We start from the raw sequence: 115,343 nt of genomic DNA, 5'->3' as shown, positions 1-115,343 counted from the left end.
CCACGGAATGCGGAGCGGCGGCAGGACGCGGCTGTCCAGCACGACCTCGCTCTGCTGATCGCCAGGGTCGGGCTCGGGGGCCGCGGCCGCCCGGTGCGCGCCGCCGAGGTCGTTCGCTGGCGGCGGCGCCAGCATGTCGGTCATGGTCGTCTCGTCCATCCCGTAGCGAGGCGGGGCCGCGGGCAGGCCCAGCGCGCCGGGCTTCACGATGATCGCGCTCTGCTCGAACTGCAGCGGGCCGGGGATCGCGCGCGGCGGCTGCCGCTGGGCGTACGGCTCCGCGATCGCCGAGAACACCTCCATCATCTCCTTGCCCGACTGGAACCGCGCGTTGGGATCGAACTCGAACGCCCGGGAGAAGAACGCGTCGAGCCCGGGCGGGAGCTCCGGCGCGACCTCGGACGCCCTGGGGAACGAGGTCTGGCAGATGCGCCGGACCATCTCATTGATGTTGTCGCCGCCGAAGGGGCACTGGCCCGTGATCGCGCGGTACAGGATCACCGCCATCGACCAGAGGTCGCTCCGGTAGTCGACCTGCCTGGGCGCCATGGTCTGCTCGGGGCTCATGTACCTCGGCGTCCCGAGGACCATGCCCGTCTTCGTGATCCGGTCGCGCGAGCAGGACGACTTCGCGACGCCGAAGTCGAGCACCTTCACCAGATCCTCGCCGCCCGAGGACGTGATGAAGATGTTCCCCGGCTTCAGGTCCCGGTGGATCACCCCCGCGGCGTGGACCGCGTCGAGGGCCTTGCCGAGCTGCGTGAAGAGGGCCATCACCTGCGCGAGGGACAGCTTCTGCTCGCGGTCGAGGCGGCGATTCAGGTCCTCGCCCTCGAGGTACTCCATGACGATGAACGCGCAGCCGCGGTCGACGCCGTAATCGTAGGTCTCGATGACGTAGGGGCTCCGGACCCGCGCGGAAGCGCGAGCCTCGCGCTCGAAGCGGGCGATCAGCTCGGGCTCCGTGGCCGCGAAGCTCCGGATGAATTTGATGACCACCCGCCGTCTGAGCTTGATGTCGAAGCCCAGCCACAGGTCGCCCATGCCACCGCCGCCGAGCCTGCGCTCGAGGCGGTATTTATCCATGACGGCCCGACCTTCAGCAGTCTCCTTCATGGCTCCGCACCTGCCGCCCAACGCCCGAGCCTGGGACAAGTGATCACCCGATTCCTGTCGAAGGGTTCACGTCAAGGGTACGCCCGAACGATATATACCGCAATCCGTCCGCACCATGATTCGAAATCCGCCTGAAACAGGGCGCCCACTACAGGCGATCAGCGAGATCCCGATGGAGATGCATGGAGCGCTGTATCGCGCGATATGCCTTGATGTCCTTCGGTGTCCCTCGGCGTCCCTGGATGTCAGCGGAGGTGAGGCGGGCTGCGATTACAGGATATCGAACGGGTAGGCGCGATCCGCATAGGCTCGCACCGCGATGGCCTTGCGCAGCTCGTCGTCGTTCTTCTGGAAGTCCGAAACATGCTGCCTGAGCCGCTTTTGCGCCATGCCGGTGAACACGGTCGTGAGATCGATCTCCCGCCGCGCCCCGTCCTCGCCGCGCCGCTCGATGGCCCGGGTCGTGCGTGAGATGCACGCGGCCATACAGTAGAGGTCGATGGCCATCTCCGCGATGCGACGCTGCGCGTACTGCATCTCGGCGATCTCTCGGCCGTGCTTCCGGAGCATGTCCTCGCTGCAGGTGGCGAGCTCCGCGGTGTAGTCCTCGAAAATTACCGCTTCCCGGCTGAGCAGCGGGTGCGCCTTCGACATCCGCTCGCGCCCGAGCACCGAGCGCGCCTTGCGGATCGCGAAATCGCTGAGCAGCCCGAAGCCCTTGATGGGCTCCCGCATCGCCTTCGCCACGTCCGCGAGCGCCTTGCCCGGGCCGCTCATCCCGGAGAGCGCCATGAAACAGCGCAGGATCTCGTTCGTCCCCTCGAAGATCATGTTGATCCGGGCGTCGCGCAGGTGCCGCTCGTAGGGGTAATCTTGCATGTAGCCGATGCCGGCCGCGATCTGGAGCGTCTCGTTGACCACGAACCACAGGGTCTCGCTCCCCATGACCTTGCAGATCGCGCTCTCGATCGAGAAGTCCGGGACCTTGGCGTCGACGAGGCTCGCCGTCAGGTACGTGATGGACTCGAGCGCGTACGTGTGCGCCAGCATCGTCGCGATCTTGTCCTTGATGAGCCCGAAGTCGCCGATGCTCCGGCCGAACGCGCGCCGCTCCTGGACCCTGTCGAGCGCCAGCCGGATCAGCGTGTTGCACGAGCCCACGCACCCCGCCGAGAGCCCCAGCCGCCCGTTGTTGAGCACCTCGACGGCGACCTTGAAGCCCTTGCCGACCTCGCCGAGCACGTTCTCGCGCGGCACCTTCACGTCGTCGAAGAAGAGCTCCGTCGTCGAGGAGCCCCGGATCCCGAGCTTGTGCTCGCTCGGCCCGCTCTTCACGCCCATGCCCCGCTCCACGAGGAAGGCCGTGAGCTTCGGCTTGTTCCCCTCCTCGAGCGCGGACGTCCGCGCGAACACCGTGAACACGTCGGCGAAGCCGCCGTTCGTGATCCAGACCTTCGACCCGTTCAGCGTGTAGTACGAGCCGTCGGGCGACACCTCGGCGCGCGTCCTGATCGCCGCGGCGTCGGAGCCGGCGCCCGGCTCCGTCAGCGCGAAGGCGGCCATCCACTCGCCGGTCGCGAGCTTCGGGAGGTAGCGCTGCTTCTGCTCCTCCGTCCCGAAGAGCTGGATCGCCTTGAAGCCGATCGACTGGTGCGCCCCGAGCGTGACGGCGATCGACGCGTCGAGCCCGGCGACCTCCTGCATCACGCGCGCGTACGCCATGTTGCTGAGGTTGACGCCGCCGTGCTCCGCCGGGATCTGCAGGCCCATCAGGCCGAGCGCCTTCATCTCGTCGATCAGGCCGGGATCGATGGCGTGCTCTCGATCGATCTTGTTGCTGTCGACGCTCGAGGCGAAGAACCTCCGCACGCTGTCGAGGATCATCGACGTCGTCTCCCGGTCCTCGGCGGGCATCTCCGGGTACGGGAAGATGATGTCCTCGGCGATGATGCCGTGGAAGAGGGCCTTCATGAAGCTCTGCTCGATCGTCGGGGGCATCGGACCGTCCTTTCAGGGGCAGGCCGCTGCTTGAGCGCGCGGCCAGCTCAGTGCGTCTTCTTCGGCGTCCGCGCGGACTCCGCTGGGCTCTCGTCCTTCGCTGTCCCCCCGTTGTCGTCGGTCGTCACGGGCGTCACGGGCGCCGCCGCGGCCGAGCCCCGCGCTGTGGAAGCGGGCGGCGGGACGGCGCTCCCGTCCCGCCCCGCCACGCCGGACGGCGGCACGGGCGTGGGCGTGGCAGGGCGCAGCGGGTGCGGCGTGACCGTCGGCGGCGGCGGCGTGTGCCCGGCGCGATCGCTCTCGCGCTGCCACGGGTACTTGATGCGCCCGTGGTACATGTTGACCAGCGTCGAGGCCATCCGGCTCGTCATGATGCGCAGATCCTCGATCGTCAGCCCCGACTGATCGAGCTGGCCAGACGCGAGCTTCGAGAACATCACGCGCTGGATCATCTCCTCGAACTTCTTGTGCTCGGGCGGCCAGATGGTCCGCGACGCCGCCTCGATGGAGTCGACGAGCATCAGGATCGCCGTCTCCTTCGTCTGCGGCTTCATGCCGGGGTAGCGGAAGTGCTCCTGCGTCAGGTCCTTCGGGTTCCCGTGCTCGACGCACTTGTGCCAGAAGTACTCGACGACCTGCGTGCCGTGGTGGGTGTACGCGAACTCGACCACGGGCTCGGGGATGTTGCCCTCGCGCAGGATCTTCGTGCCCATCACGACGTGCGCCATGATGGCGTCGGCGCTCACCTCCGGCTCGAGGTCCTCGTGCGGCGATCGCTCGCCCGGCGCGAGGTTCTCGATGAAGTACTTGGGCTGCACCGTCTTGCCGAGGTCGTGGTAGTAGGCGCCCACGCGCGTCAGCAGGGCGTCGGCGCCGATCGCCGCGGCCGACGCCTCGGCGAGGTTCGCCATCGCGCGCGCGTGCTCCCAGCTGCCCGGCGCCTCCGCCGCCATCTTCTTGAGCAGCGGCTGCTCCAGGTCGGTCAGGTCGAGCAGCTTGTCGCGGGGCACGTGCCCCATCGCCCGCTCGGCGGGCTCGCGCAGGCTCCGCCCGAGCAGGCCGACGAGCAGCCCCCCGCCGATGCAGGCCAGCACGTTGGACCCGAGCCAGCGCTTCAGATCGGCGCCCAGGTTGAAGCTGCCCTCGAACAGCACGGTCAGCGCGATGAACCCGATCGCGCCGGCGAGGCCCGCGAGGCTCCCCGCGACGAGCAGCTGCCGCGAGCCCTTGCGCTTGAAGAAGAACATCGTCGCCGCGATGCCGCGCACGAGCAGCACCGACAGGAGCACCACGTCGAACCGGAGCAGCGACGCGGCGATGAACGCGACGCCCACCTCGACGAGGAACGCGGTCCGCCGGTCGAACGCGATCGCGACCCAGAGCGGGAGCGCCGCGACCGGGATCCAGAACTCGGGCAGCGCCGTGAAGAGCAGGAGGAGCTTCGCGACGATGAACGAGCCCGTCATCAGGACGAACATGCCCACCTGCGTGCGGAGCAGCCGCACCCGGTTCTGCCCGAACCGGCGCAGGTAGACCGTCAGCATCAGGCAGACGATCAGGTAGATGACGTACGTGCTCGCGATGCGGGCGCCGAGCCCGGGGCGCCGCATGCGCCGCACCGTCTCGTACGCCATGGCGGCGTCGTGATCCTCGTTGCGCTCCGAGAGCACCGTGCCGCGCGGCACGATCACGCGCCTGTGCTCGTACGACAGCGAGAAGCCGCCGTCGTGCGAGTCGCGCACGATGCGCGGCCCGTACGGGACCCGCAGCGTCACGGGCGCAGGCCTGCCCATCTCCGGGCTGAGCGCGGGGATGAAGAGCTCGCCGACGCCGATCAGAGCGAAGAGCGCCGAAAAGAGGACGCTCAAGACGAAGCCGGCGAGGGGACCTGCCCGGATACGCGTGCGCAGCATGGAACCGCTCGGTCTCGTCCGCTGGATGCAGCTTGAGAAACGGTTGACGGGGCACGCTCGCGCGTCACCCCGGCGGCACCGGCCGGCCGCGGGCGGCCACCGATGTCAAGGTGTAGGCGGGACCCTAGCAAAGAAGCGCGGCCGAGTCAGCGGCGCGCAGAGCGCCACCCCGGCGGCGCGCTCCCGCCCCGAACGAGGGAGCGGCTCACGGAGGCGGAGCCCGAGGCCGAATGTCGATGTCGGCGCGTCGTCCAACGCTGGCGCGCCCCCGCTGGCCCGCCCGCGGGGGCCGCCGCGCGCGGCGGCGCGTCGCGTGAACCCCCACGATGTTCCAATTGCTCCCGGAAAACATCGATTGGAGCAGACAATTGCCGTTCGGCGCAAAAGTTGCTACCCACAGGAAATGTCCCCGCTGCGCATGCTGCTCGAACGCCGCAGGAGCGTGGTGATCATGGGGGTCCTCAACCGCACACCGGACTCTTTCTCCGACGGCGGTCGCTTCGCGGATGAAGACACGGCGCTCGCGCAGATCGATGCGATGCTCTCCGAGGGGGCGGACATGATCGACATCGGCGCGGAATCGACGAGGCCGGGCGCGCAGCCAGTGCCGGACGACGAGCAGATCGCGCGCATCGGCGGGAGCGTCCGCGACGCGGTGAAGAGGGGCGCGGTCGTCTCCATCGACACGACCTCTCCCGCCGTCGCGGCGCGCGCGCTCGACGACGGCGCGGCGGTGGTCAACACGATCTCGCTCGACAGCGCGGCCGAGCTCGGCGCCCTGTGCGCGCGGCGGGGGGCGTCGCTCGTGCTCATGCACAGCCGCGGGTCGATGTCGGCGATGGCCGGCTTCTCCGCGTATCCCGACGACGCTTACGGCGACGTCATCGCCGACGTGGCGCGCGAGTGGTCGAGCGCGGCCGAGCGGGCGCTCGAGGCGGGCTTGCCCAGGGGCGAGCTCGTGCTCGACCCGGGCCTCGGCTTCGCCAAGAACGCGCGGCAGTCGCTCGAGCTGTGCGCCCGGCTGGACGAGCTGTGCGCGCTCGGCTTTCCGGTGCTCGTCGGGCCGAGCCGCAAGTCGTTCCTCGCGCGCGCCGCGGCCTCGGAGCGCGGCGAGGGCGCGGCGCTCGCGCCGCCCTCGGAGCGCCTCGGCGGCACCGTCGCGGCCGCGCTCGCGTGCGCCGCGCGCGGCGCCGCGGCGGTGCGCGTCCACGACGTCGGCCCGATGCGCCAGGCGCTCGACGTGATGCGCGCGATCGAGCGCGCCGGCGGGCCCGATCGCGCGAGCGCGGGCGACCGGCGCCCCGGCGCCCCCCTCGCCCAGGGGGCGCGACGCGATGCTTGACGGGTTCCTCCGCCTCTTCGCGGCGCGGCCGGCGACGCAGGTCCTCCGGGACCTGTTCGACATCTTCATCGTCGCCTACGTCGTCTACCGCGCGCTGCTCGTGCTGCGCGGCACCCGCGCGATGCAGATGGGCCTCGGGCTCGGCATCGTCTTTCTCATCTACCTCGGGGCGAAGATCTTCGGCCTGACCACGCTGCTCAACCTGCTCTCGTGGCTCCTCTCGTCCATCATCCTCATCGTGGTCGTCGTCTTCCAGAACGACATCCGCCGCGCCCTCATCCGCGTCGGCGGCAGCAACTGGTTCACGAGCGGTCGCGAGCAGCAGTCGCGCGTCATCGACGAGGTGGTCGCGGCCGCGACCGAGCTCGCCCGGCACCGCATGGGCGCGATCATCGCCTTCGAGCAGGACGCGAACGTGCTGGAGTTCGTCAAGAGCGACGGCATCCACATCGACTCGGTCGTGACCCGGGAGCTGCTCGTGTCGCTCTTCGTCCCCGAGTCGGTCAACAAGCTGCACGACGGCGCGGTGCTGATCCGCGACCTCAAGATCGCGCGCGCCGGCGTCTTCTTCCCGATGCCCGAGACCAAGATCCTCGACGCGAGCCTCGGCTCCCGGCACCGCGCCGCGCTCGGGATCACCGAGGAGACCGACGCGGTCGTCGTCGTGGTCAGCGAGGAGCGCGGCACGATCAGCTTCTGCTTCAGCGGCAACATCGTCTCGAACCTCGACGGCCAGTCGCTGCGCCACGCGCTGCTCGGGCTCTTCGGCCGCTCGTCGCGCCGACGGCGCTTCGCCAAGAAGGTGGCGCAGGGCGGCCGCACGAGCCTCCCGACGCCGCCGCTGCGCAGCCCCGCGGTGGGCGCCGCGCCGGCCGCCACGCAGTCCGCCGCCGGGCAGGGACACGAGCCCGGAAAGCCCCCCGCCGCGAAGCCCGCGCCGATGGAGGCCAAGCCGGCGACCCCGGTCACGAAGACGTCGTCGATGATCAAGCCGGCCGCGGAGCTGATCAAGCCGGCCGCGGAGGTCGAGGCGCGGACGATGTCGAGGATGTCGACCTCCACGCCGATGCGCTCCGGCGCCGAGGCGCGCGCCGCGCTGGGATCCAGCGCCGACATGCGGAGCCCCGCGGGCTCGCCCGCCCCGCAGGACGGCGATCGCCCCTCGTCCGAGCGCGGCCGGCAGGCCATGGTCGATGTCCCCGGGGCCGCGACCGACTCGCCGGTGCCGTCCCAGCGCACCTTCGTCCCGACGGGGCAGACCGCGGCGACCGCCGCATCCAAGGGGAGCGCGGAGGGGATGCCCCCGCGAGATGAGCCATGACGCTGGCCGGCCTCCGCGAGGCGCTCCGCTCGGCGCTGCTCGACAACCTCGGCCTCAAGCTCCTCTCGATCACGTTCGCGCTGTGCCTCTACGCCTTCATCCACGGGGCGGAGAACGCGCAGCGCACCTTCTCGCTCGACATCGTCACGATCATCCCGCCCGACTCGAGCAACCGGCAGCTCATGACCCAGGTCCCGCAGGCTGTATCGGTGACGGTGCGGGGCTCCCGGACCCAGCTCGACGACCTCCGCGCCGACGACCTCGGGACGCTGCAGCTCGATCTACGGAACGGCACGGTGACGCGCATCGAGCTCGACAAGTCGATGTTCCACGTCCCGGCCGGGCTGACGGTCGAGCAGATCTACCCGCCGACGATCGACCTCCGCTGGGACGACGTCGTCGTGCGTCCCATCCCGGTGCAGGTGCCGCGCACGGGAGACGCCGCGCAGGGGTTCCTCGTGAAGGGGATGGTCTCGATCGATCCGGCCATGGTCAACGCGCGCGGGCCGCGCTCGGTCGTCGACGTGATGCAGCTCGCGCGCACGGCGCCGTTCGACATCAGCGGGCTCACCGAGGGCACCTACCAGCGGCTGCTCGCCCTCGACCGGCCGCCGAAGCTCGTGACGTACGACGTCGACAGCGCGATGGCGACGCTCGAGATCGGGCGCGAGCTCGCCACGCGGACCTTCGACCGCAGGATCGAGGTCGTCGGGATCCCGCGCGCGACCGTGACGCCGGCCATCGTGCAGGTGAGGATCACCGGGACGCCGGAGGACGTGAGCGCCGTCAACCCCGACGCGATCCTGGCGCGCGTGGAGCCCAAGGCGGCGAACCTGGATCTCAGCCAGCCGGGCAGCGATTTCCTCGACGTGCTCGTCGAGGTCCCGCGCGTCACGGCCGAGGTCAACCCGCCGAAGGTCATGGTGAAATGGTGAGCGCGCCGCGCTGACGCTCCGCCGCGGCGGAGATCAGCGCGCGGCGGGCACGGGTCGAGCAACGACCGCGGCGCGCCGCCGGATGGATCGGCCAGGCGGGCTCGCGCCGCCCGGTCGGTCAGCCGGGCGGGCGCCCGCCGCCGGCGTCCCGGGACAGCCCGAGCTCGCCGAGCAGCGCCCGCAGCTTCTCGGGCCCGCGCTTCGGATCGGCGAGCTTGAAGAGCGCGTAACGCTCCTCTTCGGTCAGCTCCGCCAGCCGGCCGAGCGCGCCGCCGTCGAGCGCGCCGTCCGGGCCGAGCCGGTCGCGCAGCCGCGCGCTCACGGCGTCCGCGTCCCAGGCGGCGCGGCGCACCGGCGCGTCCGCGAGGGGGGTGAGGGGGACCCCGGCGCGGGCCGCGAAGCCGCGGAGCACCTCGGCGTACACCGCGACGTCGTCGTCCGTCTCCACCGGCAGGTGACACAGGGCGAGCCGCTCGGCGCGCGACAGCGTCTGCCACCCCGCGAGCGAGATCTTGAGCTCTGCGAGGTCGAGCTTCCGCCGCACCGCGAGCGGCACGCAGTCGAGCACAACGTGAACCTCGCCCTCGAGCGCGAACTGCCTGTACATGTCCCCATCCTATCGCCGCGGACGAGCCGTCCGCGAGCTGTCGTTGCGCCTGGGACGCGCGGCGCTGTTGCGCTAGCCTGCCGCTGTGCGCCGCCTCGGGCTCCTCACGACGCTGACCGCGCTGCTCGCGCTCGCGTCGCTGGCCCCCGGCGCCCGCGCCGAGGACGCGCAGGTCGCGCCCTCGGCGCCCGTGCCGCTCGATCGCGTGGTCGTGCGCTGGCACTCGCCGGAGACGGGCGGCGTCGGGCGCCCTCAGTTCATCTTCGAGCGGGAGCTCGCCTTCGAGGCGCGCGTCGAGGCGCTCGCCGACCCGGACGCGGAGCCCGGGCTCTATCGGGACCGGCACATCCGAGCCGCCCTCGACCGGCACGTCGCGGAGACGTTGCTCGCGAGCCTGCCGATCTCGCCCGCGCCGACCTCGACCGAGGTGGCGCAGCGGGCCGAGGGGGCCCGGATCGCGCTGGAGCAGCGCGCCCGCGGCCGCGCCCGCCTCCTCGCCGCGGCGGCCGCCGAGGGGATGAGCTCCGACGAGCTCGACGCGCTCTTGCGCCGTCAGGCGCGCGCGAGCCTGTACCTGGACCGCATGGTCGCGCCGATGCTCGAGCCCAGCGACTTCGAGCTCAAGATCGTCCTGCGCTCGGGCGTCACGCCGTTCAAGGATCAGCGTTACGAGGACATCGCGCCGGCGCTGAAGCGCTGGTACGTCGCGAAGCGGCTCGCCGAGGCGCTCGACGCGTACTACCAGAACGCGCGCGCCCGGGTCTCGCTGAGCATCGTGGCCGCGCGCTGAGCACGTGAGCGCGCGGCGAGCCCGCGCGGCATGGTCGAAGGGACGCCGCTCGCGCGCCGCGCGCCGCCTACGGCCGAGTGAAGGAGATCCGGGCCAACCCTCCGCTGGTGAGTCCCTGTGTGATGCCGCGCTCCGCGACGGCCTCAGCCTGAGCGCGGCGAGCGCGGCCTGCCAGCTGCTGCATGGCGGGCACGACCGCGCATACACACAAACGAAAACGACAACAGCGCTGGTGGTTCTGACTCTTGATATCGAGGGATGGACAAGCAATACTGCTTCGTTGCCTGGTATTCACTCCAGGCAGCTTGGAGCGCGGGCCCTCCCGCGCTGGTCGCGCGGGAGGGGGGTCCAGTGCGCCGTATCCGTAGGGGTATTCGCCGGTAGTACATGCCGGCGATCGGCGTTGGAGGACGCGTTCCAGGAGTCATGGAATAGAGCACCGGGCGCCGGGGCGCGGCCCTCTTGCACGTACCGGCGCCCGGGATCGCGCTGCCGCCTCCGGCGCCGCTGGAGGGGTCTTCTTGGATCGCGGCGCGCTCATGGCGCGCGGGCAGCGATGGCGAGGCGCCGCTCGCTCAGGTCGCGCTCGCGCGGCGCCCCGTGTCGGGCGCGCGGCGGTCGCCCGCCGCGTCCGGGAGAGATCGGTGGGAGATCATGCGTTCGCCCCGCGGCGGCATCAGCGACAGGCATCGTGCAAGGACGTCGCAAGGAGTTGTTGACATGGATACTGGAGATCGTTCCATTCATCGCAGGCACCTGTTGCGGGGACTCGGCGGCATCGCGACGCTCACCGCCGTTGCGCCTGCGGTGCTCGGCAGCTCGTCGGCGGGCGCGATGACGTCGACCGTGCTCGCCTCCGGCATCCCGGAGGTCGTCGGCATGCACTCGGAGCTCATCGAGGATGTCTTCGCGCGCGTGCAGCGCCGCGTGAACGACGGCCTCTTCCCGGGCGCGACCGCGCTCATCGCGCGGCGGGGGCTCATCGTGGGTCACCGGGCCTTCGGCAACAAGGTCGCCGGCTGCACCGAGCCGGTCACGCTCGACACGATGTTCGACGTCCTGTCCCTGACGAAGGTGCTGGCGACGGCGACGGCGATCATGGTGCTCGTCCAGCAGGGGAGGCTGAAGCTCTCCGACCCGGTGGCGTCGTACCTGCCGCGCTTCGCCACGAACGGGAAGGCGAGCGTCACCCTCCTCGACATGCTCCGGTGCTCGGCCGGGCTGCCCGTCGACAACCAGCGCCTCGACGAGCTCGACGACGAGACGGTCTGGCACGCGATGGCCGAGACACCGCTCGAGTACACGCCGGGCTCGTCCGTGCTCTACAGCGATCTCACGTACCGGCTGCTCGGCCGGGTGGTCGAGATCGTCTCCGGCACCGATCTGGGCACGTTCGCGCACGCCCACATCTGGGGTCCGCTCGGCATGCACGACACGATGTTCAGGCCGCCGCCGGAGCTCGCGCCGCGCGTCGCGGCGACCGGCACCTCGAGCCGGCGCGGCCGCCTCGTGCGCGGCGAGGTGCAGGACGAGCAGGACCACGCGCTCGGCGGGGTCACGGGCTGCGACGGCGTGTTCTCGACCGCCATGGACATCGCGATCTTCTGTCAGATGATCATGAGCGGGGGCAGCTACGGCGGCGCGCGGGTGCTCACCCCGCAGTCCGTCTACAAGATGACACGGAACCAGACTCCTCAGGTCACCGCCGCGGCGACAGACACCTCACCCCTCAACAACCTCCTCCTCACGCCGAAGGGCCTCGGCTGGGAGATCTGGACGCCGCGCTTCTCTCACGGCGGAACGCGGCTATCACCCGGCTCCTTCGGCAAGGCGGGGGGGACGGGCTCGTTCGTGTGGATCGACCAGGCCCGCGAGCTCTTTGGCGTCTTCTTGACGAACCACGGTCTGCCAGAGCCCTTCGACGAGCCGGGTTGGAACCGCCTGATCGACAGCACAGGCGTGGTCGAGTTCTTCGACGGGATGATCGGCGCAGTCGCCGACGAGCGCTGAGCGCGCGGCGCGCCCTGCTCCGCGCGCTCCGGACATCGAGCCGACTCGACGCGCCTCGCGCGCTCGGGGCCGCGCCCGCGGGCGCGGCCCCGAGCGCGCGAGGACATGCGATGTGCTGAGGCGACCGCGTGACGCCTTCCCTGGACAAGAACCTGTCCACCCCACGGTGCACTGCAGTCGAGACTAGGTCGCTCGGAGACTGCGTCGTCCGTTACGCTGTCGCAACGCGGTGCGTTATCTTACGGTCAGGCGAGCACGTTTCTCACGCGGCCGCGTCCTGCCGCCCGGCCCTGCGCGCGCGCGCAGGTCTTCGCCGCGTGCGGCGCCCCCGCGGCGCGCCCGCGATCGTCAATGACGCTCCCCGGACGCGGGGCTCGCCAGGAGCTCAACCCCGGAGAGGGCGCCGGCGCTGCGGCGGATCCATGGCCTCGGCGCGGAACGAAAACGCGAGTTCGAGGTCCTGAAACACTCCGCGCTCTTTCGCTCGTCGCGTCCCCGAAGCGGCCCGAAAGCCCGCGCGGCCTGGGCTCGCCAATGCACCCTTGCAGTCCGCGGCACGCGTTCGGTGCACTCCCGGCAACGCACGAGGCACGCGCGTGGATTCTTTCGGCAATACTTTAGCCGGTGCGAGCTGGTTTTGGTGCGACGCGTTATGGACGCCCTGCTGTTCGCTCAGGGAGGCGACCGAGGTCTGTCTAAATCGAGTAATTTCGGTCACTTAATCATGACGCGGCGCAGAAAGCAACAAACTGCTGTAGGTGCTTCGGAGACCTTTGACATGAACAGAACGTTCCTGTTAACTGTGCCCCCCGCAAGCCCCGCGAGTGTGGCAGCGGGCGGCTCATTCCCAAGAGAGCCAAACCTTAGATTCTCTTTACAGGCCGCTTCCTCTGCCGCGCTTGGCCACCTGGCCAGATCATCTCCCACCACCCCAAGTACACTCCAGAGAATGGATAGGAGCGTCGTTCGATGACATCACTTAAGAGAGACAGGTCGTCGGTTCCCAGCAAGCGAATCGCGGGTCGGCGCGCCGCAGTCCGAGCCCTCGGGCTGGTTTCCGTCTCCGCCCTTTGCCTCACGGCGGCGCCCCGGTCGGCCCACGCCGTGGGGAGCGACAACTTCGAGTGGCACTGGTACTCGCGCCTCGGCATGGCGTGGTCTGTCTACGGGCAGAACATCCAGGGCACGTCGCTGAACCTGCTCGGGTTCGGCATCGGCGGGCGCTACGAGGAGGGTGACTACTCCGAGCCGACGTTCGTCGCGCACGTGGTGAAGGGCGCGACGCCGGAAGACTTCTACGTGAAGTCCGAGATGACGTTCGCCATCTGGAACCAGTACGGCGGGCCGTTCATGCAGCCGTCCTCGAACGGCGGCCAGACGATCACGGTGCAGTTCAATCAGGCCTACATCGAGGCCGGCAACTTCCTCACCCCGGGCCTCAGCGTCTGGGGCGGCGCGCGCTTCTTCCGCGAGCAGTACGCGCCCATCGGCGACTACTTCTACCTCGACGACCTCAGCGGCCAGGGCGGCGGCCTCAAGTACGAGAACCTGAACCTCGCGATCCTCGGGTATCGCGCGTTTGGCGCCACCCTCCCCGCGTACAACCTGGACACGAACGCGGACGGGGCCGTCGACGTCGAGCGGTTCCGCACCATCTTCGCCGGCAACTACAAGTTCGAGTTCGGCGGTGAGGCCAAGCACCACGTCAAGGTCCACGGCGAGGCGCACGTCCTCCAGGCCGCGAAGCAGGGCGAGGGCATCGCGGTGCCCGAGAACGGCAAGGCCGACTTCGGCGGCGTCATCGGCGCGAAGCTCCACCTCGGCCTCGGCCAGGGCAACTGGAGCGACACGTCCGTGCGCTTCGGCACCGGCATCGCCAACGGCGCCGCCGGCGGCGCCAAGACGTACCAGACCTGGGGCCTCCCGAACGACGAAGGCACCTATGCGGGCTCCTTCGCCATCGAGGCCGTCGAGCACGTCGGCTTCCGGATCGGCGACGTCGCCGCCCTCGAGGGCCTCGCCACCTTCCACTACACGAAGGCGGCTTACGAGGCGGAAGGCGCCGCGGCCCCCCTCGGCCCCGAGAAGCAGATGGACTTCTCGGTCCAGGCGAACGCCGCGATCTTCGCGCACAAGAACTTCCACCCCGTCATCGAGGCCTCGTTCCAGGGCCGCAAGGACGGCGAGGCGGACCTCGGGACCGCGGTCAAGGTCTCCGTCGTCCCGACCCTCGTGCCGACGGGCGAGCTGAGCACCGGCGCGCGGCCGCACTTCAAGCTCATCTACACGGCGGCGTTCTACAACGACGCCGCGCGGGAGCAGGCGCTGTCTCCGTACCTCCAGAGGACGGGCGCCGGGTCGAACGTCGGCCACTACATCGGCGCGCGCACCGACTGGTACTTCTAGAGACCTGCGGCGACCGACTCCGCCGCTCCCCTCCGTTCCACCTTCAGGCCAGCGCCCCGGCGCCGCGATCGCGGCGCCGGCGGCGCTACCTCACGCCGTGTCGCTGCGCGACTCGCTCGCGATCTCCTGCGAGGCGGGCCCGGACTCCTCGTCGGACGACCCCTGGGCCTCCTGGTAGTGGTGCGCGAACGACCGCGCCGCGCGGCGCGACTTCAGGAACTCCGCGAACGCCGTGAGCGTGTCGAGGTCCCGCGGGCCGAGCGCCTCGGCGATGTCGCGGAGGTTCTTGCGCAGGCTCTCCACGCTCTTGCCGCCACGGCGGGGCTCCCGCACCTCCTCGCGCTCCCGCTCTCGCTCTCGCTCGCGCACCGGCGCCTCGAGCGCGGGCGCCGCCGGGGCGGCCTCCGGGCGGGCCGGCGCCTCCGGCACCCACAGCGGGCGGGGCACCGGGTTCAGCGCGTGGGCGCTCAGCCACGCCTCCATGAAGATCCGCAGCCGCTCGCTCCGGAAGGCGAACCAGCGCTCCCGCTCCGGACCGTAGGACATCAACACATCCTTGAAGCGACGGAACGCGCCCTTGCCGTCGATGGCCTGGCTGAGCTTCGCCTGGAGCTCCATGTCTTCCACCATCGGGATGTAGCGCTCCATCCAGCGGTACTGCTCGCGCGAGCTCACGGGATCGATCCGGAGGTAGTTGGCATCGGCCGCGATGCGCGCGTGCATCTGCGGATCGGCCACGCCGTCGACCACCCGCAGCACGTCGCCCGTGCCGAGGTGCAGGTACGAGTGCACCTCTGGGGCGTTGTTCTCGAAGGCGTCCTCCAGCGCCTCCCAGTCGATCGGGATGTCGCGAACGGCCGTCCCGCCGGCTGAAGCATTCTCGGTAGTCGGCATGTCCTCCTCGTCTCCATCGAAAGCAGCGAGGCGGCGGTGGGCTGGCCGCGCGCCTCGGTTCAAGTGCACCAAGTTTGAACGGAAATGCGCCGTCGTCATAGCACTCTACGCTGGTTGGGGGCTTCTGGGCCTAACTCTCGCAACCTAGGGTTGATTCCTTGATCCGGAAGCCCGTTCGGCCGCCGAGCCGCGGCGCGATGACGACTCGGGAGAGAGCTTCGGAAGACCTGGGTTCAAGCGGAAAACAGCGTGGAAATTCAGGGGAATCGGCGAGTGCTCAGCTGCGCTGCGAGCGCGCGCGGGCGACGGCGTCGGCCCAGCGGTGGAGGTGGGCGGATCGATCCGCTTCGCTCATCGCGACCTGGAAGCTCTGCCCTACACGGGAGATGCGGGCCGAGTCCTCCTTCGTGCGGAAGAGGCCGGCCCCGACGCCGGCGAGCATTGCGGCGCCGCGCGCGGTTGTCTCCAGGTCGGTGGGGCGCTCGATAGCGACGTTCGCCACGTCCGCCTGGAACTGCATGAGCAGATCGTTCGCAGCGGCGCCGCCGTCCACGCGCATCCGGCGCAGCGGGTGCCCCAGGTCGTCGGCCATCGCCTGCACGAGATCCGTCACCGAGAGCGCGATTCCCTCGAGCGTCGCGCGGGCGAGGTGCGCCGCGGTCGTGCCGCGCGTGACGCCGGAGATGATCCCGCGAGCGTCCGGATCCCAGTAGGGCGCGCCGAGGCCCGAGAGCGCCGGGACGAACGTGACGCCCTCGCTCGACGGCACGCTGCGGGCGAGCGCCTCGATCTCCGGCGCGGTCTTGATGAGGCCCAGGCCGTCGCGGAGCCACTGCACCGCGGCGCCCGCGATAAAGGCGCTCCCCTCGAGCGCAAAGACCACCTCCGAGCCGATCTTCCACCCCACGGAGGTGAGCAGGCCGAAGCGGCTCCGGAGCGGGCGATCGCCGATGTTCGCCAGCACGAACGCGCCGGTGCCATAGGTGCACTTGGCGTCGCCCGTCGCGAAGCAGGCCTGCCCGAAGAGGGCCGCCTGCTGGTCGCCGGCGATGCCGGCGATCGGGATGCCGTCGGGCAGGTGCGGGAAGCCGCGAGTCGCCGCGATGCGGCCCGCCGAGCCGACGATCTCCGGCAGGAGCGGGCGCGGGATCCCGAGCATCGCGAGCATCGCGTCGTCCCAGCCCAGCGTCGCGAGGCTCATGAGCAGCGTGCGCGACGCGTTGGTGACGTCGGTCGCGTGCACCGGCGAGCCGCCGGCCACGTCGCCCGAGAGGCGCCAGACGAGGAAGCTGTCGACCGTGCCGAAGCACAGCTCGCCGCGCTCGGCGCGCGCCCGCGCGCCGGGGACGTTGTCCAGGATCCACGCGAGCTTCGTGCCGCTGAAGTACGGATCGAGCACGAGGCCGGTCGTCTCCTCGACCGCCTGCTCGTGGCCCGCGGCGCGGAGCTCGGCACAGCGCGCCGCCGTCCGGCGGTCCTGCCACACGATCGCGCGGTGGATCGGGCGGCCCGTCGCGCGCTCCCAGACGAGCGTCGTCTCGCGCTGGTTCGTGATCCCGATCGCCTTGATCGCGCTACCAGCGACGCCCGCCGCCCGGAGCGTCTCGCCGACGGCGTCCTGAACGCTCTGCCAGATCTCCTCCGGGTCGTGCTCGACGAGCCCCGGCTCCGGGAAATGCTGGCGAAACTCGCGCGTGGCGCGGCCCAGCGTCGCGCCAGCCGTGTCCATGAGGAGGGATGTCGTTCCGGTGGTGCCCTGATCGATGGCGAGGAGGTACGCGGAATCCATGCGGCCGACTAACGCGGCGGGGTGTGGGCGCATAGCAGTTCTACGCGCCACGTCCACATGGACTGTGGACGAAATGCTGATCTTATGATCAGTGCACTTCTGTCGGGCCCTGGGGAGCGGCCGGTTCGGTCCGGGCGCCTCGGCCGGGACCAGCGGCTCGTTTTTCTGCGGTCGGCGCGGCTCCTTACCTTGGCCAGCCCCGGACTTCGGCCGGAAAGATTGTCGGTCCGAGCCGGGCTGAGTAATCTCCCAGAACCGATGGCCCGCCTCATCCTGCAGACCGCCGAGGGCCAGCAGGCGATCGAGCTGCGGCCCGTGAACTCGCTGGGGCGCCACCCGAACAACTCCATCCAGCTGCTCGACAAGATCGTCTCGAAGGAGCACTGCATCATCGAGCAGCGGGGCGATCACTTCGTCCTGCGCGATCTCGGCAGCCTGAACGGCACGTTCGTCAACAGCGAGCGTGTCCGGGGCGAAGCGCCGCTGAAGCACGGGGATGAGATCGCCCTCGGGTCCACGCGCGGCCGCTTCGACGACCCGGGCGCCGCGGCGGCCCAGCCGCTCGGCCAGGGCTGGCCCCCCGGGGTCAACCACCCAGGCGCGATGCAGGCGCAGCCGCCGGCCCACGGCTACCCGCCTCGAGAGGCCGGCTACCCGGCCGCGCCGCAGCCGCAGTACCCGCGCCCGCAGCAGCAGCAGCCCGCGCCGCTCCCGGGCACGCCCGCGGCGCCGCCGGTGACGCGGCAGCCGCCGTACGTGCCGCCGCCCCCGCCGCCGCTCCCGGGGCCGGGCGGGACGGCGCCGCTGCCGGGGCGCTCGGGGGCGCACGGCGGCTCGTACGTCGCGCAGGGCACGCGCATCGACGTGAACGATCAGGCCCGGCAGATCGGGACGCAGATCGCCGCGGTCGACAAGGGGTTCCTGGCGTTCGACCGCATCGCCAACGACATGAACCAGCTGCGCGCGGACTACGAGCGGCTGCGCCTGTCGCACGAGCTGTCCCGCGAGATCGCCGCCGAGCGCGACACGACGAAGCTGCTCGAGAAGATCCTGACGAGCGTCTTCAAGTTCATCCGCGCCGACCGCGGGGTGATCTTCCTGCGCAACGAGGGCGGCGAGCTCACGCCGCAGGCCATGCAGCGGCGCGACGGGACGACCGCGCCGATCAGCGTGTCCTCGACGATCTTGAACCACGTCGTGCACGAGCGCGCCGCGGTGCTGACGCACGACGCGGCGATGGACTTCGCGGCGTCGAAGGGCAAGAGCATGATCCTGAACCGGATAAGCTCGGCCATCGTCGCGCCGCTCGTCGCCCCGCTGCAGCACAACAACGAGGTGCTCGGGGTGCTCTGGCTCGACTCCGAGACGCTCGCGCAGTTCCAGCCCAAGGACCTCGAGCTCGTGACCGCGATCGCCTACCAGGCGGCGATGTTCATCGAGATCAACATCCTCGGGAAGAAGATCGAGAACGAGATCGTCACGCGGGAGCAGCTCCGCCGGCTGCTCTCGCCGAACATCGCCGAGCGCGTCCTCAGCGGCCAGCTCGCGGTGAAGCAGGGCGGCCAGCACGTCGAGGAGTGCACCGTCTTCAACAGCGACATCCGCGGCTTCACGCGCATGAGCGAGAGCAAGCGGCCGGAGGAGCTCGTCGTGATGCTGAACGAGTACTTCGAGCGGATGGTCGACACGATCTTCCAGTTCGAGGGCACGCTCGACAAGTTCATGGGCGACGGCATCATGGCGCTCTGGGGCGCGCCGGTGGCCCACCGCGACGACGCCGTCCGCAGCGTGGAGTGCGCGCTGAAGATGGGCGAGGTGCTCGGCGAGTTCAACCGCGAGCGGCTCGAGAAGGGCGAGCAGCCGCTCGCGGTCGGCATCGGGATCCACACCGGGCCGCTCGTCGCCGGGTACATCGGGAGCTCGAAGGCGCTCAGCTACACGGTGATCGGCGACGTGGCGAACACGTCGGCGCGGCTCTGCTCCATCGCGCTGGCCGGCCAGATCGTCATCAGCGACACGACGTACGCGCAGCTCGGGGGCAGGTTCGAGACCGAGGAGCTCCAGCCCGCGCGGGTGAAGGGCAAGGACAAGCCGATCCCGATCTACAACGTGATCGGGAGCCGGCCGATGGCGCAGGTCCCGGCGAACGCCTTCATCAGCGCCGAGCCGACCAACGCCCTGAACGAGTGAGCGCGGGGGCGCGGGCCCTTCTCCACGTGCACGCCCACGCGCCCGCCACGCGCGTCATCCGCGCGATGCAGCGCGGCAGCACAGCGCCGTAGCCGTCTGCCCTCTGCAGCGTTAGGGTCCGCGCCGTGGCTGCTTCCATTCTACCCTTTGAGAAACCTGTCGCAGAGCTCATCGAGAAGGTGCGGGAGCTGCGCGCGCTCGCCGCGGCCGACCCGCGGTTCGAGCCGGAGCTCGCCCAGCTCGAGGACAACACGGGCCGGCTGGCGCGCGAGATCTTCGCGGGCCTCACGCCGATGCAGAAGGTGCTGCTCTCGCGGCACGCGAACCGGCCGTACACGCTCGATTACGTCAAGCGGCTCTTCACGGACTGGGTCGAGCTGAAGGGCGACCGGCGCTTCGCCGACGACTGCTCCATCGTCGGCGGGCTCGCGACCTACCACGGGCGGAGCGTCGTGCTGGTGGGCCACCAGAAGGGGCGCGGCGCGAAGGAGAACGTGAAGCGCAACTTCGGGATGCCGAACCCCGAGGGCTACCGCAAGGCGATCCGGCTCTACGAGATGGCCGACAGGTTCGGGCTCCCGATCCTGACGTTCATCGACACGATGGGCGCGTACCCGGGCATCGGCGCAGAGGAGCGCGGGCAGAGCGAGGCGATCGGCGCCGCGCTCGCCGCGATGGCGCGGGTCGGGGTGCCGATCGTGGCGACCGTCATCGGGGAGGGGGGCTCGGGCGGCGCGCTGGCGCTCGGCGTCGCCAACCGGGTGCTGGTGCTCGAGTTCAGCTGCTACTCCGTGATCTCGCCGGAGGGCTGCGCGGCCATCCTCTGGAAGGACTCGGCCCGGGCCGACGAGGCCGCGGCGCGGCTCAAGATCACCGCGCCGGACCTCCTGCAGCTCGGCGTCGTCGACGCGATCGTCGAGGAGCCGACCGGCGGCGCGCACCAGGACCACGACGAGGCCGCGGCGCGGCTCGACAAGGCGCTCTGGGCGACGCTCACGTCGATGGACGCGCTCAGCCCGGAGGAGCTCGTCGACGACCGGTACCGCAGGTTCCGCGGACTCGGGTCGTTCGTCGGTTAGCTCCCCCCCGGGGGGCGCTGCGGCTGGCTCTCCCCGGGCGCCAGGGCTATACGGCTCGCGGATGGACTACGGCAAGGCGCTGCGGACGCTGCTGCTCGTGGGCACCAGCGCCGTCGCCGGCGGCGTGGTCCTCCGCGTGCAGTCGAGGTTCAACGCCTCGGACCGCAGGGCGGCGCTCGGCGTCGTGCAGCAGTACCGCCCGGAAGGCGGCCGGAGCGTGCCGGAGGCGATCGGCGCGCGGCACCCGGCCAAGGCGCCCGCCTGGAGCGCCTCCACCGAGTCGGCCTGCTTCCAGCACGTCCGGGTGCGCGCGACGATCGAGGGAGAGCCGCCGGTGCGCTACGACTTCCTGGTCGACATCAACGGTCCGTCGATCCACCCGGGCAACCGCGAGGGCGAGGCGATCCTCTTCGAGCTGACGCGCGCGCCGGCCGCGCCCGCCCGAGCGGCGGGGGCGCCGTGAGCGTCCGCGTCGCGCTGGTGGGCTGCGGGCGGTGGGGGGAGAAGATCCTCCGTGCGCTGTCGGAGAGCGCGCGGGCGCGCGTGGTCGCGGTGGCGGACGTCGATCGCGGCCGCCTCGCGCGGGCGCGCGCGCTCGCCCCGCGGGCGCGGCTCGTCCGCACGGTGGACGAGGCGCTGGCCGCGCGCGTGGACGCGGTGCTCATCGCGACGCCGGCGGCGAGCCACGCCGAGCTCGCGCTGCGCGCGCTCGAGGCAGGCGCCGATGTCTTCGTGGAGAAGCCGCTGGCCCTCTCCGCGGCGCACGCCGACCGCTGCGCCGCCCGCGCGGCGGCGCTCGGCCGGATCGGCATGGTCGGCCACCTGCTCCGCTACCACCCCTCCGTGGTGCACCTGGTCGCGCTCGCGCGCGAGCGGCGCCTCGGCGAGCTCGTGAGCTTCAGCGCCGCGCGCCTCTCGACCGGCGGCGGCGGGGCGGCCTCGGCGCTCTGGACGCTCGGGCCGCACGACCTGTCGGTGCTCGCGGCGCTCGACCCGAGCCCGCTCGCCGAGGCGCGGGCCCACCTCTCGCCGAGCGGCGAGCGCGTCACGCTGGAGGCGCGCCTCGAGAGCGGCCTCACCGCGCAGATCGAGCTCTGCTCGTCGAGCCCGACCAAGGAGCGGCGGCTCCGCGTCGCCGGCAGCGCGCGCGCCGCGGTCTTCGACGACGTGCGCGCGCCCGACCGGCTGCTGTTCCTGGACGGCCGCGGCGCCGCGGCGGTCGCGTCAGCGAGCGAGCGCGGCGCGCTCGCGCCGGCCGCGCACGAGCTCGAGGTGCCGTGGCGCGAGCCGCTCTCGGTGGAGATCGAGCATTTCCTCCGCTGCGTCGAGGAGCGCACGCCGCCGCTGACGCCGCTCGACGAGGGCGCCGCGGTGGTGCGGACCCTCGAGCGCGTCGAGGCGACGCTCGCCCCCGTCGAGGCGCGGGCGGTCGCGGCGGGGTAGCGCCGGGCCGCGGTCGGATCCGCGTCGCGGCGCGCCGCGCCCGTGGACGCGCCCGTAGACCAGAGAGGAGATCCCACGGGCACCCCGGGCGTCGCGGCGCGAGCTGGCGGCCGGGCTCCGGAGCGCGGGAGGACGGGAACCCAGGGGAAAGCGGAGGCGCGCGCGGCTGGCGCCCGGCTGCCCTTTGCAGCGCCGGATCGGCGTGGTACTGCCGTCGCTCGGAAGGATACGATGCCGCAGGATCCGAAGACCACTCCCACCCAGGTCAAGGCGCCGCACGGAGCGCGGGTGATGGAGATTCACTGGGCCGACGGGCACCGCGGCGTCCTTCCGCACGAGATCCTGCGCGGGTACTGCCCGTGCGCGAACTGCCAGGGGCACGGCGGCACGATCAACTTCGTGCCCGGCGGCGACCTGAACGTCCGCGAGATCGAGCAGGTCGGCAACTACGCGCTCCAGTTCACCTGGGGCGACCGGCACGACTCGGGCATCTACACCTTCCGGTACCTGCGCTCGCTCTGCCAGTGCGACGAGTGCAAGCCGCAATTCCAGCCGCCCCACTCCAAGTGACAGCCCGTCGCGCGCCCAGGCCTCAAGCTGCTCCGCCGGCGCGCGCCGAGCGGCAGCTCGATCCGTTCCAGATCGTCGACTCGTCCTTCGTCGCTGGCGCGGGCTCGCTCGCGTCGCTCCCGTCGCCCGTCAGCGCGGAGGTGGCGTTCGCGGGGCGCTCGAACGTCGGCAAGTCGAGCCTCATCAACACGCTCCTCGAGCGCAAGGGGCTCGTGCGGACGAGCTCGAACCCGGGCTCGACGCGGCAGATCAACTTCTACGAGGCCCGGGCGCGCGACGGCGCGGTGTTCCAGCTCGTGGATCTGCCGGGGTACGGCTTCACGCGGCGATCGAAGTCCGAGAAGGCGGCGTGGGCGTCGCTGATCGAGGGATACCTGCGCGGCCGCGTCACGCTCGCCGCGGTGCTGCTCCTCGTCGACGCGCGGCGGGGCCTCGAGGAAGACGACCTCGAGCTCGTCCGCTTCGTCGAGGCGTCGCGCGACGCGGCTCGCCGGCCGGTGGAGCTGCTCCTCGTCGCGACGAAGATCGACAAGGTGCCCCGCTCGTCGATCCGGCGCGCGCTGGATCAGCTGTCCGCCGCGGCCCCGCGGACCGCGGAGGGCGCCCTCCGCCGTGCGGTCGGCTTCTCGTCGATCTCCGGCGAGGGCAGGCGCGATCTGTGGCTCACGATCCGGCGCGCAACGCAGCTCGGCGGCACCGGCGCGGCGACGCCCAGCAGCGCGGCGACGCCGAGCAGCGGGGCGGAGGCGTCGAGCAGCGGCGCGGAGGCGCCGAGCAGCGGCGCGGCGACGCCGAGCAGCGGCGCGGCGTCGCCGAGCAGCGACCAATGACACGTCTGCGCGGGTGCGAGACGCGCGCGGGAACAGCGCATCGCACCGCGGATCGGTGCCGATGGAGGTATTGACCCGCCCTCTGGCCCTCCATTAACGTGCGGCTCCTCCGGCTTCGCGGGGGAGTCACCAGAGCCGACAGTCACGCTGTCGCGCGGCGTTCGCAGTGCAGGGCGCGCGCGCCGGTCCAGGTACCCACCGGCTGACCCTACGATGCCCGACTACTCCGGCCAGGTCACGCACGTCCACGCGTCGCTGACGCCGCTCTGGTGGATCCCGCTCCTGCCGCTGCTCGGCGCGGCGGTGAACGCGCTGCTCGGCCGGGCGATGCAGCGGAGCGCGTTCGGTCGCGACGTGTCGAAGCGGCTCCACATCGGGAGCCTCGGCGTCACGCTCGTCGCCGTGGGCGCCATGCTGGGCGCGTTCCTGCTCGGGCTCGCGAACGTCATCCAGCTCGTCGGGCTCGCTCCGGGGGAACGCGCGCTCTACAGCTTCGCGTGGCAGATGGTCCGCATCGGGTCGCTCGACGCGAACTTCGCGTTCGTGATGGACCCGCTGAGCGGCCTCATGACGCTGATCATCACCGGCGTCGGCGCGCTCATCCACGTCTACGCCGCGTCGTACATGGAGGCGGAGCCGGCGTACTGGCGATTCTTCACGTACCTGAACCTCTTCGTCTTCTCGATGCTGCTCCTCGTCCTCGGGGACAACTTCATCGTGATGTTCTTCGGCTGGGAGGGCGTCGGCCTCTGCAGCTATCTGCTCATCGGGTTCTGGTACAGCGACTACAAGAAGGCCTCTGCCGGCATGAAGGCCTTTGTCGTGAACCGGGTCGGCGACTGGGGCTTCCTCTGCGGCCTCGCGCTCCTCTTCTGGGGTCTCGGCGCCAGGTGGCTCGACGACGGCCGGTTCATCTCCGATTACCGCGCGCGCTTCATCGCGGTGGCCGCGGAGGCGCACGGCGAGGAGGGCGCCTCTTCCGCCCTCGCGAGCGACGGCGGAAGAGGCAAGGCGGGCGAGCGCAGGGCGCCGTCGCGCGCCGGCGCGAAGGGCTATCTCACCTTCACCGGCCACCCCGGCGCGCGCGTGTACCTCGGTATCGCCAACGCCGCGCAGCTCGCCTCGAGCCCGCCGCCGTTCGGCGTCTCCCCCTTCCTCCGCAAGGAGATCGACGCCGGGGTGCACTCCGTGGTCATCGTGCCGGGCGACGGCGCCGTGGTCGCGGGCGACGGCCTCGAGATCGCGGCGATCGAGCGCATGCGCGTCGAGCCGGGCCAGGAGGTCGTGGTGGCGACCGTGGGCTCGACGGTCACGTTCCGCGAGATCCACGACCAGCTCGTGATCAAGGACGCGAGCGGCAAGGCGTTCCTCAAGGATGCCCTCGAGTCGAAGACGGTGTGGGGCGGGGTCGCGCTGGTCACGCTGGCGTGCCTCTTCCTGTTCGTGGGCGCGGCCGGCAAGAGCGCCCAGCTCCCGCTCCATGTCTGGCTGCCCGACGCGATGGCCGGCCCGACCCCCGTCTCCGCGCTGATCCACGCCGCCACCATGGTCACGGCCGGCGTCTACATGATCGCGCGCCTCAGCTTCCTGTTCTCGCTGAGCCCGGCCGCCGGCGGGGTCATCGCGCTCGTCGGGGCCTCGACAGCGCTCTTCGCGGCGACGATCGGGTTCTTCCAGTACGACATCAAGAAGGTGCTCGCCTACAGCACGGTGAGCCAGCTCGGCTTCATGTTCATCGGGGTCGGCGTCGGGGCGTACTGGGCCGCCGTGTTCCACCTGATGACGCATGCCTTCTTCAAGGCCTGCCTCTTCCTCGGCTCGGGCTCGGTGATCCACGGGATGCACGCCGTGGAGCACGACGAGGCCGCCGCGCAGGACATGCGCAACATGGGCGGCCTCCGCCGCGTCATGCCGCGCACGGCGCGGGCCTACCAGGTGGCGTGCCTCGCCATCACCGCCGCCCCCATCCCGTTCTTCGCCGGCTTCTGGTCCAAGGACGAGATCCTCTGGAAGGCGTTCGGCGCTGAGAACACGGGCCCTATCCCGGGGCTGCTCCTCTACGTCATGGGCCTCGCCGCGGCGCTCGGCACCTCGTTCTACATGTGGCGGAGCTACTACCTGACCTTCGAGGGGCCGCACGCGCGCAAGGAGATCAAGAAGAAGGTCCACGAGTCTCCGGCGGCGATCACCTGGGTGCTCGCCGTCCTCGCGGCCCTGTCGGCGCTCTCCGGCGTGGTGTTCGGCTTCTCCAGCCACTTCGTCGGCGGCCACGGCGAGCCGCTGCTGGAGGCGTGGCTCCATCCGGTGTTCGCCCACGCGGAGGTCTCGTTCCAGCGCCACGGGCTGGGGCTCGAGCTCGCGCTGATGGCGCTCTCCGTCGGCGGCGCGATCTTCACCTTCTCGCTCGCCCGCTCGCGTTACGGCGAGCGGCGCTCTCCGCGCTGGGAGGCCGAGGAGCGGAGGCTCCCGGGCTTCCGGCTCCTCTCGAACAAGTACTACGTCGACGAGGTCTACGACGCGACGGTGGTGCGCGCCTTCCTGTCGCTGCGCCTCTTCTTCGCCGAGATGGATCGCTGGATCGTCGACGGGCTCGTCAACGCGGTCGCGGTCGCGGCCCGGACCGCGGCCTGGGTCACGGGCGCCATCGATCGGTACCTCGTCGACGGCGTCGTGAACGTCGTCGCCGAGGGCACGCTGAGCATGGGAGAGAAGCTCCGCTCCCTGCAGACCGGGCGCATCCAGAGCTACATCTACTTCGTCCTGGGCGGCGTCGCCTTGTTCAGCATCGTTCATTACTTCCTGGGGTGAGCGGCGGATGTCGAACCTCTCCTTCGTCAACGTGCGCCGTGGATTCGCCCTCGCGACCCCGGCCAGGTCCACCTCGATGAAGTGCCTGCTCTCCCTCGTGGCCGCGCTCTCCGTCGTGCTCGGGGCGGCGCTGCCCGCGCTGGCGCAGGCGCTCGAGGCGCCGGGCGCGCTCGAGCCGCGCGGCCAGATCGCGCTGCGCGCGGAGGTCCCCGGCGCTCCGGTCGAGCTCACCGCGAGCGGGCCGGACCACGCCGGCTCGTTCGCGATCGAGAACCGCGGCGACGGCCCGCTCAGGGTGACGCGGGTGATCGTGCGCACGTCGCCCGACGATCCGCGCGTCCCGCCGGGCGTCAGCGCGGAGCTCGAGGGCGGCGGCACCGCGGCGACCCTCCCGCCGGGCGCGAGCCGGAAGGTCGTGGTCCGGTGGAGGACCGCGGGCGTGCGCGCGCGCGAGCTCTACGGGCACGTCGTCGTCGAGTCGGACGCTGTCGGGGCCGGCGCGGCCGGCGTGCTGGAGACAGCGCGGACGCTCGCGATGGGCATCCACGCGGAGCGCGGGCGCGGCCTCGGCTTCGTCGGCGACCACATCCTCTCGATCATCACGTTCCTGCCGCTGCTCGGGGTGGTCGCGGTCTTCCTCGCGCACCTCCTGCGCTACCAGGACGACCGGAAGCTCCGGCTGCTGACCGTCGTGCTGATGGGCGTGAACCTCGTCCTCGCGGCGTGGCTCTACGCCCAGTTCGACCGGGGCTTCACCAGCGCCGACGGGAACGACGGCTACCAGTTCGTCGAGCACGGCGTGTGGATCCGCTCGCTGCACGTCGAGTACTTCGTCGGCGTCGACGGCGTGTCGATCTCGATGGTGCTCCTGACCGCGCTGATCTCGTTCGTGGGCGCGCTCGCGAGCTACAGCGTCCACGATCAGCTCAAGGGCTATTTCGCCATGTACAACCTCCTCGTCACGGGGATGTTCGGCGTGTTCATCGCCCTCGACCTGTTCCTCTTCTTCGTCTTCTGGGAGGTGATGCTCCTGCCGATGTACTTCCTCATCGGCATCTGGGGCGGGCCGCGGCGCGAGTACGCGGCGATCAAGTTCTTCCTCTACACGCTGGCAGGCAGCGTCTTCATGCTGCTCGCGTTCATCTGGTTCTACCTGAACGCCGGCCACACCTATCTGGTCGACGGCCAGGCGACCGAGCGCATCTTCTCGATCCCGGAGCTCTCGCGCGTCGCCTGGGCGGCGCAGGGGCTGGACATCCTCGGCATCCCCGCGGTGAAGGTGGTCTGGATCTGGCTCTTCGTCGGGTTCGCCATCAAGATCCCGATGTTCCCGTTCCACACCTGGCTGCCGGACGCGCACGTGGAGGCGCCCACGGCGATCAGCGTGATCCTCGCGGGGGTGCTCCTCAAGATGGGCACCTACGGCATCCTCCGCATCAACTTCACCCTGCTGCCCGAGGCGACGCAGTGGGCCGCGCCGGCCATGGCGGTGTTCGGGGTGATCAACATCCTCTACGGCGCCTTCTGCGCGATGGCGCAGAGCGACCTGAAGAAGCTCGTGGCCTACTCCTCGGTCAGCCACATGGGCTTCGCCCTGCTCGCGCTCGGCGCGATGACGCCGCAGGGCATCCAGGCCTGCCTCGTCCAGATGTTCAACCACGGCCTGATCACCGGGATGCTCTTCACCCTGGTCGGCGTGGTCTACGACCGCGTGCACACCCGCGACATCGACAAGTTCGGCGGCCTCGCCTCGGAGATGCCGCTCTACACGGCGCTCGTGGGCTTCGCGTTCATGGCGTCGCTCGGCCTGCCCGGCCTGTCCGGCTTCTGGGGCGAGGCGATGACGTTCATCGGCGCCTTCCCGCGCTACCGCGCGCTCACGATCCTCGCCGCCGTCGGCGTGATCATCACCGCGGCGTACCACCTCTGGGCGCTCCAGCGGATGTTCCTCGGCACGTTCCGCGCGTCGTGGCGGCAGAGCAAGTACCTCGAGCCGTTCGGCGGGAAGTTCCCGGAGATCAACCGGCGAGAGCTCGCGTCGGTCGCGCCGCTCGCGGCGCTGGTCCTGCTCCTCGGCTTCTGGCCGCGCCCGCTGCTCAGCCTCATCGACCGCGGCGCCCTCGAGGTGCACCGCCTCGTCGACAGGCCGGGGCAGTCCCAGATCGCCGGCGCGCCCGGCACGCCCGGCGCGGACATCGCCGCGTCCGCCCGCGCCCCGAGCGAGGGCGCCGCGGCGAGCCGGGGCGCCCTCGCCAGCGCCAGATAAGCCGTGGAAACCAGCACCCTCGACAACGTGGAGAGCCTCGCGTACTTCGCGCCGGAGCTCGGCCTCATCACCGCCGTCCTGCTGCTCGTCGCGTGGGACCTCGCGGCGCCGGCGCGCCTGAAGATCGGCGGCCTCGTGGTCCTCAGCCTCGCGGCGCTCGGCTGGTCGGGCGGGGTGGGCGCGTACTTCCTGGCGAGCGACGCCGGCCCGCTCAACCTCTTCCACGGCCTGCTCGCGTTCGACCGCTTCTCGAACCTGTTCCGCGTGCTCTTCGCGCTCGTCACCGCGGCGATCGTCCTCTTCTCGGTGCCGCCCGCGAGGGAGCCGGGGGTCGAGCCCGAGCTCCGGCGCGAGCCGGGCGAGTTCTTCACGCTGATCCTCGTGCTCTCGCTCGGCATGAACCTGATGGCGGCGAGCCGCCACCTGCTGCTCATCTACCTGTCGCTCGAGCTCGTCAGCGTCATCAGCTTCGTGCTCGCGGGGTTCAAGATCAACGACGCGAAGTCGAGCGAGGCGGCGCTCAAGTACGTCATCTTCGGCGGCGTCTCGTCGGGGATCATGCTCTACGGGATGAGCTGGATCTTCGGCATCACCGCGTCGATGCGCCTCGGCGAGTGCGCGGCGCGGATCGCCGCGCTCACGGCGCAGCAGGGCAGGGTGCCCGAGGTCGTCTTCGTGGGCGTGGCCTGCATGCTCGCGGGCTTCGGCTACAAGATCAGCGCCGTCCCGTTCCACATGTGGACGCCGGACGTGTACGAGGGCGCGCCGACCCCGGTGACCGCGTTCCTCTCGGTCGGCCCGAAGGCGGCTGGCCTGGCGGTGCTGGTCCGCTTCTTCTGGGACGCGCTCGGCGCCGGGAGCGCGTCGCCCGCCGTCGAGACGCCGTGGCCGGTGCTCGCCGGGTGCCTGGCGATGGCGACCATGACCGTCGGCAACCTCTCGGCGCTCGGGCAGGAGAACGTGAAGCGCATGCTCGCCTACTCGAGCATCGCGCACGCCGGCTACATGCTGCTCGGCTTCTCGGTGTTCAGCGACGCCGGCCTCGCCGCCATCGTCTTCTACGTCGTCGTCTACTGCTTCATGAACCTCGGCGCGTTCCTCGTGGTGATGGCCGTGGCCGAGAGGAGCGGCGGGGGCGAGACGCTGTCCGTGTTCCGGGGGCTCGGGCGCCGCGCGCCGCTCGTCGCGGCGGCGATGGCCGTGTTCCTCGTCTCGCTCACCGGCCTGCCCCCGATGGCCGGCTTCGTCGGCAAGTTCTACCTCTTCTCGGCGCTGATCTCCGCCGGGGGCACGTGGAACTGGGTCGTCGCGGTCGTCGGCGTGCTGAACAGCGTGATCTCGCTCTTCTATTACGCGCGCGTCCTCCGCGCGATGTACCTCGAGCAGGGCGAGCGCACCGAGCCCGCGCCCGTGCGGCGGCTCCTTGGCGCGATGACGTGCGCGCTCGCGATTCCGACCCTGCTGCTAGGGGTCTACTGGGGTCCCGTTTACGATCTCGTGGCCAGCTCCCTGACAATCGTGCGTTGACGGCGCGTTGACGGCGCGTTGACGGCGCGTCGACGGCGCGTCGACGGCGCGTCGACGGCGCGTCGACGCTGCATTGACTGGATGTTGACCGCGCGCTGAGCGCCCGCTGCGCTGCCGGCGCCCTCCGGTCGGCGCGCTCGCCGGAACGCACGCGGCGGTATCGATCTCCCGGCGATCCTTGCTAGTGTGCGCGCGCGTGGCCACGACGCAGGACGCGAGCTCTCCAGAGGAACGCTTCACGCGGGGGGTGCGCCTCGTCCCGGGCGGCCTCGACATCGGCGGCACGCTGGTCCCGCTGTACGCCGGCAGCCTGCACTACTGGCGGCTCGACCCGCCGGACTGGCGCGCCTGCCTGGAGGCCACGCGCGCGCTCGGCGTTCGCCTGATCGACATCTACGTGCCCTGGGCCATCCATGAGACCGGGCCGGGCCAGTTCGACTTCGGCGTGCTCGATCCACGCCGCGACGTGGGCGCCTTTCTCCGCCTCGCGCACGAGCTCGGCTTCTACGTCATCGCCCGCCCGGGTCCGCACATCAACGCGGAGCTCACCGGCTTCGGCATCCCCGAGCGCATCCTCTGGGACCCGAGCTGTCAGGCGCGCTCGGCGCGGAACAACCCGGTCGTGCTCCCGATGCTGCCGTACGGGTTCCCGGTGCCGAGCTACGCGAGCGACGCGTTCCACGACGAGGTCGCCCGGTACTTCCACGCGCTCGCCCCGGTGCTGAAGCCGTACCTCTATCCGGACGGGCCGATCGTGCTCGTCCAGATCGACAACGAGGGCGCGCTCTACTTCCGCGACGGGGCGTACGACCAGGATTACCACCCCGACGCGGTCTCCCTGTACCGCGGCTTCCTGCGCGAGAAATACCGCACGATCGAGGCGCTCCAGCGCGCGTACGCGAAGCGGCCGGAGCCCCCGCCGGAGGGCGCCGCGGCCGAGGACGCCGGGGCCGCGCTCCTGCGCGCGGTCGCCCGCGAGCACGCGCAGGTCGAGGAGGACGACCTGCGGTTCGCGACGATCATGCCGCCGGTCGCGTTCGACGCCGAGACGCCGGCCGACCTCGCGCGCCACCTCGACTGGAGCGAGTTCCACGAGCACCTGCTCGAGGTTGCCATGGGCCGCTTCGCGAAGGCGCTCTCCGCGGCCGGGGTCGACGGCCTGCCCACGATGCACAACTTCCCGATGGGACAGGAGGCGACGCCGCTCAACTCGGCCCGCATCTCGCGCGTCGTCGACCTCGTCGGCCTCGACTACTACAGCGTCGCGAGCCCGAGCAGCCGCCAGATCATCGCTCGCCGCACGAGCGAGCTCGCCGTGCGCTGCGAGGCGCTCTCCTTGCCGCCGTTCGCGTGCGAGATGGGCGCCGGCTTCCCGCCCTTCTTCCCACCGCTCGAGGAGCGCGACAGCGTCTTCGTGATGATGGCCGCGCTCGCCTACGGGCTGCGCGGGTACAACATCTACATGGCGGTCGAGCGCGATCGCTGGATCGGCGCGCCGATCGATCCCCACGGCCGCCCGCGCCCGTTCGCCGCCTTCTGGCGGAAGCTCGCCGCGGCCCTCGAGGCGACGCAGTTCCACACGCTCCGCCGCCCGGCGCCGGTGCGCATCGTCACGCCGCGCACCGAGCGCCGGCTCACCCGCGTGATGCACGCGTTCGGCCCGCTGACGGGGGCGTTCTTCTCGATCCTGAACTTCGGCGCGCGCGATCGCTGCCTCGAGGACGACCTCGGCCTCGGCTACCCGCTCGCGGTGGAGTCCGACACGTTCGTGCGCGCCTTCGAGGAGGCGCTCGACGCGCGCGGCGTCCCTTACGCCCACGTGGGGGGCGAGGATCGCGACGTCTCGCTCGCCGGGGCGCGCTGGATCATCTGCGCCACCTCGGGCGGCCTGAGCCCGGAGCTTTTCGCGCGGCTCGAGTCGGCGGCAGGGCAGGGGACGCTGATCACGCTCGGCCCGCGCGAGCCCGCCTTCGACGGTGCCTTCCGCGAGCTCTCGCAGCCCTACGACCTGAAGCGGCTCCTCGCCCCTGGCCAGAACCTGCCGGCGCTCCTCCAGGACGACCCTGCCGCGGCGGACTCCGCTGTGTCGCGCGCCATCGACGCGCTCGGCCTGCCCACCTTCGCGTGCGATCCCGGCAGCGTGTTCGCCACGCTGCACGAGGACGCGTCCGGCACCCCGCGGGTGCTCTTCCTGCTGAACCCCGAGGACGCCGACGTGGTGGCGCGCGTCACCGTGCGCGCGGCGCGCGGCCGCGACGTGCTGGACGACGCGCAGTTCGAGGCGCGGCGCGGGGCGCTGGAGGTGCGGCTCATGCCGCGCACCGTGCGGATGCTGGCGCTCGAGTAGCGGGCGCGCCGGAGCGTGAGCGCGGCTTCTCTCGATGCCTCCTCGCCGTGTCGAGGGGCCGTCGATCGATCGCTTGCCCCCCGAGCATCGGATGCCCTGGGTGCACACGGGCTTCAGATGAACATGAGCTGAGCTGCCAAGGGCGCGAGGAGAGGAATCCTGGGGGGGAGCTCTCGGTGGCTCGGCTGCCCAGGCTTCATCTTCTGGTCCTGGTCTGGCGCCTTTGCGGCGCAGTCGTCATCTCTTCGCGGTTCAATCTCTGTCTCTTGGCGTGTTTGGCGTCCCTGGCAATTCAACCTTCATCCCTGGCATCCTGGTGGTCTTCGCGCTCCGGACCGCCGTGTCACGCGCCGCCTCTCGGTCAGCGATCGAACCGCAGCGAGTTGCCCTCGGCGTCGCGGAAGCGGCCCATGCCGATCATGAGCATGTCGATCAACGACCAGATCCCGAGCCCGCCGCACGTGAGGAGCTTGGCGATGCCGAGGCCGGTCTGGCCGAGGTAGAAGCGATCGGCCCCCAGAGGCCCCAGGAAATAGGAGAGCAGGAAGAGCGTCGACTGGCTCCGGGTCGGGTAGCCGACGGGCGCGTCGCGCTTGAGCACGAGGCCCTGGGCGTCTCGCATGGATCCCGTGCCGATCAGGACCAGATCGATGAGGCTCCAGAAGCCGAATCCACCGCACGTGAGCAGCTTCAGGAGGCCGAGCCCGGTCTGGCCGAGGTAGAAGCGATCGACGCCGAAGATCCCGAGAAACGCCGCGAGCAGGAAGGCTGTTGCCTGGTCCTTGTCGGAGTAGACCTGAATCGGGCCGGGGTGGGACGGTCCGCTGCCGTAAGCGGGCGGCGGGCCCCACCCACCGCCCGGCGGCGCGCCTTGTCCTCCGGGCGGCGGGCCCCACCCACCGCCCGGCGGCGGGCCCTGTCCTCCGGGCGGCGGGCCCCACCCAGGCGGCGGGTATCCGCCTCCAGGCGGCGGATATCCGCCCGCGGAGGAAGCACCGCCACCGCCGGGCATCGCGCCCTGACCGCCTGGCGGGCTCGACCCCCAGCCCCCGCCGTTGCCCCAGCTTCCGCCTCCGTTCCCCCAGCCGTTGCCTCCGGGCGGGAGCCCGCCACCGCTCGTGCTCATCCTTGCTTCCTCCAGCTGACGTGGCGGCGGCGGCTGCCGTGAGCCTCCGCGGTCGTCGGCCGAGCTTGACTGTATCCCGGAATCCGCACGTTGCGCCCGCGTTACGTGGAAATCGCTGGTGTATGCCGGAGGCGCACCCTACCTTGGGCGCGCAACGAGCCGCCGAGGGCGGCGTAACAGACAAGCGCACACGACAATGCAGGATACCCAGTCCGATCGATGGTTGTCGTTGGCCCTCCGGGTGGGGCTCGTCGCGCTGTTCTTCTGGATGGTGAAGGGACTGCTCATCCCGGTCCTGCTCGGCGGGCTGGTCGCGCTCCTCGTCTCCCCGCTCCAGCGCCGCCTCGCGCCTCGACTCGGCCGCTTCCGCAAGTTCGCGCCTGCGATCTCGACGGTCGGCGTGATCATCCTCGTGTGCATCCCGCTGGCGGTCATCATCATCGAGGCTTCTGCCTCGATCAGCCGCTTCTTCGCCCGGGACTGGTCCAGCACCATCGAGCGCGTCCAGGGCCTCCTCAACGACGGGAGGATCACCGGCCTCCTCAACCGGGCCGGCCTCTCCGGGGATGACGTCCGCAACTACGTGAGCAACCTGTTCCAGCGGGTGGGCAGCTCCATCGCGGGCTTCGCGGGGGGCATGGTCGCCGCGGTGCCGCAGACGATCGTCGACGCCTTCCTGTTCACCGTGGCGCTCTACTACCTGCTCCGCGACGGCGGCCTGCTGCTGCGCTGGCTGCTCACGCAGTCGCCGTTCAGGCACGAGGAGACCGACGTCCTCTTCGCGTCGATCCAGGACACCGTGCACGGCGCTGTCCTCGGCCTGCTCGCGACGTCGGCCGTCCAGGGGACGCTGACCACGATCGCGCTCTTCATCTTCAAGGTGCCGGGCGCGTTCCTTTTCGGCCTCCTCGCCACGCTGCTCTCGCTCGTGCCCATGATCGGGACCACGCCGGTGACGCTGGGCGCGGCCGTCTACCTGTTCATCGTCGGGCGCATCGGCGGCGGCATCGGCATGTGCGTCGCGGCCGCCCTGATCGGCCTCTCGGACAACGTGATCCGGCCGTGGGTCCAGAGCTCGCACGGCGGGATGCACCCGCTCATCGCCCTGCTCAGCATCTTCGGCGGCCTCGAGCTGTTCGGCGCCGCGGGGATCTTCATCGGCCCTGTCGTGGCCGCCGTCGTGCTCTGGGCGGTCGACACCCGCGCGACCATGCCGTCGTCGAGCCTCCCGCCCGGGCTGCTCGCCTCGCAACCGCCGCCCTCGCTCGGACCGACCTCGCGGCCGCCGCCGGGCTCGCGACCGCCGCCGGGCTCGCGGCCGCCGCCGGGCGGCTCGCGACCGCCGCCGGCCTGAGGCGGGGCGCGCGCGGCGCGCTCACCGGGGCGGCGCGCGCATCGCGAGCGGCGCGCTCACCAGCGCTCGATGCGGTACCCGCGCCGCGCGGCGACCCGGCGCAGCCTGGGATCGGGGTTCACCGCGACCGGCTCCGCGACGAGCTCCAGGAGCGGCAGGTCGCTGATGCTGTCCGTGTAGAACGTCGCGTCCTCCAGCTGGAACCCCTGCGCATCGGCCAGCGCCTGGGCGCGCGCGACCTTGCCCTCTCCGAAGCAGAGCGGAGGCTCGGCGCGGCCGGTGAAGCGCCCGCGATCGTCGACCTCGAGCACGCTCGAGACGAGGTGCTCGATCCCGAGCCGCCTGGCGAGCGGGTGGGAGGCGTAGCGGGACGCGCCGGTCACGATGGCGCAGAGATCTCCTGCTGCCTTGTGCCGCCTCACGGCCTCGCGCCCCGCGTCGGCGATGTGCGGCTCGACGTGGAGCCGGAACCAGTCGTCGCAGCGGGCCGCGAGGACTGTCTCGGGCATGCCCCGGAACGCGAGCAGCGCCTGCTCGGCGACCTTCGCGGCGTCGAGCACGCCGAGCGTGTATTGCCCGACCCAGTAGAGGGTCTTCAGGAGGTCGCGCGTCGTCGCCTCGCCGATCTGGCGCTGGTACTTCACGTAGAGGCTCGCCGTCTCCTTGCGCAGCAGCGTGCGGTCCATGTCGAACAGCGCCGCGCGCCGGCGCGCCGCGCGGCCGTCCCGCGGCGCGCCGCCGTCCTGCTGCCCCGGCGCGGCGTCGCTGCGCGGGCGGGCCGGCGCCGGGTCGTCGAACGAGGTGCTCACGGCGAATGACCGTAACCGGTGGCGAGGGTGAGGGAGAAGAGGTTGCACGCCGCGTGGAACAGGAGCGGCGCCCCGATGCCGCCGGTGCGCGCCCGCAGCCACCCGAAGAGCAGCGCGGGGAAGAAGACGGCGAGCCGGGCGGGGTGCAGGATCGTGAGCACGTGGCCGAGCGCGAAGATCGCCGCCGAGATGAGCCACGCCGGGCCGAGCGGCGCGCCGAGGACGCGGACGCGCGGCGGGAAGACGCGGTCGAGGGCGCTCTGGAGGTAGCCGCGGAAGAACGCCTCCTCGGGCAGCGCGATCACGAGCAGCTGCGCGGCGATCTCGTCGGCGGAGGGCGGGCGCAGCACGAACGGCGAGGTCACGCCCCAGTACAGCCGGTAGCCGAGCCAGAACGGCGGGAAGACGATCGCGGCGACCAGGGCCGCCCAGGCGATGGCGCGGAGCGCGGCGCCCGCGAGGCGCGCTGCCGACAGCGGCACGGGCTCGAGGATCCCCCCGAGCGACAGGCCGTGGGCGCGGATCGTCGCCTCGTCGTACCGCAGCACGAGCCAGAACGTCGCCGCGAGGAACGTGAGGCCCACGAGCGTGCCGGCGTAGCTCTTCGGCGCCGCGTAGGACACCGCCGTCACGGCGGCGGTGGTGATGGCCGCGGCGAGGAGCGCGCGCGGGGCGGTGGGCTCCGGGGGCCGCGCGCGCTCCTCGCTGCCCGGCGCGCTGTCGTCGCGCGCGCCGGCGGGCGTGCCGGGCGCCTCGCCGCCGGCTTGAGGGGGCACGTCGCGGCTCGGGTCGATGGGCGTCGGCGGTTGCAAGGCGTGCTCGTCGCGGAGGGGCGCGGGCGGGGGTCGCGACGCTGAGGGCGTCGCCGCCGCGCGCGCCCAGCGTAGCCGCGACCACGCCGCTCCGCGATGGTCAGCGCTGCGGGCGCTGCTCACAGGTCCAGCCTCCGCCCGATTTCTAGCCTTCCAACCCGGTCCCGTTAGAGTGCGGCCGCTGTGGCGTTTTCCCGTCTTCGCTGCCTCCTGAAGCCGCTGGCCTGCGCGCTGCTCGCGTCCGTCGCGACGCTCGGTCCGGCGCCCGCGACGGCCGCGTCGCCGTTCCTCATGACGCCGGAGGCGAGCATCGCCGAGGCCTCGCCGGCGTACCGCTACGCCAACATGACGGACGACGAGGCGCTGGCCGAGCTGGATCGCCGGAAGATCCTGTACCTCAAGGTCGAGCGCGCGCCCGGGGTACGCGCGCCGATCCGGCTCACGGGCCGGCTGAACGGCGTGAACTTTCACTCGGTGCTCCCGCCCGAGCAGCGCGTGACGAGCGTCTTCGAGATCCTCGACGCGCGCCTCGCGCTAGCGCTCGACGATTTCGCGGCCGTGCTCGCGCGACACGATATCGACGAGGTCGTCCATTACACGATGTATCGACCCAACGTGCCGATGCCGGGCCGTGAGGGCGCGGACGACGAGGGAGAGCACGGGCACGCGATCGCCCAGGCAGCGGGCGCGGACAGCGCCGTCCGCAAGGAATCGACGAAGCCCGCGACGTCCGTCTCGCTCGGTGAGAAGGGGGAGCTCGACGGAACATCGAAGGCGCCCGAGGAGCCGCCGCGGCGCCTCAAGGAGAAGGGCGCCGCGGAGGCGGTGCCGAAGGAGAAGGGCGCTGCGGAGGCGGTGCCGCAGGCCAAGGGCGCTGCGGAGGCGGTGCCGCAGGCCAAGGGCGCCGCGGAGGCGGTGCCGAAGGAGAAGGGCGCCGCGGAGGCGGTGCCGAAGGAGAAGGGCGCTGCGGAGGCGGTGCCGAAGGAGAAGGGCGCCGCGGAGGCGGTGCCGAAGGAGAAGGGCGCTGCGGAGGCGGTGCCGAAGGAGAAGGGCGCCGCGGAGGCGGTGCCGAAGGAGAAGGGCGCTGCGGAGGCGGAGCCGCAGGCCAAGGGCGCCGCGGAGGCGGTGCCGAAGGCCAAGGGCGTCACGGAGGCGGTGCCGAAGGCCAAGGGCGCCGCGGAGGCCGTGCCGAAGGAGAAAGCGGCCGCTCCCGTGACGCCGGGCCCTCGGGCGCGGGCGACCGCGGCGCGCAGCGGCCCGGTAAAGACCGCCGGCAAGGCCGGAGCGCGGCGTGCCGCGCGCCGCAAAGCGGGACCGACAGGGGCCACGGCGTCCCCGGTCAAGCGCAGCGGCGCCGTCGCGCTGCGTACCGACGCGGGACAGAAGCCCCGCGGCGCCGTCGCGCTGCGCACCGACGCCGGGCAGAAGCCGCGCGGCGATGTCGCGCTGCGCACCGACGCTGCACAGAAGCCGCGCGGCACGTGGGCTCCGCCTGGCACGCGTCACCCCGCCGGCCTGGCCATCGACGTCGGCGCGCTCAAGAAGCGCGACGGCACCTGGATCAGCGTGGCGCGCCACTTCCACGGCCGGATCGGGGACAAGACCTGCGGCGAGGGGGCGCCCCAGCCCGAGCTCCCCGAGGCGCGCGAGCTCCGGTCGATCGTGTGCGAAGCGGCCGATCTCGGGATTTTTACATACGTGCTGACGCCCAACTTCAATGCGGCGCACGTCGACCACTACCATATGGAGATCAAGCCGGGCGTCCGGTGGTTCCTCTATCACTGAGCGCAAGACCCGCGCAGCATTCCGCTGTACAGCCCTGAAACGGCGCGCAGCGCGCTCCACTGCACATCCGTTGATTGCGCGTTTTTTGGTGAGTTGAGCGGTTTGTGCGCGCAACTTTCGCCGTGAGAGCGACGATCCCCTTCCCGAACGAAGGCGCCGGCTCTCCGCCGCGCGCCCCCGCAAGGGAGGTCGACGGACATGGTGCAAAAGAAAGAAGGACAGCCGCTCCCGGGGACTTCGTACCGCCTGCTCCGGAGGATCGGATCAGGCTCGTGCTCCGAGGTCTTCGAGGTGCTCGGGCGCCGCGGCCAGCTGCGCGCGCTCAAGCTGCTCCGCGCCATGCACGAGGGGTCGAGCGAGATCGGCGCGCGCCTCGTCCAGGAGGGGCGCGCCCTCTCGGCGCTCAGCCACCCGCACATCGTGAAGGTCGAGGAGGTCGGCGTGACGAGCGACGGCCGGCCCTTCCTCGTGATGCCGCGCCTCTTCGGCGAGACGCTGCGCGAGCGGCTCGACGCGCGCGGGCCGCTCGCGACGCCCGTCGCCGTGCGCATCGCCATCCAGGTGCTCGGCGGGCTCGCGGCGACGCACCGGGCCGGCATCATCCACCGCGACATCAAGCCGGCGAACGTGTTCCTCGCGCAGGTGAGCGGCGATGAGCACGGCGCCGACGACCTGGAGCGCGCGCCGGGCACGCCGGGCGCGCCCGAGATCGAGCGCGCGGTGCTGATCGACTTCGGCATCGCGAAGGTGAGCTGCGACGGGCTGGAGCCGTCGACGGGCTCGAACGTCCTTGGCACGCCGCGCTACCTCTCCCCGGAGCAGATCCGCGGCGAGGAGGTCGACGCGCGCACCGACGTGTACGCGGTGGGGCTCTTGCTGTTCGAGGCGATCACGGGGCGCGGCCCGTTCCCGGTGGTCGACTCCATGGCGGTGATGCGGGCGCACCTCCACACGCCGGCGCCGCGGATCCGCTCGCTCCTCTGGGTACCTCCGGCGCTCGACCACGCGGTCGCGCGCGCCCTCGAGAAGGACCCGGCGCTCCGCTGGCAGACGGCCGACGCGATGGCCGCCGCGCTGGCCGAGGCGCAGGGCGAGAACGGCGGCAGGGAGACGCCGGCCGACGGCGGCGCGGGGCTGCCGGCCCCGCCGGGCGGCGAGCGCAGCGCGCGGGCGCAGCTCGCGGGCGGGGCGGCGCGATGACCTGCTCGCTGGAAGCGCGCTCCGAGGCGGGCACCTTGCTGTACACGCGCGGCGCCTTGCTCGCGCCGAGCGCTCCCCTCGCGGGGCAGCGCCGCGCCTTGGTCGAGGGCGAGCCGTCCGGAGACGCGCGGCGCCACCGCGCGCTCGTCGAGGGCGAGCCGCTCCCGGGCACGCCGTACGCCGTGGTGCGCCTGCTCGGTCAGGGCGGCATGGGCGAGGTGTACGAGGTCGAGCACCTCGAGCTCGGCCGGCGGTTCGCGGTGAAGCTGCTGCACCGGTGCCACGCTGGCCGCCTCGATCTCTCGGCGCGCATGCGGGCCGAGGCCCGCTCGATCGCCCGCCTGCGCCACCGGAGCCTGCCCGAGGTGTTCGACCTCGGCGCGACCGAGGGCGGCCGCCCCTACTTCGCCATGGAGCTCCTCGAGGGGCGCGACCTCCGGACCGAGCTCGCGCGCCTCGGCGTCGTCGCGGTCCCGACCGCGCTCGGCCTGGTCCTGCAGGCGCTGTCCGCGCTGTCGCTCGCGCACGCGGCGGGCATCGTCCACCGCGACCTCAAGCTCGAGAACCTGTTCCTGTGCGACGACGGCACCCTCAAGGTCCTCGACTTCGGCGTCGCGAAGCTCCTCCACGACGGCGCCTCGCTGACCGCCCCGGACGCGGTCATCGGCACGCCGAGGACGATGTCGCCCGAGCAGTGCGCCGCGCAGCCCATCGACCCGCGCGCCGACATCTACGCGATGGGCCTCGTCCTGTACGAGCTCGTCGCCGGGCGAGGCCCGTTCGACGAGCTGCGCGGCCGGCGCGACGCGCTCCGCCTCGCCCATTGCGAGCGCGAGCCGCCTCCGCCGTCGCGCCTCGCGCCGCAGCTGATCCCGGCCGCGCTCGAGCGGCTGATCCTGCGCGCGCTCGCGAAGGCGCCGGAGCACCGCTTCCAGACGGCCGCCGACATGGAGGCCGCTGTGCGCCGGCTGCACGAGGGCGCGCGATCCAGCGCGGCGCCGGCGCCCCGCGCGTGGGAGCTCACGCCGACGGCGAGCGACTTCCCTGTGGTCGGCTCGAGCGCGGACGGCGAGGCGCGCGTCGACGCGCCCGCGCCGCGTCGGCCGTCGCCCGCCCCGCCGAGCCGTGGCAGGGCCGTCGCCGCGCGGCTCGCTCACCGCCTGCGGGCGCGCTCGCGGCGGCGCGCACGTCCGGCGCCGCGCGCCGCACGCGCCGCGTCGCGCATCGCCGCGCTCGGGGTGTGCGCGCTCGCCCTCGCGTCCGCGGCGCTCGTGCTCACGCTCGCGCAGCGCTGGGTCCCGGGCAGCGATCACCCCGCGCCGGCGCCGCCTTCCGCGCGCGCCGCGGCGCCGGTGCGCTCGGCTGTAAGGTAGCCTCGCCGCGCTCGTTCTCCGGTCGACACCGCACTGCGGAGTGGAGGCACCATGAACCGGACGCGACGAATCGGGCTGGCTTGTTTGGCGACATCGCTCCTCGCGAGCGCTGCCTCGTGCGGCGGCAGCGCTCCGGCGCGCTCCGCGGACTCCACGTCGGCGGGGAGAGGCGCGACCGTGAGCGATCCATCATCTGGCTCACCTGGGATCGCGTCCTCCGGCACCTACGAGCTCTCGGACAGCGCCGCGTCCGACCCCGCCGCGCCCGCCTCGCCGGCGCCGCTCGACGCGTCGCCCGCGGCGCCGCCTTCAGGGTTCGACCAGCCCGCGGCGCCGTCTGCCGGGTTCGAGCAGCCCGCCCCGCCGCGCGCCGGCCGCGCCGAGGGAGCGGCGCGCAAGGCGCCGAGCAGCCAGGTCGCGCCGGAGCCGATCGAGCGCCCGGGCCTCGGCACCGAGTGGGGTGAGACGCGCGTGTCCCGCATCTCCACCGCGCCGTTCATCCGGGCCCAGGCCGAGCGTCCGTTCGCTGTCGCGAGCCTGTTCTACAACGACGCGGAGGGAGCCCGCGCCATGGCGAGCGCGTCCGGCTTCCGCCGCACGTCGCCGCAGACGTTCACGCTCGCCGGCGGCGGCGTCGCGGTCGGGCTCCGCGGCGAGGACGGCGGCTTCCTGAGCGGCTTCGTCGCGGGCGAGACGAGCCATGTCATCGGCGAGGCCGGCCAGCGCTACAGCGTCGTGCTGCGCAACCTCACGCCGAGCCGGATCGAGTGCGTCGTCTCCGTCGACGGCCTCGACGTCATGGACGGCCAGCCCGCGGCGTTCAGCAAGCGCGGCTACCTGGTCGACCCGCACGGCGAGATCGAGATCGACGGGTTCCGTCAGACCATGGACACTGTCGCGGCGTTCCGCTTCGGCTCGGTCCGCGGCTCGTACGCGAGCCAGAAGCACGGCGACACGAGGAACGTCGGCGTCATCGGCGTGGCCCTCTTCCACGAGCGCGGCACGGCGCCCTGGACGCTCGACGACGTCCGGCGCCGCCGGGAGGCGAACCCGTTCCCCGGGCAATTCGCCACGCCGCCCGGCCTCTGAGGCTTTCGCGCGGGCTTCCGGGCCGCCGCTGCGCTCAGGGAAAATCAAGCTCCCGCTCCGGCCACCTCCGGGCTAGGCCAGGGCAACGTGACGAGCCTATTGAACCCGTCTCAACGTGCGGCCGTCGAGCACGAGCTCGGGCCAATGCTGGTGCTCGCGGGCGCCGGGTCAGGCAAGACGCGCGTGGTGACCACGCGCATTGCCCGCCTGCTCGAGCGCGGCGTCCCGGCGCGCTCTATGCTGGCGATGACCTTCACCAACAAGGCCGCCGCCGAGATGCACGAGCGCGTCGGCAAGCTCGTCGGCTCCAAGGTCGCGAAAGAGCTCAAGGTCTGCACCTTCCACCGCTTCGGCCTCGACGTGCTCGGCGCGGAGACGCGCGCGCTCGGCCTGCGCGGCGGCTCCTTCGCCATCTTCGACCAGTCCGACGCGCTGGGCGTCATCCGCGAGATCCTCCGCGAGCTGCGCGCCGGCAAGAGCTACGACGTCGGCGCGATCCTCTCGCGCATCTCGAACGCCAAGAACGCGTTCCTCGACGCCGAGTCGTGGGCCGAGGCGCAGCGGCAGGGCAAGGGCATCGACGACTACGACGAGATCTCGATGCTCGTCTACCCGCGCTACATGGCGGCGCTGCGCTCGTTCCAGGCCTTCGACTTCGACGACCTCATCTGCGAGGTGGTGCGCCTCTGGCAGGCGCGCGCCGACGTCCTCGAGCGCTGGCGGATGCGCTACCGCTTCGTGATCGTCGACGAGTACCAGGACACGAACCGCGCGCAGCTGGAGCTCTTGCGCCTGCTCTGCGGCGAGCACCGCAACGTGGTCGTCGTCGGCGACGACGACCAGTCGATCTACGCATGGCGCGGCGCCGACGTGCGCAACATCCTCGATTTCGAGGAGCACTTCTCGGGCGCGAAGGTCGTCAAGCTCGAGCACAACTACCGCTCTCGCAAGCCGATCCTCGACGTCGCCAACGCGGTGCTCGCGAAGTCCGGCGGCCGCAGGCACAAGAAGTCGCTCATCGCCACGCGCATGGAGGGCGACAAGGTGCGCTCGATCATCTGCGCCGATCCCGACGTCGAGGCGAGCTTCGTGGCCACGGAGGCGCAGCGCCTCCTCGAGCGCGAGGCCGCGCGGCCGAAGGACATCGCCGTGCTCTACCGCTCGAACCTCCAGGCGGCCGCGATCGAGTCGGCCCTCAAGGAGCGGCAGATCCCGATCCGGATGATCGGCGGACAGCAGTTCTTCGAGCGCAAGGAGGTGAAGGACCTCATCGCCTACCTTCGCGTCGCGCTCAACCCGAACGACGAGATGTCGCTGCGGCGCATCCTGAACTACCCGGCGCGCGGCATCGGCGACGTCGCGGTCTCCAAGCTCAGCGCCTACGCGACGGCGCATGACGCGTCGCTCTGGACGGCGGTCTCGCGGCCGCACGCGATCCACGAGCTGAACGCCGCCGCGATCGAGGGGTGCCGCCAGCTGCTCCGGATCGTCGAGGGCACGCGCGCGCGGTTCGAGCGCGGCGAGCCGTCCGCGGAGGTCGCCCGCGGGCTCCTCGCCGACGCCGGCTTCAAGGAGGACATCACGGCCGGCTCCTCGACGAACAACGCCGCGGCGCGCCGCTGGGGCAACCTTGAGGGTCTGATCAACGTCTTCGCGCGCCGCGACGAGAAGGGGAAGGGGGATCGCGCGAGCTTCGCCGAGTTCCTGCGGCTGCTCGCGCTGCGGCAGGACTCCGAGGAAGAGGAGGCGACCGACCGCGTGACGCTCACCACGATGCACGGCGCGAAGGGGCTCGAGTTCCCTTACGTCTTCGTGATCGGCCTCGAGGAGGGGCTGATGCCCCACCAGCGCAGCCTCGACGAGCGCGCCACGGATGCTGCCCCCATCAGCGGCGAGGGGGGTGAAGCGGGCGGGCACAGCATCGAGGAGGAGCGGCGGCTCTTCTACGTCGCGGTCACGCGGGCCCGCGATCGGCTTTATCTCACGCGGGCGAAGCACCGTGGGTCGCGCGGCAAGATGGTGCCGAGGACGCCGAGCCGGTTCCTGCTCGACATCCCCCCCGAGCTCATCGACGAGCGCGAGGAGCTCGCGCCTGTCGCTCCGGGGATGGAGAAGGTCAAGGCGGGCGCCGCGAGCGTGCTGGCCGCGCTGGCGATGAACCCGTTTGCCGGCGAGCCCCCTCTCATCCCGCGCCGCCGATCCTGAGCGGGGCGCACCCGCTTCGGATACGGGCCCACCTCGACGTTTTCGGTGCTCAGCGCACAGGAGTGCGCCTGCGCGCCGAAAACGCCGATCTGGGCCCGTCTCCTGTGCGGGTGAGCCCCGCTCGGCAACGGTAGGCCAGACGCCAGAGGAGAGGCTCCTGCTGGCGTCCTGGCGGTCTTCTTTTGCGTTGTTGCGGAGGCGTCAGGAAGAAGGGCGGAAGATCAGATGGCGGCGCCTTCAGCGGCGGCGAAGCCGATTCGGGTGATCTCCGGCGCGCCCTTGCGGGCGACGAAGTCGCGGAAGCTCTCGCCCTCGGCGCGTTCGGCCACGTAGTACCGCGCGATGGTCGCGATCACCTTGGGCGTCTCTTCCTCGGGGATTCGGCCGTCGAGGCGCTCGCCGATGCGGGCGTTCGGGCCGCAGCCGCCGCCGACTCGGAGCGAGTAGTGCGGGCGCTCGACGCCGTCCTTGCCCTTCACCATCAGCCCCGTCATCCCGATGTCGGCGACGTGGTGCTGCCCGCACGAGTTCGGGCACCCCGAGATCTTGATGTCGAACTCGCCGAGGGAGCTCACGAAGTCGTCGGCCTCCTGGCGGCTGCCGTTCGGCACCAGGTGCTCCCGGATGCGCGCCCCGACCTGCATGCTCTTCGTGATCGCGAGCGTGCAATAGTCGCCGCCGGGGCAGGCCACCACGTCGGTGATGTGCCCGGCGTCCGCCTCGGCGAGCCCGATCTGCGAGAGCTCGCGGTGCAGGCCGAGGAGCTGCCCCTCCGGCACCCAGCGCAGCACGAAGTTCTGGGTGTTCGTCGCCCGCACCTCGCCGTTGCTGTAGCGCCGCGAGATGTCCGCCAGGCTCTTGAGCTGCTCGCTCGTGATGTCGCCGAGCGGCAGCTTGACCGTCGCCACCCGGTAGCCGGGCTGCCTCTGCGGGATCGTGTTGGTCCGCTTCCAGCGCGCGAACGCGCCGTCGCCGAGCGTGTCCCTCGAGGGCGAGAGCGGGGGCGGATCGCTCTCCCGGTACTCGGACACGCGCTGCGCGATCTCGGCTGCGAGCGCGTCGCCCCGCGCCGCCTTGATGCGGTCGAACTCCTCGTCGAGCCGGCGCAGGAACTCGGCCTCGCCGATCTTGCGCAGCAGGAACTTGAGCCGCGCCTTCTTGCGGTTCTTCCGCTCGCCGTCCCGGTGGAACACGCTCACGACCGCCTCGCACAAGGGCAGCAGGTCGGACACCGGGATGAACTCCCGCCAGAGGTGCGCGATCTCTGGCGTCGAGCCGAGCCCGCCGGCCACGTAGACCGCAAAGCCCTGGCCGAGATCGCCGACCTTGGCCAGCAGGCCGATGTCGTTGATCATGATCTGCGCGTGGTCGCGCGCGCTGCCCGACAGGCCGATCTTGAACTTCCGCGGCAGGCGACGGTTGTGCTCGTGGAAGAGGAAGTGGTCCGTGAGCGCGTGCGCGTAGGGCGTCACGTCGAACACCTCGTCCTCGACCACGCCCGCGAGGTGGGACGAGGTGATATTGCGGAGCGTGTCCGCGCACGCGCCGACCGTCGTCACCCCAGCGCGCGCGAGCACGCGCTGCAGGTCGATGGTCTCCTCGATCTCCAGATAGTGCAGCTGGATGTCCTGGCGGGTCGTGACGTGCGCTAGCCCGCGCCCCCACCGCTCCGTGACTTCCGCGAGGGCTTCAAGCTGAGTAGCCGTGAGCTGCCCTCCGGGAATCTTGATGCGCTGCATGTGCTTCACGTGCGCGAGCTGCGCGTAGACGCCCATGGCCAGCCGCATGGGGCGGAACTGGTCGGGGGTCAGCTCACCACGTTTGAACTTGGCGACGTTCTCGGCGTGCTCGTCGATGGCCGCCGCAAGGCGCTCGACTGGTTGCGACATGCCCGATGCTATTCCCTATATTTCCGACGCGTCAAGTGCGACAATTATTAAGGCCGGTGACCGAGGTCCCTGGCCCACCTGCGCCATGAAGATCGACCTGCCGAACTCGACCGATGCTGTGCATGCTGGCGTACTCCGCCAGCGTCCGTCCCACACCCTCGCGCCCGCGGTCGCGCAGACAGCGACCTACACGTTTGCGGACACGGCGGATCTCGAGCGCTACTTCGCCGGGGGCGACGACGATCCGGAGCGCCAGGAGTACGGCCGCTACGGCAACCCCACGGTGCGCGAGGTGGAGCAGCGCGTCGCGGCGCTCGATCGCGCCGAGGACGCCGTGCTCTTCGCGAGCGGGATGGCGGCGGTGACGACCACGGCGTTCGCGCTCCTCAAGGCGGGCGACCACGTGATCCTGTTCCGCGACGTCTACCGCCGCACGCGGCAGTTCGTGATCAACGTGCTCGCTCGGCTCGGCGTCGAGCACACGCTGATCGATCCGGGCGCTTTCGACCAGCTCGAGGCGGCCATCAAGCCGCGCACCCGCTTCGCGCTGAGCGAGTCGCCGACGAACCCGTACCTGCACTGCATCGACCTGTCCCGGTTCGCCGAGATCTGCAAGGCGGCGCGGGTCAAGACGATCGTCGACGCCACGTTCGCGACCCCGTGCAACTCGGACCCGATCGGGCGCGGCATCGACCTCGTGGTCCACAGCGCGAGCAAGTACCTGTCCGGCCACAACGACGTCCTCGGGGGCGCGGTCTCCGGATCGAGCGCGCTGATCTCGCTGGTGCGCGACATGCGGAGCGTCCTCGGCGGCGTCATCGATCCGCACGCCGCCGCGCTGATCGGCCGCGGGATCAAGACGCTCGCGCTCCGCGTCGAGCGGCAGAACGTGACCGGGCTCGCGATGGCGCGCGCGCTCGAGGCGCACCCGGCCGTGGAGCGGGTGTTCTACCCGGGGCTCCCGTCGCACCCGGATCACCGGGTCGCGGCCGCGCAGATGCGCGGGTTCGGCGGCGTCGTGAGCTTCATCGTTCGCGGCGGGCGCGAGGCGGCGGCGCGCGTCGTCGACGGCACGCGCATCGCCGCGATCGCCCCGAGCTTCGGCGGCGTCGAGACGCTGATCGAGCAGCCGTGCATCATGAGCTTCCACGAGCTGAGCGACGAGCAGCTCGCGGCCATCGGCATCTCCCCCGCGCTGATCCGCCTCGCGGTGGGCGTGGAGGAGACGGAGGACGTCGTGAAGGACGTCCTCGGCGCGCTCGACGCGCTCGGCAAGTCCTAGCCCCCGAGCCCCCGGACGGCCGTCAGGGGCGCGCTCCTCGGCGCGCCCTAGCTCCCGATCTTCCGCAGCTTCCGCTGCAGCGTCCGCCGGTCGATCCCGAGCAGCTTCGCCGCGGTGGCCACCACGCCGCCCGACTCCTTGAGCGCGGCGCGGATCGCCTCGCGCTCGAGGTCGTCCAGCTTCAGGCTCCCCGGCGGCGGCGTCGGCGACCCCGAGGGCGGGGGCCTCTGCCGCTCGCGGAGGCTCGCGGCCTCGCGCAGCAGCTTGTCCGCGTCGACGGGCTTGCTGAGCAGCGTGTCGGCGCCCTCGCGCATCGCCGCCACCGCGAGCGGGATGTCCCCGAACCCGGTCAGCATCACGATCGCCGCGTCGGGCTGCAGCTTGCGGTACTGGGCGAGCGCGCTCAGCCCGTCGCCGCGCGGCATGCGGTAGTCGATCACCACGAGGTCGACCGGCTCGTACTCGAGCGCCACGAGCCCCTCGTCGATCGTCGCCGCCGTCCTCGCCACGACGCCGCGGCGGCGCAGCGCGCCCTGCAGGGTCGTGCGGAACGCGTCGTCGTCGTCCACGAGGAGCGCAGTCTCGATCCGTCGCGTCATCTTCACCTCAGGCGGCCCCGGCGCGCTTCAGCGCGGCGGGGAGCTCCGCGTCCGTGGGGCCCGTGGTCCCGTCGAGGCGGAGGCGCAAGGTCGCCTTCGCCCCGCCGGTCTCGACGCTCTCCATGCGCAGCACCGCGCCCATGCGGGAGGCCATCATCGAGCTGATGTAGAGCCCGAGCCCCATCCCGCCCTGCGACATCTTCGTCGTCTGGAAGGGCTCCCCGAGCCGCCCGGCGATCTCGGGGCTCAACCCCGGTCCGCTGTCGGAGACAGCGATCTCGCAGACCTCGCCGCGCTCGACGACGCCCACCTCGATCCGCTGCTCGGCCGCTTCCGCCGTCGCCTCGGCGGCGTTGGCGAGCAGGTTGACGAGCACCTGGCGGAGCGCCGGCCGGAGCACGTTCGCCTGCACGGGCCGCGGCGTGTCGAACGCGAGCTCGCCCCGGTAGCCGAGGCGCGCGAGCTCGACCTTCGCGAGATCGCGCACGTAGCGGGTGAGCTCCATCGGCTCCAGGCGCTGGTCGAGCCGGATCTGGCCGCGCATCAAGCTGATGATGTCGCTCGCCCGGCGCGCCTCGCCGGCCACCGTCTCGGCCATGCGCGCCGCGTCCTCCGAGCCCGTCTCGCGCGCCACGTCGACGAGGTCCTTGCTCGCGAGGAGGATCGTCGCGAGCGGCGTGCTGAGCTCGTGCGACATGCCGCCGACCATGCGCCCGAGCATCGCCAGCCGCTCGTTGCGCTGGCTCTGCTGGCGGAGCTCCTCGAGCCGGTGCGCGTAGACGATGACGAAGAAGCCGAGGAACAGCGTCAGCGACGTGAGCGACACGAGGTCGCCGAGCTGCCGGATGCGGTCGCTGCCGAGCGGCGCGGAGCCGAGCGGCAGCGGCGCCGCGTGCGTGAGCACGCCGATCGCGGCCAGCGTCAAGAGGCCCACGAGCACCGTCGTGCGCCGCGGGCAGAGCAGGCCGGAGAGGGCGATGTGGAACGCGAGGAAGACGGCGAACGGGTTCTCCAGCCCGCCCGAGAACCAGAGCATCCACGCGCTCGCGATCACGTCGCCCACGAGCTGGGCGCGCGCGAGGTCCTGCGCGGGCTCGCGCGCCGACGGCTCGCCCCCGGCCCGCTGACGCACGTGCCGCACCCAGAACGTCCACGCGACGTTGGCCAGCGTGATCGCGGCGATGCCGAGGATGAGCGGCCCGAGCCTGAGGTCCGGCACGAGCTTCCGGCTCGCGACCGTCGTCGCGACCATGCCCGCGATCGCCACCCAGCGCAGCTGGATGAGCCACCGATCGGCGGTCTCCCACGACGGGGGCTTCGGCCCGGAAAGCAGCACCGCGAGGCGGCGCCGCGCCGCCGGCGGGGCGCCGCTCTTGGTGGGGTCGGGAGGACCCGCGTCAAGCGACCATGACTGGAAGGAGGATTGCATCCGCGCGCGGACAGGGGGCGTTCCAGGGCGCGTTCGAGGTGCCCGGGGTTCAGCCCCGGAGCAACCTTCCGACGTCGCCTTGTTCCGCTCCCTTGTACCGCGCACGAAAGCCGCGAGCACGCGCGAGGTGCGTCCCGGCCCACACCAGCGAACCGGCAGGGGAGAATTTTCTGATGCCGGCGACCTTGAATTGTTAGCTAAATTACGTCCAGCCGCTGTGGCGGGGGCGTTCGGCCCCCGCGACCGGTCAGTGGGCGCCTTCGGTCCCCTGGTGGACCTGCGTGGGCGGCGGGGCCACCTTGTGCGGCCGCTTCACCACCCAGTTGTCGACGGCGCGCTTGCCGTCGAACGGCGCCTTCAAGTCCGCGGGCCGCTCGGCCTCGATCTGCTCGGCTCGGCCGCGGTTGTTCGTGTCGAACATGGTGAAGCCGATGAAGATCGCCAGGAAGATGAGCGACGACAGGAAGATCAGCAGGTGGAACTTATGGTCCCACTTGAGGTGCATGAAGATGAGGGCCACGACGCCCGCCTTCACCGTCGCGATGAGGATCGCGATGGCGAGGTTGGCCGCGCCGAGGTCGACGTAGCTCGCCCCCACGGTCACGACCGTGAGCACGAGGAGCACGAGCCACGTGGCGATGTAGACCTTGAGCGGCAGCACGTGCGGCACGTGGTCTGCGCCGTGGCCATGCTGCACATGGTCATGCGCGCCGATGATTTCTGCTTCTGTCGACATGCTGTCCTCTGAGCCTCAGCCCACCAGGTAGAGGAGGGGGAAGAGATAGATCCAGATGAGGTCGACGAGGTGCCAGTACAGCCCCACCCCTTCGACCGGCGAGTAGTAGCGGCTCGAGAACTCGCCGCGCTGGTTGCGGAGGAGGATCCACGTGATGAGCCCCATCCCGATGACGACGTGCAGGCCGTGGATGCCGGTCATCATGAAGTAGATGGCGAAGAAGGTCCCCGCGTGGGCCGTCGTGAAGCCCTCGGCGGTGAAGTACTTCCCGGGCAGGAGGCCGTCGTGGAACTTGTGCTGGTACTCGAAGTACTTCACGACGAGGAAGATGGCGGCGCAGAGGAGCGTCACCGCCAGGAGCGCGGTGGTCTTCTTCTTGTCGCTCTTCTGCGCCGACCGCACGGCGAGCGCCATCGTGAGGCTGGAACAGATGAGCACGATCGTGTTGACGCCGCCCATCACCTTGTCGAGGTGGTGGTGGGCCTCGACGAAGGAGTCGAAGAACCAGGTCCGGAAGACCGCGAACGCGCAGAACAGCCCGCCGAAGAGGAGGATCTCGGTGACCAGGAAGAGCCAGATGCCCATCCTCCCGGCGTCGAACTGCGTGTCCGCGGAGTCGAAGTGATGGGCGACGTGGAAGTCGGGGGACAGGACCGGGCCTGCCTTGTTCGGCCGCTCGACGGCCTCGGCGTGCGCGCTCATGTGTTCTCCGTGTTGAAGTCGTATGCGCCCTTGGTCACGATCGGGGTGCGGACGAAGTTCTCGGTGATGGGCGGGGAGGCGGTGGTCCACTCCAGGCTGAGCCCGCCCCAGGGGTTCTTCGGCGCCGGCGCGCCGGAGCGCAGCGAGCGGACGAAGCAGATGAACATCACGATGACGCCGGCGCCGAGGATCCACGAGCCCACGGTCGAGAAGGCGTGCAGCGGCTGGAACTGGTCCAGGTAGTTGTAGTAGCGCCGCGGCATCCCGCGGCTGCCCATGATGAACTGCGAGAAGAACGTGACGTTGAACCCGACGAAGATGAGCGCGCAGGCGATGGCGGCGAGCCTCTCGGAGTACATCTTCCCGGTGATCTTGGGCCACCAGTGGTGCAGCCCGCCGAAGTAGGCGATGACGGTGCCGCCCACCATCACGTAGTGGAAGTGCGCGACGACGAAGTACGTGTCGTGCAGGTGCAGGTCGACGCTGAGCATCCCGAGGAAGACGCCGGTGAGGCCGCCGATCGAGAAGAGGACCAGGAACGACAGCGCGTACAGCATCGGGGCGTTGAAGCTGATCGAGCCGCGCCACAGCGTGGCGGTCCAGTTGAAGACCTTCACCCCGCTCGGGATGGCGACGAGGAAGGTCAGGAACGAGAAGATGATCGCCGCGAACTCGCTCTGGCCGGAGGTGAACATGTGGTGGCCCCACACGAGGAAGCCGACCAGGGCGATGGCGACGCTGGAGAAGGCGATCGCCTTGTAGCCGAAGACCCTGCGCCGCGCGTGGACCGCGATGAGCTCGCTGATGATGCCCATGCCCGGCAGGATCATGATGTAGACGGCCGGGTGGCTGTAGAACCAGAAGAAGTGCTGGTAGAGCACCGGGTCGCCGCCGAGCGCCGGGTCGAAGATGCCGATGTGGAAGGCGCGCTCCGCGATGAGCAGGAGGAGCGTGATGGCGAGGACCGGCGTCGCGAGGATCTGGACGATGCTCGTCGCGTAGATCGCCCAGAGCATGAGCGGCATCTTGTACCAGCCCATCCCCGGCGCCCGGAGCTTGTGCATCGTGACGATGAAGTTCAGCCCCGTGAGCACGCTGGAGAAGCCGAGGATGAAGACGCCGAACGTCACGCTGAGGACCGACGTCGTGGTCACGGTGCTCGAGTACGGCACGTAGAACGTCCAGCCGGTGTCGATGCCGCCCGTGAGGAGCGACGAGAGCGTGAAGAGGGCGCCGATCCAGTAGAGGTACAGGCTGAGGAGGTTCAGCTTGGGGAAGGCCACGTCCTTCGCGCCGATCATGATCGGCAGCAGGAAGTTGCCGAGGGCGCCGGGGATGCTCGGGATGATGAACAGGAACGTCATCACCGCGCCGTGAAGCGTGAACATCTGGTTGTACGCGTTCGCGCTCATGATCGTCGCCTTCGGCGTCAGGAGCTCGAGGCGGAGGATGAGCGCGAACAGCCCGCCCATCAGGAACGCGACGAAGGTGCTGGCGAGGTACATCAGGCCGATCCGCTTGTGATCGACCGTGGTGAGCCACGACATGATCCCGCTCTTGGCCCGGATGTAATCGGTTCCGTGGCCGGCGTCGGGCGCCGTATTGACGTCGAGGGTGGTTACGGTCTGCGACATGACTGCTTCTCCCCAGCGCTCACTTCACCGTCTTCAGGTAAGCGATGAGCGCATCCACTTCTCTGTCCTTGAGGAGCCCTTTGAAAGACGGCATGACCGGCGGATAGCCGCGGACGATCTGGCCTTGCGGGTTGAACACGCTCTCGCGGAAGTAGTTCTCGTCCGCGACGACCTTGGTCCCGTTCGCGAGCTCCTCCTCGCGGCCGAAGAGCCCCTTGAGCGACGGGCCCTGGAGGCGCGTGCCGTCGAGCGAGTGGCAGGTGATGCAGCTCCGCTTCGCGAAGAGCGTCTTGCCGAGCTCCTCGGGCGGGAGATCGCTGTTGTTGTTGCCCTCGAGCCATTTCTCGAAATCCGACGGCTCCAGCACCTTCACGGTGGCCATCATGTCGGAGTGGCCGGAGCCGCAGTACTCGGTGCACAGGAGCACCGTCTCGCGCGTCTCCGTCGCCTCGAACCACAGCGACGTGTACGAGCCCGGGACGATGTCCTGCTTCACCCGGAACTCCGGGATGAAGAAGCTGTGGAGGATGTCCTTCGAGCTCATGATGAGCCGCACCGGGCGCCCCCGCGGCACGGCGAGCTCGTTCACGGTCGTCGTCCCGTCGGGGTAGGTGAACGTCCACAGGTACATCTCGCCCGTGACGTTGATCTCGTAGGACTCGGCCGGCGCCACGGAGGCGTGCACGTAGCCGCGCATGCCCACGAAGAAGAGCGCGATCACGATGGCGAGCGGGATCAGCGTCCACACGACCTCGACCGTGGTGCTGTGGTCGATGGGGCTCGTCTTGTCGTGCTCGGTGCGCCGCCGGTACTTGATGGCGAACAGCACGATCGCCCCGGTGACCAGGACGAAGAAGAGGACGGAGACCCAGTAGGCCGCGTCCCAGCCGGCGTCGATGCGCTCAGCGAGCGTCGAGCCCTGGCGGGGCAGCCAGAAGGAGCCGAGTTCGATCGGGTTTTTGTTCACCATAGTTGTGGCTCCGCCACCTTGTATCCTAGGAAGCCTCGTTTACGCGCGCCCTCGTGTGGGAGCGTTCAGTCCGCCAGAAGCGCATGAGCCAGAGCCCGATCAGCACGACGGTGACGGCGCCTGATGCCATCATCAGCCGCCTCGTCGCCAGGACGTACCCACGGGCGTTGGGATCGTAATGGAAACAGAACAGGAGCACCCGATCCCAGGCGCTCCCCACCTTCCCGCTGCCCGCTTCGCGCAGCGCGAGGCCGAAGTTCTTCTGTGGAAAAGCGATGCCGTACAGCGTGCGCGACAGGCGTCCGTCTGGCGTGAAGACGAACGCGCCCGCCGCGTGTGCGTACTGCTTCGTCGTCTCGTCCCATCGGTAGCCGAAGCCCACGGTGTTGGCGAGCGTACGCACCGACGCCTCGTCCCCCACAAGGAAGTCGAAGCCGTCGCCGGTGACCGGCCTGCCGTAGGCCTCAATATAGTTCGCCCGCTTCTTGCGCGCAGCTTCGGGCGTGTCGTGCGGGTCGAAGCTCACGACGAGGGTGCGGTACTCCTTGCCCGCGCTCCAGTCGTTCTCCTTCATGGCCTGCAGCACGCCGTTCAGGACCAGCGAGCACAGCATCGGGCACTCGTAGTAACCGAGCACCAAGACGAGGGGCTTGTCTCCCGTCGCATACCGGCCGAGCTCGACCTCTTGCCCTGACTGGTCCCGGAGACGGAGCTCGCGCGGGAGCATGGCTCCCGGCCGCTCCTCGATGTCCACTCCGGTGAGCTCGGGCGGTATGGTCGTGTCCGCCGCCCGCGCGCTCCGCGCCGGGGTGACCGTGACCACCACGAGCGCGAGAACGGCGAGCAGGGCGGACAGCGGGCGGGACATCACTGCACCGGAGCAGAGGGGGCCGGGCTGGCGGGCTTCGGCGCCACGGCTCCCTGCTGGGCGGGCTGGGCGGGCTTGGCCGGCTTGGCGGCGTCGGCGGGCTTGGCCGCGTCGGCCGGCTTGGCCGCGTCGGCCGGCTTGGCGGCGTCGGCGGGTTTGGCGGCGTCGGCGGGCTTGGCCGCGTCCGCAGGCTTCGCGGCGTCGGCAGGCTTGTTCGCGGCGTCGGCAGGCTTCGCTGCGTCCTGTCCCTGGAGCGGCGCGCCGCTCTCGGCGTTCGGCGTCGAGGCCTCGTCGGGCTTCGCGCTGCTGTCCTCGGGCTTCGTGGGCTGCGCTGCCTGCGCGGTCGTGGCGTCCGCGCCGGGAACGGGGATTCCGATGCGCTTCTCCTGGTAGGCCTTCAGCGTGAGCGGGACGGCCTCGGCGAGCGGGATGCGGACGACGCCGTCCTTCTCGTTCGCCCACTGGTAGCGGCTGAGGCGCTCCTGCTCCATGGCCCGCAGGCCGCGCAGCGTGCTGTTCGGCGGCTCGAGCACCTTGCTCGAGATCTCCCGCTCCATCGTCGCCTTGAAGACCTCGTTCACGAACAGGACGGTCACCACGAGGGACGCCAGCGTGGCGATCACGATCACGAAGATGAGCGGGATGTTCGGCCGATCCGCTTCGGCGTGCTCGGTCTCCTCGTGATCGGTCGCTGTGTTGTCGGTCGCTTCGCTCATGGCCGGCTCCTTACGGGTTGTCGATCCGAGCCGCTTCGGCAAGGTGAGGGTCGTTCAGAGGATACAGCGGGCTCTTGGCCGCTTGAAGGGCGAGCACCCAGGCTCCCACGCCCAGCGGGCCGAGCAAGCCGGCGGCGTCGATCCAGCTGAGGTGCGCGCCGTGGTGATCCACGTTCGGCATGACCAGCCAGTAGAGGTCGACGTAGTGCATCACGAGGAGGAGCACCGACGACGCGCCGAGGACCAGCGGGCTCCGCTTTCCGTGCCGCGACAGCAGGGTGAGGAACGGCACGACGAAGTGCCCGAACAGCAGGGCCAGGCTCACGACCTTCCACGAGCCCTCCCAGCGGTGACGGTAGAAGATCGTCTCTTCCGGGATGTTGGCGTACCAGATCAGCAGGAACTGCGAGAACGCGATGTAGGCCCAGAAGATCGTGAAGCCGAAGAGGAGCTTGCCGATGTCGTGCTGGCGCTCGACGTTGCTCACCTTGCGCAGCAGCCCCGCCTTGTGGAGCGCGATCGTGACCAGCGCGAGCGCCGAGAGGGAGCTCGTCGCCGCGCCGGCGAACACGTAGACGCCGAAGATCGTCGAGTACCAGTGCGGGTCGATGCTCATCAGCCAGTCGAAGGCCGCGAACGAGAGCGTGAGGGCGAAGACGATGACGGCCGGGGCGCTGGAGGCGCGCATCCGCGCCGTGGGCCTGAAGTCGGCGCTCTTGTCCTGCTCCCGCGAGGTCTTGATGAACCACACCGACAGGCCCGCCCACGCCGCGAGGAACACCGCGGCGCGGATGTAGAAGAACGTCGGGTTCAGGTAGGGCGCCTTCTGGTGGAGTATCTCGTCGTGCGCGGCCTCGGGCCCCATCCAGTGATGGTAGATGTCGTGGGCGAGCACCGCGATCGGCAGGAACAGCACGACACACGCGGGCAGGACGCCGCTCATCCACTCCATGTGGCGGCGCGCGGCCGCCGACCAGCGCGCGCGCGTCAGGTGCTGGATGATCACGAAGAACAGCGCGCCGAGCCCGATCGTCGCGAGCCAGGTGAAGCCGGTGAGGTACGAGAACGCAAAACGCTTCGTGTCGGTGACCGCCGCTGCCGCCGAGAGCACCACGCCGACGATGGCGAGCACCATGCCCCTCGAGACGAGCCGCTTCGCGACCGCCTTATCGAGGACCTTCGTGTCCTCGGCCAGAGCACTTCCGTGGGACTTCATGGAGTTCCGCTCTCCTTCGCGATGTTGCCCCGCTGAGCCTCCGGGACGTCGTCGATGCGCCCGTGCTGGCTCTGCTGCAGCACGCGCACCCACGTGACGATCGCCCACCGGTCCCGGACCGGGATCTGCTTCCGATAAGAAGGCATGTTCCGCACGCCGTTCGTGATGACGTTGAAGATCTCGCCGTCCGGCAGGCCCCGCGCCCGATCGGACGCGAGGTCGATGGGCGGCGGGTACCCGCGCTTCACGACCATGCCCTGCCCGCTCCCGCTCTGGTCGTGACAGGGCGCGCAGTAGATGTTGAAGCGATCCTGGCCGCGCCGGATCACCGTCTCGTCGACGGTCACGGGCGCCTGGGCCAGGAACGTCTCGCCTTCCTTGCCGGTCCGGTAGGCCTCGCTCTCGTCGAGCGACCCCTGGGCGACCGTGCCCTGCACGAGCGGCCGCATGGCCCGGCCGTCGGGGAACAGCCGGCTGCCCTCCTCGGGCTGGAACTTCGGCTGCCAGTCCATGTCCCCGAAGACGTGGATCGGCGGATCGCTGCTCGCCTGTCCGCGGCAGCCCGCCAGGACGACGAGGAGGGGAATACACCAGCGTTTCACGAGTAGACCTCCCTGATGCCCTGCGCGCCCACGCGCTGGAGGAGGTTGCGCGTCTCCGCGGCATCGAACTTCGGGTCGGTCACCTCGACGCTGATGAAGAAGGCGTCGTCGGTCGCCCGCGGGAAATTGGGGTGAGTCATGGTGGGGTGGAAGAAGGACGGCAGGCGCGAGATCACGAAGAGCCCGAAGAAGCACGTGAGCGCCGCGAAGAGGACGGTGAGCTCGAAGAAGATCGGGATGAACGCCTGGTACGAGAAGGACGGCTTGCCGCTGATGATGAGCGGGTAGTCGTACAGCTGCGTGTACCAGGCGAGCAGGATGGCGCTGACGAGCCCCGTGATGCCGCCCACGAGCACGAGCCACGGCATGGGCGACGGCTTGAGCCCCATCGCCTTCTCCAGCCCGTGCACGGGGAACGGCGTGTGCGCGTCGAAGCGGCTGTACCCGGCGTCCCGGAGCGCCTCGCACGCGTGGTAGATATCCGCCGGGCTCGTGAAGTAGCCCATGAGCGCGAACGTCGGCGAATCGCCTTCCGCTTCGAGCCGGGCTTCCACCTTGGCCTCCGCGAGCCGGTGCTCCACGCGGCGCTCGATCGCGAGCGCGGCCAGCCCGCCGTGCCCCTGGTCGTCGTGGGGGTGGGGCGCGTTCGCGTAGTCGGCCTCGGTCGGGTTCTCGGGCACGTAGCCCTGCGGCTCGAGGTCGGGCTCTCGGTCGCGGGTGTCGGGCTCCGGGACGTGAACGGGTTTGTGGTGCCCGCGCTCCGCCTCGGCCGAGCCGTGCTCCTCGGAGCGGTCCTTGTCGCTCGGAGGGTCGCTGTCACGCTGCATGGTGAGCCTCCTCTTTGCTGTGCGAGCCGTGCGGATCGGCGGCCGCCGTGATCCCCTTCACCTCGCTGATCGCGACCATCGGGAGGTAGCGAACGAACAGCAGGAAGAGGGTGAAGAAGAGGCCGAACGAGCCGAAGAACGTCGAGATGTCCCAGATGGTCGGGCGGAAGTAGGTCCAGCTGGAGGGGAGGAAGTCCCGGTGGAGGCTCGTCACGATGATGACGAAGCGCTCGAACCACATCCCGATGTTGACCAGGATCGAGATCACGAACATCGCCGGGATGCTGGTGCGCACCCGCTTGAACCAGAAGAGCTGCGGGAAGATCACGTTGCAGCTCACCATGGTCCAGTACGCCCAGGCGTACGGGCCCATGATGCGGTTCGCGAAGGCGAAGCGCTCATAGCCGTTGCCGCTGTACCAGGCGATGAAGAGCTCCATCGCGTACGCGTAGCCGACCATGGTGCCCGTCGCGACGATCACCTTGTTCATGTTCTCGAGGTGCCGGATGGTGATGAGCCCCTCGAGGCCGAACGCCTTGCGCGCGAACACCATCAGCGTGACGACCATCGCGAACCCGCTGAAGATGGCGCCAGCGACGAAGTACGGCGGGAAGATGGTGGTGTGCCAGCCGGGGACGATCGAGACGGCGAAGTCGAACGACACGATCGTGTGCACGCTGAGCACGAGCGGCGTCGAGAGCCCGGCGAAGATGAGGTACGCCTTCTCGTAGTGCAGCCAGTGGCGGTGCGAGCCGCGCCACCCGAGGCTGAAGATCCCGAAGACGATCTGCTTGGTCCGGGTCGTGGCCCGGTCGCGGAGCGTGGCGAGGTCGGGGATGAGCCCGATGAACCAGAAGAGGGCCGAGACCGTCGCGTACGTCGAGACGGCGAACACGTCCCAGAGCAGCGGGCTCTTGAAGTTCGGCCAGATGCTCATCTGGTTCGGGATCGGGAACAGCCAGTGGGCGAACCAGATCCGGCCGAGGTGGGCCACCGGGTAGATGGCGGCGCACGCGACGGCGAAGATCGTCATCGCCTCCGCCGCGCGGTTGATGCTCGTCCTCCACTTCTGGCGGAAGAGGAAGAGGATGGCGCTGATGAGCGTGCCGGCGTGGCCGATACCGACCCAGAACACGAAGCCGGTGATGTCCCACGCCCAGTTGACCGTGGTGTTCAGCCCCCAGATGCCGATACCGGTCCCGACGAGGTGGACCAGCGAGCCGCCGAGGATGAGCAGGATGCTGATGGCAAGGCACAGCAGGATGAACCACCCCGAGGGCGGCTTGCTGAGCACGATGCCCGAGATCTTGTCGGTGAGAGAACGGAAGTCGTCCTTCCCCTGCACGAGCGGCGCCTCGTCCAAGAGGGCAGCGCGCTCCGAGAGCCGGGGATGGTCGACCTGGAGGGGTGCGGTGGCGCTCATGCGTCGGCGAGCTCCGGGTTCTTGTTGCGGATCTTCGCGAGGTAGGTGACCCGCGGCTTGGTGTTGATCTCGTCGAGCAGCCGGTAGCCGCGCGAGCTCGCGGACGTCACGGAGACCTGGCTCTGCTGGTCGTTGAGGTCGCCGAAGATGATGGCGCGCGTCGGGCAGGCGCCCTGGCACGCGGTCACGATCTCACCGTCCTTGACGTGCTCCCGTCCCTCTCTCTTGGCCTCGATCTTGGCGTGGTTGATCCGCTGCACGCAGAAGGTGCACTTCTCCATGACGCCCCGCGACCGGACGGTGACGTTGGGGTTGAACTGCATCTTCCGCTGCTCGGAGTCCGGCCGGCCGTATTCGAAGAAGTTGAAGCGACGGACCTTGTACGGGCAGTTGTTGGCGCAGTACTTCGTGCCGACGCACCGGTTGTACGCCATGTCGTTCAGCCCCTCGGGGCTGTGCGCCGTGGCGGCGACCGGGCAGACCTGCTCGCACGGCGCGTTCTCGCAGTGCTGGCAGGGGAGCGGCTGCTGGATGCTCTCGGGCTCGTTCGGGTCCGTGCCCTGGTAGTAGCGGTCGATGCGGAGCCAGTGCATCTCGCGGGTCTCGCGCACGCCGTCGGCGCCCACGACCGGGATGTTGTTCTCGGCCTGGCAGGCGACCACGCACGCGTTGCAGCCGATGCACGCGTTGAGGTCGATGCTCATGCCCCAGGCGTGCCCCTGCCTGCGGTTCGGCTCCTTGAACAGGCTGAGGAGCGGCGGCACGTGGACCTGCTTCTGGGCGAACGCCGGGTCGCTCTGGAGCTCGGCGAGCGTCCCCTCCCGCGCGAGCGGGCGGCCCTCCATGACGAAGTGCTCCTGGGTGCGCGCGAGCGCCGCCACCTCGCCGGCCCTCTCGAGCGAGAAGCCGCCGGAGAGCTCGAAGGCGTCGCTCTTCCGGAGCGGGGTCGTGTCGACGCCCACGCCGCGCCCGACGCGGAGCTGCGCGCGCCGCCCCTGGCCGACGCTGATCGCCACCGAGTCGTCCGCCTGCCCCGGCGCGACGACGACGGGGATCCGGACCGAGGCGCCGCCGCCCGACAGCGTCACGACGTCGCCGTCCTTGACGTTGAGCCGCGCCGCCGTCGACGGCGAGAGGCTCGCGCCGTTGCCCCAGGTGAGCTTGGTCATCGGGTGGGGCAGCTCCTGGAGCCACCCGTTGTTCGCGAACCGCCCGTCCCACGCGTGCACGTCGGGCCGGAAGGTCACCTCGAGGCCCTCGGCCGCGGCCGGGGCGAACGCGCGCAGCGCCTCGACCGCGCCCTGCGGCGCGGCGGCGACCTGCTCGTCCGCGAGCTCGCTCCCCGCCAGGACGCCGTCGTGCAGCGCGCGGCGCAGGTCCTGCTCGGTGCGCTTCGCGCCCTCGGCCGTCAGCCAGGTCGCCCGCACCAGGTCGTAAGCGGTCCGCGAGCCGCCGAGCAGGAGCTCGATGACCTCGGCGTCCGTCCTGCCGCCGAACAGCGGGGCGATGAGCGGCTGCACGATGCTGGCCGTCCCGTCCTCCGCCCGGACGTCGCCCCACGACTCCAGCGGGTGGGCGCGGTTCAGGTGCCAGCGGGAGCGCTCGCTCGTCTCGTCGACGTGCGTCGAGACGTGCACGCTGACGGGCACCTTGGCGAGCGCGTCGGCGAAGCGCGCGTCGGCGGGCGCGTCGAAGGCCGGGTTGCCGCCCAGGATGAGCAGCGTCTCGACCTCGTTGCGCTCGATGGACCGCGCGAGCTCGACGATCGCCTCGGGGCCCTCGCGCGACTCGTCGAAGGGCGCCACGAGCCGGACCGCCTTGCCGATGTTGTCGAGCGCGGCGTTGATGAGGTGCGCGAGCGCGTGGACCTCCTTCGGCTGCGAGCGCCCGGCGACGACCGCGCCCTGCCCGCGATTGGCCGCGAGGTCGGCGGCGATGGCCGCGACATACCGGGTCGCCTTGGCGTCGAGCCCGCCCGACTTGCCCTCGATCGCCTTGAGCAGGTCGGCGTCGAGCGCGACCCCGCGCTTGCCGAGCTCGGCGGCGAGCGCGAACGTGAAGGCGGGGATCTTGCGGCTCTGGATGCGGAGCCGGTGATCCGACGAGGCGCCGGTGATCGTGAAGGTGCTCTCGACGGCGTAGAGGCGGTTCATCGCCTTCGGGTCCTTGTCGACCGCGCGGCCCGCGGCGAACCCGCGCGCCTGCTTGACCGGGCTGCCGTCGGTGCCGAACAGGTCGGCGTCGAGCGCGACGATCACGCGCGCCTTGGTCAGGTCGAGCGCTGTCTCGAGCGGCCTGCCGAACGCGAGCCGCGCGCCCTCTCGGGCGGCGTCGCGCGAGAACGGCTCATACCGGACGACGCGCGCCTCCGGCAGCGTCTTGCGGAGGTCGGCGAGGCGCGCGGCCAGCGTGGGCGACCGGTGCGCCTCGGTCAGGATCGTGAGGCCCTTGCCGCCGCGGCCGCGGAGCTTGTCGCCCTCGGCGCGCAGGAACGTCGCCGCGTCGTCCCAGGACTTCGCGTTCGCCCCTTCGCGCGGCGAGGTGCTGCGATCCGGATCGTAGAGGTCGAGGACCGCGGCCTGGGTGTAGATGGTGGTCGCGCCGAGGCTCTCGGGGTGCTTCGGGTTGCCCTCGATCTTGGTGGGCCGCCCCTCGTGGCTCTCGACGATGACGCCGAACGCCGTGCCCATCATCGGCAGCGCCGTCGCGAAGAAGAGCGGCTGGCCGGGGATCACCTCCTCCGGCGCGCGCGAGTACGGCAGGATCTGCTCGACGGGCCGGCGGCAGCCGACGAGGCCGCCGAGCGCGAGCGACGCGCCCATGAGGGAGAGGAACGTGCGCCGACCGACGCCGTCCCCGTCCGCCGGCGGCTCGATCGCGCCCGGAGGGAACTCGCGCCCGAGCGCGTCGATGAAGTCGGGCGAGCCGGCGAGCTCGTTGAGGCTGCGCCAGTAGGTCTTTCCAGAGAGGTCCTGGGCGAGGGGGAGAGGAGTTCGTTTCATCGGTGGCACCCCGAGCAGTGGAGCGGCGCCTGCACCTGACGCCCGGAGGTAGTGACCGCTGGCACGCGATCTTGATAAGGTTCCGGGTTCGGGGGGACCCCGGCCGCCATGACGGCCGTCGAGGGCGCCATATCCATCTTGGTGACGTCGGCGGGATTGCGGAGGTGGGGACCCGGATTGCGGTGGCAGTCCAGACACCATCCCATCGAGAGCGGCGCGACCTGTCGGACCTTGGGCATCTGGTCGACGCGGCCGTGGCAGCTCACGCACCCGACCCCTGCAGCCAGATGGGCTGAGTGGTCGAAATAGGCGTAGTCGGGCAGGTTGTGGACGCGCACCCAGGGGATGGGTTCATCGTTCGCCCAGCTCTCCTGCACGAGCAGAAGCTTCTCGCTGTCCCTCCGCACCTTGGCGTGACAGTTCATGCACGTCTCGGTCGGTGGAACGGCGGCAAAGGCAGATACCTCCACGGTGTTGTGGCAGTACCGGCAGTCAATTCCGAGGTCGCCGGCGTGCAGCTTGTGTGAGTAGTCAACCGGTTGTTCCGGTTGATACCCGACCTCGATATGTTTGTTGGTACCGTAGTACCAGAATCCGCCGACCACAGCGGCACCGAGGGGCAGAACTCCGAAGAGGAGCCCCAGCGGGACCACTTTGTTGGCCCATCGTGGGAACAGGAACCGAGCCATAGGGTTTGTGTAGCGTCGGAGCGACGCGCGGGCCCAGTTATGGCCTAGTGGCGGGGTGCGACAAGACGGCAAAGTGCCGCGTGACCGCGGCAGATTGCCGCGGGGGAGGGCAGTGGCCCGGCGGCGCGGCAGATCGCCGCCTGCCGCGGCAGATTGCCGCGGGCGCCGGGGTTCATCCTTACGGTGCGCGGGCGATACAGCGCCGTCACCGTGGCGAAAAATCGTCGAAATGCAGGGTGGGGGCGGGCCTGGGGATCGCCGGAGACGGTGGCCGGCGACACCGCCGTGGGTGCCTCTCCCGGCGCGCGCTCAGAACACCGGGGTGAACGCGCGCGGCGCCCTTTTCTTCCGGAGGCAGCGGGTCGCCCTGCTCATGTAACAGATGGTGATCGCGCGCCGCGGCCGGCCGCTCTGGTTCACGGCGGAGCAGTGCCAGAGGTAGTTGTGGATCAGCAGCGCCTCGCCCGCGCGCGCCGGCAGCGCGACCTTGCGGGCGTCGGCGCCTTCGGCGCGCACGCGCTCGCGCGGGACGACCCCGCCGAGCGGCGTCGCGAGCCCGGCCAGGTGGCTGCCCTCGAGCACCTCCACGCAGCCGCCGTCCAGGGGGGCGTCGTCGAGCGCCGTCCAGATCTGCAGCTCGGGATCGCGATCCAGGCCCCAGTAGCTGCCTCCGTCCTGGTGCCAGGGCAGCGGCGTCCCTCCGGAAGCGGCCTTGTTGAAGAGCACGGCGCGGTAGATGGCGATCTCCCCCTCGATGACCGACCGCGCGATCCGCTCGAAGAGCGGGTTCTCGATCCAGGCGAGGAACAGCGGGTCTTTCTCGAGTTTCTCGAGCTTGCGGTACGACGTGCTCGGCCCCTGGTAGCCCTTGCCGTACGGCAGGTCCTCGTAGCGGCCCGACCCGGCGTCGTGCTGGAAGAAGAGGCCGGGGTACGTCACGCGCCCGAGCATCAGGTCGTCGGAGCGCGCGCGGAGCGCCGCGAGCCCGGCGTCGCTCATCACGCGGCCGAGCCGCGCGTGGCCGCGGGCGGCGTAGTCGGCGAGGGGGCCCGCGAGGTCGAGCTCCGTGGCCCCGGGAAGCAGGAAGTCCGTCACCGCGCGTAGCTCGCGTCCGTGCCGAGGTGGTCGCGGTAGAGCGCATCCATGCGCCGCGCGGCCTCGGGCGACAGCGCCCGCTGGGTCGCGTCCGCGGCGGCGTCGAGGTGCTCCGCCCGCACGGGGCCGACGAGGATGGAGTCGACCACGGCCCGCCCCGCGAGCCAGGCATACGACAGCTCGAGCAGGCTCATCCCCTCGTCCGCCGCGACGGCCGCGTAGCTGGCCGCGAGCTCGAACATGCGCCCGCTCCAGTACCGGCGCTGGTAGAGGCGGTTGCCCTCGAAGCGCGAGCCCGCCTGCGGCGCCTCCGGCCCCGCGTGCCGCCCGGCGAGGAGCCCGCCGGCGAGCGGGTTGTACACCGCGGTGGGCACCGAATACCGCCGCGCGAACGCGGCGTACTCGACGTCGAGCTGGCGGATCAGCGCGTTGTAGAGCACCTGAGACACCGCGGGCCGCGCCCTCTCGCCGGCGTCCCGGCGCGCGATGATCTCCAGGATCTGCCACGAGGCGTGGTTGCTGACCCCGTAGCGCAGGATCTTCCCCTGCTCGAGCAGCGCGTCGATCGCCGAGAGCGTCTCGTCCACGGGCGTCTCCGGATCCGGCGCGTGGAGGTAGTAGACATCGACGTGGTCGGTGCCGAGGCGCTCGAGGCTCTCTTCGAGGGCGCGGATCACCTGCTGGCGCCCGAGGCCCTCGGACTTGCCGCGGCTCCGGCGCAGGCCGACCTTGGTGGCGATCTGCACCTCGGCCCGGCGGCCCCGGAGCGCCCGGCCGAGGATCCGCTCGGACGCGCCGTCCGCGTAGAGGTTGGCCGTGTCGAACGCGGTGATCCCCCGCTCGAGCGCGCGATCGACGATGCGCTCGGCCTCCTCGGGCGGCGTGCGACCGCCGAAGTTCATCGTGCCGACGATGATGCCGGGCGGCGCGCCCGGGCGCCGCTTCGCGGCCATTCCAGCCTTCACGTCCTTCACGTCAGAGGCCACGCCGCGCTCCATCATGCGCGCGCGACGAGGAGCGCGAGCACGTACACAATGAGCCACACCAGCCACAGGGTGCTCATCCGCCGCCACCCCTGCCGGAAGCCGTACATCGGCGCGAGCGGCGGCACCACCAGCGCGATGAGCCCGCGCCAGCGGGGCTGGCTCCGGAGCACCAGCCGCGCCGCCAGCGCGACGTGGACGGTCACCCAGGTGGCGAACGCCAGAATGAGCGTCGCGGTCACCACGAGATCCTTCACGGCGCGAAGCCTAGCGTCACCAGCGCGCCCCGCCGCTGGAAATCTGCGACCCTGGGGAGCGCGGCGACCTCTCCCGCGCCGCGCCACCATCGAGGCGCCCCGGCTCTGTCCCGCTACCAAATCCGGGCTAAGCTGGGCCCGTGCCTCTGCGCGAATCACCGTGTTTTCGTCCGGGTTCCTTCCTCTCCGCGCGCGCCGCCCCGCTCGCGGGCCGCTGCGGGAGGGCGATCGCGGGCGCTGCCCGCGCCCTCGTCGAGCGCGAGGGGCGCCTCATCCCGATGAGCCTGCTCGTCGGCGCCGCGTGCAGCATCGCTGTCGGCCTCGGCACGGCTCAGGCGCTCTCCACCCCGCCCGATACGATGCCGGTCTCCGAGGTGAAGCCGGGGATGAAGGGATACGGCCTGACCGTCTTCTCCGGCACCACGCCCGAGAAGTTCGATGTCGAGGTCATCTCGACCCTCCGCAATTTCCGCCCGAACCAGGACCTCATCCTCATCAAGACCCAGCACCCGCGCCTCGAGGTCGCCCGCACCGTGGCGGGGATGAGCGGCAGCCCGATCTACGTGAACGGCAAGATGATCGGCGCCTACGCGTACGGCTGGCTCTTCGGCGCGGAGGCGATCGCCGGCGTCACCCCGATCAAGTCGATGCTCGACGAGCTCGCGCGCCCGCTGCCGCCAGCGATCGCCCCGCGGGGCCGCGGTCCGCTGCCCGCCCCGGTGGCCAGCGTCGGCAGCGCGCCGCCGCGCGCCGCCGCGCCGGCCCGGCTGCGCGGGGGCCGCGGCTTCCTGGGGGCGGTCGACGCCTACGACCTCGCCGGCCACGCCCGGCAGATCGCCGCGCGCGTGGCGCCGACGCTCGCCCCGCCCGAGTCGACGGGGCTCGCGCGCGCCTCGACGCCGGTGATGCTCGGCGGGCTCGGGGGGACGTCGCTGCGCATCGCGAGCGACCTGCTCGGCCCCATGGGGCTCGATCCGATGCAGGCCGGCGGCGGCTCGTCCATGAGCCCGGAGCCGGGCGCGCCGACGAAGTACGTCGACGGCGGGGCGATAGGCGTCGAGCTCGTGCGCGGCGACATCTCCGCGATGGGCATCGGCACGGTCACGCGGGTGTCGGGCGACAAGCTGGTCGCCTTCGGTCACCCGATGATGAACGGCGGCGTGACCAACCTCCCCACCGCGATCGCCCGGGTCCACTGGATCCTCGCGAGCCAGAACCGGAGCTTCAAGATCGGCGAGGCGGTCCGGTCGGTCGGCACGCTGGTCAACGATCGGCAGGCCGCGATCGTGGTCGACAGCGCGGCGAAGGCGCCGGTCTTCCCGATGCGCATCCAGATCGACGGCGTCGAGGGCGCGCCGCACCCGACGTGGAACGTCGAGGTCGCGCACGATCAGTTCCTGGCGCCTTCCTTCGTGTCGATGGCGATCGGCAACGCCGTCGAGGCGACGACGTCCGAGCGGCGCGACATGACCTGGCGGGCGGTGAGCCAGCTGAAGATCGGGCGCTACGGCACCATCTCCCTCGTCGACTTCGGCGCCGGCAACGGCACCCCGCTCAGCGCCGACGACTTCGTCCGCAGCCGGGTCGTCCGGGCGATGGGCTCGCTCCTCAACAACCCGTGGGAGGACGTCTCGATCGAGCGCGTCGACACCCGCGTGAAGGTCACCTTCGACCGCGAGGTCGTCCTGCTGCGCGGCGCCAAGGTGCTCGAGCCGGAGATCGACGCGGGCGCGCCCGCGCGGATCCGGCTGGACCTCCAGCCCCACCAGGGCCCGGTCGAGTCGCGCGTCATCGAGGTGCCGGTGCCGCGCGAGCTCGCCGGCAGCCAGGTGGACATCGATCTCTCGCCCGGCTACGAGGTGGAGCGCCCGATGGCGACGCCGAACAACGTCGCGGAGCTCGTGGCGATGCTCCCGGATCAGAGCCACGACCCGGAGAGCGTCGTCGCGACGTTCAAGCTCCGGGAGAACGGGGCCGCGTACCGCGGCAAGGTCGCCTCGCGGCTCCCGCCCGGCGCGATGGACACGCTGCGCCCGAGCTCCGCGTCCGACGCGCCCGAGGCCTTCGGCGCGCAGGTGCAGGTGCCTGTCTCCCTCAAGCGCTTCCTGGTCGGGAAAGACACCGTGAGCGTCACGGTCCGGCCTATCCTCCGCTGAGCCGCGCCGGCTCGCCGCCTCTCCCCTCCGCCCTGACCCTCTTCTCCCCGAGATTCCCTGCGATCCCATGAGCTCCACGCGCTCTCCTGCCCATCCCCGATCGTCACGCCCTCACGCCTTGCCCTCCCTGCGCCGGTTCCTCGTCGCGGCGGTCGCCGCCGCCGGGCTCGTGGCCGTCCCGGCCCACGCGGTGGGCACGCGCACCTTCGAGCTCCGATCGCTCGAGGACCTCAAGGACGGGGATCTCACCGGGGTCAGCGTGGACTCGAACGGCAACGTGCGCGCCGGCCTGACGCTCGGCGCGACGCCGCTGCCGGACGCGACGTCCGTCTGGAGCTCCGCGGTGCTGCCCGACGGGACGGTGCTGCTCGGGACGGGCAACGAGGGGAAGATCTACAGCGTCTCGAATGGCCGGGTGGCGGTCGCGGCCACGACCGGGCAGATGGCGGTCAGCGCGCTCGCGCTCGCGTTCGACGGCGACGTCATCGCGGGGACGTTCCCGGAGGGCAAGCTCTACCGCCTGCCGCGCGGCGCCGGCAACGGCGGCCCGGCGAAGCTCTTCGCCGAGCTCCCGCAGACCGAGGACGTCTGGGGCCTCGCCTACGACCCCAGGGCGAAGGCGCTCTACGCGGCGACCGGCCCGGACGGGAAGCTGTTCCGCATCGACGCGGCGGGCAAGGCGCAGGTGTACTTCGACAGCGACGAGCCGCACCTCGTGAGCGTCGCGGTCGCGGACGACGGCGCCGTCTACGCCGGCTCGAACGGCAAGGCGCTCCTCTACAGGCTCACGGCGCCCGGGCGCGCGACAGTGCTCCACGACTTCGACGCCGACGACGTGAAGGCCATCGCCGTCGCGCCGGGCGCGAAGGGCGGCGCGGTCTACGCGATCGCGAACAAGTACGTCGAGGCGTTCGCGCCCCCGAAGCGCAACCGGAGCGGGCCGCCGTCCCCGCAGCCGGCGCGCGCGCAGAAGCCCGGCAAGGGCCTGCTCGTGCGCTTCGATCGGAGCGGCGTCGCGGAGCGGATGATGAGCGACGACGAGACCCACTATGTCTCGCTCGGCCTCGGCGACGATCTGATGCCGTTCGTCGGCACCGGCGCGGAAGGCCAGCTCTACACCGTGAGCGACAACCACGTCGCGCGGCTCGTCGCCGACACCGACGAGCGCCAGGTCGGCGCCTTCGTGATGGCCGGGCAGCGCCGGTTCGTCGCCACCACCGATCCCGCCGTCTTCCACGAGGTGAAGGGCGTCGGCGGCGCCTCGGCGGTGTGGACGAGCAAGGTGCTCGACGCCGGGCTGCGGGCCACGTTCGGGCGCCTGACGTGGCGCTCCGACGGCGCGCTGGAGCTCGAGACCCGGACCGGGAACACCGACACGCCGGACAGCACCTGGAGCCCCTGGTCCCCTGCGCTCGCCGCGCCGGGGGACACGAAGAGCCCGCCGGCGCGCTTCGTGCAAATCCGCGGGCGCTGGAGCCGGGATCCTGGCGCCGTGCTCCGCGAGGTGAAGCTCGCGTTCGTCACCGACAACGCGCGCGCCGTGGTCACCTCGATCGAGGCCGCGCCGAAGGGGCAGACGAAGCCCCCGCGCGCGAGCCTCCCGCCGTCGGGCGGGGAGGCGCCGAAGCCGGTGAGCTCGCTCCAGCTCACGTGGAAGGTCGACAACCCGGACCAGGACGACCTGCGCTACCGCCTCTCCTACCGCATGGAGGGCCAGAAGACATGGCGCAACATGCTGAAGCCGGGCGAGAAGGTGACACGCGCCGAGCATGTATGGGACACGACCGCCCTCCCCGAAGGCGAGTACCGCATCCTCGTCGAGGCGAGCGACGAGCTGGCGAACCCGCCGGAGCGCACGCAGCGCCACAGCCTCGAGTCGGGCACCATCCTGGTCGACACGACGCCGCCGGTGTTCCGGACGCTGGCGCTGCAGGGGCGCCGGCTCACGGGCGAGGTCGTGGACGGCCTCGGCCCTGTCGCGCGCGTCGAGGTGTCGATCGCTGGCCTCGAGGAGTGGCGCCCCATCTTCCCGAGCGACGGCATCTTCGATGAGCCGGCCGAGCCGTTCGACGCCGACCTCGGCACGGTCGTGCCGCCCGGCTCGCACCTGCTCGCGGTGCGCGCCTACGACAGCGCGGGCAACGTGGTCACGCGCGACGTCGAGGCGCGGTAGGCGCCGTCACGCGCCGCTTTGCGCCGGGCGCGCCCGCGCGCAGCGTCCGGCACGACACCGCCGTCATGCTTGCGCCAGGAGCGCGGGCGAGGGAGGCGTCGCTGCGTCCCGCGTGCGCCCGCGCGGCACGCATCGCAGCGCCTCACCTGCGTTGGTGCCATCATCCCGGGACGACACACCGGTCCGGCACATTCCATGGATACCGAAAGGGGACATGATACGTTCACTCCGCTTGCTCTTTTCTGGTGATCCTGGAATGAGCCCCCCCCGTGCTCTGCTGTTTTGTTGTCTCGCGGCGATCTCGATCGCCGCGGCCTCCGCGTGCGGGAGCGCCGACGCGGACAGCGGCGGCGATGGCGCAGTGGGGTCCGTGGACGACATCGGCGGGGTCGTGTCGGCTGGGTCCGGCGGCACCCCTCCGTTCGTGAGCTCCGGCGGCGGCGGCGGCGCCGTGGAGGAGGACTTCAACATCCCCGCGCCCGCGGGGGCGCCGGACCCCTACACGCGCTTCGCGCACCTGTGCGGCGAGGGCTGCACGCCAGGGGGTGATCCGACCGAGTGCGCGTCGGGCGACAGCGCGGAGGGCAGCTCGGGCACGGGGGGGCCCTCACCACAGACGCTGCATTGCCAGCTGACGCTGGTCGACGGCGACGCGGCCCCGAGCTGCCAGCCGGTGGGCCGCTTCGCGGCGGGCGGCCCCTGCCACCGGGGCTCGGACTGCGCTTTCGGGCTGGGCTGCGCGGCGCTCGACGGAGAGGGCGGCGTGTGCCGGCAGTACTGCTGCGGGAACGTCGAGGGCTGCGCGCCGGGAACGTACTGCGATGAGCGGCCCATGGCCGAGTCGGTCGTCGAGGGGAGCGATCCGGTCCCGATCCCGGTCTGTGTTCCCGCGGTGAATTGCGAGCTCCTGAACGACAGCGCCTGCCCCGCAGGCCTCACCTGCACGATCGTCCGCGAGGACGGGACGACGAGCTGCGTGGCGCCGGGGGTCGGGCGGGCCGACGAGGTTTGCCCGTGCGCGCCCGGGTTCGTCTGCTCGATGCTGACGAATCAGTGCAAGCAGCTCTGCCGGGTCGACGGCGGGGCGCAGGACTGCGGTACGAACGCCAAGTGCCAGGGCGGCAGCGCGGTCTACCCTGCCGGGTTCGGCGTGTGCGTCAGCACGTCCTAGGGGGCTGCGCGCCTCCGGCCCGCCACGGCGCTCGTTAAAAATTGTTGGCGAGTCCCGCCCCGTCGTGGATCGGGGCGGCGAGCGCGCGCTGCCGTGGTCATGCTGGACGCGTGCAGCGTCCCCTCCTCTCGTTCATTCTTTTCATCGGCATCTTCAGCGCCATCGTGGCCGGCGTTCACTACTACCTCTGGCAGCGCCTGATCCGCGCGCCCGAGCTCGGCCCGGTCTGGCACCGCGTCGGCAGCGTTGTCCTCGTCGTGCTCGCGTTGCTGGTGCCGGTCGGCCTCTTCGTCACCCGCGCGCTCCCCCGGCACATCGGCGGCGTCGTGGCCAGCGTCGTCTACACGTGGGTCGGGCTGGCCGTCCTGCTCTTCTTCCTCCTGCTGACCTCGGAGCTCGTCCGCCTCGGCGCCCACGGCGTCACGGCGCTCCTGAGCCAGCCGCTCGACAGCGACCGCCGCACGTTCCTCTCGCGCGCCATCGCGGGCGCGGTCGGGGCGCTCGCCGTCGGCCTCGGCTTCGCCGGCGCCGCGAGCGCCCTCGGCGAGGTCGCGGTCCGCCCGGTGCGCGTCCGCCTCCGCCGCCTCCCCGCCGCGATGTCGGGTTTTCGCGTGGTCCAGTTGACCGATCTGCACATCGGCCCGACGATCGGACGAGAGTGGCTCGAGCGCGTCGTCGCGCGCGTGAACGCCCTCGAGCCGGACCTCATCGCGATCACGGGAGACCTCGTCGACGGCTCCGTGGAAGAGCTCCGCGAGCACACGGCTCCGCTCGCCGCCCTGCGCGCCAGGCACGGGGTCTTCTTCGTGACGGGCAACCACGAGTACTACTCCGGCGCCGAGGCGTGGATGGCGGAGCTCCGCCGGCTCGGCGTGAGGGTGCTGCGCAACGAGCGCGTCTCGATCGGCGACGGCGAGCACAGCTTCGATCTGGCCGGCGTGGACGACTGGAGCTCCCGCGGCATGGGCCGCGGCCACGGCCCCGATCTCTCGCGCGCGCTCGATGGGCGGGACCCTTCCCGGGAGCTCGTGCTGCTCGCGCATCAACCCAAGCAGATCCTGGAGGCCGCGGAGAAGGGGGTCGGCCTGCAGCTCAGCGGCCACACGCACGGCGGCCAGATCTTCCCCTGGGGTCTCTTCGTGCGGCTCGATCAGCCCTACGTGGCCGGGCTGTCATCGCACGGTGAGACGCAGATCTACGTGAGCCGCGGCACCGGCTACTGGGGGCCGCCGATGCGCCTCGGCGCGCCGTCCGAGATCTCGCTGATCGAGCTCGAGGGCGACGCCGCGAAGGAAGCCGTGGCGTAGCGCCGCCGGGCGATCAGGGGAGCGGGCGCGCTGGCTTCTTGGCGCAGTTGATGATGGGCGCCGGGTAGCTGTCCGGATCGGTGATGCGCTGCATGGCGAACGTCGAGCTCTTGAGATCGAGGCTGAGCGGCCTCGTCACGGTGCCGGTCACGTCGCCACAGACGAAGTCGGCGGGCGCGCAGAGGGCGCCGCTCAGCGTGATGGTGGCCTCGAGCTCGCTGCCCGAGATGGGGTTGGCGTTGCCAGGCACCACGATTGTCGGCAGCTCCGCGGTGAACTGCCCGTCGGCGGACACCTCATAAGGACCCACATCGACCGGCGTGCCCGTGGGCGTCTTGCGATCGGCGGCCTCCAGCGCCTGGAAGCTCAGCGAGATGCTCAGGCCGTCGTCGCGCGCCTCGCTGGTCAGCGTGCTCAGGAAGACGATGGGGGCCTGTGGGTTGAGATACGCCGAGAGGCTGAACAAGAAGTCGCCGTCGGGAGCGCCTGCCTCCGGCAGACAGCTGCCGCCGCCCCCGCCACCACCGCTTCCGTCGCTGCCGCCTACGCCGCTGGCCTGCTCTTCACGGATCGTCGTGTCGCGAGCCTGGAAGTCATCGAATCTGCCCTCCGGATCGGCGCACCCGAGGAGGAGCGAGGCGGACGGGAGGGCCACCAAAGAGGCGAGCGTTGTCCGGATGGAGCGGGAGAAAAGCATTTGACACCGTGCGAAAGGTGACATTTGACTCGATCGGTCGAACGTCCCGCGAGCTGGCAGGTGGTGCACACCCTACCACGCGGGTCTGCCGCAGGCGCCGCATTCCTCCGCCCCGAACCCGAGAACACCCGGCCATGCCCACCCACCGCCACTGTCTCGCGCTCTCCGCCGGCCTCCTCGGCGGCCTTGTCTGGACCGGGACCGCGCTCGCCGGCGGCTTCGCGACCGCGCGCTTCGGCGGCGAGCACGGCAACCCGATCACCAGCAATCCGACCGCCGTTTATTACAATCCCGCAGGCCTCGCCGAGAGCGAGGGGATTCACCTGTTCCTGGACGGAAACATCGCGCTGCGCGCCGCTTCCTACGCGCACGCGCCGGCGGCGTCGGACGACGTGACGGTGCCGGCGGCGAACACGGGTGAGGCGGACCTGCTCAACGTGGCCGCCTCGCCCATGCTCGGCGCGTCGGCCAGGGTCGGCGACCTGGCGCTCGGCGCCGGCGTCTACGTGCCCTTCGGCGGCGCGGCGTCCTGGGACAGGAACGGCGCCTTCGAGGGCAATCGCGATCTCGCCGGGCCGGTCGACGGCGTGCAGCGCTGGCACTCCATCGAGTCCTCGCTCCAGGCGATGTTCTTCACGCTCGCCGCGGCGACAAGGATCCCGGCGCTCCGGCTCAGCCTCGGCGTCTCGGGGAACCTGATCCGGACTCAGGTGAACACCGTCCGCGCCCGCAACGCCTCCGGCGACAACCTCCTTGCGACCGAGGGGCGCTCGCTGCTCGAGGTGAGCGGGCTGCACGCGAGCTTCGGCGTCGGCGCGCTGGTCGAGGCGGTGCCGGAGAAGCTCTGGGTCGGCGCGTCGTACCAGTCGCGCCCGAACGTCACGGGAGGAGAGACGCTCGAAGGCACGCTGACCAACCGCTTCAACGGCGTGTCGAGCGCTCCGGACGACGTCGAGCTCCACCAGGGGCTGCCGGACATCGTGCGCCTCGGCGCCCGCTTCGTCCCGGCGGAGCGCCTGGAGGTCCGGCTCTTCGGCGACTGGACGCGGTGGAGCTCGATGGAGAACCAGTGCCTCACCCAGGTGGGCGCGGCGTGCGAGATCAGGAGCGACGGCTCCGCCGCCGATCCGGCCGGCGTGGTGCAGAACATCGCCCGCCGCTGGAACGACACGTTCGGCGTGCGCGGGGGCGTCAGCTACTGGCCGAAGCCCGCGGTCGAGCTCTTCGGCGGCGTCGGGTACGACTCCAACGCTGTCCCTGAAGAGACCCTGGACCCGTCGGCCACGGACTTCCACGACGTCTCGTTCGCCGTGGGGGGGCGCTTCGAGATCACGAAGCAGCTGCACGTCGGGGCGTCTTACACGCACCTCTTCTACGCCAGCCGGGACACGACCGGAAAGAGCATCACCGCGGGCCTGGCGGGCAACTCGAGGGCTCCAGACTCCGGTGGGCTCTACGCGCAGACGATCGGCGTGCTCAACGTCAACGTGGACGTCGGCTTCTGAGCGCGCCGGGGCTGGCGCGCCGCCGCGTCAGGAGGCGCCGCGCCGGGAGCGGCGGAGCAGGCTGAAGATGCGCGCCCTGAGCTCGGGGGCGCGGAAAGGCTTCACCATGTAATCGTCGGCGCCGCTGGCGAAGGCGTGGACCATGTCCTGCGACGAGGCGTTCGCGGTCAGGAAGAGGACGGGCAGCTCGCGGAGCCCGGGCTCCTGCCGCAGCGTCCGGCAGAGCTCGATGCCGGTCATCCTCGGGAGGTTCCAGTCGAGGACCACGAGCTGAAACGCCGAGCCGCGGACGAGCTCCAGCGCTTCTTCCGCGCTCGCGACGGCGACGACGGCGAGCTCGACCGCCTCGAGCATCGCCGACAGCAGCTCGCGGAGGGGCGCCTCGTCGTCGACGACGAGGACCCGCGCGCCCTTGCCGCCCTGCGGAGGCGGCGCCGGCTGCGAGGGCGCCCGGACCGCCGGGCCGGCGCGCGGGGGCGCGGCGGGTCGGGCCTCGCCGGCGGCGAGCGGGAGAGCGGCCGCGTCGGTGTCGGGGATGGACCCCGGGCGGGTCGCCTCCGTCTGAGCGAAGTGGGCGAGGCGGCGCCAGTCGCGAGGCTCGAACGTGAGCCGCGCGCCCTCCGGCGAGACGGAGGCGCACGCCGCCGCCGACGTCGCGCGGCGGTTTTCGCCCAGCTCGAAGATGGCGAGCACCCACTCGCCATCGGCGACGACCTCCCCCGCGGGCAGCCCGAGCTCGAGGTCGCCCTCCTCGGGGCTGCACACAATTTGCTCGAACTGTTGCAGATCCGGGAAGCGGTAGAGGACGCTCCGCACGCCGTGACGCTACACCCGCGCTAGCATCTCGCAAAGGGTCCGACTAAGCTCGCGCCGCGATGTCATTCCTGCGCTGGATGCCGCCGCTCCTCGCGCTGTTCTCGATCAGCGTCACGGGCTGTCCTGGGAATTCTGCTTCGAACGAGCCCAAACCGGCCCCGAGCCCGGAGGTATCGGTCTCGCTCGCCGGCGTGGACACCTCCTCGCTCACGCCCCGCGAGCGGCGAGAGTGGGCCGCCCAGGTCTCGGAGCTCCTCTCCCCCTGTCCGGACACGCCCGTGAGCATCGCGCAGTGCGTGAAGGAGCAGCGGCCATGCAAGGCGTGCCTTCCTGCCGCACAGCTCCTGCTCAAGCAGGTCAAGGAAGGCCGGTCGAAGAAGGAGCGCGAGGACGCGTTCCACATGCGCTTCGACGCGAACAAGGTCCGGACGCTCGCCACCGACGGCTCGCCCGACATGGGGCCGCCGGACGCGCCGGTCACGATCGTCGAGTGGGCCGACTTCGAGTGCCCGTTCTGCAAGCTCATGTCGCCGGTGCTCGAGGAGCTCGTGAAGCGCTTCGACGGGCAGGTGCGGCTGGTCTTCAAGTTCTACCCGCTCTCGGCGCACGTCCACGGGGAGCCCGCTGCCCGCGCGGCGGTCGCCGCGCTCAACCAGGGCAAGTTCTGGGAGATGCACCACCTCCTGTTCGAGAACCAGGAGCGGCTGGAGCAGGCGGACATCGAGCGCTACGCGCAGCGGCTCAAGCTCGATCCAGTGAAATTCCGCGCCGACCTCGTCTCGACCGAGACCAAGTCGCGCATCGACAAGGACAAGAAGCAGGCGGAAGAGGTCGGCCTCGAGGGGACGCCCCTCGTCTTCATCAACGGCCGCGAGGTCAACCTGCAGCTCCTGACGAACCCGCCCGAAGATCTCGAGGAGTGGGTGAAGGTCGAGCTGGAGCTCCTCGGCCAGACGCCGCGTCCTGCGCCGCCGAAGCCGGTCGGCGCCCAGCCGGGCGCGACCGACGCGCCCGCTTCGGCCAGCGCGACGCCCGCCGCCGGCGCGACGCCCGCCGCCAGCGCGACGCCCGCCGCCAGCGCGACGCCCGCTGCCAGCGCGGCGCCCGCCGCGGGCAGCGGCGCGGCGCGCCCGGCGCCCTCTGCCGGACCGGCCCAGCCCGCCCAGCCGAGGAAGCCTTGAAGGTCGCCGACCCGTGCGGCTGCTTCCCGACGGGCCGGCACTACCCTGGGATCGCGCACCTGCTCAAGGTGCGCGCCGTCGGCGTCGCCTCCGAGATCGACGCGGGCAGCGCCTGGATCGACCAGCCCATCGCCTTCATCGACGTCGAGACGACGGGGCGCGACCCCGCGGGGGACAGGATCATTGAGCTCGGCATCGTCATCGGCCGCGCCGGGGAGATCTTGACCCGCTACAACTGGCTCATCCATCCGGGGCGACCGATCCCCGCGGAGAGCACCGCCATCCACGGGATCAAGGACGCGGACGTCGAGGGCAAGCCGTCGTTCGCCGAGGTCGCGGAAGAGATCCTCGCCTGCTTCAAGGGCGCGATCCCCGCGGCATACAACGCCTCCTTCGACCGCTCGTTCATCCTCGCCGAGCTCGACCGCGTGGGCATGCGCCCGCGCGAGCCGCCGCCCGCCATGCGGCGGGAGGTCGACTGGATCGACCCGCTCACGTTCGCCCGCGAGCTCTACAAGAACGAGGAGAGCCGGGCCCTCGGTGACATGGCCGCGCGGCTCGGGATCACGCTGGACAAGGCGCACCGCGCGACGGATGACGCCGAGGCAGCGCTCCAGGTGCTCTACGCGCTGGCGAAGGATCCGCGGGTGCCCCGCGCCTACGGCGGCCTGATCCAGGAGCAGCGGCGGCTCGTCCGCCTGCAGGACGAAGCGCGGAAGCTCTGGCGAAAGGCTCCTGCCGCCGCCGCCGTCGTGCCGCCGACCTCGAAGCCCAGCTGACGTCATGGTCGACGGACCGAAGCGACGCCTCCCGCTCGCTGGCAGCGGCGCGACGGGCGCGGCGCCTCCTCGCGGCGCGACGCCAGGACCGGAGAAGCGCAGGCTCCCCGTGCTGCAGAGCAGCGGCGACGACGAGGGCGAAGACCGCCCGCCGTGGCACTGGGTCGCGCTCGGGACGGTGGCGATGTTCATCGCGTGGCTGCCGCTCGCGGGCCTCGTGAACACGCTGCTGCGCCGGATGCTCGAGCGGGCAGGGGACGCCGAGGCGCCGACCTCGGTGCGGCTCGCGATGGTGGGGCTCAACGTGGTCGCGTTCGCGCTCGCCGGCGTCGCCGGGGGCTACCTCGTGGGGCGGTTCGGCGGGCGCGCCGGGCGGCGCGAGGCGGCCGCGAGCGGGGCGGTGGTCGCGACGCTCGCCTGGGCGCTCGCCCTCGCCGAGGGCGCGCCGGCGGGCGTACTGGTGTGGGCGCTGCTGCTGGTCGTCATGGTCGCGATCGGCAGCGCGGCGTCGTACGCGGGCGGCAGCGCCGGCCTTCGCGCCCGCTCCGCTGGGTCGCCTCGCCCGAGCTGAACGTCGCGCGCCGTTCGGTCCGGAGCAGGGCTCGCGCCGTTCAGATCGGAGCTCGCGCCGTTCAGATCGGAGCTCGCGCCGTTCAGATCGGAGCGGGGCTCGCGCCGTTCAGATCGGATCGATCCGGTGAATGGGCGCGCTCGCCTCGGGCAGCGAGGCGTACGCGAGGGCCGTGCGCGGGTCGCGCGCGTCAGGCGCCACGTCGAGCAGCGGCCTCAGCGCGAAGACGCGCTCGCAGAGCCGCGGGTGCGGCACCTCGAGATCCGGCTCGGCGACGGCTTCGCCCTCGATCCAGAGCAGATCCAGGTCGATCGTGCGCGGCCCCCACCGCACCGGATCCGGGCGCGTCCGCCCGAGCGCGCGCTCGACGGCGAGCGTCCGATCGAGGATCTGGCGCGCGGGCAGCGACGTGGCCACGAGCACTGCGGCGTTCACGTAATCGCCTTGCGGCGGGCCGCCCGCAGGCGGTGACTCGTAGCGCGACGACTCGCGGACCACGTCGAGATCGGGATCGGCGCCGAGCGCCGCGATGGCCGCGCGGATCGTCCCCAGGCGATCGCCCAGGCTCGACCCCAGCCCGATGACCACGCGTCGATGGGACCTCATGGTGGAAACCTACCACGCAGCCCGAGGCAGCTCGCGGCGCTGCGTCGCGAGATCAGCGAGCCCCGCGCGGCGAGGATCGAGCTGCGCGAGCCGAGCGCCGCGCGGAGGTCGGCGCGAGCTGCGCGATCACTCCCGCGGATCGCTGGCGCGGCGCCCGCCGCCGAGCCGCCGGCCTTCCGGCCGCGGGGGAAAGACGCGCCGGTCCTCGGGGCTGCGGCGCTCGATCGGAGAGCGGCGCTCGATGGACGGATCGCCCTGCGCCGACAGCCCGACGCGCTGGAGCCCGACGCGCTGGAGGCCGACGAACAGGGCGCGCATCTCCTCGAACGTCTCCGGCATGGCGGCGGCCACGGTCGCCGCGTGCGGTCGGCACAGGCTCAGCGAGCGCCCCTGGATGACCACGCGTGCCATCCGCGTCCTCGCGCGAGCATCCCCGGACGCCCCGGTCTCCCGGCCGTCCAGCTCGCGATCTTCACATACGGCACATCGCTCGAATGACTCGCCCATGGGGGAGCCTTCGCAGAGACCGGGCCTCCGGGCCAACTTACCGACGCCCGGGGGCGAGCGTCATGCGCGCGCGGCCCGGCCGCGCGCCCGCTCCTCGGCCCAGGCGATCACCCTGTCCGCGGGATCCGAGCCGAGGAAGCGCCCGAGCTCCTGGATGCCTGTCGGGCTCGTGACGTTCACCTCGGTCAGGCGCTCGCCGATCACGTCGAGGCCGACGAAGTGGAGGCCGTCGGCGCGCAGGCGAGGCGCGACCGCGCGGACGAGGTCGCGCTCGCGCGCCGTCAGCTCCGTCGAGACCACGCGCCCGCCCACATGGATGTTCGATCGGTGATCGTCGTCGCGCGGCACCCGGAGGATGGCGCCGAGCGGCTCGCCGTCGAGCAGCAGCACGCGCTTGTCGCCCTCGACGACGGCGGGGAGGTACTCCTGGACCATCACGAGGCGGTGCCCCTCGCTCGTCATCATGTCGGCGATGGCGCGCGCGTTCTTGTCGCGCTCGCTGATCTGCAGCACGCCGAGGCCGCCAGCGCCGTCGAGCGGCTTGATCACCGCCGTGCCGCCGAGGGCGCGCACGAACGCGTGGATCTGCTCGCGATCGGCGGTGACCAGCGTCTTCGGCGTCCACTCCGGGAAGTTCAGCGCGTAGAGCTTCTCGTTGGCGTCGCGCAGCCCGCGCGGGTCGTTCACGATGAGCGGGCAGCGCCGCGCGCGCTCCAGGAGCAACGTCGCGTAGAGGTAGCTGCGATCGAACGGCGGGTCCTTGCGGATGAAGATCACGTCGACGTCCGCGAGGCGGAGCCGGCGCGGGCCCCCCGCGAGGTCGAGCGAGATGAACGGGGGCGCGTCGCCGATGATGACCGGGGTCGCCGAGGCGTGCGCCTCGCCGCCCTCGACCGAGAGGTCGCGCGGCAAGCAGTGGTAGCTCTCGTGTCCGCGCGCCTGCGCCGCGCGGATGAAGGCGAACGACGTGTCCTTGTCGTGCGCCACGCGGCTCAGCGGATCCATGACGAAGACGAAGCGCATGCGGTCTCTCGTGGGTTGTGGGGGTCGAGGGGAGGGGAGGACGACGCCCGCTCAGGCGGGCGCCGTCACTGCATCGCAGCGAGGACGAGCTGCGTGCTGAGGTCGTCGCCGAGGTCCGAGGCGAGCGCGTAACCGACGCCGCTGCGCTCGGCGGCCACGACCGAGTAGCCGTTGATCATGCCCACGTAGACGGGGCGCTCGCGCACGACGCGCGGCTGGAGGATCGGCTGCGCCTTCTGCACGGGGACCGCGCGCGAGTTGAAGAGGTACACCGTCACGCGGTGGTTGCCCCGGACGATGTACTGGAGCAGCGCGGCGCGCCGATCGCGCATCGTGTGCACACGGGCGCCCATGAAGTTCACCGGCATCGACTGGAACTCCGGCCTGCGGACCGGCACGCCGACGAACGGATCGAAGCGCGGGAGGTCCTCCGGGTTGGTCGTCTCCGGCGGCAGCGGCTGCGCGTGCTGCGTGACGAGATCGTCGAGCAGGATCTCGACGCTCTCGGCGCGCGCCGCGTCGAGCTCCACCTTCGCGGTCTCCTTCGGGGCGTCCGGCGCGGCGGCCCGCTGACGCGTCACGCCCACCATGAACACGACGCCCGCGGCCACGGCGAGCGCCGCCGCGTACCCCTTGTGCATGAGGCGCGGCCTCGCCTCGAACGACTGCGCCGCCTCGCGCGCCGCCCCGCGCGCGTGCTCGTGCGCGATGGCGGCGGCGATGCGCGCCCGCAGCGCGTTCGGACACTCCGGCGGCTTCGACCGCCTGAGGCTCGCCCGCAGCGAGCGCAGCAGCTTCACCTGCTCGAAGCACGGCGGGCACTGGACGAGGTGGGACTCGAGGTCGACCGCGTGATCCGGGTCCAGCTCGCCGTCGACGTAGGCCGACAGCGCGTACTCGAACTGCGCGCAGCTCTCGATCGACTTCGCGGCGCTCATGCGACACCCCGCTTCCGCTTGCGGTACGCGTCCAGGTCGGCAGGCGCCTCTTTTGCGGCGTCGTCGCTGACGATGCCCATCAGGACAGCGTGCTCGCGCAGCGTCTTCTGGAGGAGCTTGCGGCCCCGGTGCAGCCGCGACATCACCGTGCCGATCGGGCAGCCCATCGCCTCGGCGATCTCCTTGTAGGAGAGCTCCTCGATGTCCGACAGCACCACCGCCAGGCGGAACTCCTCGGGCAGCTCGTCGAGGGCGCGCTGCACCTCCGCCTCGATGAGCGGCGTGAGCGCCTGGGTCTCCGGATCGCGCATCGCGCGCATCGTCGTCGCCCCGACCCACCCGTCGGTGAGCGGCTCGGCGTCCGGGCCGTCGAAGATGCCTCGCTCGAGGCCCCCGCGCCGGTACCGGTTGATGAACGTGTTCGTGAGGATCCGGAGCAGCCAGGCCTTGAGGTTGGTGCCGGGCTCGAACTGATCCCGGGCGCGCATCGCCTTGACGATGGTGTCCTGGACCAGATCCTCCGCTTCGGTCGAGCTCTTGGTCATCCGGCAGCTCACGCCGTACAGCGTGTCCAGATGACCGAGCAGCTCGACCTCGAAGGCGTCGGCGCGCCCTCCCTCACTGCTGGATAACGACAGGTCCTGCGCTACGGACGCAGGTTTCTTGCTGAAGAAGAACGGCATGGGATCGACGGGGGAACAGGGGAGCGGCCAGTACTATTCCGGCCTGCTCTCGCCCCCCTGACCCTCGGCAGCGGCTTCATCCGCAACGGAGCCAGCCTGGAGCGGAGCCGTGCCCTCGCTCTGTTCACCCGTGCGTTCCTGGAGCTTCGCTTCCAGCTCGTCAATACGCTGCGAAAGGCGCTTGACATCGGCCTGGAGATCCCGAACGAGCCCGAGGCCCGGCAGGATCGAGAGGACGCGCTCGTCGACCGCCTGCTGCCACTGATCGAGCGTCTGCTTCGAGCTCTCGACGATGCCGCTCAGGCGCCCCTTCGCGTGGCTCGACCTGTCCGCGTCGAGCGCCGGGGGCGGCTGGGACGGCGACGCGGAGGCCGCGGGCTCAGCTGCGGGCGCCTGCGCCGTCCCCGGCGCTGCCACCCCGCCCTCTCCAGGGACCGCGCCGGGGATGAGCCGGCCGATCGGCCCCTCGCGCAGCTGCGACAGCAGCCGCTCGCCGCGCTCCTGGATCAGATCCCTCAGCGTGCCGAGCGGAACCGAGCGCGGCTGCGACTTGAGATCCTCCGAGATGATCAGCGCCAGCGTGACCTCGGTCTTGTCCTCCTTGGTCGCGTTGTCGATGATCTGGACCTCTTCGCCAGCCCGGACCATCTCCCCGATCTGCTGCAGGGTGACGTAACGACTGTCCTTCGTGTCGTAGAGCTTCCGATTGGAGTAGCGCTTAATAACGCGACGCGGTACCTCGCCGCCGCCTCCCAGGGTCTCCTTCGCCGTTTCCATCTCCTCTACGCCTCGAGTCGATTGGACCACTGCCAGAAACCTCGCGCAAGGAAAGATCACTCGATATCACTCGATAAAAAGGGGAGGCGTGCAGGAGCCGGCGATCGAGCTACGTGACGTGACCGCGAGCTATCCCACCGGGAGGCTGGCGCTGGAGGGGATCTGCCTGGAGGTGTGCGCGGGCGAGCTCTGCGCCGTCCTCGGGCCGAACGGCGCCGGAAAATCGACGCTGGTCCGGGTCCTCTCCGGGGCCCTGCGGCCGGCGCGGGGGGAGGCGACCCTGCTGGGGAGGCCGCTCGGCGGCATGGACCGGCGGGCGATCGCGCGGTGCGTGGCGGTCGTGCCCCAGGGGATCGCCTCGACGCCCGGGTTCACGGTGCGCGAGGTCGTGATGATGGGCCGCGCGCCCCACCAGGGGGCCTGGATGCGCGCCTCCGGCCGCGATGAGGAGGCGGTCGCCCGGGCCCTCGGCGCGTGCGACCTCGTGGAGCTCTCGGGGCGGCCGGTGGCCGAGCTCTCGGGCGGCGAGCAGAAGCGGGTCGCCATCGCCCGCGCCCTCGCGCAGGAGGCGCAGGTGCTGATCCTCGACGAGCCCGGGGCCCACCTCGACATCCGGCACTCGATCGAGGTCCACGAGGTCGTGCGCCGGGAGGTCGCCGAGCGGCGCCTCGCCTGCGTCGCGGTGCTGCACGACCTCAACGCGGCCGCCCAGTACGCCGACCGCGTGGCGCTCCTCAAGGCCGGGCGGCTGGTCGCGCACGGCACCGTCGAGCAGGTGATGACCTACCGGCGGCTCAAGGACGTGTTCGAGGCAGAGCTCTACGTGGGGGTGAACGAGCTCGACGGAAGCCGGTACTTCCTCCCCGTCCGGCCGTGCGATCCTCCGCAATCTCGACCGCCTGAGCGGCGCGGTTTATAAGCGGCGCCATGCGCGGATCTCCACCCTGGAGAGCTCTCCCTCGCGGCCTGCTGCCGTGCCTCCTGGCCCTCGTCGCGCTCCTCGGCGCGGCCGGCTGCGGCCGGAGCAGGACGGCGCCGGAGCTCCTGAGCGTCATCGACGTCGTGCCGCGCGAGGTCGACCTCGGCGATCGCATCGAGATCCTCGGGACGAACCTGCCCACCGCGGAGGCGAAGGAGGCGGTCGTCACGTTCCGCGGGACGCTGAGGCGCCCCGGCCAGGCGCCGCTCACCGGTCAGAGCATCGAGATCGACGACGCGCAGGTCAGCAGCAACAAGGTCTCGCTGGTCTTCTCCGAGGGGCTGCAGGCGCTCTTCGCCGGCCGCGGCGACGACGCGGTGCACACGACCTTCCAGGGGGACGTCGTCGTCGAGATCCCCGCGACGACGCCGGGGGCGCTCCCCGTGGCCGGCACGGTGAGGGGCGTCACGATCGACTTCATCCCGCCGACGCCGCGGCGCGCCGTCATCGAGGCGCGCGAGAAGGAGGGGACGCGCGCGCTCGCGTTCTTCGGCATCGAGGTCGCGGCCGAGTCGCCCCCGGCCGGCGGGCTCGTCGTGAAGGCCGTGCGCGACGGGAGCCCCGCGAGCCGGGCGCAGATCCTCCCCGGCGACGTCATCACGAGCTTCGAGGGCGTGAAGGTCCTCTCGCGGGGCGACGCGATCCCGAGCGGCCACGAGCGGCTGTCGACGATCGGGATCAGGCGGGGGGCCGCGGCGCCGACCGAGCTCCAGCTCTCGACCGAGGGGTTCCACGCGAGCGCGCCGACCGACCTGCTCGGCGCCGGGATCCTCCTCGGCGTGGCCGCCGCGATCATCCTGCTCTTCATGGCGCCGACCGCGGGGATCATCACGTGGGTCGAGCGCCGCGTCTCGGCGCGCATGCAGTCGCGCATCGGGCCGAACCGCGCCGGGCCGCAGGGCTTCCTCGTGTGGATCGCCGACGGCATCAAGTCGATCCTCAAGGAGGACATCATCCCGGCCGAGAGCGACAGGGCGCTCTTCCGGCTCGCGCCCTACCTCGTCTTCGTCGGCGTGTCGGCCACGTTCGTGGTCATGCCGTTCGGCCAGTACCTCATCGCGGCCGACCTCGACATCGGCATCCTCTTCGTCATCGCCGTGACCTCGCTGGTCACCATCGGCCTCATGACCGGCGGCTGGGCGTCGAACAACAAGTGGTCGCTCCTCGGCGGCGTCCGCTCGGCGGCGCAGATCATCAGCTACGAGATCCCCGGCGCTGTCGCGATCGTGTGTATCGTCATGATGACCGGCTCGCTGCGCCTGCAGGACATCATCGGCGCGCAGGGCGGCGCCGGGGCCTCGTTCCTCGACGTGGGCGGCTGGCCTTGGTACTGGTTCGTCTTCCGCAACCCGATCACGTTCGCGCTGTTCTTCCTGTACTTCACGACGGCGCTCGCGGAGGGCAACCGCGCGCCGTTCGACCTGCCCGAGGCGGAGAGCGAGCTCGTCGCCGGCTACTCGACCGAGTACTCGGGGATGCGGTACCTCTTCTTCTTCTTCGCCGAGTGGGCGAACGTCTTCGTGATGTGCGGCATCGCGAGCGCGCTCTTCCTCGGCGGCTGGCAGATCCCCGGCGTCTCGCCGGCGCAGCAGGAGGCGAGCTTCGGGCTCCAGCTCCTCGGCGTCTTCCTCTTCTTGCTGAAGAGCTGGCTCCTCGTCTTCGTCGTCATCTGGATCCGCTGGACGCTGCCGCGCGTCCGGATCGACCAGATGATGAACCTCTGCTGGAAGTGGTTCGTCCCGCTCTCGTTCGGGGCCTTCCTCCTGACGGCGCTCTGGATGGTGATCGGCGTCAGCAAGACGGTCCAGCTCGTCATCAGCGTGGTCACGTTCGCCGTCTGGGCCTACCTGCTCATCCACTTCATCCGCAGGGTCCAGTACAACCTGCGGCAGGCCAAGGTCGCGCTCCACCTGAATCCGTTCCTGTGAGAGCAAACCGCGGTGCCACCTCGGCCCTGCGCTGAGGTATGCTGGCGCCGTGGCGGTTCCGTCGAGCCCGGCCTCCGATTTCTGCGCAGCGTGCGGTTATCCGCTGCGCGGGCCGCGGTGCGAGGCGTGCGGGGTCGACCGGTCGCCAGCGCTCTCGCGCCGGCCGCCCCCCGCCGACGCGGACTGGGACGGGAGCTCGATCGACGCGTGGCGCACGCGGGATCCGGTGCGCTTCGTGGCCCACTGCGCCTCCGCAGAGGCCGGGACGAGCGTCCAGGCGACGACGCTGCAGGACGGCGTGGGGTGGATCGTCCCGCTGGCGGCGGTGACGCTGTTCGTCGCGCTCGACGCGCCGCTCGAGCGGGTGTCGATCGACGTGCCGGTCGCGCGCGTCACGGAGCGGCACCGCGTGCCGCTGCTCCGGACGGCGCTGGAGCTCTCCGGCGGGCCCGAGCCCTTCCGGCTCTGCCTCCGGGACGATCTGCTGCTGCTCCGCCGCGTCGGCCGCGTCGCCGCGTTCACGCCGGAGGCGCTGCGCCAGGCGCTCCGCGAGAGCGGCGAGGCGGCGCAGCGGCTCGGCGCGACGATGACGGCGTGGTTCGACGCGCGACCGCCGTTCTCGGAGGAGCAGCGCGCGAGCCTGACGTGGGCCTCGGCCGGCCGCGCCCGGCCCCTCAAGAGCTTCTCCATTCCGCCGACGCCCGGCCGCGCGCAGGGCGCCCCGTCGGTGCGGGCGGCCGCGCCCCCTTCGCCGATCTCGGCGGTGCGGACGCCGCACGAGGAGCACTCGGCGTGGGCCGCGCCCCCCTTGCCGCGCCTGCCCGAGTCGGTCGCGCGCCCGATCCGCGACGCGGACGCGATCCCCGACATCCTTTCCCCCTCGCTCGCGTCGGTCGCGTCGGTCGCGTCGGTTCCGGCGCCGACGTCCCTCGGCGCCGCGTCGGCGAGGAACGGCGGCGTGCCCGCCTCGAAGGCCGGCATCCTCCCGCCGGCGCACGACGGGGGCGTCGCGTCGAAGGCGATCAGCAGCATGGCGATGCCTGGACCCGAGGGCGGCGCCGCGAAGGCGGCCGCGCCGAGCTCGGCGACCGCGGCCCCGCTCTCGGGTGAGCACGCGCCCGCCGCGGACACGCCCCCGCAGATCAGCGATCGCCGCAGCGCGCGCACCGTCCCCTTTCGCCGCTCGACCTCCAGCATGGCCGTCGCGACGACGCCGGTGTCGGTGCGCCCGCCCGCGCTGCCGGAGGTGGAGCTCGATCCTCCGTCGCGCCAGAACATCCCGTCCCGCCCCGAGTCGACGAACACGCCGGCCGATCGGTTCTGCCAGCTGCTCCGCGACGCGCAGGTGCTCGGCACGGCGCTCAGCTTCCAGGAGCGGCCGGGCGTCATGGTGCTCCTCATCCGGTGCACCGTGTTCCGCGCGATCTACGAGTACGGCGACACGATGCCGGACGCGGTGGCGCACCTCTACCGGTGCACGGCGGCCGCGACCCGCGAGCTCATCCAGGCCGAGGGCGGCGCGCGCCGCGGGAGCACGGGCGGCGTCGCGGAGCCGGCGTTCCTCGCGATGGAGCGCCTCGTCACGGTGCGCGGGCAGGTGCCCGAGGAGAAGCCGCTCCACGTCGACCCGCTCACCACGGCGGCGCTCGCGCGCGAGCACCTCGGCCGCTACCTGCGCGAGATCGAGCGCGCGCCGGCCGACCCGATGCTCCGCCACTTCCTCGCGATCGGCGCGCTGTCGGAGCTGCTCGTGCGCACGAAGCTGCCCCTCAAGACGGAGCAGCGGCTGCGCGACATCGTCGCCTACGCGCAGCGCGACGGCGCCAAGCCCGGCACGATCGATCTGCTGATGACGGCGCTCTCGAGGATCGTCGCCCAATGACGTCGCAGCTCGCGGCGCACGGCGACGGCGATCTGGCCCTGCTCCACGAGCGCGTCGCCCGCGCTCGCCGCTCGATCGTGGCGATCCGCGCCGGCGTGCTCGTCACGACCGGCTGGGTGGCGCTCGGCAACGGCGTCGTGGTGACGAGCCGGCGCGGGCTCGGCTACGCGACGGAGGTCGCGCTGACGTTCGAGGACGGGCGGAGCATGGCGGGGCGCGTGATCGTCGCCGACGTGGGCCGGGACGTGGCGCTCGTCGCGCCGGGCGAGCCGCCCGGCGTCGCGGCGCTCGCCGTGCGCGCCCCGGCCGAGCCGCGGCTCGGGGAGCGCGTCGCGGTCCTGAGCTGCCTGCCGGGGCAGAGCCTGCGCCTCGCCGTCGCGAGGGTGTGCCACGTGGCGCGCAAGGTCGACGGGCAGCCCCCCGCGTTCGAGCTCGACGTGGCGGCGCCCCTGGGCGCGCCGGTGCTCGATCCGGAGGGGCGCGTGCTCGGGGTGGTCGCGGCGCCGTCCGGCGTCGGAGGAGAGCTCCCGGGCCACAGCGTCGTGCTCCCGGCGAGCGCGTTCCAGCCGACGCTCGCCTCCGTGGAGCGGCCGCTCGGCGAGCTCCGCGACAGGGCGCCGGTCTACCGCTGCCCGGCGTGCGAGGAGCCGTTCGACATCGAGAGCGATCGGTGCCTGGGCTGCGGCCGGCTGCTGCCGCACGCGTTCGCGCCGTCGCCGGCCCGCGCGGGCGTCGAGCGGGTGATCCGCCAGGGCCTGTCGGCGCTCGGGATCATCGCCAACCGGGCGCGCGTCGGCCCGAGGGCCTGGCGCATCGCGCAGCGGCCGTTCCCGGCGGCGGAGACGGCGACGCAGGTGGACGTCGAGATCGACGAGGCGGGGCGCCTCTTGACCCTGAGCGCGCCGGTCGTGGGCTTGCCGGCGGCGAACCACGAGCCGTTCTATCGGTTCCTGCTCACGATGAACGACCAGACCACGGGGGAGTTCCGCGTGTCGATCACGGGCGACGAGGTCTCGGTGTCGTGCGTGGCGTCGCTGGAGGGCTTCTCGGATCACGACGCGGCGCTGCTCATCGACGGGCTCGTCCAGATGGCCGACGAGTACCGCCGCACCCTCGCCGAGACGTTCGAGGCGGCGCCGCGCTTCGAGTCGGGGTCGCGCTGAGGGACGCCGCGCTGGTAGCTTACCCGCGCCTGCACGATGCGTGCGGCCACCCCCTGTCCTCGAGGAGATCATGAAGCGAGAAAAGCGACTGACCAAGCGCGAGCGGAAGGCGCTCGCGCCGGCGCGCCCGGCGGCGCCCCATCAGCACAAACACATCCACTGCGTCGCCTGCGGCAGGCACCTCGATGAGGTGGAGTTCGGGGTGCAAGGGACGGCGACATGGCTCCAGTGCCTGCACCGGTCGCGCTTCGCTTCCTGCGTCGAGTGCGTCGAGATCTCGAAGCGCCTCCTCGCCGAGCACGACCGCACCGGGCAGCCAGTGCAGTCCGCCCAGGCGTGGCACTGAGGGCGGAATCACCGCCCGTGAGCCGCGCGCCGCGAGTTCGATCGATGACATCTCGGGGCGACCGCGCGCAGGCGGACGCTCTGGACAGGTGACTTCATAACCCCGCGCTCCACCGCCCCCTGCACCCCTCGCAGGCGCGTGGAGGATCCTCAATCACAGGAAGAAGCTCACTGGCTGTACTCCAGGGTACGCTGACGTGTTCGCTTCCGGCGTGCCGCCCACGCGTCACGCATCACGCCGCTTGCTCATCGCAGCTGTCGCTCTTCGCCGTACACCCGCGCTGGCGCGTGCGGTGTCGCACAGCGCTCGCCGCCGCTCACCGCTCCTCGCCGCTCGCCGCGCCAGCGAAGCTCAACCTCGCCCGTTCACCCCGCGGCCGTCCACCCCGGATACGCTTGCGCTCGGCGCCCTTTGCGCCAATGGTTTGCGCCCCATTCATCTCGGAGGATCTGCATGACGAAACCAATCCGCCGCGCGGGCGTCATCGGCGCGGGCGTCATGGGCAGCGGCATCGCCGCCCACTTCGCGAACGCCGGCATCGAGGTCTTGCTCCTCGATATCGTGCCCCCGAACCTCGGCGACGCCGAACGGCAGGACCCGGCCGCCCGGAGCCGCTTCGCCGCGGGCGGGCTGGAGAAGGCGCTCAAGGCCAGGCCCGCCGCGTTCTTCCACCCGTCGAACGCCCGCCTCGTGCGCACCGGCAACACCGAAGATCACTTCTCCGAGCTCGCGCAATGCGACCTCGTCATCGAGGCCATCATCGAGAAGATGGAGCCGAAGCGCGCCCTCTTCGCGCGCCTCGAGCAGGTCATGCGGCCGGACGCGATCGCGGCGTCGAACACCTCCGGGCTGCGCATCGAGGAGATGATGCAGGGGCGCTCCGAGGACTTCCGCAAGCGATTCCTCGTCATGCACTTCTTCAACCCCGTCCGGTACATGAAGCTCCTCGAGCTCGTCGCCGGCCCCGATACAGATCCGGCCGTCGTCGCGCGCGTGCGGAGGTTCGGCGAGGACGTGCTCGGCAAGGGCATCGTCTTCGGGAAGGACACCCCGAACTTCGTCGGCAATCGCATCGGCACCCACGCGATGCTCACCGCCATCCACCTCATGGTCGAGGAGGGGCTCGCGCCGGAGGACGTCGACGCCATCACCGGCGTCGCCATGGCCCACCCGAAGAGCGCGAGCTTCAGGACAGGCGATATCGTCGGGCTCGACACCTTCGCCCACGTCGCCGAGAACTGTTACACGTCGCTCGAGCGCGACGAGGACCGCGAGGTCTTCAAGCTGCCCGCCTACATCGGGAGCATGATCGAGGCGAAGCTCCTCGGCGACAAGACCAAGGGCGGCTTCTACCGCAAGACGAAGGACGGGCTCGAGACGCTCGACCCCGCGAAGCTCCAGTATCGCCCGCACGGCGGCGATGAGGCGATCAAGAAGGCCACCCGGTCGTGCGAGAAGATCGAGGACCCGGCCGCGCGCGTGAAGAAGCTCGCGAGCGACCAGGGCAAGGCAGGGCAGTTCGCCTGGAAGGTGCTCTCCCGCTCGCTCGCGTACACGGCGCGGCGGGTCGGCGAGATCGCCGACAGCATCGTGGCCATCGATGACGCCATGCGCTGGGGGTACAACTGGGAGCTCGGGCCCTTCCAGACGTGGGACGCGCTCGGCTTCGCCGAGACCGTCGAGCGAATGCAGAAGGACGGCCTCAAGCTGCCCGAGTCGATCCTCCGCATGAAGCAGAGCGGCGCGACCTCGTTCTACCGCGCCGATGGAGCGGTGTTCGACCTCCTCAAGGGGGAGTACGTCGCCCGCCAGGTCGATCCGAGGAACGTCACGCTGGCCGGCGCGCGCGCGGCCGCGAAGGGCGTGAAGGCCGTGCTCGCCAACGACGGCGCAGAGGCATGGGATCTCGGCGACGGCGTGCTCGGCGTCACCTTCAAGACCAAGGCGAACAGCCTCGATCCGGACTCGATCGGGATGCTCTCGCTCGCCGCGGAGAAGGCCGAGCAGGACTTCCGCGCGCTCGTGGTCTTCAACCAGGGCGAGCACTTCTGCGTCGGCGCCAACCTGTTCCTCGTGGTGATGGCCGCGGGCAACAAGGACTGGGACGCGATCCGCAAGATGGTGAAGGGGTACCAGGACGCGACGCAGCGGCTGAAGTACGCGAGCGTCCCGGTCGTGGCCGCGCCCTACGGGATGACCCTGGGCGGCGGGCTCGAGCTCTGCTTCGCCTGCGACGCGGTGCAGGCCTCGGCGGAGACGTACGCGGGGCTCGTCGAGGTCGGCGTCGGCCTGATCCCGGGCGGCGCCGGGACGCTCAACATGCTCTGGCGCGCGTTCGAGGGCATCCCGGAGGGCGTGCCGGTGAACTCGTACGACCTCGTGACGCAGGTCTTCAAGAACATCGCCCTCGCCAAGGTCGCGACCAGCGCGGACGAGGCGAAGGCGCTCGGCTTCTTTCGCAAGACCGACGGCGTCTCGTTCGACCGGGCGCGCCAGCTGTACGAGGTGAAGGCGCGCGCCGTCGGGCTGGCCGAGGCCGGGTACCACGCGCCCGTGCCGCGCGCCTACAAGCTCCCGGGCGAGAGCGGGATCGCGACGCTGCAGATGATGATCGACACGCTCGTCGCCGGCGGCCACGCCAGCGAGCACGACGCGAAGATCGCGCGCAAGCTCGCCGAGGTGCTCTGCGGCGGCGCCGGGGGCGGGGCGCGCGAGGTGACCGAGGAGGAGATCCTCGAGCTCGAGCGCGAGGCGTTCGTCAGCCTGTGCGGTGAGCCCAAGAGCGCCGAGCGAATGCAGTACATGCTGATGAACAACAAGCCCCTTCGGAACTAGGTGAACGCCATGGTCGACGTCGTAATTGCAGAGGCCGTCCGCTCGGCCGTTGGCCGGGCCCACAAAGGGTCGCTCGCGCAGAAGCGCCCCGACGAGCTCGCGGGCGAGGTCGTCGCCGCGCTGCTCCAGCGCGTCCCCCAGGTGAAGCCGGAGGACGTCGAGGATCTCGTCCTCGGCTGCGCCATGCCGGAAGGCGAGCAGGGGCTCAACGTCGCGCGCGTCGTCTCGCTCCTCGGCGGCATGTCGCAGGAGGGGTCCGCGATCACCATCAACCGCTTCTGCTCGAGCGGGCTCCAGGCGATCGCCATGGCGGCGGGCAGCATCGCGATGGGGTCGGTCGACATCGCCATCGCCGGCGGCGTCGAGTCGATGACGATGGTCCCGATGACCGGGAACAAGCTCAGCGCGTCGCCGGAGGCGATGGAGCGGTGTCCGACGGTGTACACGCCGATGGGCATCACCGCGGAGAACGTGGCGAACAGGTTCCAGGTAAGCCGCGCCGACCAGGACGCGTTCGCGCTGAAGAGCCACCAGAAGGCGGCCGCCGCGCGCGCGGCGGGGCGGTTCGAGGACGAGATCGTCACCGTGAAGGGGGTGCGCTACGAGAACGGCAAGCGCGCGACGTTCGACTTCCGCACCGATGAGCTGATCCGCAAGGAGACCACCGCGGAGGCGCTCGCCGGGCTGAAGCCGTCGTTCGCGGCGAAGGGGAGCGTCACCCCGGGCAACAGCTCGCCGCTGTCGGACGGCGCCGCCGCCGCGCTCGTGATGAGCAAGGCCAAGGCGGACGCGCTCGGCGTGAAGCCGCTCGGGTTCTTCCGGTCGTTCGTGACCGTCGGCGTCGACCCCGCGATCATGGGGATCGGCCCGATCCCCGCGGTGCGGAAGCTGCTCGCGAGGACCGGGCTGAAGGTGGCCGACATCGACCTCTTCGAGGTCAACGAGGCGTTCGCCTCGCAGGCCGTCTACGTGCAGCGGACGCTGGAGATCCCGGAGGAGAAGCTCAACGTGAACGGCGGCGCGATCGCGCTCGGTCACCCGCTCGGGTGCACCGGCGCGAAGCTCACCGCGACCGCCCTCTACGAGCTGCGGCGGCGCGGCGGCCGGTACGCCATCGTCACGATGTGCATCGGCGGCGGCATGGGCGCAGCCGGCCTCGTCGAGCTGGCCAGCAGGGCCGCGAGCGCCTGAGCCCCGTCCCGCCGGTCCCACCCCGCTGATCCCACGTCGTTGATCCCGCGTCGCCGGCCGCGTCGCCGGCCGCGTCGCCGGCCGCGTCGACAGCGCGCCCCGCCGGGGCCGGAGCCCCGCGCGCCGGCTTTCCCGCGGCGGGGCGATGACCTATAGATCGCCCCATGTCCATCCACCTGACCACCTTTCAAGGGTCCATCCCGGACGCCCTGAAGCGCGCCATCGAAGAGAAGATCGAGGGCGCCACCGCCGAGGTGACCGGCGGCGGAGGGCACTTCAACCTCGTCGTGACCTCGTCGGTGTTCGCCGGCAAGAGCATGCTGGAGAGCCAGCGGCTGGTCTACGGGGCGATCGCGCACCTCATGGCCGGCGACCTGGCGCCCGTCCACGCGATAGACAGCCTGAAAACCCGCACCCCCTGAGCGGGTGATCCCCGCTCGGCAAGCGCGGATCAGCGGGCATGGGATGAGGGCGGGTCGATCAGCGGGCCGGGGACTAGGGCGGGTCCGCCTCCGATCAGCAGGACAACTCTGGCGCCACGCGCTCACCGCGCTCGCTGCGCCATCGCGACCGCCGACCGCGCCGGACGCCAGCCTGCGATCCCCGCCGGCTCGACGGCCCATCAGGGGGCGACGATCGCGCATCGCGCCCGCCGCGCCCCGGCCGGGACGCGCGACTCGTGGACATTTCTGATCCAGGCATCCCGCCCGCGCCGCCGCGGAGAGCCGCCGCGCCGTCTGTTTGACACCGGAATTCACGCGGTGGTACGTGGCGCCGAGCGCCACATCCAGGCGCGCTTGCCCGATCGCGACCTCACGAACCCGAGGACCTTGCCATGATGCCTCGTTCCCCGTTGCTCCCCGCCGCCCCGCCCCCAGGCGGCCCCGGCGCGCCAGACGACCGGCGCGCGCTGCCCGCCCACGGTCGCCCCTGCCGCCCCAGCCGCCTCGGCGTCGGGCTGCTCTCCCTGCTCCTCGGCGCGGCGATCACCGCCGCCGCGCCGGACGCCGCCGCGCAGGCCGCGGACAGCACGCGCACGGGCAACGGCGCCAACGGCGACGGCATGGACCTGCACCTGTTCCGGCCGGCGGTCGACTCCAAAGGGCTCTTCTCGGTCAACGGCGCGGACATCCTCGGCGCCAACGATATCAGCCTGGGGCTCGTGCTCGATTACGGGCACAACATCATGCCGCTCACCGACAACGAGCGGCAGACGAACATGATGCTGAATCACGCCTTCCAGGGGACGTTCCAGTTCGATTACGGCATCGCCAACTTCCTCGTCCTCGGGCTCTCGGTCCCCGTGGTGCTCAACGGAGCGAAGCCTGTCGACGACATCGGCCCAGGGCTCGGCGCCAACTACAACGACGACTCGCTCGACGCCCAGACGCTCGGCAACCTGGCGATCCACGCGAAGCTGCGCCTGCTCCGCCCGGATCAGGACGTGATCGGGCTCGCGCTCATCGCCCAGGCCGGCGTCGGCGTGGGCGGGTCCGAAGATTTCGCCTCGGACCCGGGGTTCTTCTTCTGGCCGCAGATCGTGCTGGAGAAGCGGCTCGGCATCACCAACCCGTTCCGGATCGCGGTGAACGCCGGCTACCGCGGCCATACCGGGAAAAACCCCGCGTTCGGCCTGCGCCAGGACGGCATGACCTTCCAGCTCAAGGAAGGAGACTTCAAGTACTCCGACCTGCTCACCGGCGGGTTCGGGATGAGCTTCCGCGTCCTCACGCCGCTCGATCTCGTGGCCGAGACCTACCTGACGCAGCAGGTCGGCGGCGGCGACAGCAGCAAGCAGAAGCTGTCGGCCGAGGCGCTCGGGGGCATCAAGCTCTTCATCGAGCGGAACAGCTTCCTCATGCTGGGCGCCGGCGTCGGGTACACGCCCGGGTTCCAGGCGGCGGAGCAGCGCGCGACCCTCGGGTTCGTCTTCGAGCCGTCCATCGGCGATCGCGACGGCGACGGCATCAAGGACGATCAGGACGACTGCCCCGACGAGCCGGAGGACTTCGACGGCTTCCAGGACACCAAGGCGGACTCGCCCCCCGGCAAGTACGGTTGCCCGGATCCCGACAACGACGAGGACGGCATCCTCGACGTCGACGATCGCTGCCCGAACAACCCGGAGGACCGCGACGGCGACGAGGACGACGACGGCTGCCCGGAGGGCAGCGACGGCGATCGCGACGGCGACGGCATCCTCGACTCGCGCGACAAGTGCCCGGATGACCCGGAGGACCGCGACGGCTTCCAGGACAAGGACGGCTGCCCCGACCCCGACAACGACAAGGACGGCATCCCCGACAAGTCCGACCAGTGCCCGAACGACCCGGAGGACAAGGACGACTTCGAGGACGAGGACGGCTGCCCCGACCCCGACAACGATCGGGACGGCATCCCGGACGTGGCCGACAAGTGCCCGAACGACCCGGAGACGTTCAACGGCCTCGAGGACGAGGACGGGTGCCCGGACAAGGGCAGTGTCGTGATCGAGGAGAACAACATCGTCATCCTCGAGAAGATCCAGTTCGCGACCGGCAGCGCCGAGATCCTCCCGGAGTCGTTCGGCATCGTGCAGGCCGTCGCCGAGACGCTCAAGCACCACCCGGAGTTCTCGATGATCGAGGTGCAGGGGCACGCCGACGAGCGCTCGGCCGACGCCTACAACCTCAAGCTGACCCAATCCCGCGCGGACGCCGTCGTGGCGGCGCTCGTGCAGCGCGGGGTCAGCAAGAACGCGGTGCGCGCCATGGGCTACGGCGAGTACTGCCCGCTCGACCCGGCCCACAACGCGCCGGCCTGGGAGAAGAACCGGCGCGTCGAGTTCAAGGTCGTGCGCACCGACAAGGGGCCGACGAACGTGGAGCTCGGCTGCGCCCTGGCCCGATCCAAGGGCGTCGTCCCGCCGCCGCCCTGAGCGGAGCTCGCCGCGCGCGCCGCTCGCCGGCGCCGCCCGCGGGCGCTGCCGATCTGGACAGGACAGGTCGGCACGGGAGAGAGTGAGACCACCATGAAGGCCCGCGCCAGGCTCTCCGCCGCCGCAGCGACGCTCGCCGCCGCGGCGAGCGGTTGCATCGACACCGACGCCGCCGTGTTCGTCGCGCCATCCATCGCCGCGCCCGAGGCGACCGTCTCCGCGGGGGCGCTCGGGACCAGCCTCCAGGCGACCTTCACGCTGCAGCTGCACCTCGGCTCGCGGGCGAGCGGCCCCAGCCGCGTCGCGGTCCGCACCTTCGAGATCACGAGCGCCGATCAGAAGACCTCGATCGTCGCGCCCCTCGCCGTCGAGACCACGACGTCGCTGCCGGTCGAGGTCGCTCCGGGCAGCGACGTCGCCGTGGCGTTCACCGCCGACACGAGCGCCGAGGGCAGGACCCTCCCGAGCGACGCGGCGGCGGCGCTCTGCGCCGCGGCGGGCATCCGCATCACGGGCTCGATCGAGGACTCGCTGGAAGACGGGGCGACGCCGGTCGCCTCCGACGTGTTCCACGCGCGCTGCCCGTGACGCTCCGCGCCGGCGCGCCTGCGTCGGCGTTTCCCTCGTTGAGCGGCGCCATCGCGCGCGGGCCGCGCTAAATAGAGTCCATGGCGTACGAAGAGCGCACCCACCCTCCGGAGGCCGAAGCGGACCGCGCGAAAAGGTCGCCGGCTCCAGCCGACGAGAGCAGCGCCGACGCGCTCCGTTCCACGAAAGACTCCGCGCACGGTTCCACGGACGATTACACGAACGGCGGAGGCGGCGAGGGGCTCGGGCTCGACGAGGGCGGGCTCGCCGCGCTCCGGCGCGCGGTGGCCGCGTGGCGCGAGGGCCCGGTCGCCGAGGCGTCGGCGCGCTTCCCGCCGCGCAGCGAGCGCTTCTCGACCTGGAGCGGCGTCGACGTGCCCGATCTCGTGACGCCTGCCGACGCGCCGCTCGACTACGCGAAGGAGCTCGGGCTGCCCGGGGAGTACCCGTTCACGCGGGGCGTCCAGCCGACGATGTACCGCGGCAAGCTCTGGACGATGCGGATGTTCGCCGGCTTCGGCACGCCGGAGCAGACGAACGCGCGGTTCAAATACCTGCTCGCCGAGGGGCAGACGGGCCTGTCCACCGCCTTCGATTTCCCGACGCTCATGGGCTACGACTCCGACTCTCCCCGGTCGCTCGGCGAGGTCGGGATGTGCGGTGTCGCGGTCGACACGCTCCGCGACATGGAGGTGCTCTTCGACGGCATCCCGCTCGACCAGGTGACGACGTCGATGACCATCAACGGCCCGGCCGTCGTGCTGCTCGCGTTCTACATCGCGCTCGCCGACAAGCGCGGGATCCCGCGCAAGCGGATCGGCGGAACCGTGCAGAACGACTGCCTGAAGGAGTTCATCGCCCAGCACGCCTGGCTCGTCCCGCCGCGCCCGGCGATGCGCATCGTGACGGACATGATCGAGTTCTGCGCGCGCGAGGTGCCGCGGTGGAACTCCGTGTCCATCAGCGGCTACCACATCCGCGAGGCGGGCTCGACCGCCGCGCAGGAGCTCGCGTTCACGCTCGCGGACGGGCTCGCGTACGTCGAGAGCTGCATCGAGCGCGGCCTCGACGTCGACTCCTTCGCGCCGCGCCTCTCGTTCTTCTTCGACGTCCACAACGACTTCTTCGAGGAGATCGCGAAGCTCCGCGCCGCGCGCCGCATGTGGGCGCGGTTCCTCAAGGAGCGTTACGGGGCGAAGAGGGCCGAGAGCATGAAGCTCCGGACGCACGCGCAGACGGCCGGCGTCTCGCTGACGGCGCAGCAGCCCTACAACAACGTGGTCCGCGTCTCGCTCCAGGCGCTCGCCGCCGTGCTCGGCGGCACCCAGTCGCTCCACACGAACTCGCTCGATGAGACGTATGCGCTCCCGACCGAGGAGAGCGTGACCATCGCCCTCCGGACGCAGCAGATCATCGCCCACGAGAGCGGCGTCGCGAACACGATCGATCCGCTCGGGGGCAGCTACTACGTCGAGTGGCTGACGGACCGCCTGGAGCAGGAGGCGCTCGCGTACATCCGGCGGATCGACGAGATGGGCGGGATGGTGCCCGCCATCGAGAAGGGGTATCCGCAGCGCGAGATCGCCGCCTCGGCTTACCGCTTCCAGCGAGAGCTGGAGTCGGACGAGCGGATCATGGTGGGCGTCAACCGCTATGCCGCGGCGGGCGAGAAGACGATCCCCCTCCTCCGCATCGACGAGGAGGTGCAGCGCGTGCAATGTGAGAACCTCGCCCGGGTCAAGGCCGGGCGCGATCAGGACCGGGTGCGAAGCGCGCTGGCCGAGGTGCGAAACAGCGCACGCGGCGGCGACAACCTCATGCCCCCCATCATCGCGGCGGCCAGCGTGTACGCGACCGAGCAGGAGATCTGCGACGTGCTGCGCGACGTCATGGGGACTTACAGTGATCCGGCAGAATTCTGATTTCCCTCGCTAGGCGCCGGGGCGCCCGCTCTGGCGTGCGCATCCGATCAGGTCACGCACCGCACCGCGGCCCAGGAAGCCCCCTCAATTCGTCAGGTTGACACTTCTCTACCTCGGCCGGTAGAGTGCGCCGGCGTCAGGGTGCCGCAGTCGCGGCTCATCCGTGGCGCCGCCGTACGGTCTGCTGTTGTCGCTGCGCTGCGGCGCTGCGTGCTGTCGGTCGAGTGAGAGGATCGTCGCGGGCGACCGAGGTCGCCGCGAGGGAGCAAGCTTATGAAGAGTCGATCCATGTCGCGCCGCATTTTTGCCCTGTCGGCGCTACTTCTGTCCGTCGGCGCCACGGCGGCTTGTGGCAACAAGGAAGGGACCGAGAACGCCGCCAAGGACACGGCGGGCGCGAACTCGGCCAATCCCGGGGCCGGGGCCGCGGCGGGGGCGAAGAACGCCGGCGCGAAGTTCGTCACCATCTCCAGGGAGCAGCAGGCGTCCTGGGTGCGCAACTTCAACCCCCTGCTCGGCGAGGGGAGCGTGCGCTTCCCCACGGTCGCCGGCATCTACGAGCCGCTCATCGTTTACAACACGATGAAGGGCGAGTTCATGCCCTGGCTCGCGACGAAGTACGAGTGGAGCGACGCGAACAAGAAGCTCACCTTCACGACCCGCACCGAGGTCAAGTGGTCTGACGGACAGCCCTTCTCGGCGAAGGACGTCGCGTTCACGTTCGGGCTCCTCAAGAAGTTCCCGGCGCTCGATCTCACGGGCGTGTGGAAGCTCGTCGACTCGGTGGAGGCCAAGAACGACACCACGGTCGAGTTCATCTTCAAGGAGGCCTTCGTCCCCGGGCTCAGCTACATCGGCCACCAGCCGATCGTGCCGGAGCACAAGTGGAAGGACGTCGCCGACCCGGTCACGTTCACGAACGAGACCCCCGTCGCGACGGGGCCCTTCACCGAGGTGAAGACGTTCCAGAACCAGATCTACGAGCTCGGCAAGAACCCGCACTACTGGCAGAAGGGCAAGCCGGCTGTCGAAGGGCTGCGCTTCCCGGCGTACCCGGGCAACGACCAGGCGAACCTGGCGCTCATCAACGGCGAGGTCGACTGGGCCGGCAACTTCGTCCCCGACATCGACAAGACCTACGTCAGCAAGGACCCGCAGAACAACCACTACTGGTTCCCGCTCGTCGGCGGCACCGTGACGCTCTATCCGAACGCCACGAAGAAGCCGTTCAACGACATCAAGCTCCGCAAGGCCATCAGCATGGCCATCGACCGGGCCCAGATCGCCAAGATCGCGGTCAACGGCTACACGGTCGGCGCGGACGCGACGGGGCTCGACGACGCCTACGCGCGCTGGCGGAACGAGAAGGCGGCGGCGGCGGACTGGACCACCTACGATGTGGCCAAGGCGAACGCCCTCCTCGACGAGGCCGGCTACGCCAAGGGCTCGGACGGCATCCGGGCGAAGGACGGCAAGCCGCTGAAGTTCGACATCAACGTCGTGACCGGCTGGTCCGACTGGGTGCGCGCGGTCCAGATCACCACGCAGAACCTGAAGGCGGTCGGCATCGAGGCGACGCTGAAGACGTACGACTTCAGCGCGTTCTTCGAGGCGCTCCAGAAGGGCACGTTCGACATGTCGATGGGCTGGACGAACACCGAGCCCACGCCGTTCAACTTCTACCGCGATCTCATGGCCCCGGAGTTCGTGAAGCCCGTCGGCGAGGCCACGACGCGCAACTGGCACCGCTTCGCCGCCAAGGAGGCCGAGCCGCTGTTCAAGCAGTTCGCGTCCGCGACGGATCCGGCCGAGCAGAAGCGCATCATCGACGAGCTGCAGAACATCTACGCGCAGCAGGTGCCGGTCATCCCGCTGTTCAAGAACCCGTCCTGGGGCGAGTACAGCACGAAGCGCTTCGTCGGGTGGCCCAGCAAGGAGAACCCGTACGCCAAGCTGTCGCCGAACAACCCGCCGGACTACCTCATCGTCCTCACCGAGATCAAGCCGAAGTGAAGGCTGCTCGCGCTGCGCGCCGGCTATCCGGCGCGTAGCGCTGTCGCCGCGCGCGCATCGCGTGCCAGCGCGTGCCAGGCCCGTACCTGGCGCGCGCAGCGGCGGCTCCCCTCGTCTCAGCGCTCAGCACAAACCTTGGCCGTCGACGGCGCCGGTGCGAAGATCGCTCCGTATGCTCCTCTCGGGCGCCCAACTCGCACGCTTCGCTGCGCTCCTCGCCGGAGTCGCCCTCGCCGCTTGCAGCGGTAACCAGCACGCAGGCGCCGCCGCGTTCTGGGAGGGCGGCACCATCGAACCGTCCGCGCGCGTGGATGATCAGCAAGGCGCGAAGCAGAAGGCGCCGCGGCGTGCGGTAGGCACGCCCGACGACTTCAGCGGTGCCCCGTCCGCGCCGCAGGAGCGGGTGTCCTCCTGGGTCGGCGTGCGGCACGACCTCGCGCTCGCGCGCGCCGCGGCGCCGAAGGAGCGCTGCAGCTGCCTGGCGGTGGAGGTGGGGGAGGCCCGGGATCCCAGGTTCCAGTGGGCGGCCGGCGCCCCGGAGACCGGGGCCGACACGCTCGCCGTCGCCCTGAGCGCGCGCGGGGTGTCCTGCCCGGGCGGCCCTGCCGACGAGGAGAGCCGGCGGCCCTCGATCTCCGCGGTCGATCAGGAAGGGAACGACGTGATCATCGAGGTCGAGGAGCTGCCGCCCGGGCGGCCCCTCGCGACCGGCGCGGTGATCCCGAGGCCGGCGCCGGGCGGGGCGATCTACGTGAAGGCGCGGAGCGCGAAGGTGCCCTATGCGCGCGCCGCCACCGGGGCGCGCTGCAAGGTCTACTGAGCCGGCAGCACCTCAGTCGGCGGGGGCGCCCGCGCAGATCCAGTCGTTGATGGTCTTGATGTCGGCCTCGGGCAGCGCTGCGCCCGGGGGCATGCTGCTCTCGTCGGGGTCGCACAGGCCGGTGTCGTTCAGCTTGTTCATGAGGTAGCTGCTGCTCGGCATGAACGGCACGACGAGCGCGTGCTCGCTGGAGCAGGAGCGGGCGTCCTGACCGACGAGCGCGGCGACCGCCATATCCCTGCGGAGATCGAGCCCCGCCGCTCCGGCGGGGCCACCGTGGCAGCCCGCGCAGTTCGTCCCGAGGATCGACTGCACATCTGCGAAGGTCGCGGTGTCCGGGCCGCAGGCCGGATCGCTCGAGCTCCCGCCGCCCTCGCCGCCCGCGCCGCCGACGCCAGCGGTGGTGGTGGTGGTGCCGCCGCCCTCGCCGCCCGCGCCGCCGACGCCAGCGGTGGTCGTGGTGGTGGCGGTGGTGGTGCCGGCGCCCTCGCCGCCCGCGCCGCCGACGCCAGCGGTGGTGGTGGTGGTGGTGGTGCCGGCGCCCTCGCCGCCTGCGCCGCCGACGCCAGCCGTGGTGGTGGTGCCGGCGCCCTCGCCGCCTGCGCCGCCAACGCCAGCGGTGGTGGTGGTGGTGGTGCCGGCGCCCTCGCCGCCAACGCCAGCCGTGGTGGTGGTGGTGGCGCCGCCCTCGCCGCCCGCGCCGCCGGTCCCCGTGGCGCCGCCCTCTCCACCGCCGCTGCTCGCGGACGTGCTCGAGCTGCTGCTGCTGGAGGAAGCGCTCGTGCTGGTGGTCGAGCCTCCGGCGCCGTTGACCGCCACGAGCCCAGGCCTCCCGGTGCCGCTCCCGCAGAACCCCCACACCGTCGAGGCTCCCGGCTCCAGCGTGCCGTTATAGCCCTCGTTGATGGCGGTGAACTGCCCCTCCGATGGGGTGACGCGCACGTTCCACGCGTTGTTCAACGTCGAGCCGTTGAGCCCGATGACCACGCCCCAGCCGGTGGTCCGGCTGGCGCTCGTGTTCTTTATCGTCACGCTCGCGCAGTACCCACTTCCCCACTGAGCGGGGAGTGTGAGCTCCGCCTCGAACGTGCCATCCGGACTGCTCAGCCCGGAGCGCAAGGCATCGCTCTGCTCGTCGCCAACATTTCCAGGGCTGCAGGCGAGCAAGAAGCATGTGAACGAAGCGGAGAAGTAGCCAAGTAAGCGAGTGGTACGCATTAAGTTTCTCCAGGTCAGCTCAGCGGAGCCGCAGGTTCTGCTCGAAGTGAATAAGTGAAGCAGAGGTCCCGCAAGCTCGGCCGATCGATTGGTTTGAGCTCCACATTCCCGGCCAGTGATCCATTGATCACGGCTGTGCCCGCCATTTCACGTCGATCGCGTTGAATATGGCTGTGTCTGCCACGGTGTACAGACCTCATCAAGCAGGGCTGTGTCTGCCACTGTGTACAGACTTCGTCAAACATGGCTGTTCCCGCCGGGTCGTGCCGTCCGGAATCCCCCGCTGTTGTCGTCGGAGCGATCCTGGCACACAGGCGTGACCGCGGGTGATGGGCGGTCCATGCGATCATGCCGGAGCAGAGCAAACGCGCCTCTCGGAGCTCGTCGAGCCGCTGCCCCCTCCTCGAGGCGCTCCGGAATGCACGTTGCTACCGAGCCGGTCGCATCTCAGTCGGCGGGGGCGCCCGCGCAGATCCAGTCGTTGATCTTCTTGATGTCGGCCGCCGGCAGCGCTGCGCCCGGGGGCATGCTGCTCTCGTCGGGGTCGCACAGGCCGGTGTCGTTCAGCTTGTTCATGAGGTAGCTGCTGCTCGGCATGAACGGCACGACGAGCGCGTGCTCGCTGGAGCAGGAGCTGGCGTCCTGACCGACGAGCGCGCCGACCGCCGCGGCCGCGCGGAGGTCGAGCCCGGCCGACGGAGCGGTGGGGCTGCCGTGGCAGTACTGGTTCGCGCAGCCCTCCAGGACCGGCCGCACATCGGCGAAGGTCGCGGTGTCCGGGCCGCAGGCGGGATCGACAGGAGGCGCGCCGCCGCTGCCGCTGCCGCCGGTGCCGGTGCCGGCGCCCGCGCCGCCGGTGCCGGCGGCGGTGGTGCCGCCGCCCTCGCCGGTGGTGGTGCCGCCGCCCTCGCCGGTGCTGGCGGAGGTGGTGCCGCCGCCGCCCTCGCCGGTGCTGGCGGTGGTGGTGGTGCCGCCGCCCTCGCCGGTGCTGGCGGTGGTGGTGGTGCCGCCGCCCTCGCCGGTGCTGGCGGAGGTGGTGCCGCCGCCCGTGCCGGCGGTGGTGCTGCTCTGGCTGGAGCTGCTGGCGCTGCCGGTCGTGCTGGTGGCATCGCCGCCGCCCTCGCCCATGTTGTCTTCGATGTAGTCCTTGATCTCGTCAGCGGAGCAGGCCATCGCCGAGAGGCCGATGGTCATACAAAAGACCAGTCGAAGCGGAGTGTTGTAGTAAAGCAAGGTACCTCTTCGTGGTGTTGGTCGCGCGACGTCCGCCGCGCAAGCGATTCAAGGAGAGGATAGAAAGCATGGCGTCGCTCACGATGCAACGCGTGATGACGGGCGGTCTGGTCGCTTTGTGCATGACATCACTGCAATGCAATGGCAGCGCTGAAATAAGATGTTCGTCGTGGCCTTTGTTGTGGTGTGTAGACGGGGGCCGCTGTCGGATACCCAGGGACATCTCGCGTCCTGGTGACGTTTGGAAAATGTCAGTCGAGGTTCATGCCTGTGTTCCCGCCATCGTGCTCGAATGGCAGTCACGCGCAGATGGGATTGGATGACAGGCAAGGATCCAGGAATTTTCTCTCGCGCCCTTGGCGCCCCAACGGCTTTTTCCTCTGGTCCGCCGCCAAAAGCATGGCTCAGGCCATGACTGCCTGGAGTATGTCGTCGACATACGCCGCGAGCTATTCGCGTCTGCGTCTGGGAGAGCGAGCGAGGAATCGAGTGCTGCAAACTTCCGAGCGGACGCGACTCTCAGCTCGCTCCGTGCAGCAGCTCGTCAGACAGAGCCCGCCCCGTGTCGCCGCCGCTTTCCGGCCAGGCGCCTTCGCGGTAGGCTCCCGGAGAGGGTGCTCTCCGCGCGGGGTGGGGGATGGGCCGATGTCTGAGCCCGATAGTCTTTGTCCTCCGGCTCTGCCGGAGGACAAAGACTATCGGGCGAGTTCGGCGGGGCCCCCACCCCGCGCGGAGAGCACCCTCTCCGGGGGCCGGGCGGCCCGGCATTGCCCCCCATCGCGGCCAGGGACGCCCCTGGCCGGCGCGCCACTACCCCGCGAGCGCCTTGGAGAAGAGCAGCTCCCCCGCATCGCGCTCCGCGATCTCCGCGAAGCGCGGCAGCTCCGCGAGCCGGCGCGCCGTCGTGGCGGAGGTCTCCGGATCGCGCTCGAACGCGATCGCGCGGCTGAGCCCCTGCTTGGAGACCGCCCTGAGCAGCGCCGGCGAGTGCGTCGTCGCCACGATCTGGCAGACCGACGGCCGCGCTGCCCCCTCCAGGAGCTGCGCGAGCAAGCCCGCGCGCTCGGGGTGCAGGCCGGCGTCGGGGTCCTCCACGAGGAGGAGCGAGCCCTCCGGCGCGGTGAGCACGCCGGCGATCTTGCCGAGCGCGCGCAGCGCGCCGTCCGGCAGGCTCGGCGCCGGGACGCGGGCGCCGCCCTGCTCGACGAGCACCATCATCACGTCGCCGAGGCCCGTCTCCGCAAACTCGATATCGCTGATCTCGGGCGCGAAGATCGACCGCACCCAGCCGAGCACGTCGGCCTTGTGATCGGCCTCCTGGCAGAGCCAGCGGAGCACCGCGGAGAGGTTCTGCCCGCCGGCGCCGAGGTTCTCGATCTCGTGCGGCACGTAGCCCCTCATCCGCGAAGGATCGATGTCGAGCGACAGCGTGCTCCGCATCGCGACCTGGAGCGCGTTGCAGAGCGCGATGACGTCCGCGAGGCTCACGTCATCCGCGCGCCCGCGGTGGTGCTCGATCTGGCCGAGCAGGCTGCGCCGCGCGGGGTTGCGATCCATCGAGGCGATCCGCATCGAGCGGCTCTTCTTGTTGGACGCCGCCTTCATCGCGTGGCCCGCGGCGAACCCCTCGAGCCCCTTCAGCGCCGATGTCGGCGTGTCGAAGAGCAGCCCGCCCGCCGACCGCGCCTCGAGCGACTCATGCTCCACGAGCACGTCGGGCTCGACCTGACACGTGATCTTGTGTGTGAGCTCCTCCTTCCCGATCACCCATCGACTCTCGAGGGTGAACGATTTGGAGCCCCTGTGCGTGGCCCCCTGCGTGCCGCCGCGCAGGCCCGGCCAGACCTCGCGCCTGCCGTCGACTCTGCCGCGGAAGATGTCGCACAAGGGGAGGTCCAGCCCGACACCCTGCAGGAAGCGCAGGGCGTCGAGGAAATTGCTCTTGCCGGAGCCGTTCGCCCCGAGCAGCAGCGTGAAGGGGGAGAGCTCCACCGTTTGATCGGCGAAGCTCTTGAAGTTCTTGAGTCGAATGGATGTCAGCATGCCTGGCCGCTCGCCTCGTCCATGTAGCCAGGCAGTCGGCCGGATGTAAAGCGCCGGCCGACGGATCAGCGAAAGTCGATGAGCTCGATGTCGAACACGAGCGTGCCGGCGGGGGCCCCGGGGCGCGTCGGCTTCTCGCCGTACGCGAGCTCCGCCGGGATCCAGAAGCGCGTCTTCTCGCCTTTCACCATCAGCTGTACGCCCTCGGTCCACCCCTTGATCACGCCGCCGACCGGGAAGGTCGCCGGCTCGTCGCGCACGATGGAGCTATCGAACATCTTCCCGTCGGTCGTCCATCCCGTGTAGTGCACGGTGACGCGGCTCGTCGGCTTCGGGTGCTCCGTGCCCGTGCCCTTCTGGAGGACCTGGTAGGCGAGCCCCGAGGCGGTCTTCTTGGCGCTCTTGGGCGCCGCCTTCACGTCCTTCGGCGCGGGCGGGGGCTTCGGCGCGGGCGCGAAGTCGAGCAGCTCGACGTCGAACACGAGCATTCCAGCGGGGGCGCCCGGGCGCGTGGGCCGGTCGCCGTAGGCGAGGCTCCCGGGGATCCAGAGGCGGCGCTTCTCGCCCTTGCTCATGAGCTGGAGCGCCTCCGTCCAGCCCTTGATCACGCCGCTCACGCCGAAGCTCGCCGGCTCGCCCCGGAGGGTCGAGCTGTCGAACATCTTCCCGTCCGTGGTCCACCCCGTGTAGTGAACGGTCACCTTGTCGTCGGGGCCGGGGTGCGCCTGGTCCTTGCCCGGCGTCAGCACCTTGAACGCGAGGCCCGACGCCGTCTTCTGCGCGTCCGCGGGCGGCGCGGCGACGTCGGGCGGCGCAGGCAAGCCGGCGGGCTCGGCAGGCGGCGCCTGCGCCGCGGTGGGCTCGTCGGTGGGCGCGGCCGGCGCGGAGGGAGCGGCCGAGGCGGGCGCCGGGGAATCGGCGACCGGCTGCGGGCTTGGCTTGTCGCAAGCCCCGAGAGGGAGCGTGAGGACGGCGAGGAGGATGGCGCAGCGCTTCATGCGACGCTTCATAGCTCGTCCGCCGGCAAGAGCCGGTATTTTTGGCGAGGTGCGCGCTGCACCACGCGCTTCCGTCGGTCGCGGATCCAACAGGCGCCGTGCGCCGTTCGAGGATCTCGACCGGACTGCGCGGACGATCTAGCGTGCGCGCGCCATGGCGAGATCGATTTACTTCTTCGGCGCGGGGCAGGCGGACGGGGACGCACAGCAGAAGGATCTGCTCGGCGGCAAGGGGGCAGGCCTGGCGGAGATGACTCGACTCGGCATTCCGGTGCCGCCGGGCTTCACGGTCACCACCGAGGTCTGCAACGCGTATTACGCCGCGGGCAAGGTGCTCCCCGCCGGCGTCGAAGACGAGATCGAGGCGGCGATCGGCCGGCTGGAGTCGCTGCTGGACGCGAGGCTCGGGAGCCCCGAGGCGCCGCTGCTCGTGTCGGTCCGCTCGGGCGCGCGCGCGTCGATGCCGGGAATGATGGATACCCTCCTGAACCTCGGGATCAACGACGAGATCGCGGCCGGGCTCGCGCGGCGCACGGGCAGCGAGCGATTCGCGCTGGACGCCTATCGGCGGTTCCTCCTGACATATTCCGATATCGTGCTCGGGGTGCCTCGCGACCGCTTCGAGGAGGCGCTCGGCCGCGCGCGCAGGGACGCCGCGGCGCGGCTCGGCGTCGACGCGACGCGGCTGAACTCCGCAGAGCTCGAGCGCAAGGTGCCCGACTCGCTGCTCGATCCGGAGTCGCTCGCGGCCCTGATCCAGCGGCAGAAGGAGATCGTCGTCGGGGCCACGGGGCGCCCGTTCCCCGACGATCCGCGCGCGCAGCTCGGGGGCGCGATCCGCGCCGTATTCGATAGCTGGAACAACCACCGTGCCCAGGTGTACCGGAAGATGCACGATATCCCGGAGGCGTGGGGGACGGCCTGCAACGTCCAGGCGATGGTGTTCGGCAACCTGGGTGACGACTCCGGCACCGGCGTGGCGTTCACGCGCGACCCGTCGACGGGAGAGCGGCGCTTCTACGGCGAGTGGCTCCCCAACGCCCAGGGCGAGGACGTCGTGGCGGGCGTGCGCACGCCGCACCCGCTGTCGAGGTCCGGTCCGGGCGGCGGGGCCACGCCGGGCGGCGGGGCCACGTCGGGCGGCGGGGCCACGTCGGGCGGCGGGGCCACGTCGGACGACGCCGACGACGCGAGCTCGCTCGAGGCGCGCATGCCCGAGGCCCACGCGCAGCTCGTCGCGGTGCAGGCCAGGCTCGAGCAGCACTTCCGCGACATGCAGGACCTGGAGTTCACGATCCAGCGGGGCGAGCTCTTCCTGCTCCAGTGTCGCACCGGCAAGCGCACGGGCCGGGCGGCCGTGCGCATCGCGGTCGAGATGGCCAGGGAGGGCCTGATCAGCCAGCGCGAGGCGATCTTGCGGGTGGATCCGGGCTCGATCGATCAGCTGCTCCACCCGAGCATCGACGAGGGCGCGCCGAAGCGGCTGCTCGCGCGGGGCCTGCCGGCGAGCCCCGGGGCGGCGACGGGGCAGGTCGTGTTCAGCGCCGACGAGGCGGAGCGGCGCGCTGGCCAGGGCAAGGCGGTGATCCTCGTGCGCTCCGAGACGTCGCCGGAGGACATCCACGGCATGAAGGCGGCGCGCGGCGTCCTGACGGCCCGCGGCGGCATGACGAGCCACGCGGCCGTGGTGGCGCGCGGGATGGGCAAGAGCTGCGTCGCCGGCTGCTCGGCCATCAGCGTGAGCCAGGGCCAGATGGCGGTGACGATCTACGACGATCACGGGCACGCGACCGGCTCGATCACGGTGAAGGCGGGCGACCTGATCACGCTCGACGGCGGCACCGGCAGGGTCTACCTCGGCGCGGTGCCGACCGTCCCGGCGGCGCTGAGCGGCGAGTTCGAGGAGCTCATCGGCTGGGCCGACGCGGTCCGGCGCCTGCGCGTGCGGTCGAACGCCGACACGCCCCACGACGCCAGGACGGCGCGCAACTTCGGCGCGGAGGGCATCGGGCTCTGCCGCACCGAGCACATGTTCTTCGACGAGGAGCGCATCGACGCGATGCGCGAGATGATCCTCGCCGACGGCGAGGCCGGGCGGCGGCGCGCGCTCGCGAAGCTGCTCCCCTTCCAGCGCGGCGATTTCCTGGGTGTCTTCCGGGAGATGGCCGGCCTGCCCGTCACCATCCGGCTGCTCGATCCGCCGCTGCACGAGTTCCTGCCGCAGGACGAGGCGCAGCTCGAGCAGCTCTCGAAGGCGATGGGGATCAGCGCGAAGGAGCTCCGGCGCAAGAGCCAGGAGCTCGCCGAGTACAACCCCATGCTCGGCCACCGCGGCTGCCGGCTCGCGATCACGTCGCCGGAGATCTACGAGATGCAGGCGCGCGCCATCCTCGAGGCGGCGTGCGAGGTCGCGGCGGCGGGCATCGAGGTCGAGCCCGAGATCATGATCCCGCTCAGCATGACCCGGCGCGAGCTCGCCATCACGCGCGCGCTCGTCGAGGGCGTCGCGGAGCAGGTGTTCGCCGAGAAGGGGCGGAGGGTCGATGTCCGGTTCGGGACGATGATCGAGCTGCCGCGCGCCGCGATCATGGCCGGCGAGCTGGCCGAGGAGGCGGAGTTCTTCAGCTTCGGCACGAACGACCTCACGCAGACGACGCTGGGCATCTCGCGCGACGACGCGGGCCGGTTCCTCGGCGCGTACGTCGAGGCCGGCATCTTCGCGAAGGATCCGTTCCAGTCGCTGGACGTGCCCGGCGTCGGGGCGCTGGTCGAGCTCGCGCGGGATCGCGGGCGCGCGGCGCGGCCGGGGCTGAAGCTCGGTATCTGCGGCGAGCACGGCGGCGACCCGAGCTCGATCGCGTTCTTCGAGCGGGCCGGGCTCGATTACGTCTCGTGCTCTCCTTTCCGCGTCCCGGTCGCCCGGCTCGCCGCCGCGCAGGCGGCGCTCACGGCCGAGTCCGCGAGGGGTCCGCGCGCGACGGACTGAGCGGCTCGGGGCGGGACGTCAGCAGGACGTCGGCAGGACGTCGGCGGACGTCTCCAGAGGACGTGGTGACATCCGTTCTCACGAGCGTGCATTGACACACTCACGAGCGTGCTTTGGAGTCTCTCCGGGTCTGCTAAGACAGGAACCTCGCTGTTGAACGCGGGTGTCTGGCGGGGCGCTCCTCCTGGCCCACGCCGCTCCACCGCGCGCTGGCGACTGGAGGTTTCATGCGTCATCTCGGCGTCTCCTCTGCGCTCCTCGCTGTTCTGGGGGCCGCGGCCTCGGGTGCGTTCGTCGCGGTCGGCTGTAATGTCTCGGGCCCGCGCCCGGATCTCGGCGCCGGCGGCTCCTCGTCCGGCGGCGCCGGAGGACAGGGCGGCGCGGGCGGCGCGGCGGGCGACGGGGCCGCTTCTCCGGGGGACGCTCCGGGCGGCGTCATCCCTCCCGGCGGGGACGCGGGGGTCGTCGACGGGGCGGTGAACCCGTGCGGCACCCAGTGCGGCCCCGAGGAGCTCTGCGACGTGAACCACCTCGGCCTCGACGATGACTGCGACGGTCAGGTCGACGAGACGTGCTCCTGCGTCGCGGGGCAGGCGCGCGCGTGCTTCATGGGCGATCCCTCGTACCGCGCGGTGGAGGGGTGTTTTCCGGGCACCGAGCTGTGCAACGAGGTCGGCGTGTGGGGGCCGTGCCTCGGCGGCCGGCACGCGACCGAGAGCTGCTTCAGCGAGAGCCCCGCGGGCTGCCACCCGCTGCAGGTGCCCCCGTTTGCCGACGTGGACCTGAAGGAAGGGACAGGCACGTTCAGCGCGGACGCCGAGCCTGGCTCCGAGACCTGGACCGTCGTTTGCCCCGCCGGCATCGATCCGTGCCCGTCGGTGTCCGGAGCGAGCCCGGCGGACGACTACAAGCCGCTCCAGTCGGGGGAGTACAAGGTGGTTTACACGAAGCGCCTCGCGGACGGCGCGACCGACTCGTGCGAGTACGCGCTCTACGTCGGCGCGCCGGGCCTGCGGGTCGAGCTCGAGTGGGAGCACGACCTCGGCGGCAACGGCGTGGATCTCGATCTGCACCTGCACCAGCCGGACGACACGCAGCCGTGGCGCGTCAGCGGCTCGCCGAGCGACTGCGGTTATAACAACTGCACCGTGGACACGCTGGCGGAGGATCCGGAGCTCCTCTGGTTCAGCGACACCGCGGCGCCGCCGGAGCCGGTGAGCTGGTACGCGGACCCGGTGGAGGCCAAGAACACCTGCTACTACGCCCCTCGCGGCGCCGGGCAGGCGTGGCGCGACCTCGGCCGGGGGTGCCATAACCCGCGGCTCGACATCGACAACATCACCTGCGACCCCGGCGTCACGGACCCGAACCGGGACGACTTCTGTGCGCCCGAGAACATCAACGTCGACTTCCCGCCGCTCGGGAAGTGGACGCGGATCGGCGTCCATTACTACTCGGGGCACGGGCATGACTATGCGGTCCACCCGCGGATCAAGATCTTCTGCCATGGCGCCCTCGGGGCGGATCTCGGCCCGGCGGGGTTCCACGACCCGGAGGCGCCCGTCACGTTCGCGTCGAGCGACGGGAGCACGCGGTACTGGCTCGTCGCCGACGTCGCGTTCGTCGACGGGGGCGAGTGCGGCGAGGACACCTGCGTGGTGAGGCCGCTCTACGAGGACGAGGCGACGAGGACCCCGCTGCTGACGACGCGGTCGTCGGTGGAGGCGAGCTTCGGTCCGGCGTACCTGCCGCCGCCCTGATCGCCGGTCTTCCCCGTGGGCCGCGGGCGCTCCGGGGGTCGCGGGCGCCCTCCCGGAGGGCGCCCGCGGCCGGGCGCGCCGGCGCTTTACAGGGGCGGCGGGGCGGTGCACGCTACCGGCATGGGCATCTTCGACCGCATGGGGAAGGTCATCTCGAGCAACGTCAACGCGCTCCTCGACAAGGCGGAAGATCCGAAAAAGTCGCTGGATCTCATCGTCGAGGAGATGAAGGACCAGGTCCGCGCGGCGCGGAAGGAGCTGGTCGACGCGGTAGCGGCCGAGAAGGTGCTGCGCAAGAAGGTCGACGAGCTCGACGCTGAGGCGGAGAAGTGGGAGAAGCGCGCCGAGCTCGCGCTCAAGGCGAACGACGAGAAGCTCGCGCGCGAGGCGCTCGTCCAGAAGAAGCGGGTCGTGGGCGAGCGCGACAGGGCCGAGGCGATGCGCGCCGAGCAGCGCTCCGCGGTGATCTCGATGAAGAGCGAGCTCGAGCGCATGGAGGCCAAGCAGGAGGAGTTCCAGGCGCGCAAGGGCACGCTCGCGGCGCAGATCCAGCAGCAGCGCGGGGGCGGCGGCGCCGAGGGGCTCGGGTCGAGGGGCGGCCAGAGCGCCTTCTCCGAGTTCCGGCGCATGGAGGAGCAGGTCGAGGGGCAGGTGGCGCAGGTCGCGGCGTCACGCGAGGTGGAGGAGGCGATCTCCGGCGGCGGGCTGTCGGCGGCCGAGCTCGAGGCGAAGTTCGCGCAGCTCGAGCACGGCCGGGGCGGCAGCGCCGGCGGCGCGGACAGGCCCGGCGGGTCGGCGGTCGATGATGAGCTCGCCGCGCTGAAGAAGAAGATCCGGATCGGGTCCTGAGGGCGGGCGCGGGCGGGCGCGGGCAGCGCGCCCCTCGTCGGCGGCACGCGGCTGTTCCGGCGCTCTTCCTCACGCGGGCGCCAATCCTTCGACCATCGAGGCATCAGCGTTACCGGCCGGCGCAGGCCACCTGCTCGCGCGGTCACGCGCGGCTGCGGCGGGCGCAGCCGCGACCGTAGGGGTCGATTCTTTCATCGTGCATGTAGCTCATGTTACGCTTCAATGCGTCACAGAGAGCCGAGGTGCGAATGAAATGGACATCGATTGTCTTGCTTGGATGCTTGCTGGTGGCCTGCGGGGACGATGATCCCGGCTCCGGCAGCGGCGGCGCGGGCGGCAATGCCGAGGGGGGCGGCGGCGCGGGCGGCAATGCCGAGGGAGGCGGCGGCGCGGGCACGGGCGCCGGCGGCGAAGGGGGGGACAATGCCGAGGGAGGCGGCGGCGCGGGCGGCAATGCCGAGGGGGGCGGCGGCGCGAGCGGCAATGCCGAGGGGGGCGGCGGCGCGGGCGGCAATGCCGAGGGGGGCGGCGGCGCGGGCGGCAATGCCGAGGGGGGCGGCGGCGCGGGCGGCAATGCCGAGGGAGGCGACCTCGAGGTGTCGGATCTCGCGATCGCCTACGACGAGAGCTTCACGGCGGAGTGCGCCACGTTCGTGGACGGAGCCTGGGGGGTGGGGGAGACCGGATTCCTCAACGGTGAGGTCACGAACGACGATTGCGCCCTGGTGCCCGTGATCGTCGAGGGGACGCCTTACTGGATCTCGTCGGGCGAGTTCGAGGGCGACATCGATCTCGACAGCGTGGAGCATAGCTTCTCGACCGCCGTGGCGGAGATCGCGGAGGGAAGCTATCTGTTCGTCCTCCGCAACTTCGTCTACGAGGAGCTCTTCTCCGGCACCCTCGACGTGGCCTACGTGACGGACGATACCGTCACCCTCTCGATCCAGTAGCGCCCGCCGCCGACGCTCAGCGCCTGTGCGCAGCTGCCTGGCGGCGGATGCGCACAGGCGCTGCCCGGCCCGAGGAGCCGCTGTCGGTCGCCCGGCACGGGCTGGCCCCATGCTGGAGCCCCGGCGGTCCTCGCTCTCGCGGCCATTCTGGACCGATCGTTCTGGAACGATCAGTCCAGAATGGCGCGCCCGGCAGGGGCGCGGAGCTGGAGGTGAACGTCCTCGGATCCGGCAACTCGGCAAGAGGTCACGTGCGACCAGGGGCGAGCTTGGATGACGAGGAGCCAGCTACCTTGGCTGGGCGGCCGGAGAGCTCGATGGCTCGGTGCCGAGCGTTCAGCGCGGAGCCTTGACGGGCTCGCGGGACTCGACGTGGAGCTTGCGGGTGAGAGCGGAGCTGCTCTTCTGGGCGCGAGCGGTGGCGGAGATGCGGTAGGTCTTTCCGGCCTGCATCTCGGAGGAGAAGGAGACGGCGGGACCGGCGCAGAAGCCGCCGTCGAAGAAGGGAGTCCAGATGCCGAGGGAGTCCTTGCTGGTCTTGTGGACCCAGCTCGAGCCTACCTTCTCGAACAGGTCCGCTGCGACATAGGTGCTCTCGCATTTCGCGACGTGGTCGGGGTCTGCGAGGGCGGGGAGGCTGTCGCCCCATTCGACGGTGGTGCTGCCCGGGAAGACGGAGCCGCTGGGGTTCTGAGCGTAGAGCGAGGAGTAGTTGGAGACGTCGAGGACGACGCCCTTGTAGCAGCTGGTGGTGTTGTAGGACTGAGGCGAGGTGTAGTTGATGCCGCCGACGAACGTGGCCGTGGCAGCGGCGTTGGCGCACTCGGCGCCGAGGGCCTGCTCAGCCTGGTCCACGTCCTCTTCCACCACGTCGTCGAGGAGCGAGTCGTCGTCGCCTGCGTCGACGGCGCAGCCCGCGAAGGCGAGGGCAGCGACGCTGAAGCAAACGAAAGCGAGCCCGTTGACGATGCGATAGGTATTCATGAGGATCTCCTGATTCTTGCCGCTGGGCGCAGCGTGGCTGCCTGACCGAAGTGCTCGGATCGGGCCTGCTCGCTGCGCGCCGCGAATGCGTTGCTTTTTCGTCCGGCGGCTTCGGTTGCGCGCCGGACGCCAGCCTATTGAGCAACCGATGTGCCAGCGAGTCGGCGCGGAGCGTTCGCGGGAGAGGGCCCTGTCCGGCGAGGCGAGCGAGGGGCGCGCTCGCGTGGTGGCGATGTGGCTAAGTATTTATAAAAACACATGTTTTTGGCCGAGCCGGCGGCGCGTCGCGCCTCCCCCACGGGCCGCACGCAGGCACCGGCCCGCCCCGGACCGCGGGCCGCCGCGGCGCATCCTCTGGAGGCGCCGCCCTCTACGTGGAGGCGGCAGCCGCCATGACCCCGGAGGCCGTCTCCCCCCGGCGCGCTCCCGCCTCGACGTGCGCCGAGCTCGCCCTCCCGATCCCGAGGACGTCCTGCGCTCCGCCCTCGTGTGTGTCCACGCCGACCTCGACGTGACCGGTTGCGCTCGCGTCCTGCCCGGCTCGCACGCTCACCGCGTCACCCGAGCGGGCTGCTTCGCCGGCATATCGCGCTCTCGCGCGCGACAGGTGCGCTCTCGCGTTCGAATGTCGAGAAATCGCCGTCTCAAAAAGGAACGTACACTTCTCCCGCAGGGCCTGTCGCGACTTCAAGGCAGCTGCGGCAAAGCTGCGCCACAAAAAGGAATGCACGCTTCTGCCGCAGGGCCTGTTGCGACTTCGAGGCGGCTGCGGCAAAGCTGCGCCGTGCGCCCTGTCTCGCTCGAGCCGATCCGCTGGAATACCCCGCAATGTGATGATTACGAGGACCCCGACGCTGTCTGCCGGTACGAGCGTGACGTGCGTGTCTATCGGGCGCACGCCGAGCCGTTCGGCGTCACGCCGCTCAGCGGTCGAGTCGACGGCGACTACGAGGTGGCGAGCAAGAGCGGCGGCCGGTACGTCGTCGACCTCGTGGACGGCAGCGCGCGCCACGACACCTGCACCTGCCCTGATTTCCTGGGCAATCAGCTCGGCACATGCAAGCACCTCGAGGCGGTGCGCCGGGCGGTCGCGGAGCACCCGGCATGGTGCCGCGCGTTCGCCCGGCTCGACGCGCCGGCGCGGCCGACCCTCACCGTCCAGGCGCAGGGCGGCCTGCGCCTGCTCGCGGTCGGGGTGTGGCCCGAGGCGCTCCGCGAGCAGCGCGCGCGGCTCGTGCAAGCGGGCGGCCTGCTGAAGGCCCTGTCGGCGAGGGGCGCCGGGGAGCAGGCGCTCGGGCCGCGGGTGGTCCACGCGGCATTGCGGGCGGCGCAGCGGCTCGCAGAGGCGATCTGGCGCAATCGCCGCCGGCGCGCGCTCGAAGCGCGGGCGGGCCGCGGGCAGGAGGCTCTGGATGACCTCGGGCTGCCGCTCTTCCCCTACCAGCGCGAGGGCGCGCTGCACCTCTTCCGCGACGGGCGGGCGATGCTCGCCGACGACATGGGCCTCGGCAAGACGGTCCAGGCCATCGCGGCGTGCGAGCTGCTCCGCCGCCGCGGCGAGGCGCGGCGGCTGCTCATCGTCACGGCGGCGTCGCTCAAGCACCAGTGGGCGCAGGAGATCGCGCGGTGGACCGGCGAGCGCGCCGCGGTGCTCGGCGGGTCTCCGGCGAAGCGCACGGGGGCGCTCGCCCTGGGCGCGGCGTACACGGTGCTGAGCTACGAGATCACCTGGCGCGAGCTCTCGCGGCTCCAGGCGCTCGAGCCGGACGTGCTGGTGCTCGACGAGGCGCAGCGCGCGAAGAACTTCCGCACGAAGACGGCGGCGACCCTCCGCGCGCTCCCGTCGCGGTTCCTGTTCATCCTCACGGGGACGCCCGTCGAGAACCGCCTCGACGACCTGTACGCGCTGCTCCAGCTCGTCGATCCCGCGCTCCTCGGGCCGCTCTGGCGGTTCAACCTCGACTTCCAGCGCCAGGACGAGCGGGGCCGCGTCTA

89 protein-coding genes and 1 pseudogene (2 of these 90 only partly in view) are annotated in these 115,343 nt (G+C 71.1%); 49 read left to right on the top strand and 41 right to left on the bottom strand.

The features are described from left to right. The 3 genes from WME89_RS45725 to WME89_RS45715 form a co-directional block, all read right to left on the bottom strand. Window positions 1–1,116, bottom strand: partial view of a serine/threonine protein kinase gene (locus tag WME89_RS45725; RefSeq protein WP_438005840.1) — the 5' portion only. 114 nt of this gene lie to the left of the window's left edge; only the first 1,116 of its 1,230 coding nucleotides appear in the window; its start codon is at window positions 1,114–1,116; its stop codon lies off the left edge, out of view. A gap of 270 nt (window positions 1,117–1,386) precedes the next feature. Further along, entirely contained in the window at window positions 1,387–3,114 is a 1,728-nt protein-coding gene (locus WME89_RS45720) for an acyl-CoA dehydrogenase family protein (protein ID WP_437621123.1), read from the bottom strand. A 47-nt stretch (window positions 3,115–3,161) separates the two neighbouring features. After that, the gene (locus WME89_RS45715) at window positions 3,162–5,027 is read right to left on the bottom strand and encodes an HDIG domain-containing metalloprotein (RefSeq protein ID WP_438005839.1); all 1,866 of its coding nucleotides are present in this window, start codon (window positions 5,025–5,027) and stop codon (window positions 3,162–3,164) included. A 313-nt stretch (window positions 5,028–5,340) separates the two neighbouring features. Here WME89_RS45715 and folP point away from each other — a divergent pair, with 313 nt between their 5' ends. From folP to WME89_RS45700, 3 genes are read left to right on the top strand one after another with little or no spacing between them, the layout of a single operon-like run. After that, window positions 5,341–6,369 carry a dihydropteroate synthase gene (folP, locus tag WME89_RS45710; protein ID WP_438005838.1) on the top strand — a complete coding sequence of 343 codons (1,029 nt, stop codon included), beginning with the start codon at window positions 5,341–5,343 and terminating at the stop codon, window positions 6,367–6,369. After that, window positions 6,362–7,690 carry a diadenylate cyclase CdaA gene (gene cdaA, locus WME89_RS45705; RefSeq protein WP_438005837.1) on the top strand — a complete coding sequence of 443 codons (1,329 nt, stop codon included), beginning with the start codon at window positions 6,362–6,364 and terminating at the stop codon, window positions 7,688–7,690. Before folP ends, cdaA begins: the two co-directional genes overlap by 8 nt. Continuing rightward, window positions 7,687–8,625, top strand: coding sequence for a CdaR family protein (locus WME89_RS45700; protein WP_437621119.1), 939 nt, complete (start codon window positions 7,687–7,689; stop codon window positions 8,623–8,625). Before cdaA ends, WME89_RS45700 begins: the two co-directional genes overlap by 4 nt. 118 nt (window positions 8,626–8,743) lie before the next feature. Here the strand turns inward: WME89_RS45700 and WME89_RS45695 are convergent, their stop codons facing one another. Then, window positions 8,744–9,232 (bottom strand): nitrate reductase associated protein, encoded by a 489-nt coding sequence (locus WME89_RS45695; RefSeq protein WP_438005836.1) that lies wholly within the window; start codon window positions 9,230–9,232, stop codon window positions 8,744–8,746. Window positions 9,233–9,317: 85 nt separating this feature from the next. Here WME89_RS45695 and WME89_RS45690 point away from each other — a divergent pair, with 85 nt between their 5' ends. The 3 genes from WME89_RS45690 (at window position 9,318) to WME89_RS45680 (ending at window position 14,438) form a co-directional block, all read left to right on the top strand. Further along, a complete protein-coding gene (locus WME89_RS45690) occupies window positions 9,318–10,022 on the top strand; it encodes a hypothetical protein (protein ID WP_438005835.1) in 705 nt (234 codons plus the stop codon). Window positions 10,023–10,742: 720 nt separating this feature from the next. Beyond that, window positions 10,743–12,032 carry a serine hydrolase domain-containing protein gene (locus WME89_RS45685; protein ID WP_438005834.1) on the top strand — a complete coding sequence of 430 codons (1,290 nt, stop codon included), beginning with the start codon at window positions 10,743–10,745 and terminating at the stop codon, window positions 12,030–12,032. Between the two features lie 1,104 nt (window positions 12,033–13,136). Further along, on the top strand, window positions 13,137–14,438 hold the full coding sequence (locus WME89_RS45680) for a carbohydrate porin (protein ID WP_438005833.1): 1,302 nt from the start codon (window positions 13,137–13,139) through the stop codon (window positions 14,436–14,438). Between the two features lie 90 nt (window positions 14,439–14,528). On the opposite strand, the gene WME89_RS45675 is transcribed toward WME89_RS45680, so the two are convergent. Then, window positions 14,529–15,332: a UPF0158 family protein gene (locus WME89_RS45675; RefSeq protein ID WP_438005832.1), complete on the bottom strand. Its 804-nt coding sequence runs from the start codon at window positions 15,330–15,332 to the stop codon at window positions 14,529–14,531. Between the two features lie 277 nt (window positions 15,333–15,609). Next, window positions 15,610–17,121: a glycerol kinase GlpK gene (glpK, locus tag WME89_RS45670; RefSeq protein WP_437657646.1), complete on the bottom strand. Its 1,512-nt coding sequence runs from the start codon at window positions 17,119–17,121 to the stop codon at window positions 15,610–15,612. Window positions 17,122–17,379: 258 nt separating this feature from the next. On the opposite strand from glpK, the gene WME89_RS45665 reads away from it, so the two are divergent. From WME89_RS45665 to WME89_RS45620, 10 genes are all read left to right on the top strand, one after another. Beyond that, the gene (locus WME89_RS45665; protein WP_438005831.1) at window positions 17,380–19,311 is read left to right on the top strand and encodes an adenylate/guanylate cyclase domain-containing protein; all 1,932 of its coding nucleotides are present in this window, start codon (window positions 17,380–17,382) and stop codon (window positions 19,309–19,311) included. 125 nt (window positions 19,312–19,436) lie between these two features. Beyond that, window positions 19,437–20,390, top strand: coding sequence for an acetyl-CoA carboxylase carboxyltransferase subunit alpha (locus WME89_RS45660; RefSeq protein WP_438005830.1), 954 nt, complete (start codon window positions 19,437–19,439; stop codon window positions 20,388–20,390). A 61-nt stretch (window positions 20,391–20,451) separates the two neighbouring features. Further along, window positions 20,452–20,853 carry a hypothetical protein gene (locus tag WME89_RS45655; protein WP_438005829.1) on the top strand — a complete coding sequence of 134 codons (402 nt, stop codon included), beginning with the start codon at window positions 20,452–20,454 and terminating at the stop codon, window positions 20,851–20,853. After that, complete coding sequence (locus WME89_RS45650; RefSeq protein WP_438005828.1) at window positions 20,850–21,833, top strand: Gfo/Idh/MocA family protein; 984 nt, start codon at window positions 20,850–20,852, stop codon at window positions 21,831–21,833. Before WME89_RS45655 ends, WME89_RS45650 begins: the two co-directional genes overlap by 4 nt. Before the next feature lie 231 nt (window positions 21,834–22,064). Then, complete coding sequence (locus tag WME89_RS45645) at window positions 22,065–22,403, top strand: gamma-butyrobetaine hydroxylase-like domain-containing protein (RefSeq protein WP_437621109.1); 339 nt, start codon at window positions 22,065–22,067, stop codon at window positions 22,401–22,403. Continuing rightward, complete coding sequence (gene yihA, locus WME89_RS45640) at window positions 22,400–23,233, top strand: ribosome biogenesis GTP-binding protein YihA/YsxC (protein WP_438005827.1); 834 nt, start codon at window positions 22,400–22,402, stop codon at window positions 23,231–23,233. Before WME89_RS45645 ends, yihA begins: the two co-directional genes overlap by 4 nt. A gap of 213 nt (window positions 23,234–23,446) precedes the next feature. Continuing rightward, window positions 23,447–26,041 carry an NADH-quinone oxidoreductase subunit L gene (locus WME89_RS45635; RefSeq protein ID WP_438005826.1) on the top strand — a complete coding sequence of 865 codons (2,595 nt, stop codon included), beginning with the start codon at window positions 23,447–23,449 and terminating at the stop codon, window positions 26,039–26,041. Window positions 26,042–26,048: 7 nt separating this feature from the next. Continuing rightward, window positions 26,049–28,307 carry a complex I subunit 4 family protein gene (locus WME89_RS45630; protein ID WP_438005825.1) on the top strand — a complete coding sequence of 753 codons (2,259 nt, stop codon included), beginning with the start codon at window positions 26,049–26,051 and terminating at the stop codon, window positions 28,305–28,307. Between the two features lie 3 nt (window positions 28,308–28,310). Next, window positions 28,311–29,834 (top strand): NADH-quinone oxidoreductase subunit N, encoded by a 1,524-nt coding sequence (locus WME89_RS45625; protein WP_438005824.1) that lies wholly within the window; start codon window positions 28,311–28,313, stop codon window positions 29,832–29,834. Window positions 29,835–30,030: 196 nt separating this feature from the next. Beyond that, the gene (locus tag WME89_RS45620; protein WP_438005823.1) at window positions 30,031–32,181 is read left to right on the top strand and encodes a beta-galactosidase; all 2,151 of its coding nucleotides are present in this window, start codon (window positions 30,031–30,033) and stop codon (window positions 32,179–32,181) included. Window positions 32,182–32,542: 361 nt separating this feature from the next. On the opposite strand, the gene WME89_RS45615 is transcribed toward WME89_RS45620, so the two are convergent. Further along, window positions 32,543–33,307 carry a TM2 domain-containing protein gene (locus WME89_RS45615; RefSeq protein WP_438005822.1) on the bottom strand — a complete coding sequence of 255 codons (765 nt, stop codon included), beginning with the start codon at window positions 33,305–33,307 and terminating at the stop codon, window positions 32,543–32,545. A gap of 223 nt (window positions 33,308–33,530) precedes the next feature. Here WME89_RS45615 and WME89_RS45610 point away from each other — a divergent pair, with 223 nt between their 5' ends. Continuing rightward, the gene (locus tag WME89_RS45610) at window positions 33,531–34,661 is read left to right on the top strand and encodes an AI-2E family transporter (protein WP_438005821.1); all 1,131 of its coding nucleotides are present in this window, start codon (window positions 33,531–33,533) and stop codon (window positions 34,659–34,661) included. A gap of 56 nt (window positions 34,662–34,717) precedes the next feature. Here the strand turns inward: WME89_RS45610 and WME89_RS45605 are convergent, their stop codons facing one another. Together WME89_RS45605 and mrtC are read right to left on the bottom strand one after the other, a co-directional pair. Then, a complete protein-coding gene (locus WME89_RS45605; protein WP_438005820.1) occupies window positions 34,718–35,470 on the bottom strand; it encodes an HAD family hydrolase in 753 nt (250 codons plus the stop codon). Next, window positions 35,467–36,282, bottom strand: coding sequence for a myxosortase MrtC (mrtC, locus tag WME89_RS45600; RefSeq protein WP_438005819.1), 816 nt, complete (start codon window positions 36,280–36,282; stop codon window positions 35,467–35,469). The genes WME89_RS45605 and mrtC overlap by 4 nt, the downstream gene beginning before the upstream one ends. 183 nt (window positions 36,283–36,465) lie before the next feature. On the opposite strand from mrtC, the gene WME89_RS45595 reads away from it, so the two are divergent. From WME89_RS45595 to WME89_RS45575, 5 genes are all read left to right on the top strand, one after another. Continuing rightward, a complete protein-coding gene (locus tag WME89_RS45595) occupies window positions 36,466–38,067 on the top strand; it encodes an extensin family protein (protein ID WP_438005818.1) in 1,602 nt (533 codons plus the stop codon). 198 nt (window positions 38,068–38,265) lie between these two features. Then, window positions 38,266–39,267, top strand: coding sequence for a serine/threonine-protein kinase (locus WME89_RS45590; RefSeq protein ID WP_438005817.1), 1,002 nt, complete (start codon window positions 38,266–38,268; stop codon window positions 39,265–39,267). Next, window positions 39,264–40,640, top strand: a complete 1,377-nt coding sequence (locus WME89_RS45585) for a serine/threonine-protein kinase (protein ID WP_438005816.1) — start codon at window positions 39,264–39,266, stop codon at window positions 40,638–40,640. Before WME89_RS45590 ends, WME89_RS45585 begins: the two co-directional genes overlap by 4 nt. 177 nt (window positions 40,641–40,817) lie before the next feature. After that, window positions 40,818–41,729, top strand: coding sequence for a hypothetical protein (locus tag WME89_RS45580; protein ID WP_438005815.1), 912 nt, complete (start codon window positions 40,818–40,820; stop codon window positions 41,727–41,729). 87 nt (window positions 41,730–41,816) lie between these two features. Further along, a complete protein-coding gene (locus WME89_RS45575) occupies window positions 41,817–43,934 on the top strand; it encodes an ATP-dependent helicase (protein WP_438005814.1) in 2,118 nt (705 codons plus the stop codon). A gap of 221 nt (window positions 43,935–44,155) precedes the next feature. Here the strand turns inward: WME89_RS45575 and WME89_RS45570 are convergent, their stop codons facing one another. After that, window positions 44,156–45,823, bottom strand: a complete 1,668-nt coding sequence (locus WME89_RS45570) for a nitrite/sulfite reductase (protein WP_438005813.1) — start codon at window positions 45,821–45,823, stop codon at window positions 44,156–44,158. Between the two features lie 85 nt (window positions 45,824–45,908). Here WME89_RS45570 and WME89_RS45565 point away from each other — a divergent pair, with 85 nt between their 5' ends. Beyond that, window positions 45,909–47,105, top strand: coding sequence for a trans-sulfuration enzyme family protein (locus WME89_RS45565; RefSeq protein WP_438005812.1), 1,197 nt, complete (start codon window positions 45,909–45,911; stop codon window positions 47,103–47,105). Window positions 47,106–47,152: 47 nt separating this feature from the next. On the opposite strand, the gene WME89_RS45560 is transcribed toward WME89_RS45565, so the two are convergent. The 17 genes from WME89_RS45560 to WME89_RS45480 form a co-directional block, all read right to left on the bottom strand. Beyond that, window positions 47,153–47,704, bottom strand: coding sequence for a response regulator transcription factor (locus WME89_RS45560; RefSeq protein WP_438005811.1), 552 nt, complete (start codon window positions 47,702–47,704; stop codon window positions 47,153–47,155). 7 nt (window positions 47,705–47,711) lie between these two features. Beyond that, window positions 47,712–49,133 carry an ATP-binding protein gene (locus WME89_RS45555; RefSeq protein WP_438005810.1) on the bottom strand — a complete coding sequence of 474 codons (1,422 nt, stop codon included), beginning with the start codon at window positions 49,131–49,133 and terminating at the stop codon, window positions 47,712–47,714. A 247-nt stretch (window positions 49,134–49,380) separates the two neighbouring features. Further along, complete coding sequence (locus WME89_RS45550; RefSeq protein ID WP_438005809.1) at window positions 49,381–49,869, bottom strand: cytochrome C oxidase subunit IV family protein; 489 nt, start codon at window positions 49,867–49,869, stop codon at window positions 49,381–49,383. A 15-nt stretch (window positions 49,870–49,884) separates the two neighbouring features. Beyond that, window positions 49,885–50,571 (bottom strand): cytochrome c oxidase subunit 3 family protein, encoded by a 687-nt coding sequence (locus tag WME89_RS45545; protein WP_438005808.1) that lies wholly within the window; start codon window positions 50,569–50,571, stop codon window positions 49,885–49,887. Continuing rightward, window positions 50,568–52,205, bottom strand: coding sequence for a cytochrome c oxidase subunit I (gene ctaD, locus WME89_RS45540; RefSeq protein WP_438005807.1), 1,638 nt, complete (start codon window positions 52,203–52,205; stop codon window positions 50,568–50,570). The genes WME89_RS45545 and ctaD overlap by 4 nt, the downstream gene beginning before the upstream one ends. Before the next feature lie 19 nt (window positions 52,206–52,224). Further along, window positions 52,225–53,175, bottom strand: a complete 951-nt coding sequence (gene coxB / locus WME89_RS45535; protein WP_438005806.1) for a cytochrome c oxidase subunit II — start codon at window positions 53,173–53,175, stop codon at window positions 52,225–52,227. 25 nt (window positions 53,176–53,200) lie between these two features. Continuing rightward, entirely contained in the window at window positions 53,201–54,043 is an 843-nt protein-coding gene (locus WME89_RS45530) for an SCO family protein (RefSeq protein WP_438005805.1), read from the bottom strand. After that, window positions 54,043–54,759: a hypothetical protein gene (locus tag WME89_RS45525; protein ID WP_438005804.1), complete on the bottom strand. Its 717-nt coding sequence runs from the start codon at window positions 54,757–54,759 to the stop codon at window positions 54,043–54,045. The genes WME89_RS45530 and WME89_RS45525 overlap by 1 nt, the downstream gene beginning before the upstream one ends. Before the next feature lie 10 nt (window positions 54,760–54,769). Next, window positions 54,770–55,975 (bottom strand): hypothetical protein, encoded by a 1,206-nt coding sequence (locus WME89_RS45520; RefSeq protein WP_437621085.1) that lies wholly within the window; start codon window positions 55,973–55,975, stop codon window positions 54,770–54,772. Further along, a complete protein-coding gene (locus WME89_RS45515; RefSeq protein WP_438005803.1) occupies window positions 55,972–56,577 on the bottom strand; it encodes a c-type cytochrome in 606 nt (201 codons plus the stop codon). Before WME89_RS45515 ends, WME89_RS45520 begins: the two co-directional genes overlap by 4 nt. After that, window positions 56,574–57,404: a DUF3341 domain-containing protein gene (locus tag WME89_RS45510; RefSeq protein ID WP_438005802.1), complete on the bottom strand. Its 831-nt coding sequence runs from the start codon at window positions 57,402–57,404 to the stop codon at window positions 56,574–56,576. Before WME89_RS45510 ends, WME89_RS45515 begins: the two co-directional genes overlap by 4 nt. Further along, window positions 57,394–58,827, bottom strand: coding sequence for an NrfD/PsrC family molybdoenzyme membrane anchor subunit (nrfD, locus tag WME89_RS45505; RefSeq protein ID WP_438005801.1), 1,434 nt, complete (start codon window positions 58,825–58,827; stop codon window positions 57,394–57,396). Before nrfD ends, WME89_RS45510 begins: the two co-directional genes overlap by 11 nt. Next, window positions 58,824–61,829: a TAT-variant-translocated molybdopterin oxidoreductase gene (locus WME89_RS45500; protein WP_438005800.1), complete on the bottom strand. Its 3,006-nt coding sequence runs from the start codon at window positions 61,827–61,829 to the stop codon at window positions 58,824–58,826. The genes nrfD and WME89_RS45500 overlap by 4 nt, the downstream gene beginning before the upstream one ends. Beyond that, complete coding sequence (locus tag WME89_RS45495) at window positions 61,826–62,254, bottom strand: cytochrome c3 family protein (protein ID WP_438005799.1); 429 nt, start codon at window positions 62,252–62,254, stop codon at window positions 61,826–61,828. Before WME89_RS45495 ends, WME89_RS45500 begins: the two co-directional genes overlap by 4 nt. 573 nt (window positions 62,255–62,827) lie before the next feature. Then, window positions 62,828–63,613 carry a phytanoyl-CoA dioxygenase family protein gene (locus WME89_RS45490; RefSeq protein WP_438005798.1) on the bottom strand — a complete coding sequence of 262 codons (786 nt, stop codon included), beginning with the start codon at window positions 63,611–63,613 and terminating at the stop codon, window positions 62,828–62,830. Continuing rightward, window positions 63,610–64,599, bottom strand: a complete 990-nt coding sequence (locus tag WME89_RS45485) for an aldo/keto reductase (RefSeq protein WP_438005797.1) — start codon at window positions 64,597–64,599, stop codon at window positions 63,610–63,612. Before WME89_RS45485 ends, WME89_RS45490 begins: the two co-directional genes overlap by 4 nt. Window positions 64,600–64,610: 11 nt before the next feature. Beyond that, window positions 64,611–64,853, bottom strand: coding sequence for a hypothetical protein (locus WME89_RS45480; protein ID WP_438005796.1), 243 nt, complete (start codon window positions 64,851–64,853; stop codon window positions 64,611–64,613). A gap of 140 nt (window positions 64,854–64,993) precedes the next feature. On the opposite strand from WME89_RS45480, the gene WME89_RS45475 reads away from it, so the two are divergent. From WME89_RS45475 to WME89_RS45460, 4 genes are all read left to right on the top strand, one after another. After that, window positions 64,994–67,009 carry a SpoIVB peptidase S55 domain-containing protein gene (locus tag WME89_RS45475; RefSeq protein WP_438005795.1) on the top strand — a complete coding sequence of 672 codons (2,016 nt, stop codon included), beginning with the start codon at window positions 64,994–64,996 and terminating at the stop codon, window positions 67,007–67,009. A 118-nt stretch (window positions 67,010–67,127) separates the two neighbouring features. Beyond that, complete coding sequence (locus WME89_RS45470; RefSeq protein WP_438005794.1) at window positions 67,128–69,182, top strand: hypothetical protein; 2,055 nt, start codon at window positions 67,128–67,130, stop codon at window positions 69,180–69,182. A gap of 256 nt (window positions 69,183–69,438) precedes the next feature. Beyond that, window positions 69,439–70,353 carry a hypothetical protein gene (locus WME89_RS45465; RefSeq protein ID WP_438005793.1) on the top strand — a complete coding sequence of 305 codons (915 nt, stop codon included), beginning with the start codon at window positions 69,439–69,441 and terminating at the stop codon, window positions 70,351–70,353. Between the two features lie 110 nt (window positions 70,354–70,463). Continuing rightward, window positions 70,464–71,660, top strand: a complete 1,197-nt coding sequence (locus WME89_RS45460; protein WP_438005792.1) for a metallophosphoesterase — start codon at window positions 70,464–70,466, stop codon at window positions 71,658–71,660. 13 nt (window positions 71,661–71,673) lie between these two features. On the opposite strand, the gene WME89_RS45455 is transcribed toward WME89_RS45460, so the two are convergent. Then, a complete protein-coding gene (locus WME89_RS45455) occupies window positions 71,674–72,315 on the bottom strand; it encodes a hypothetical protein (RefSeq protein ID WP_438005791.1) in 642 nt (213 codons plus the stop codon). 176 nt (window positions 72,316–72,491) lie between these two features. Between WME89_RS45455 and WME89_RS45450 the strand changes: the two genes are divergently transcribed. After that, entirely contained in the window at window positions 72,492–73,862 is a 1,371-nt protein-coding gene (locus WME89_RS45450) for an OmpP1/FadL family transporter (RefSeq protein ID WP_438005790.1), read from the top strand. A 27-nt stretch (window positions 73,863–73,889) separates the two neighbouring features. Here WME89_RS45450 and WME89_RS45445 read toward each other — a convergent pair whose 3' ends face one another. Continuing rightward, a complete protein-coding gene (locus WME89_RS45445) occupies window positions 73,890–74,678 on the bottom strand; it encodes a response regulator transcription factor (protein ID WP_438005789.1) in 789 nt (262 codons plus the stop codon). Window positions 74,679–74,737: 59 nt separating this feature from the next. Between WME89_RS45445 and WME89_RS45440 the strand changes: the two genes are divergently transcribed. From WME89_RS45440 to WME89_RS45430, 3 genes are read left to right on the top strand one after another with little or no spacing between them, the layout of a single operon-like run. Continuing rightward, window positions 74,738–75,859 (top strand): DsbA family protein, encoded by a 1,122-nt coding sequence (locus tag WME89_RS45440; protein WP_438005788.1) that lies wholly within the window; start codon window positions 74,738–74,740, stop codon window positions 75,857–75,859. Continuing rightward, window positions 75,856–76,638 carry a 3'-5' exonuclease gene (locus WME89_RS45435; protein WP_438005787.1) on the top strand — a complete coding sequence of 261 codons (783 nt, stop codon included), beginning with the start codon at window positions 75,856–75,858 and terminating at the stop codon, window positions 76,636–76,638. The genes WME89_RS45440 and WME89_RS45435 overlap by 4 nt, the downstream gene beginning before the upstream one ends. Window positions 76,639–76,642: 4 nt before the next feature. Continuing rightward, on the top strand, window positions 76,643–77,209 hold the full coding sequence (locus WME89_RS45430; protein WP_438005786.1) for a hypothetical protein: 567 nt from the start codon (window positions 76,643–76,645) through the stop codon (window positions 77,207–77,209). 108 nt (window positions 77,210–77,317) lie between these two features. Here WME89_RS45430 and folK read toward each other — a convergent pair whose 3' ends face one another. The 6 genes from folK to WME89_RS45400 all read right to left on the bottom strand — a co-directional run bounded on the left by folK (window position 77,318) and on the right by WME89_RS45400 (window position 81,743). Beyond that, entirely contained in the window at window positions 77,318–77,815 is a 498-nt protein-coding gene (folK, locus tag WME89_RS45425) for a 2-amino-4-hydroxy-6-hydroxymethyldihydropteridine diphosphokinase (RefSeq protein ID WP_438005785.1), read from the bottom strand. A 126-nt stretch (window positions 77,816–77,941) separates the two neighbouring features. After that, the gene (locus WME89_RS45420) at window positions 77,942–78,226 is read right to left on the bottom strand and encodes a hypothetical protein (protein ID WP_438005784.1); all 285 of its coding nucleotides are present in this window, start codon (window positions 78,224–78,226) and stop codon (window positions 77,942–77,944) included. Window positions 78,227–78,382: 156 nt separating this feature from the next. Further along, window positions 78,383–79,345 carry a glutathione synthase gene (gshB, locus tag WME89_RS45415; RefSeq protein ID WP_437621064.1) on the bottom strand — a complete coding sequence of 321 codons (963 nt, stop codon included), beginning with the start codon at window positions 79,343–79,345 and terminating at the stop codon, window positions 78,383–78,385. Between the two features lie 65 nt (window positions 79,346–79,410). Continuing rightward, window positions 79,411–80,283 carry an anti-sigma factor family protein gene (locus tag WME89_RS45410; protein ID WP_438005783.1) on the bottom strand — a complete coding sequence of 291 codons (873 nt, stop codon included), beginning with the start codon at window positions 80,281–80,283 and terminating at the stop codon, window positions 79,411–79,413. Further along, window positions 80,280–80,966 carry a sigma-70 family RNA polymerase sigma factor gene (locus WME89_RS45405; RefSeq protein ID WP_438005782.1) on the bottom strand — a complete coding sequence of 229 codons (687 nt, stop codon included), beginning with the start codon at window positions 80,964–80,966 and terminating at the stop codon, window positions 80,280–80,282. Before WME89_RS45405 ends, WME89_RS45410 begins: the two co-directional genes overlap by 4 nt. 33 nt (window positions 80,967–80,999) lie before the next feature. Further along, on the bottom strand, window positions 81,000–81,743 hold the full coding sequence (locus WME89_RS45400; protein WP_437657730.1) for a polyhydroxyalkanoate synthesis regulator DNA-binding domain-containing protein: 744 nt from the start codon (window positions 81,741–81,743) through the stop codon (window positions 81,000–81,002). A gap of 139 nt (window positions 81,744–81,882) precedes the next feature. Here WME89_RS45400 and WME89_RS45395 point away from each other — a divergent pair. From WME89_RS45395 to WME89_RS45335, 13 genes and pseudogenes are all read left to right on the top strand, one after another. Then, window positions 81,883–82,662 (top strand): annotated as a pseudogene (locus tag WME89_RS45395) (ABC transporter ATP-binding protein); the annotation flags it as partial. 8 nt (window positions 82,663–82,670) lie between these two features. Further along, complete coding sequence (nuoH, locus tag WME89_RS45390) at window positions 82,671–84,650, top strand: NADH-quinone oxidoreductase subunit NuoH (protein ID WP_438005781.1); 1,980 nt, start codon at window positions 82,671–82,673, stop codon at window positions 84,648–84,650. A gap of 49 nt (window positions 84,651–84,699) precedes the next feature. Continuing rightward, a complete protein-coding gene (locus WME89_RS45385) occupies window positions 84,700–86,532 on the top strand; it encodes a hypothetical protein (protein WP_438005780.1) in 1,833 nt (610 codons plus the stop codon). Continuing rightward, complete coding sequence (locus WME89_RS45380; RefSeq protein WP_438005779.1) at window positions 86,529–87,695, top strand: trypsin-like peptidase domain-containing protein; 1,167 nt, start codon at window positions 86,529–86,531, stop codon at window positions 87,693–87,695. Before WME89_RS45385 ends, WME89_RS45380 begins: the two co-directional genes overlap by 4 nt. A gap of 70 nt (window positions 87,696–87,765) precedes the next feature. After that, entirely contained in the window at window positions 87,766–88,041 is a 276-nt protein-coding gene (locus tag WME89_RS45375) for a hypothetical protein (protein WP_437621056.1), read from the top strand. A 453-nt stretch (window positions 88,042–88,494) separates the two neighbouring features. Beyond that, window positions 88,495–90,876 (top strand): 3-hydroxyacyl-CoA dehydrogenase/enoyl-CoA hydratase family protein, encoded by a 2,382-nt coding sequence (locus WME89_RS45370; RefSeq protein ID WP_438005778.1) that lies wholly within the window; start codon window positions 88,495–88,497, stop codon window positions 90,874–90,876. A 9-nt stretch (window positions 90,877–90,885) separates the two neighbouring features. Next, a complete protein-coding gene (locus WME89_RS45365) occupies window positions 90,886–92,067 on the top strand; it encodes a thiolase family protein (RefSeq protein ID WP_437621054.1) in 1,182 nt (393 codons plus the stop codon). Window positions 92,068–92,231: 164 nt separating this feature from the next. Then, a complete protein-coding gene (locus WME89_RS45360) occupies window positions 92,232–92,489 on the top strand; it encodes a BolA/IbaG family iron-sulfur metabolism protein (protein ID WP_438005777.1) in 258 nt (85 codons plus the stop codon). Window positions 92,490–92,902: 413 nt separating this feature from the next. Continuing rightward, a complete protein-coding gene (locus WME89_RS45355) occupies window positions 92,903–94,984 on the top strand; it encodes an OmpA family protein (RefSeq protein WP_438005776.1) in 2,082 nt (693 codons plus the stop codon). 93 nt (window positions 94,985–95,077) lie between these two features. Next, window positions 95,078–95,572: a hypothetical protein gene (locus tag WME89_RS45350; RefSeq protein ID WP_438005775.1), complete on the top strand. Its 495-nt coding sequence runs from the start codon at window positions 95,078–95,080 to the stop codon at window positions 95,570–95,572. 80 nt (window positions 95,573–95,652) lie between these two features. Then, entirely contained in the window at window positions 95,653–97,494 is a 1,842-nt protein-coding gene (locus WME89_RS45345; protein ID WP_438005774.1) for an acyl-CoA mutase large subunit family protein, read from the top strand. Window positions 97,495–97,782: 288 nt separating this feature from the next. Next, on the top strand, window positions 97,783–99,507 hold the full coding sequence (locus WME89_RS45340; RefSeq protein WP_438005773.1) for an ABC transporter substrate-binding protein: 1,725 nt from the start codon (window positions 97,783–97,785) through the stop codon (window positions 99,505–99,507). A 172-nt stretch (window positions 99,508–99,679) separates the two neighbouring features. Continuing rightward, window positions 99,680–100,327, top strand: a complete 648-nt coding sequence (locus WME89_RS45335; RefSeq protein ID WP_438005772.1) for a hypothetical protein — start codon at window positions 99,680–99,682, stop codon at window positions 100,325–100,327. Window positions 100,328–100,339: 12 nt separating this feature from the next. Here the strand turns inward: WME89_RS45335 and WME89_RS45330 are convergent, their stop codons facing one another. From WME89_RS45330 to WME89_RS45315, 4 genes are all read right to left on the bottom strand, one after another. Beyond that, window positions 100,340–101,446: a cellulose binding domain-containing protein gene (locus WME89_RS45330; RefSeq protein ID WP_438005771.1), complete on the bottom strand. Its 1,107-nt coding sequence runs from the start codon at window positions 101,444–101,446 to the stop codon at window positions 100,340–100,342. A gap of 546 nt (window positions 101,447–101,992) precedes the next feature. Continuing rightward, on the bottom strand, window positions 101,993–102,739 hold the full coding sequence (locus tag WME89_RS45325; RefSeq protein WP_438005770.1) for a hypothetical protein: 747 nt from the start codon (window positions 102,737–102,739) through the stop codon (window positions 101,993–101,995). Window positions 102,740–103,588: 849 nt separating this feature from the next. After that, entirely contained in the window at window positions 103,589–104,821 is a 1,233-nt protein-coding gene (locus tag WME89_RS45320) for an AAA family ATPase (protein ID WP_438005769.1), read from the bottom strand. A 65-nt stretch (window positions 104,822–104,886) separates the two neighbouring features. Continuing rightward, on the bottom strand, window positions 104,887–105,819 hold the full coding sequence (locus WME89_RS45315; RefSeq protein WP_438005768.1) for an FKBP-type peptidyl-prolyl cis-trans isomerase: 933 nt from the start codon (window positions 105,817–105,819) through the stop codon (window positions 104,887–104,889). 154 nt (window positions 105,820–105,973) lie between these two features. On the opposite strand from WME89_RS45315, the gene ppdK reads away from it, so the two are divergent. The 4 genes from ppdK to WME89_RS45295 all read left to right on the top strand — a co-directional run bounded on the left by ppdK (window position 105,974) and on the right by WME89_RS45295 (window position 112,364). Next, window positions 105,974–108,805 (top strand): pyruvate, phosphate dikinase, encoded by a 2,832-nt coding sequence (gene ppdK / locus WME89_RS45310; RefSeq protein ID WP_438005767.1) that lies wholly within the window; start codon window positions 105,974–105,976, stop codon window positions 108,803–108,805. A 227-nt stretch (window positions 108,806–109,032) separates the two neighbouring features. Then, window positions 109,033–110,565, top strand: a complete 1,533-nt coding sequence (locus WME89_RS45305) for a hypothetical protein (RefSeq protein ID WP_438005766.1) — start codon at window positions 109,033–109,035, stop codon at window positions 110,563–110,565. Window positions 110,566–110,685: 120 nt separating this feature from the next. Next, entirely contained in the window at window positions 110,686–111,414 is a 729-nt protein-coding gene (locus tag WME89_RS45300; RefSeq protein ID WP_438005765.1) for a PspA/IM30 family protein, read from the top strand. A 287-nt stretch (window positions 111,415–111,701) separates the two neighbouring features. After that, the gene (locus WME89_RS45295; protein WP_438005764.1) at window positions 111,702–112,364 is read left to right on the top strand and encodes a hypothetical protein; all 663 of its coding nucleotides are present in this window, start codon (window positions 111,702–111,704) and stop codon (window positions 112,362–112,364) included. Window positions 112,365–112,700: 336 nt separating this feature from the next. Here WME89_RS45295 and WME89_RS45290 read toward each other — a convergent pair whose 3' ends face one another. Further along, window positions 112,701–113,348, bottom strand: a complete 648-nt coding sequence (locus tag WME89_RS45290; protein ID WP_438005763.1) for a hypothetical protein — start codon at window positions 113,346–113,348, stop codon at window positions 112,701–112,703. A 370-nt stretch (window positions 113,349–113,718) separates the two neighbouring features. After that, window positions 113,719–113,847, bottom strand: coding sequence for a hypothetical protein (locus WME89_RS45285; RefSeq protein ID WP_438005762.1), 129 nt, complete (start codon window positions 113,845–113,847; stop codon window positions 113,719–113,721). Between the two features lie 378 nt (window positions 113,848–114,225). Here WME89_RS45285 and WME89_RS45280 point away from each other — a divergent pair, with 378 nt between their 5' ends. Beyond that, window positions 114,226–115,343, top strand: the start of a protein-coding gene (locus WME89_RS45280) for a DEAD/DEAH box helicase (protein ID WP_438005761.1). The gene runs 1,684 nt beyond the window's last position; 1,118 of the gene's 2,802 nt are visible here — the first part of the coding sequence; it begins with the start codon at window positions 114,226–114,228; the stop codon falls past the right edge of the window.

The sequence above is a fragment of the Sorangium sp. So ce321 genome (assembly GCF_051530195.1).
GTDB lineage: Bacteria > Myxococcota_A > Polyangia > Polyangiales > Polyangiaceae > Sorangium.
This window is presented reverse-complemented; position numbering and strand designations above follow the sequence as displayed.

Excerpts from the sequence above, each read along its gene's own strand:
- WME89_RS45720 (WP_437621123.1), bottom strand. The coding sequence starts at position 3,114 with ATGCCCCCGACGATCGAGCAGAGCTTCATGAAGGCCCTCTTCCACGGC.
- WME89_RS45715 (WP_438005839.1), bottom strand. The coding sequence starts at position 5,027 with ATGCTGCGCACGCGTATCCGGGCAGGTCCCCTCGCCGGCTTCGTCTTG.
- cdaA (WP_438005837.1), top strand. The coding sequence starts at position 6,362 with ATGCTTGACGGGTTCCTCCGCCTCTTCGCGGCGCGGCCGGCGACGCAG.
- WME89_RS45700 (WP_437621119.1), top strand. The coding sequence starts at position 7,687 with ATGACGCTGGCCGGCCTCCGCGAGGCGCTCCGCTCGGCGCTGCTCGAC.
- WME89_RS45695 (WP_438005836.1), bottom strand. The coding sequence starts at position 9,232 with ATGTACAGGCAGTTCGCGCTCGAGGGCGAGGTTCACGTTGTGCTCGAC.
- WME89_RS45685 (WP_438005834.1), top strand. The coding sequence starts at position 10,743 with ATGGATACTGGAGATCGTTCCATTCATCGCAGGCACCTGTTGCGGGGA.
- WME89_RS45675 (WP_438005832.1), bottom strand. The coding sequence starts at position 15,332 with ATGCCGACTACCGAGAATGCTTCAGCCGGCGGGACGGCCGTTCGCGAC.
- glpK (WP_437657646.1), bottom strand. The coding sequence starts at position 17,121 with ATGGATTCCGCGTACCTCCTCGCCATCGATCAGGGCACCACCGGAACG.
- WME89_RS45665 (WP_438005831.1), top strand. The coding sequence starts at position 17,380 with ATGGCCCGCCTCATCCTGCAGACCGCCGAGGGCCAGCAGGCGATCGAG.
- WME89_RS45655 (WP_438005829.1), top strand. The coding sequence starts at position 20,452 with ATGGACTACGGCAAGGCGCTGCGGACGCTGCTGCTCGTGGGCACCAGC.
- WME89_RS45645 (WP_437621109.1), top strand. The coding sequence starts at position 22,065 with ATGCCGCAGGATCCGAAGACCACTCCCACCCAGGTCAAGGCGCCGCAC.
- WME89_RS45635 (WP_438005826.1), top strand. The coding sequence starts at position 23,447 with ATGCCCGACTACTCCGGCCAGGTCACGCACGTCCACGCGTCGCTGACG.
- WME89_RS45630 (WP_438005825.1), top strand. The coding sequence starts at position 26,049 with ATGTCGAACCTCTCCTTCGTCAACGTGCGCCGTGGATTCGCCCTCGCG.
- WME89_RS45615 (WP_438005822.1), bottom strand. The coding sequence starts at position 33,307 with ATGAGCACGAGCGGTGGCGGGCTCCCGCCCGGAGGCAACGGCTGGGGG.
- WME89_RS45590 (WP_438005817.1), top strand. The coding sequence starts at position 38,266 with ATGGTGCAAAAGAAAGAAGGACAGCCGCTCCCGGGGACTTCGTACCGC.
- WME89_RS45585 (WP_438005816.1), top strand. The coding sequence starts at position 39,264 with ATGACCTGCTCGCTGGAAGCGCGCTCCGAGGCGGGCACCTTGCTGTAC.
- WME89_RS45570 (WP_438005813.1), bottom strand. The coding sequence starts at position 45,823 with ATGTCGCAACCAGTCGAGCGCCTTGCGGCGGCCATCGACGAGCACGCC.
- WME89_RS45565 (WP_438005812.1), top strand. The coding sequence starts at position 45,909 with ATGAAGATCGACCTGCCGAACTCGACCGATGCTGTGCATGCTGGCGTA.
- WME89_RS45560 (WP_438005811.1), bottom strand. The coding sequence starts at position 47,704 with ATGACGCGACGGATCGAGACTGCGCTCCTCGTGGACGACGACGACGCG.
- WME89_RS45555 (WP_438005810.1), bottom strand. The coding sequence starts at position 49,133 with ATGCAATCCTCCTTCCAGTCATGGTCGCTTGACGCGGGTCCTCCCGAC.
- WME89_RS45550 (WP_438005809.1), bottom strand. The coding sequence starts at position 49,869 with ATGTCGACAGAAGCAGAAATCATCGGCGCGCATGACCATGTGCAGCAT.
- WME89_RS45545 (WP_438005808.1), bottom strand. The coding sequence starts at position 50,571 with ATGAGCGCGCACGCCGAGGCCGTCGAGCGGCCGAACAAGGCAGGCCCG.
- ctaD (WP_438005807.1), bottom strand. The coding sequence starts at position 52,205 with ATGTCGCAGACCGTAACCACCCTCGACGTCAATACGGCGCCCGACGCC.
- coxB (WP_438005806.1), bottom strand. The coding sequence starts at position 53,175 with ATGGTGAACAAAAACCCGATCGAACTCGGCTCCTTCTGGCTGCCCCGC.
- WME89_RS45530 (WP_438005805.1), bottom strand. The coding sequence starts at position 54,043 with ATGTCCCGCCCGCTGTCCGCCCTGCTCGCCGTTCTCGCGCTCGTGGTG.
- WME89_RS45525 (WP_438005804.1), bottom strand. The coding sequence starts at position 54,759 with ATGAGCGAAGCGACCGACAACACAGCGACCGATCACGAGGAGACCGAG.
- WME89_RS45520 (WP_437621085.1), bottom strand. The coding sequence starts at position 55,975 with ATGAAGTCCCACGGAAGTGCTCTGGCCGAGGACACGAAGGTCCTCGAT.
- WME89_RS45510 (WP_438005802.1), bottom strand. The coding sequence starts at position 57,404 with ATGCAGCGTGACAGCGACCCTCCGAGCGACAAGGACCGCTCCGAGGAG.
- nrfD (WP_438005801.1), bottom strand. The coding sequence starts at position 58,827 with ATGAGCGCCACCGCACCCCTCCAGGTCGACCATCCCCGGCTCTCGGAG.
- WME89_RS45500 (WP_438005800.1), bottom strand. The coding sequence starts at position 61,829 with ATGAAACGAACTCCTCTCCCCCTCGCCCAGGACCTCTCTGGAAAGACC.
- WME89_RS45495 (WP_438005799.1), bottom strand. The coding sequence starts at position 62,254 with ATGAACTGTCACGCCAAGGTGCGGAGGGACAGCGAGAAGCTTCTGCTC.
- WME89_RS45465 (WP_438005793.1), top strand. The coding sequence starts at position 69,439 with ATGAGCCCCCCCCGTGCTCTGCTGTTTTGTTGTCTCGCGGCGATCTCG.
- WME89_RS45450 (WP_438005790.1), top strand. The coding sequence starts at position 72,492 with ATGCCCACCCACCGCCACTGTCTCGCGCTCTCCGCCGGCCTCCTCGGC.
- WME89_RS45440 (WP_438005788.1), top strand. The coding sequence starts at position 74,738 with ATGTCATTCCTGCGCTGGATGCCGCCGCTCCTCGCGCTGTTCTCGATC.
- WME89_RS45430 (WP_438005786.1), top strand. The coding sequence starts at position 76,643 with ATGGTCGACGGACCGAAGCGACGCCTCCCGCTCGCTGGCAGCGGCGCG.
- folK (WP_438005785.1), bottom strand. The coding sequence starts at position 77,815 with ATGAGGTCCCATCGACGCGTGGTCATCGGGCTGGGGTCGAGCCTGGGC.
- WME89_RS45420 (WP_438005784.1), bottom strand. The coding sequence starts at position 78,226 with ATGGCACGCGTGGTCATCCAGGGGCGCTCGCTGAGCCTGTGCCGACCG.
- gshB (WP_437621064.1), bottom strand. The coding sequence starts at position 79,345 with ATGCGCTTCGTCTTCGTCATGGATCCGCTGAGCCGCGTGGCGCACGAC.
- WME89_RS45410 (WP_438005783.1), bottom strand. The coding sequence starts at position 80,283 with ATGAGCGCCGCGAAGTCGATCGAGAGCTGCGCGCAGTTCGAGTACGCG.
- WME89_RS45405 (WP_438005782.1), bottom strand. The coding sequence starts at position 80,966 with ATGCCGTTCTTCTTCAGCAAGAAACCTGCGTCCGTAGCGCAGGACCTG.
- WME89_RS45400 (WP_437657730.1), bottom strand. The coding sequence starts at position 81,743 with ATGGAAACGGCGAAGGAGACCCTGGGAGGCGGCGGCGAGGTACCGCGT.
- nuoH (WP_438005781.1), top strand. The coding sequence starts at position 82,671 with ATGCGCGGATCTCCACCCTGGAGAGCTCTCCCTCGCGGCCTGCTGCCG.
- WME89_RS45380 (WP_438005779.1), top strand. The coding sequence starts at position 86,529 with ATGACGTCGCAGCTCGCGGCGCACGGCGACGGCGATCTGGCCCTGCTC.
- WME89_RS45375 (WP_437621056.1), top strand. The coding sequence starts at position 87,766 with ATGAAGCGAGAAAAGCGACTGACCAAGCGCGAGCGGAAGGCGCTCGCG.
- WME89_RS45370 (WP_438005778.1), top strand. The coding sequence starts at position 88,495 with ATGACGAAACCAATCCGCCGCGCGGGCGTCATCGGCGCGGGCGTCATG.
- WME89_RS45365 (WP_437621054.1), top strand. The coding sequence starts at position 90,886 with ATGGTCGACGTCGTAATTGCAGAGGCCGTCCGCTCGGCCGTTGGCCGG.
- WME89_RS45360 (WP_438005777.1), top strand. The coding sequence starts at position 92,232 with ATGTCCATCCACCTGACCACCTTTCAAGGGTCCATCCCGGACGCCCTG.
- WME89_RS45355 (WP_438005776.1), top strand. The coding sequence starts at position 92,903 with ATGATGCCTCGTTCCCCGTTGCTCCCCGCCGCCCCGCCCCCAGGCGGC.
- WME89_RS45350 (WP_438005775.1), top strand. The coding sequence starts at position 95,078 with ATGAAGGCCCGCGCCAGGCTCTCCGCCGCCGCAGCGACGCTCGCCGCC.
- WME89_RS45345 (WP_438005774.1), top strand. The coding sequence starts at position 95,653 with ATGGCGTACGAAGAGCGCACCCACCCTCCGGAGGCCGAAGCGGACCGC.
- WME89_RS45340 (WP_438005773.1), top strand. The coding sequence starts at position 97,783 with ATGTCGCGCCGCATTTTTGCCCTGTCGGCGCTACTTCTGTCCGTCGGC.
- WME89_RS45335 (WP_438005772.1), top strand. The coding sequence starts at position 99,680 with ATGCTCCTCTCGGGCGCCCAACTCGCACGCTTCGCTGCGCTCCTCGCC.
- WME89_RS45325 (WP_438005770.1), bottom strand. The coding sequence starts at position 102,739 with ATGACCATCGGCCTCTCGGCGATGGCCTGCTCCGCTGACGAGATCAAG.
- WME89_RS45320 (WP_438005769.1), bottom strand. The coding sequence starts at position 104,821 with ATGCTGACATCCATTCGACTCAAGAACTTCAAGAGCTTCGCCGATCAA.
- WME89_RS45315 (WP_438005768.1), bottom strand. The coding sequence starts at position 105,819 with ATGAAGCGCTGCGCCATCCTCCTCGCCGTCCTCACGCTCCCTCTCGGG.
- ppdK (WP_438005767.1), top strand. The coding sequence starts at position 105,974 with ATGGCGAGATCGATTTACTTCTTCGGCGCGGGGCAGGCGGACGGGGAC.
- WME89_RS45305 (WP_438005766.1), top strand. The coding sequence starts at position 109,033 with ATGCGTCATCTCGGCGTCTCCTCTGCGCTCCTCGCTGTTCTGGGGGCC.
- WME89_RS45300 (WP_438005765.1), top strand. The coding sequence starts at position 110,686 with ATGGGCATCTTCGACCGCATGGGGAAGGTCATCTCGAGCAACGTCAAC.
- WME89_RS45290 (WP_438005763.1), bottom strand. The coding sequence starts at position 113,348 with ATGAATACCTATCGCATCGTCAACGGGCTCGCTTTCGTTTGCTTCAGC.